General features: G+C 72.6%; 88 protein-coding genes, 1 tRNA gene and 1 other RNA gene (1 of these 90 running past the window's edge). 56 read left to right on the forward strand and 34 right to left on the reverse strand.

The annotated features are described in order from the left end of the window. Window positions 1-136 precede the first annotated feature (136 nt). From AB0E77_RS07055 to AB0E77_RS07075, 5 genes are read right to left on the reverse strand one after another with little or no spacing between them, the layout of a single operon-like run. Entirely contained in the window at window positions 137-1,447 is a 1,311-nt protein-coding gene (locus AB0E77_RS07055) for a DUF58 domain-containing protein (RefSeq protein WP_361566716.1), read from the reverse strand. Next, the gene (locus AB0E77_RS07060; protein WP_361567499.1) at window positions 1,447-2,436 is read right to left on the reverse strand and encodes a MoxR family ATPase; all 990 of its coding nucleotides are present in this window, start codon (window positions 2,434-2,436) and stop codon (window positions 1,447-1,449) included. Before AB0E77_RS07060 ends, AB0E77_RS07055 begins: the two co-directional genes overlap by 1 nt. After that, the gene (locus AB0E77_RS07065; RefSeq protein WP_361566719.1) at window positions 2,436-3,644 is read right to left on the reverse strand and encodes a DUF4350 domain-containing protein; all 1,209 of its coding nucleotides are present in this window, start codon (window positions 3,642-3,644) and stop codon (window positions 2,436-2,438) included. The genes AB0E77_RS07060 and AB0E77_RS07065 overlap by 1 nt, the downstream gene beginning before the upstream one ends. Then, complete coding sequence (locus tag AB0E77_RS07070; protein WP_361567502.1) at window positions 3,641-4,399, reverse strand: DUF4129 domain-containing protein; 759 nt, start codon at window positions 4,397-4,399, stop codon at window positions 3,641-3,643. Before AB0E77_RS07070 ends, AB0E77_RS07065 begins: the two co-directional genes overlap by 4 nt. Window positions 4,400-4,421: 22 nt before the next feature. Then, window positions 4,422-5,735, reverse strand: a complete 1,314-nt coding sequence (locus AB0E77_RS07075) for a glycerophosphoryl diester phosphodiesterase membrane domain-containing protein (protein ID WP_361566721.1) — start codon at window positions 5,733-5,735, stop codon at window positions 4,422-4,424. Between the two features lie 140 nt (window positions 5,736-5,875). Between AB0E77_RS07075 and mtnA the strand changes: the two genes are divergently transcribed. From mtnA to AB0E77_RS07110, 7 genes are all read left to right on the forward strand, one after another. After that, window positions 5,876-7,018, forward strand: a complete 1,143-nt coding sequence (mtnA, locus tag AB0E77_RS07080) for an S-methyl-5-thioribose-1-phosphate isomerase (protein WP_361566724.1) — start codon at window positions 5,876-5,878, stop codon at window positions 7,016-7,018. 184 nt (window positions 7,019-7,202) lie between these two features. Further along, window positions 7,203-7,892 carry a two-component system response regulator MtrA gene (gene mtrA / locus AB0E77_RS07085; protein ID WP_003975799.1) on the forward strand — a complete coding sequence of 230 codons (690 nt, stop codon included), beginning with the start codon at window positions 7,203-7,205 and terminating at the stop codon, window positions 7,890-7,892. A gap of 1 nt (window position 7,893) precedes the next feature. Then, window positions 7,894-9,963, forward strand: coding sequence for an MtrAB system histidine kinase MtrB (gene mtrB, locus AB0E77_RS07090; protein WP_361566727.1), 2,070 nt, complete (start codon window positions 7,894-7,896; stop codon window positions 9,961-9,963). Beyond that, window positions 9,953-11,800 carry an LpqB family beta-propeller domain-containing protein gene (locus AB0E77_RS07095; protein WP_361566730.1) on the forward strand — a complete coding sequence of 616 codons (1,848 nt, stop codon included), beginning with the start codon at window positions 9,953-9,955 and terminating at the stop codon, window positions 11,798-11,800. Before mtrB ends, AB0E77_RS07095 begins: the two co-directional genes overlap by 11 nt. Window positions 11,801-11,930: 130 nt before the next feature. Next, window positions 11,931-12,818, forward strand: a complete 888-nt coding sequence (locus AB0E77_RS07100; protein ID WP_361566732.1) for a ComF family protein — start codon at window positions 11,931-11,933, stop codon at window positions 12,816-12,818. A 312-nt stretch (window positions 12,819-13,130) separates the two neighbouring features. After that, window positions 13,131-13,823, forward strand: coding sequence for a ribosome-associated translation inhibitor RaiA (gene raiA, locus AB0E77_RS07105; protein ID WP_361566735.1), 693 nt, complete (start codon window positions 13,131-13,133; stop codon window positions 13,821-13,823). A 237-nt stretch (window positions 13,824-14,060) separates the two neighbouring features. Beyond that, window positions 14,061-14,807, forward strand: coding sequence for a response regulator transcription factor (locus AB0E77_RS07110; protein WP_361566738.1), 747 nt, complete (start codon window positions 14,061-14,063; stop codon window positions 14,805-14,807). Window positions 14,808-14,846: 39 nt separating this feature from the next. Here the strand turns inward: AB0E77_RS07110 and AB0E77_RS07115 are convergent, their stop codons facing one another. Beyond that, window positions 14,847-16,022, reverse strand: a complete 1,176-nt coding sequence (locus AB0E77_RS07115) for a crosslink repair DNA glycosylase YcaQ family protein (protein WP_361566741.1) — start codon at window positions 16,020-16,022, stop codon at window positions 14,847-14,849. A gap of 89 nt (window positions 16,023-16,111) precedes the next feature. Further along, a complete protein-coding gene (locus tag AB0E77_RS07120; protein WP_361566743.1) occupies window positions 16,112-16,690 on the reverse strand; it encodes a GNAT family protein in 579 nt (192 codons plus the stop codon). Window positions 16,691-16,968: 278 nt separating this feature from the next. On the opposite strand from AB0E77_RS07120, the gene secA reads away from it, so the two are divergent. Beyond that, a complete protein-coding gene (gene secA, locus AB0E77_RS07125) occupies window positions 16,969-19,815 on the forward strand; it encodes a preprotein translocase subunit SecA (RefSeq protein WP_361566746.1) in 2,847 nt (948 codons plus the stop codon). Window positions 19,816-19,922: 107 nt separating this feature from the next. Here the strand turns inward: secA and AB0E77_RS07130 are convergent, their stop codons facing one another. Further along, on the reverse strand, window positions 19,923-20,729 hold the full coding sequence (locus tag AB0E77_RS07130; RefSeq protein WP_361566749.1) for an Rv3235 family protein: 807 nt from the start codon (window positions 20,727-20,729) through the stop codon (window positions 19,923-19,925). Between the two features lie 337 nt (window positions 20,730-21,066). On the opposite strand from AB0E77_RS07130, the gene AB0E77_RS07135 reads away from it, so the two are divergent. The 3 genes from AB0E77_RS07135 to AB0E77_RS07145 all read left to right on the forward strand — a co-directional run bounded on the left by AB0E77_RS07135 (window position 21,067) and on the right by AB0E77_RS07145 (window position 28,023). Further along, window positions 21,067-21,585 (forward strand): hypothetical protein, encoded by a 519-nt coding sequence (locus AB0E77_RS07135; RefSeq protein WP_361566752.1) that lies wholly within the window; start codon window positions 21,067-21,069, stop codon window positions 21,583-21,585. Between the two features lie 80 nt (window positions 21,586-21,665). Beyond that, window positions 21,666-22,337 (forward strand): HAD family hydrolase, encoded by a 672-nt coding sequence (locus tag AB0E77_RS07140; RefSeq protein ID WP_361566755.1) that lies wholly within the window; start codon window positions 21,666-21,668, stop codon window positions 22,335-22,337. Between the two features lie 733 nt (window positions 22,338-23,070). Continuing rightward, window positions 23,071-28,023 (forward strand): NAD-glutamate dehydrogenase, encoded by a 4,953-nt coding sequence (locus AB0E77_RS07145; RefSeq protein WP_361566758.1) that lies wholly within the window; start codon window positions 23,071-23,073, stop codon window positions 28,021-28,023. A 131-nt stretch (window positions 28,024-28,154) separates the two neighbouring features. Here AB0E77_RS07145 and AB0E77_RS07150 read toward each other — a convergent pair whose 3' ends face one another. Next, window positions 28,155-28,958 carry an ABC transporter ATP-binding protein gene (locus AB0E77_RS07150; protein ID WP_361566761.1) on the reverse strand — a complete coding sequence of 268 codons (804 nt, stop codon included), beginning with the start codon at window positions 28,956-28,958 and terminating at the stop codon, window positions 28,155-28,157. After that, window positions 28,951-29,880, reverse strand: coding sequence for an ABC transporter permease (locus AB0E77_RS07155; RefSeq protein WP_361566764.1), 930 nt, complete (start codon window positions 29,878-29,880; stop codon window positions 28,951-28,953). Before AB0E77_RS07155 ends, AB0E77_RS07150 begins: the two co-directional genes overlap by 8 nt. Before the next feature lie 150 nt (window positions 29,881-30,030). On the opposite strand from AB0E77_RS07155, the gene AB0E77_RS07160 reads away from it, so the two are divergent. Then, a complete protein-coding gene (locus tag AB0E77_RS07160; protein ID WP_361566767.1) occupies window positions 30,031-30,675 on the forward strand; it encodes a TetR/AcrR family transcriptional regulator in 645 nt (214 codons plus the stop codon). Window positions 30,676-30,972: 297 nt separating this feature from the next. On the opposite strand, the gene AB0E77_RS07165 is transcribed toward AB0E77_RS07160, so the two are convergent. Next, entirely contained in the window at window positions 30,973-31,446 is a 474-nt protein-coding gene (locus AB0E77_RS07165; RefSeq protein WP_361566770.1) for a MarR family transcriptional regulator, read from the reverse strand. Window positions 31,447-31,550: 104 nt separating this feature from the next. Between AB0E77_RS07165 and AB0E77_RS07170 the strand changes: the two genes are divergently transcribed. After that, a complete protein-coding gene (locus AB0E77_RS07170; protein ID WP_361566773.1) occupies window positions 31,551-31,964 on the forward strand; it encodes an organic hydroperoxide resistance protein in 414 nt (137 codons plus the stop codon). Between the two features lie 16 nt (window positions 31,965-31,980). Here AB0E77_RS07170 and AB0E77_RS07175 read toward each other — a convergent pair whose 3' ends face one another. The 9 genes from AB0E77_RS07175 to AB0E77_RS07215 all read right to left on the reverse strand — a co-directional run bounded on the left by AB0E77_RS07175 (window position 31,981) and on the right by AB0E77_RS07215 (window position 49,550). After that, window positions 31,981-33,519: a hypothetical protein gene (locus AB0E77_RS07175; protein ID WP_361566776.1), complete on the reverse strand. Its 1,539-nt coding sequence runs from the start codon at window positions 33,517-33,519 to the stop codon at window positions 31,981-31,983. A 135-nt stretch (window positions 33,520-33,654) separates the two neighbouring features. Continuing rightward, entirely contained in the window at window positions 33,655-34,932 is a 1,278-nt protein-coding gene (locus AB0E77_RS07180; protein WP_361566779.1) for a hypothetical protein, read from the reverse strand. After that, a complete protein-coding gene (locus AB0E77_RS07185) occupies window positions 34,929-37,160 on the reverse strand; it encodes a CDP-glycerol glycerophosphotransferase family protein (protein ID WP_361566783.1) in 2,232 nt (743 codons plus the stop codon). Before AB0E77_RS07185 ends, AB0E77_RS07180 begins: the two co-directional genes overlap by 4 nt. 7 nt (window positions 37,161-37,167) lie before the next feature. Next, the gene (locus AB0E77_RS07190) at window positions 37,168-39,375 is read right to left on the reverse strand and encodes a bifunctional glycosyltransferase family 2 protein/CDP-glycerol:glycerophosphate glycerophosphotransferase (RefSeq protein WP_361566786.1); all 2,208 of its coding nucleotides are present in this window, start codon (window positions 39,373-39,375) and stop codon (window positions 37,168-37,170) included. Between the two features lie 169 nt (window positions 39,376-39,544). Then, window positions 39,545-41,809: a bifunctional glycosyltransferase family 2 protein/CDP-glycerol:glycerophosphate glycerophosphotransferase gene (locus AB0E77_RS07195; RefSeq protein WP_361566789.1), complete on the reverse strand. Its 2,265-nt coding sequence runs from the start codon at window positions 41,807-41,809 to the stop codon at window positions 39,545-39,547. A gap of 154 nt (window positions 41,810-41,963) precedes the next feature. Further along, window positions 41,964-42,881: a carbohydrate ABC transporter permease gene (locus AB0E77_RS07200; protein ID WP_361566792.1), complete on the reverse strand. Its 918-nt coding sequence runs from the start codon at window positions 42,879-42,881 to the stop codon at window positions 41,964-41,966. Continuing rightward, complete coding sequence (locus AB0E77_RS07205; RefSeq protein ID WP_361566795.1) at window positions 42,878-44,161, reverse strand: sugar ABC transporter permease; 1,284 nt, start codon at window positions 44,159-44,161, stop codon at window positions 42,878-42,880. Before AB0E77_RS07205 ends, AB0E77_RS07200 begins: the two co-directional genes overlap by 4 nt. Window positions 44,162-44,237: 76 nt before the next feature. After that, window positions 44,238-45,632, reverse strand: a complete 1,395-nt coding sequence (locus AB0E77_RS07210; RefSeq protein WP_361566798.1) for an ABC transporter substrate-binding protein — start codon at window positions 45,630-45,632, stop codon at window positions 44,238-44,240. A gap of 432 nt (window positions 45,633-46,064) precedes the next feature. Beyond that, window positions 46,065-49,550: an FHA domain-containing protein gene (locus tag AB0E77_RS07215; RefSeq protein WP_361567505.1), complete on the reverse strand. Its 3,486-nt coding sequence runs from the start codon at window positions 49,548-49,550 to the stop codon at window positions 46,065-46,067. A 431-nt stretch (window positions 49,551-49,981) separates the two neighbouring features. On the opposite strand from AB0E77_RS07215, the gene AB0E77_RS07220 reads away from it, so the two are divergent. The 4 genes from AB0E77_RS07220 to AB0E77_RS07235 all read left to right on the forward strand — a co-directional run bounded on the left by AB0E77_RS07220 (window position 49,982) and on the right by AB0E77_RS07235 (window position 55,208). Further along, window positions 49,982-51,682, forward strand: coding sequence for a serine/threonine-protein kinase (locus AB0E77_RS07220; protein WP_361566800.1), 1,701 nt, complete (start codon window positions 49,982-49,984; stop codon window positions 51,680-51,682). A gap of 143 nt (window positions 51,683-51,825) precedes the next feature. Next, entirely contained in the window at window positions 51,826-53,070 is a 1,245-nt protein-coding gene (locus tag AB0E77_RS07225; protein ID WP_361566802.1) for a serine/threonine-protein kinase, read from the forward strand. A 76-nt stretch (window positions 53,071-53,146) separates the two neighbouring features. After that, entirely contained in the window at window positions 53,147-54,253 is a 1,107-nt protein-coding gene (gene prfB, locus AB0E77_RS07230) for a peptide chain release factor 2 (protein ID WP_361566805.1), read from the forward strand. A 313-nt stretch (window positions 54,254-54,566) separates the two neighbouring features. After that, complete coding sequence (locus AB0E77_RS07235) at window positions 54,567-55,208, forward strand: LPXTG cell wall anchor domain-containing protein (RefSeq protein ID WP_361566807.1); 642 nt, start codon at window positions 54,567-54,569, stop codon at window positions 55,206-55,208. Window positions 55,209-55,281: 73 nt separating this feature from the next. Here AB0E77_RS07235 and AB0E77_RS07240 read toward each other — a convergent pair whose 3' ends face one another. Next, the gene (locus AB0E77_RS07240) at window positions 55,282-55,473 is read right to left on the reverse strand and encodes a hypothetical protein (RefSeq protein ID WP_361566810.1); all 192 of its coding nucleotides are present in this window, start codon (window positions 55,471-55,473) and stop codon (window positions 55,282-55,284) included. Between the two features lie 225 nt (window positions 55,474-55,698). On the opposite strand from AB0E77_RS07240, the gene ftsE reads away from it, so the two are divergent. The 5 genes from ftsE (at window position 55,699) to ssrA (ending at window position 59,660) form a co-directional block, all read left to right on the forward strand. After that, window positions 55,699-56,388 (forward strand): cell division ATP-binding protein FtsE, encoded by a 690-nt coding sequence (gene ftsE, locus AB0E77_RS07245; RefSeq protein WP_351014665.1) that lies wholly within the window; start codon window positions 55,699-55,701, stop codon window positions 56,386-56,388. Between the two features lie 46 nt (window positions 56,389-56,434). Next, window positions 56,435-57,352 (forward strand): permease-like cell division protein FtsX, encoded by a 918-nt coding sequence (ftsX, locus tag AB0E77_RS07250; RefSeq protein WP_361566813.1) that lies wholly within the window; start codon window positions 56,435-56,437, stop codon window positions 57,350-57,352. A gap of 68 nt (window positions 57,353-57,420) precedes the next feature. Further along, window positions 57,421-58,593: a S41 family peptidase gene (locus AB0E77_RS07255; RefSeq protein WP_361566816.1), complete on the forward strand. Its 1,173-nt coding sequence runs from the start codon at window positions 57,421-57,423 to the stop codon at window positions 58,591-58,593. An 82-nt stretch (window positions 58,594-58,675) separates the two neighbouring features. Further along, the gene (gene smpB / locus AB0E77_RS07260) at window positions 58,676-59,155 is read left to right on the forward strand and encodes an SsrA-binding protein SmpB (protein WP_356196099.1); all 480 of its coding nucleotides are present in this window, start codon (window positions 58,676-58,678) and stop codon (window positions 59,153-59,155) included. A gap of 105 nt (window positions 59,156-59,260) precedes the next feature. After that, window positions 59,261-59,660, forward strand: a transfer-messenger RNA (tmRNA) gene (gene ssrA, locus AB0E77_RS07265). A gap of 132 nt (window positions 59,661-59,792) precedes the next feature. On the opposite strand, the gene AB0E77_RS07270 is transcribed toward ssrA, so the two are convergent. Beyond that, window positions 59,793-61,091: an MFS transporter gene (locus AB0E77_RS07270; protein ID WP_361566819.1), complete on the reverse strand. Its 1,299-nt coding sequence runs from the start codon at window positions 61,089-61,091 to the stop codon at window positions 59,793-59,795. A gap of 83 nt (window positions 61,092-61,174) precedes the next feature. On the opposite strand from AB0E77_RS07270, the gene AB0E77_RS07275 reads away from it, so the two are divergent. The 13 genes from AB0E77_RS07275 to AB0E77_RS07335 all read left to right on the forward strand — a co-directional run bounded on the left by AB0E77_RS07275 (window position 61,175) and on the right by AB0E77_RS07335 (window position 78,352). Next, window positions 61,175-62,143: a LysR family transcriptional regulator gene (locus tag AB0E77_RS07275; RefSeq protein WP_361566822.1), complete on the forward strand. Its 969-nt coding sequence runs from the start codon at window positions 61,175-61,177 to the stop codon at window positions 62,141-62,143. Between the two features lie 206 nt (window positions 62,144-62,349). Beyond that, window positions 62,350-63,618, forward strand: a complete 1,269-nt coding sequence (locus tag AB0E77_RS07280) for a hypothetical protein (RefSeq protein WP_361566825.1) — start codon at window positions 62,350-62,352, stop codon at window positions 63,616-63,618. Further along, window positions 63,618-65,816 (forward strand): glycosyltransferase, encoded by a 2,199-nt coding sequence (locus AB0E77_RS07285; RefSeq protein ID WP_361566828.1) that lies wholly within the window; start codon window positions 63,618-63,620, stop codon window positions 65,814-65,816. The genes AB0E77_RS07280 and AB0E77_RS07285 overlap by 1 nt, the downstream gene beginning before the upstream one ends. Then, window positions 65,813-67,195, forward strand: coding sequence for an acyltransferase (locus AB0E77_RS07290; protein ID WP_361566831.1), 1,383 nt, complete (start codon window positions 65,813-65,815; stop codon window positions 67,193-67,195). Before AB0E77_RS07285 ends, AB0E77_RS07290 begins: the two co-directional genes overlap by 4 nt. A 119-nt stretch (window positions 67,196-67,314) precedes the next feature. After that, entirely contained in the window at window positions 67,315-68,139 is an 825-nt protein-coding gene (locus AB0E77_RS07295; protein ID WP_361566834.1) for a hypothetical protein, read from the forward strand. Window positions 68,140-68,263: 124 nt separating this feature from the next. Continuing rightward, on the forward strand, window positions 68,264-69,625 hold the full coding sequence (locus tag AB0E77_RS07300) for a nitrate/nitrite transporter (RefSeq protein WP_361566837.1): 1,362 nt from the start codon (window positions 68,264-68,266) through the stop codon (window positions 69,623-69,625). Window positions 69,626-69,721: 96 nt separating this feature from the next. After that, window positions 69,722-70,873 carry a uroporphyrinogen-III synthase gene (locus tag AB0E77_RS07305; RefSeq protein ID WP_361566840.1) on the forward strand — a complete coding sequence of 384 codons (1,152 nt, stop codon included), beginning with the start codon at window positions 69,722-69,724 and terminating at the stop codon, window positions 70,871-70,873. 432 nt (window positions 70,874-71,305) lie between these two features. Further along, the gene (locus AB0E77_RS07310; protein WP_361566843.1) at window positions 71,306-71,899 is read left to right on the forward strand and encodes an ABATE domain-containing protein; all 594 of its coding nucleotides are present in this window, start codon (window positions 71,306-71,308) and stop codon (window positions 71,897-71,899) included. Window positions 71,900-72,132: 233 nt separating this feature from the next. Next, entirely contained in the window at window positions 72,133-72,657 is a 525-nt protein-coding gene (locus AB0E77_RS07315; protein WP_052412023.1) for a sigma-70 family RNA polymerase sigma factor, read from the forward strand. A 59-nt stretch (window positions 72,658-72,716) separates the two neighbouring features. Further along, window positions 72,717-73,487, forward strand: coding sequence for a zf-HC2 domain-containing protein (locus AB0E77_RS07320; RefSeq protein ID WP_361566846.1), 771 nt, complete (start codon window positions 72,717-72,719; stop codon window positions 73,485-73,487). A gap of 80 nt (window positions 73,488-73,567) precedes the next feature. Next, entirely contained in the window at window positions 73,568-75,865 is a 2,298-nt protein-coding gene (locus tag AB0E77_RS07325) for a UvrD-helicase domain-containing protein (RefSeq protein WP_361566848.1), read from the forward strand. Window positions 75,866-76,303: 438 nt separating this feature from the next. Then, a complete protein-coding gene (locus AB0E77_RS07330; RefSeq protein WP_361566851.1) occupies window positions 76,304-77,719 on the forward strand; it encodes an NAD-dependent malic enzyme in 1,416 nt (471 codons plus the stop codon). A 351-nt stretch (window positions 77,720-78,070) separates the two neighbouring features. Beyond that, the gene (locus tag AB0E77_RS07335; protein WP_004000874.1) at window positions 78,071-78,352 is read left to right on the forward strand and encodes an HU family DNA-binding protein; all 282 of its coding nucleotides are present in this window, start codon (window positions 78,071-78,073) and stop codon (window positions 78,350-78,352) included. Between the two features lie 180 nt (window positions 78,353-78,532). Here the strand turns inward: AB0E77_RS07335 and murA are convergent, their stop codons facing one another. Further along, complete coding sequence (gene murA, locus AB0E77_RS07340) at window positions 78,533-79,879, reverse strand: UDP-N-acetylglucosamine 1-carboxyvinyltransferase (RefSeq protein ID WP_361566854.1); 1,347 nt, start codon at window positions 79,877-79,879, stop codon at window positions 78,533-78,535. A 234-nt stretch (window positions 79,880-80,113) separates the two neighbouring features. On the opposite strand from murA, the gene AB0E77_RS07345 reads away from it, so the two are divergent. From AB0E77_RS07345 to AB0E77_RS07390, 10 genes are all read left to right on the forward strand, one after another. Then, a complete protein-coding gene (locus AB0E77_RS07345) occupies window positions 80,114-80,686 on the forward strand; it encodes a YqgE/AlgH family protein (RefSeq protein WP_361566857.1) in 573 nt (190 codons plus the stop codon). A gap of 30 nt (window positions 80,687-80,716) precedes the next feature. Further along, a complete protein-coding gene (locus AB0E77_RS07350; RefSeq protein WP_171991040.1) occupies window positions 80,717-81,001 on the forward strand; it encodes a DUF3039 domain-containing protein in 285 nt (94 codons plus the stop codon). Between the two features lie 215 nt (window positions 81,002-81,216). Continuing rightward, window positions 81,217-82,515, forward strand: coding sequence for an extracellular solute-binding protein (locus tag AB0E77_RS07355; RefSeq protein WP_361566859.1), 1,299 nt, complete (start codon window positions 81,217-81,219; stop codon window positions 82,513-82,515). Further along, window positions 82,512-83,504, forward strand: coding sequence for a sugar ABC transporter permease (locus AB0E77_RS07360; RefSeq protein WP_361566862.1), 993 nt, complete (start codon window positions 82,512-82,514; stop codon window positions 83,502-83,504). Before AB0E77_RS07355 ends, AB0E77_RS07360 begins: the two co-directional genes overlap by 4 nt. After that, window positions 83,501-84,346, forward strand: coding sequence for a carbohydrate ABC transporter permease (locus tag AB0E77_RS07365; protein WP_361566865.1), 846 nt, complete (start codon window positions 83,501-83,503; stop codon window positions 84,344-84,346). Before AB0E77_RS07360 ends, AB0E77_RS07365 begins: the two co-directional genes overlap by 4 nt. 1 nt (window position 84,347) lies before the next feature. After that, window positions 84,348-85,967, forward strand: coding sequence for a beta-N-acetylhexosaminidase (locus tag AB0E77_RS07370; protein ID WP_361566868.1), 1,620 nt, complete (start codon window positions 84,348-84,350; stop codon window positions 85,965-85,967). 284 nt (window positions 85,968-86,251) lie between these two features. After that, complete coding sequence (locus tag AB0E77_RS07375; RefSeq protein WP_361566870.1) at window positions 86,252-87,145, forward strand: FAD binding domain-containing protein; 894 nt, start codon at window positions 86,252-86,254, stop codon at window positions 87,143-87,145. Next, a complete protein-coding gene (locus AB0E77_RS07380; protein ID WP_361566873.1) occupies window positions 87,142-88,896 on the forward strand; it encodes a 2Fe-2S iron-sulfur cluster-binding protein in 1,755 nt (584 codons plus the stop codon). The genes AB0E77_RS07375 and AB0E77_RS07380 overlap by 4 nt, the downstream gene beginning before the upstream one ends. Then, on the forward strand, window positions 88,893-91,208 hold the full coding sequence (locus AB0E77_RS07385) for a molybdopterin cofactor-binding domain-containing protein (RefSeq protein WP_361566876.1): 2,316 nt from the start codon (window positions 88,893-88,895) through the stop codon (window positions 91,206-91,208). The genes AB0E77_RS07380 and AB0E77_RS07385 overlap by 4 nt, the downstream gene beginning before the upstream one ends. 100 nt (window positions 91,209-91,308) lie before the next feature. Beyond that, on the forward strand, window positions 91,309-91,977 hold the full coding sequence (locus tag AB0E77_RS07390) for an SUKH-4 family immunity protein (protein ID WP_361566879.1): 669 nt from the start codon (window positions 91,309-91,311) through the stop codon (window positions 91,975-91,977). Between the two features lie 104 nt (window positions 91,978-92,081). Here the strand turns inward: AB0E77_RS07390 and AB0E77_RS07395 are convergent. Beyond that, window positions 92,082-92,153 (reverse strand) — tRNA-Cys (locus AB0E77_RS07395). Window positions 92,154-92,372: 219 nt separating this feature from the next. On the opposite strand from AB0E77_RS07395, the gene AB0E77_RS07400 reads away from it, so the two are divergent. From AB0E77_RS07400 to AB0E77_RS07415, 4 genes are all read left to right on the forward strand, one after another. Beyond that, a complete protein-coding gene (locus AB0E77_RS07400; RefSeq protein ID WP_361566882.1) occupies window positions 92,373-93,830 on the forward strand; it encodes an MFS transporter in 1,458 nt (485 codons plus the stop codon). A gap of 150 nt (window positions 93,831-93,980) precedes the next feature. Then, window positions 93,981-95,777, forward strand: coding sequence for a DEAD/DEAH box helicase (locus AB0E77_RS07405; protein WP_361566885.1), 1,797 nt, complete (start codon window positions 93,981-93,983; stop codon window positions 95,775-95,777). A gap of 303 nt (window positions 95,778-96,080) precedes the next feature. Continuing rightward, a complete protein-coding gene (locus tag AB0E77_RS07410; RefSeq protein ID WP_361566888.1) occupies window positions 96,081-96,731 on the forward strand; it encodes a helix-turn-helix domain-containing protein in 651 nt (216 codons plus the stop codon). A 233-nt stretch (window positions 96,732-96,964) separates the two neighbouring features. Next, window positions 96,965-97,756 (forward strand): S16 family serine protease, encoded by a 792-nt coding sequence (locus AB0E77_RS07415; protein ID WP_361566891.1) that lies wholly within the window; start codon window positions 96,965-96,967, stop codon window positions 97,754-97,756. Between the two features lie 19 nt (window positions 97,757-97,775). Here the strand turns inward: AB0E77_RS07415 and AB0E77_RS07420 are convergent, their stop codons facing one another. The 5 genes from AB0E77_RS07420 to AB0E77_RS07440 are packed head-to-tail and all read right to left on the reverse strand — an operon-like array spanning window position 97,776 to window position 102,029. Further along, window positions 97,776-98,741: a glycine betaine ABC transporter substrate-binding protein gene (locus AB0E77_RS07420; RefSeq protein WP_361566893.1), complete on the reverse strand. Its 966-nt coding sequence runs from the start codon at window positions 98,739-98,741 to the stop codon at window positions 97,776-97,778. Continuing rightward, window positions 98,738-99,547 carry an ABC transporter permease gene (locus AB0E77_RS07425; protein WP_361567507.1) on the reverse strand — a complete coding sequence of 270 codons (810 nt, stop codon included), beginning with the start codon at window positions 99,545-99,547 and terminating at the stop codon, window positions 98,738-98,740. Before AB0E77_RS07425 ends, AB0E77_RS07420 begins: the two co-directional genes overlap by 4 nt. Before the next feature lie 44 nt (window positions 99,548-99,591). Next, a complete protein-coding gene (locus tag AB0E77_RS07430; RefSeq protein ID WP_361566896.1) occupies window positions 99,592-100,875 on the reverse strand; it encodes a betaine/proline/choline family ABC transporter ATP-binding protein in 1,284 nt (427 codons plus the stop codon). Beyond that, window positions 100,868-101,515, reverse strand: coding sequence for an ABC transporter permease (locus AB0E77_RS07435; RefSeq protein ID WP_361566898.1), 648 nt, complete (start codon window positions 101,513-101,515; stop codon window positions 100,868-100,870). The genes AB0E77_RS07430 and AB0E77_RS07435 overlap by 8 nt, the downstream gene beginning before the upstream one ends. 28 nt (window positions 101,516-101,543) lie before the next feature. Beyond that, a complete protein-coding gene (locus tag AB0E77_RS07440; protein WP_189231007.1) occupies window positions 101,544-102,029 on the reverse strand; it encodes an Lrp/AsnC family transcriptional regulator in 486 nt (161 codons plus the stop codon). A gap of 125 nt (window positions 102,030-102,154) precedes the next feature. Between AB0E77_RS07440 and hppD the strand changes: the two genes are divergently transcribed. After that, window positions 102,155-103,300 carry a 4-hydroxyphenylpyruvate dioxygenase gene (gene hppD / locus AB0E77_RS07445; protein ID WP_361566901.1) on the forward strand — a complete coding sequence of 382 codons (1,146 nt, stop codon included), beginning with the start codon at window positions 102,155-102,157 and terminating at the stop codon, window positions 103,298-103,300. Window positions 103,301-103,343: 43 nt separating this feature from the next. On the opposite strand, the gene AB0E77_RS07450 is transcribed toward hppD, so the two are convergent. Further along, complete coding sequence (locus AB0E77_RS07450) at window positions 103,344-104,756, reverse strand: tetratricopeptide repeat protein (RefSeq protein WP_361566904.1); 1,413 nt, start codon at window positions 104,754-104,756, stop codon at window positions 103,344-103,346. 92 nt (window positions 104,757-104,848) lie between these two features. On the opposite strand from AB0E77_RS07450, the gene AB0E77_RS07455 reads away from it, so the two are divergent. Next, the gene (locus AB0E77_RS07455; protein WP_361566907.1) at window positions 104,849-106,273 is read left to right on the forward strand and encodes an FAD-linked oxidase C-terminal domain-containing protein; all 1,425 of its coding nucleotides are present in this window, start codon (window positions 104,849-104,851) and stop codon (window positions 106,271-106,273) included. 13 nt (window positions 106,274-106,286) lie between these two features. Here the strand turns inward: AB0E77_RS07455 and AB0E77_RS07460 are convergent, their stop codons facing one another. Continuing rightward, window positions 106,287-106,700 (reverse strand): SsgA family sporulation/cell division regulator, encoded by a 414-nt coding sequence (locus AB0E77_RS07460; protein ID WP_361566910.1) that lies wholly within the window; start codon window positions 106,698-106,700, stop codon window positions 106,287-106,289. Between the two features lie 273 nt (window positions 106,701-106,973). Here AB0E77_RS07460 and AB0E77_RS07465 point away from each other — a divergent pair, with 273 nt between their 5' ends. After that, window positions 106,974-108,506 carry an RDD family protein gene (locus AB0E77_RS07465; RefSeq protein WP_361566913.1) on the forward strand — a complete coding sequence of 511 codons (1,533 nt, stop codon included), beginning with the start codon at window positions 106,974-106,976 and terminating at the stop codon, window positions 108,504-108,506. 177 nt (window positions 108,507-108,683) lie between these two features. After that, window positions 108,684-109,361: an RDD family protein gene (locus tag AB0E77_RS07470; protein WP_361566914.1), complete on the forward strand. Its 678-nt coding sequence runs from the start codon at window positions 108,684-108,686 to the stop codon at window positions 109,359-109,361. A 36-nt stretch (window positions 109,362-109,397) separates the two neighbouring features. Here AB0E77_RS07470 and AB0E77_RS07475 read toward each other — a convergent pair whose 3' ends face one another. Further along, window positions 109,398-109,676: a hypothetical protein gene (locus AB0E77_RS07475; RefSeq protein WP_361566917.1), complete on the reverse strand. Its 279-nt coding sequence runs from the start codon at window positions 109,674-109,676 to the stop codon at window positions 109,398-109,400. A gap of 403 nt (window positions 109,677-110,079) precedes the next feature. Between AB0E77_RS07475 and AB0E77_RS07480 the strand changes: the two genes are divergently transcribed. After that, window positions 110,080-112,431 carry an immune inhibitor A domain-containing protein gene (locus AB0E77_RS07480; RefSeq protein WP_361566920.1) on the forward strand — a complete coding sequence of 784 codons (2,352 nt, stop codon included), beginning with the start codon at window positions 110,080-110,082 and terminating at the stop codon, window positions 112,429-112,431. Between the two features lie 134 nt (window positions 112,432-112,565). Further along, the gene (locus tag AB0E77_RS07485; RefSeq protein WP_361566923.1) at window positions 112,566-112,892 is read left to right on the forward strand and encodes a hypothetical protein; all 327 of its coding nucleotides are present in this window, start codon (window positions 112,566-112,568) and stop codon (window positions 112,890-112,892) included. A 20-nt stretch (window positions 112,893-112,912) separates the two neighbouring features. Here AB0E77_RS07485 and AB0E77_RS07490 read toward each other — a convergent pair whose 3' ends face one another. Next, on the reverse strand, window positions 112,913-113,500 hold the full coding sequence (locus tag AB0E77_RS07490) for a nicotinamidase (protein WP_361566926.1): 588 nt from the start codon (window positions 113,498-113,500) through the stop codon (window positions 112,913-112,915). A gap of 98 nt (window positions 113,501-113,598) precedes the next feature. After that, window positions 113,599-114,945, reverse strand: a complete 1,347-nt coding sequence (locus AB0E77_RS07495; RefSeq protein ID WP_361566929.1) for a nicotinate phosphoribosyltransferase — start codon at window positions 114,943-114,945, stop codon at window positions 113,599-113,601. 109 nt (window positions 114,946-115,054) lie between these two features. Here AB0E77_RS07495 and clpS point away from each other — a divergent pair, with 109 nt between their 5' ends. Further along, window positions 115,055-115,343 carry the 5' portion of an ATP-dependent Clp protease adapter ClpS gene (gene clpS / locus AB0E77_RS07500; protein WP_361566931.1) on the forward strand. 29 nt of this gene lie beyond the right edge of the window, so only the first 289 of its 318 coding nucleotides appear in the window; its start codon is at window positions 115,055-115,057; its stop codon lies off the right edge, out of view.

Below are 115,343 nucleotides of genomic sequence, written 5' to 3' on the forward strand. Positions count from 1 at the left end.
TGGTACTGCAGGGGGGACCCTGTGGGAGAGTAGGACGCCGCCGAACAATTATTCCGGGAAACCCCGCACCTTACGGTGCGGGGTTTTCTGCGTTTTCAGGGACCTTTCCGTTCGGTCCCGGGCCGGCAGCGGGTCGTCACAGACGGCCCGCTGCCTTCAGTTCCAGATAGGCGTCGGCCAGCGCGGGGGCCAGTTCGTCCGGCGTCGCGTCGACGACCGTCACGCCGTGCCGGCGGAGCTGGTCGGAGGTGCGACGGCGTTCCGCCTGGGCCTGCGCGGCGGCGGCAGCCTCGTACACCGCGTCGGTGTTGCCGCGGGCCTTCGCCATCCGGGAGATGTGCGGGTCCGCCACCGAGGCCACGAGGACCGTGTGGCGCTGGGTCAGCTGAGGCAGGACCGGAAGCAGTCCCTCTTCGATCGGTGTCGTGTCGAGCGTCGTGAACAGCACGATCAGCGAGCGGCGCGGAGCCGAGCGGAGCGCGGTCGCCGTGAGGCCGCGTGCGTCGGTCTCCAGCAGCTCCGGCTCAAGGGTCGCCATCGCGTCGACCAGAGAGGGCAGCACATCACCTGCCGTCCTGCCCTGGACCAGGGCGCGTACCCGGCGGTCATAGGCGAGGAGGTCGACGCGGTCACCGGCGCGGGACGCCAGGGCTGCCAGGAGCAGGGCGGCGTCCATGGAGGCGTCGAGGCGGGGTGCGTCGCCCACGCGGCCCGCGGAGGTGCGGCCCGTGTCGAGGACGAGCAGGATGTGCCGGTCGCGTTCGGGGCGCCAGGTGCGTACGGCGACGGTGGACTGGCGGGCGGTCGCGCGCCAGTCGATGGAACGGGTGTCGTCGCCGGGGACGTACTCGCGGAGGCTGTCGAACTCCGTGCCCTCACCGCGGGTGAGCACGCTGGTGCGGCCGTCGAGTTCGCGCAGGCGCGACAGCTTGGACGGGAGGTGCTTGCGGCTGGTGAACGGGGGCAGGACGCGCACCGTCCAGGGAACCAGGTGGGCGCCCTGGCGGGAGAAGAGACCCAGCGGGCCGTACGAGCGGATCGTGACGCGGTCCGTCTGACGGTCGCCGCGGCGTGTGGGACGCAGGCGTGTGGTCACGCGTCGGCGTTCGCCGGAGGGGACCGCGAGGCGGTGGCGGGAGGCGGCCGTCTCCGTGCCGGGCTGCCAGCTGCTGGGCGGCCAGGCGTCGCGCAGGTCGGCGCGGAGCGGGCGGCCGGACGGGTTGGTGACCGTCAGGGTGACGTCGGCGGTTTCACCCAGGCGGGCCGAGGTGTCGCCGGAACGGGACAGGCGAAGCCGCCGTACCGGGGCGGCCAGGGCGAAGTCGCAGGCGCAGGCCAGGGCCAGCGGGGCGTTGACCGCGAGGATGCCCGTCCAGCCGGGGTCCCAGATGCCGACGGGGACGGAGCCGAGGGCCGCGAGGAGCGCGGCGCGTCCGGTGAGTGCCATCAGCGGGGGACGGGGACGTGGGCGAGGACCGCGTTGATGACGGAGTCGGCGGTCACGCCTTCCATCTCGGCCTCCGGGCGGAGCTGCACGCGGTGGCGGAGGGTGGGGAGGGCGAGGGCCTTCACGTCGTCGGGGGTGACGTAGTCGCGGCCCGTGAGCCAGGCCCAGGCCCGGGACGTCGACAGCAGTGCCGTGGCTCCGCGCGGGGAGACGCCGAGGGTGAGGGACGGCGACTCGCGGGTGGCGCGGCAGATGTCGACGACGTAGGCCGTGATCTCCGGGTGGACCGTCGTCTTGGCGACCTCGGCGCGGGCCGCCTCCAGGTCGGCGGCGTTCGCCACGGGGCGTACCCCGGCGGTGTGCAGGTCGCGTGGGTTGAAGCCGGCGGCGTGGCGGGTGAGGACGTCGATCTCGTCCTGGCGGGAGGGCAGCGGGACGGTCAGCTTGAGGAGGAAGCGGTCCAGCTGGGCTTCGGGCAGGGGGTAGGTGCCCTCGTACTCGACCGGGTTCTGGGTCGCGGCGACCAGGAACGGCTCGGGGAGCGGGCGGGGGGTGCCGTCGACCGTGACCTGCCGTTCCTCCATGGCTTCGAGGAGGGACGACTGGGTCTTCGGGGGCGTGCGGTTGATCTCGTCGGCGAGGAGCAGGTTGGTGAAGACCGGGCCGGGCTGGAAGGAGAACTCGGCGGTGCGGGCGTCGTAGACCAGGGAGCCGGTGACGTCGCTGGGCATCAGGTCGGGGGTGAACTGGACACGCTTGGTGTCGAGTTCGAGGGATGCGGCCAGGGCTCGGACGAGGAGGGTCTTGGCGACTCCGGGGACACCTTCGAGGAGGACATGGCCGCGGCACAGCAGGGCGACGACGAGACCGGTCACGGCGGCGTCCTGGCCGACCACGGCCTTGGCGATCTCGGCGCGCAGGGCTTCCAGGGCGGCGCGGGCGCTGCCCGGGTCTCCGCTCTGCCCGGCGTTGTCAGTGGTCGGGTCCATCATGGACGGCGTACCTCTCTTTCGAGGGCGTCGAGTTGATCGGCGAGGGCGATGAGTGCCGCGTCGTCGCGGGGCGGCGGGCCGTAGAGGAGGGTGTGCAGGGACTGTCCGTCGCCGTGGAGGTGGGCGGACAGTGCGGGGAGCAGGGCCTCGGGCGCGTGAGCCTGGGCGACGGGGACGCCGACGAGGGGGGCGAGGCGGGTGCGGGTCGCGGAGCGAAGAGCGGTCGCCGCGCGGTCACGGGCGTTGGCCTTGCGGTAGAGGCGGGCGCGGCCTTCGGTGGTCTCGGAGGCGCGGATGGCCACGGGGAGTTTTTCGGGCACCAGGGGGCCGAGTCGGCGTGCCCGCCACAGGGCGGCCAGAGCCGCGGCGATGAAGAGCTGCAGGGTTCCCCAGAGCCAGCCGGAGGGGAGCAGGTCGAAGAAGCCGCGCTCGTCGTCCGGGGCGGGGGTGTCGGAGAGCGAGGGGAGGTACCAGACCAGATGGGGGCGGGAGCCGAGGAGTTGGAGGGCGAGCGAGGCGTTGCCGTGCTCGTCGAGGCGCTTGTTGTAGACGATGTCCCGTGCGCCGAGGACGATCGTGTCGCCCGGGGTTGCTTCTCCGGAGGCCGGAGCCGTCTCGGGGATGCGGAGCAGGGTGGCCAGGCGCTCGCCGGGGTAGCAGCGGTCCGCCTGTGGGTGGGTGGTCGTGTAGCGGATGCCGCCGGTGTCGGCGGTACCCGCGCGGCGGGCGGCGGGCAGGTCGCAGTCGGGGGACAGCGTCGAGTCGAAGCTGATCGCGGGGTCGGCGGTGACACCGGGGGCGAGGCGTTCGACGGAGGTGCCGCCGGGGGCCAGGAGGACCGTACGTCCGCCGGAGCCGGCGGTCGCGGAGTGCAGCTCGGTCTGCTGGTCCTCGGTGAGCAGGTCGGGGACGGCCACCAGCAGCGTGGTGTCCGGCCCGGCGGCGGCGCGGGCGTCGTCCAGGGTGGTGACCACCCGGGTGGACACACCGCGGTCGGCGAGGAGTTCGGCGACGGCCCGGCTGCCGTAGGGGTCCGCGGAGCGTGGGTCGAGCTCGCCGTGCCGGGCGTCGGAGCGGACGACGGCGATCGCGACGGCGCCGGCGAGCAGCAGCACGAGGGCGAGCGTGACGCCTCGCGCGCGATTCCACAGCCGGTGGGCGGTGGGCGAGGCCGAGGTGGTGGGGAGCGTGGCGTCGGTGGTCATCCGGCGGCTCCCCGGTGGGTGTTCGGGTCGTGCGCTCCGTCGGGAGTGCTGCCGGCCAGGTGCGGTGTGCTGCGTTCCAGGTCGCGGTCGAGGTCGGTCAGGCGGTGGTACGCCTGCTCCGTGCCGGGCCGGCCGCCGTATGCGACGTCGTCGAAGTCCCGGGCCGCGGCGCGCAGCCGGTCGCCGTGGGCGGGCAGGGCGCGGCCGGCTTCGGTGGCGGCCTCGTCGGCGGTGCGGCCGGGGCGGATGTCGAGGAGGGCGCGTTCCTCCAGGGCGCGGACGACGGCCCGCATGCGCTCCTGGACGGCCTGGTTCCAGTGGCCCTGGGCGGCGTGCGCCTCGGCTGCGGCGCGGTGGTCGGCGGCACTGCGGGGGCGGTCGTCGAAGAGGGCGGGGGCGGAGGCGGGGGCGCGGCGCGGGGTGCCCAGGCGCCACCAGAGGGCGCCCAGTACCGCGACGACGGCGGCGATGACGACGGTCAGGCCGAGTGTCCCGCCGGGTGTCGCGGTGGAGGCCCTGTCGAACAGCTCGCCGATCCAGTCCCAGAGGGCGTTGAGCGCCCGCTGGACCCAGCTGGGGTCGTTCTCGTGGTACATGGGCCTGGACAGCTCGCGGCGCGCCGCCTCCCGTGCGGGGTCGCGTGGCGTCGTCAGCGGCGGTTCCTCGCCGCCGGAGCGTGCCAGGGACAGCACGGAGGTGTCCCCGGCGCGCAGCAACGTCCGTACGGCGGTGCGTGGCAGCACCTCTGTGAGCATTCCCCCCGTCGCGCTCACCGCATCAGCTTCCCGGGACGGCGCCGGTGCTGCCGGGGCCCTGGGTGCCGGCGGCGCGGGCCAGTTCGAGGTCGAGGGCCTCGCGGCGGATGCGCTGGTCGATGTAGAGGAGCACCGTGACGCCCGCCGTGATCGGGAAGGTGATCATGGAGCCGATCACCGAGCCGACGCCGGTGACGACGAGGAAGGTCCAGCCGAGGTCGCCGCCGCCCTCGAGGAATCCGCTGACCCCGTCGCCGCTGAGGGTGGCGGCGAGGAAGGTGAAGGGGATGACGATGATCGACGCGACGATGTTCGCGATGACCGTGGCGAGCAGCTGGATGCCGAAGATTCGCCACCAGGAGCCGCGCACCAGCTTCGTCGAGCGGCTCATCGCCTTCTTGATGCCCTGCTTCTCCAGCATCAGGGCCGGGGAGGCGAGGGAGAAGCGGACCATGAGCCACACGGCGACGACGCCGCCGGCCAGGAAGCCGAGAGCGGCCAGGGCCACGCCTCCCTCGCCGCCCGCGGTGGCGGTGACGAGGAGGCCGGGCAGCATGGCGGCGAAGAGGATGCCGGCGACCATCAGCAGCAGGAGGACGATCAGGCCGAACAGTTTGATCACCTGAGGGCGCGCGTCCTGCCAGGCCTCGCGGGTGGTCACCGGCCTGCCGAGGACGGCGCGGCTGGTGACGGTGGTGAGCAGGGCCGTGGCGACGACGGTGCCGATCAGGGAGATCAGGAAGACGACGCCCGAGTTGACCGTGGTCGAGGTGAGCGCGTCGGCGAGCTCGCTCAGGGTGGCGTCGGGGTCGTTGAGGGCGTCGGAGGCGGTGTCCTCCAGGACGAGGCCCTGGAGGAGTACGACGATGACCTCGGTGAAGATCGCGACGGTCAGGGAGATGCCGAGGACCGTGCGCCAGTAGGTGCGCATGGTGGAGACCGCGCCGTCGAGGATCTCGCCGACGCCGAGCGGGCGCAGCGGGATCACGCCGGGCTTGGCCGCGGGCGGCGGGCCTCCCCAGCCCGCTCCCCAGCCGGGGCCGCCAGGGCCCGCGTAGCCACGGCCCTGGCCGCCGTACCCGCCCGGAGGCGGGGGCGGGGTGCCCCAGCCGCCGTGGGGCGGCGGGGGAGGCGCGGTCGGGCCGCCGGTGGGGGCGGACCATTGGCCGGGTGGCGGCTGTTCCTTGGACCACTTCGTGCCGGGGCTCGTCGGTTCCGCGCTCGGCCGGTCCGCGGGCTCGCCGGTGGCCGGGCGGTCGGCGGGGCCGGATGCGCCGGGCTCCTGCCCGTCGGACGGGGCGGATCCGGGCGAGGTCCAGCCCGGAGTGTCGTTCATCGTCGCTCCTTCACGGTGCCCATCCGCGGTCGCGGCGGCAGGTTGGCAGCCATCGTGCCATGGGGTGGTCGGCTGTGGACCGGGAGAGGTGGAGGCAGCCCGTCTTCAATTGTCCGCCGGATCGGGGGCAGACTGACCGCATGGCTGATCAGTACGCGCACAGCGGCGAGGACAAGCGGCCGACCGGGATACCCGCCCTCCGCTGGGAGGAGCCCCCCGAGGGCCCGGTGCTGGTCCTGCTGGACCAGACGAGACTGCCGGCCGAGGAGGTCGAGCTGGTCTGCACGGACCCGGCGGCGCTGGTGGAGGCGATCCGCTCGCTCGCTGTGCGCGGGGCACCGCTGCTCGGCGTCGCGGGCGCCTACGGCGTCGCGCTCGCCGCCGTCCGTGGCTACGAGGTGGAGCAGGCCGCCGCCGCGCTGGCGGGGGCACGTCCCACCGCCGTGAATCTCGCCGTGGGGGTGCGCCGGGCCCAGGACGCGCACCGGGAGGCGCTGGCCAGGACCGGTGACACCCGGCAGGCCGCCGCGGCGGCGCTGGCCGCGGCGCGGGCGCTGCACGAGGAGGACGCCGTGGCCAGCGCTCGGATGGCGGAGCACGGTCTGGCGCTGCTGGACGAGCTGCTGCCCGCCGGCGGGCACCGCGTCCTCACCCACTGCAACACCGGGGCGCTGGTGTCGGGCGGTGAGGGGACGGCGTTCGCGGTGGCGCTCGCCGCGCACCGTGCGGGTCGGCTGCGGCGCCTGTGGGTGGACGAGACGCGTCCGCTGCTGCAGGGCGCCCGGCTGACGGCCTACGAGGCCGCGCGCAACGACATGCCGTACACCCTGCTCACCGACAACGCGGCCGGTTCGCTGTTCGCGGCGGGTGAGGTGGACGCGGTGCTGATCGGCGCGGACCGGATCGCGGCCGACGGGTCGGTGGCGAACAAGGTGGGGAGTTATCCGCTCGCGGTGCTGGCGCGGTACCACCATGTGCCGTTCATCGTGGTCGCGCCGGTGACGACGGTGGACACGGGGACGCCGGACGGGGCGTCCATCGAGGTCGAGCAGCGCCCCGGGTACGAGGTGACCGAGGTGACGGCGCCCCAGGTGCGGGTGACGGGAGCGGGCGGCGGGATTCCGGTGGCTCCGCTGGGGACGCAGGCGTACAACCCGGCGTTCGACGTGACGCCGCCCGAGCTGGTGACGGCGATCGTCACAGAGGAGGGCGTCGTCTCGCCCGTGACGGCTCGGGCGCTCGCCGGGCTGGGCGCCGGGGTGCGGCGGCCGACGGCCGGCTGAGCGGGGCCACCGGACATCCCTGGCGGCGGGCCGGCTCCGCCTGCGTTCCGTAGTGCGGCACGGACACGCTGTGAGGAGGGCGGGGCGGCGGTCGGCCGGGGCAGACAGTGAGGGCTCGGTACGACTATCGTCACAGGCCAGTGACCTCGCTCACCAGCGCCTCTGTAGTCGTTACGAGAATGGGATGATGTCGTTTATGAAGGGACGAGTCCTTGTCGTCGACGACGACACCGCACTGGCCGAGATGCTCGGCATCGTGCTGCGTGGTGAGGGTTTTGAGCCGTCTTTCGTAGCCGACGGCGACAAGGCGCTGGCCGCCTTCCGTGAGACCAAGCCCGATCTGGTGCTGCTCGACCTGATGCTGCCCGGCCGGGACGGCATCGAGGTCTGCCGCCTGATCAGGGCGGAGTCCGGCGTGCCGATCGTGATGCTGACGGCCAAGAGCGACACCGTCGACGTGGTGGTGGGCCTGGAGTCCGGCGCCGACGACTACATCGTGAAGCCGTTCAAGCCGAAGGAGCTGGTGGCCCGGATCCGGGCGCGGCTGCGGAGGTCGGAGGAGCCGGCGCCGGAGCAGCTCGCCATCGGTGACCTGGTGATCGACGTGGCCGGCCACTCCGTGAAGCGGGACGGGCAGTCGATCGCGCTGACGCCGCTGGAGTTCGACCTGCTGGTCGCGCTGGCCCGCAAGCCGTGGCAGGTGTTCACCCGCGAGGTGCTCCTCGAGCAGGTCTGGGGCTACCGGCACGCGGCCGACACCCGGCTGGTCAACGTGCATGTACAGCGGCTGCGCTCCAAGGTCGAGAAGGACCCGGAGAAGCCGGAGATCGTGGTGACCGTCCGTGGCGTCGGTTACAAGGCCGGACCGAGCTGACATGAGCGGGGACAGTGCCGCTTCGGCGCCCGGCCGCTCCGGGGACCGCGCCGGGCGGCCTGTCGGCCACGGGTCCGGGCGTTCACGCTGGGCGCGTCTGCTCGAGGGCGGGCTGCTGCACGGCGGCGTCCAGGGCAGCCCGGTGCTCCGCCTGTTCATGCGCTGGGTACGGCGTCCGCTGCTGCCCGTGATGCGGCTGTGGCGGCGCAACATCCAGCTCAAGGTCGTCGCCACCACGCTGCTGATGTCGCTCGGTGTCGTGCTGCTGCTCGGCTTCGTCGTGATCGGGCAGGTCCGCAACGGTCTGCTGGACGCCAAGGTGAAGGCGTCGCAGAGTCAGGCCACCGGTGGCTTCGCGGTGGCCAAGCAGAAGGCCGAGGAGACGGCGAGCACCACCGGCGACGAGGGCACCCCCGTCGACGGCCGTCCGCCGCAGAACGTCATCCAGTGGATGAGCGACCTCGTGAAGTCGCTCTCCAGCGGCGGCCAGGGCGCCTTCGACGTGGTCACGCTCCCCATGGGCGGGGACAGCGGCAGCGGGCGCGGCCCGCGCGCCTCCGGCCTGGTCAACTGGTCGTCCAGCGTGCCCGAGGAGCTGCGGGAGCGGATCGACGGCGACCCGGCGGCGGCGCAGAGCTACACGCGGATCGTCTACGACTCCGACCAGCCCTCGCAGCCGGGCCTGGTCATCGGCAAGCAGGTCAACGACCCGAACGGTGAGCCGTACCAGCTGTACTACCTCTTCCCGCTGACGCAGGAGGAGAAGTCGCTCAGCCTGGTCAAGGGCACGCTGGCGACGGCCGGGCTGTTCGTGGTCGTCCTGCTCGGAGCCATCGCCTGGCTGGTGGTGCGCCAGGTCGTCACGCCCGTGCGGATGGCGGCGAGCATCGCCGAGCGGCTGTCCGCCGGGCGGCTGCAGGAACGGATGAAGGTCACCGGCGAGGACGACATCGCGCGGCTCGGCGAGGCCTTCAACAAGATGGCGCAGAACCTCCAGTTGAAGATCAGCCAGCTCGAGGACCTGTCGCGGATGCAGCGGCGGTTCGTCTCCGACGTGTCGCACGAGCTGCGGACACCGCTGACGACCGTGCGGATGGCTGCCGACGTCATCCACGACGCGCGCGTGGACTTCGATCCGGTGACCGCGCGGTCGGCCGAGCTGCTCGCGGACCAGCTGGACCGGTTCGAGACGCTGCTGGCGGACCTCCTGGAGATCAGTCGCTTCGACGCGGGTGCGGCGGCGCTGGAGGCGGAGCCGATCGACCTGCGGGAGGTCGTGCGGCGGGTCGTCAGCGGGGCCGAGCCGCTCGCCGAGCGCAAGGGCACGCGGATACGCGTCGTCGGCGACCAGCAGCCCGTCGTCGCCGAGGCGGACGCCCGGCGCGTGGAGCGGGTGCTGCGCAATCTCGTCGTCAACGCCGTCGAGCACGGCGAGGGCGAGGACGTCGTCGTGCGGCTCGCCGCGGCCGGCGGCGCCGTCGCCGTCGCGGTGCGCGACTACGGCGTCGGGCTCAAGCCCGGCGAGGCCACCCGGGTCTTCAGCCGCTTCTGGCGGGCCGACCCGGCACGCGCGCGTACCACCGGCGGTACCGGGCTCGGTCTGTCGATCGCCCTGGAGGACGCGCGGCTGCACGGCGGCTGGCTGCAGGCCTGGGGCGAACCGGGCGGCGGTTCGCAGTTCCGGCTGACGCTGCCGCGGACCGCGGACGAGCCGCTGCGGGGCTCGCCGATACCGCTGGAGCCGGCGGACTCGCGCCGCAACCGCGGACTGAACGACGCCGGTCTCCACGACGGGGGCCGGGCACAGGGCGGGGACAAGGCGGTCACCGTGCCGGCGCAGGCGGCACTGGGCCAGGGGTCCTCGGCGTCCGGGCGGGGCCCGATACCGCCGCGGCCGTCCGCCGCCACCGCCGATCCGACGGCGCTGCCCGGCAACGGCGCGCGTGTGGTGCCGCGGCCCGTCTCCGGAGCCCGTGAACAGAACGGCACGCCCGGGCCGGAGGCGGCGAGCCGCCCGGACGGCGGGCCGGAGGAGCCGAGCAGGCAAGGGGAGGCATTTCGTGGGCGCTGACCGCGAGGGGAGCGGCCGGCGGACACCGACGCGCGCGATGACGTACGCGGTCTGCGGCGTCGTACTGCTGGCGGGGTGTGCGTCCATGCCCGACCACGGCGACCTGCGGGGCGTGGAGTCCACGCCCCGCCAGGACCCGCAGGTGCGGGTGTTCGCGATGCCGCCGGCGGAGGACGCCTCGCCGTCGGTGATCGTGCAGGGCTTTCTGGAGGCGCTGACCAGCAACGACCCGCACTACGAGACGGCCCGCAAGTATCTGACGGCCGAGGCGGCGAAGACCTGGGAACCGGAGCGGTCCACGACGGTGCTGGCGGGCGGGGCCGGGACCGAGGCCGACCACCTGGCGAGCCGTGAGGACACCGACGACTACTCGTACTCGGTCACGCTGACCGGCACCCGGGTCGCCACGGTGGACGCGCAGCAGTCGTACGCGCCGGCGGCGGGCGAGTACCGCGAGCCGGTGCACCTCACCCGGGACCCGAAGAGCCGGCAGTGGCGCATCGACGTGCTGCCGCAGGGCGTGGTCATGGGCAAGTCCGACTTCCAGCGCACCTACATGTCGGTCAACAAGTACTACTTCGCCTCGAACACCGTCCCCAAGGAGCAGGCCGGTGCGCGGGCGGAGCCGACGGCCGTCGCCGATCCGGTCTATGTGCGCCGGCTCGTGGACCCGATGACCCAGGTCGTGCGGTCGCTGATCAGCGGGCCGACGAGTCTGCTGGGGCCCGTGGTCAGGTCGAGCTTCCCGAGCGGTACGGCACTGGCGGACAACGTCGACTCGCTGACGCCGGACGACCGCAACAAGCTGACGGTGCCGCTGAACGCCAAGGCCGCCGGGGTCGGCGCGGACAAGTGCGACGAGATGGCGACCCAGCTCCTGTTCACCCTCCAGAACCTCACCCCCGCCGTGGACGAGGTGGAGCTGACCTCGGGGAACAGGCGGCTGTGCTCGCTCGGCGAGGACCGGGCCGAGGCGGTCGCGACGCGGGGTTCGGCCCAGCGGCCCGACTACCTGTACTTCGTGGACGCCAAGCACCGCCTGGTGCGGATCGCCGCGGGCAGCACCGCCACCCATCCCGAGACCGTGCCCGGGGCGCTGGGCGAGGGCACGACGGCGCTGCGGTCGGTGGCGGTGTCGCGGGACGAGCACAGCGCGGCCGGTATCGGCTTCGACTCCAAGTCGCTGTACGTCGCCTCGCTGGTGCCCGGCAGTTCGCTCGGAGACCCCCTGCTGGTCAGCGGCGGCAAGACGGAGGGGGACAGGCTGACGCCGCCCAGCTGGGACGCGCAGGGCGACCTGTGGATCGCCGACCGGGACCCGAAGAATCCCCGCCTGCTGCTGTTGCAGGACGGCGCGGGCAAGCCGGCGCAGGTGCGCATCCCCGGACTGGACGGGCGCGTACAGGCCGTGCGGGTGGCGGCCGACGGGGTGCGGATCGCACTCGTCGTGGAGAAGGACGGCGAACGGTCACTGCTCATCGGGCGGATCGAACGCGACGGACGGGCCGGCGAGCAGCCCACGGTCACCGTCGTCGAACTGCGCTCCGCCACACCCGAGCTGGAGGAGGTCACGGCCATGTCCTGGGCAGGCGACAGCCGCCTCGTGGTGGTCGGCCGCGAGCGCGGGGGCGTCCAGCAGATCGGGTACGTCCAGGTGGACGGCTCCACGCCGGAGGCATCGGTGCCGGCGGCGCTGACCGGGGTCAAGGAGATCGCCGCGACCGAGGACGAACGGCTGCCGCTGGTGGCGTACTCGGAGGACCTGATCGTCCGGCTGCCGTCCGGTATGCAGTGGCAGAAGGTGACGGAGGGGACGGCGCCGGTCTATCCGGGGTGACGGCGGCGCCGACGGGCGTTCACCCGTGCGGGTGAGGCCGTTGTCCCCAGGGGTGGACTTGTCCCCAGGCGGCGCCCGGGGTTTTCCACAGGCCTGGCCGGAGGGGACGGGCGCGGGCACAGTGGTGGTCATGCGCAGGTGGTGGCGGGATCTCGGCGACCTGGTGCTGCCGGCCGAGTGCGGAGGCTGCGGCAGGGCCCGCACGGTGCTGTGCCCACGGTGCCGTGCGGTGCTGAGCGGGGGAGCGCCGTGCCGGGTGCGTCCGGATCCGGAGCCGCCCGGACTGCCGGCCGTGTACGCGGCGACGCGGTACGCCGACGAGGCGCGGGCCGCGCTGCTGGCCCACAAGGAACGCGGTGTGCTGGCCCTCGCCGGGCCGCTCGGCACGGCGCTCGCGGGGGCCGTACGGGCCGGTCTCCGGGAGGCGGGTGCCCACGGCGGTGAGGTGCGGTGCGGCAGGGCTCGGTGGCCGGTGCTGCTCGTACCCGTGCCGTCCGCGCGCCGGGCGGTGCGGGCGCGCGGGCACGACCCCGCGCGGCGCATCGCCCTCGCGGCGGCCGGTGAGCTGCGGCGGACCGGGACGTCCGCCCGGGTGCTCGCCGCGCTGCGCCAGCGGCACGCCGTGGCCGACCAGTCGGGGCTGGACGCCCGGCAGCGACGGGACAACCTCGCCGGTGCGCTGGTGGTGGCGACCGGCGGGGCCCGGCTGCTGGGCGGCCGTGGGCGGATCGTCCTCGTCGACGACCTGATGACCACGGGGGCCTCCCTGGCGGAGGCGGCGCGTGCCGTGCGGGAGGCGGTCGCGGACGAGTGCAGGGATGAGCAGGGGGCGGGGGCGCGGACGTATGGAACGGCGAAATCGACTGTGTATTCGTCGGCGGCACGGGAAGGCAGAGAGGAACGGAAGAGCGGACCTCGAATGAAGGGTCCGGACGGAGGCGGTGGCGTGATCCCGGAAGCGATCTGGGCGGCTGTGGTCGCCGCATCACCAGATGCTTTCGAAATAAACCGGAACTGATCGACTACTTGCTTCGTTGCAGGTAATGACAAGGTCAATTCACCGGAACGGAGGTACGTCGCGGTAGAGGGTGACGACATCCGTCCGAGCGAGATATGTTCGGTTGTGAGGCAAAGCCGCAGGCCACACCTCTCGAATCCGAATGCCGTGCTGCTCGTTCAGCCGTCATCACCCGCACCGGTGGAGTGGATACCTCGCCCGCGGGGGAGGAGGTGGAAGTCACCGAGTCCGAGGTTCCGGGAGAACCGGAACCTGGTGCAAAAGGGAGATGCTCCGCCGCCGAAGCGGAGCGATCCGGGAACGGAGTTCTGCGTGGACATCGTCGTCAAGGGCCGCAAGACCGAGGTGCCCGAGCGGTTCCGGAAGCACGTGGCCGAGAAGCTGAAGCTGGAGAAGATCCAGAAGCTCGACGGCAAGGTGATCAGCCTCGACGTCGAGGTGTCCAAGGAGCCCAACCCCCGACAGGCCGACCGCTGCGACCGGGTGGAGATCACCCTCCGTTCCCGCGGTCCGGTGATCCGGGCGGAGGCAGCGGCGAGCGACCCGTACGCGGCGCTCGACCTGGCGGCGGAGAAGCTCGACGCCCGGCTGCGCAAGCAGCACGACAAGCGCTTCTCGCGGCGCGGCGCGCGCCGGATCCCGGCGGCCGAGGTCGCCGACCACGTCCCCGGCGCAGCGACACTCAACGGCAACGGGGAGGTCGTTCCGGAGGAGAAGCAGGACGGCGTACCCACCAAGAAGATCGGCTCGCTCGAGGTCCAGGGCGACGGACCCCTCGTCGTCCGCGAGAAGACCCACGTGGCCGCGCCGATGTCCCTCGACCAGGCCCTCTACGAGATGGAGCTGGTCGGACACGACTTCTATCTCTTCGTCGACTCCGAGACCAAGGAGCCCAGCGTCGTCTACCGGCGGCACGCCTACGACTACGGCGTGATCCACCTCACGACGGACACGATGGTCACGCAGGCGCACGCGCCCGAGGCGGGCGACGCGCTCGGCGGCTGACCACGCCGGCTGACCACGCCGGGTGACGCTCGGACCGGTGCCCCTGGAGCGCGTGTGCGCCCCCAGGGGCATCGGTGTGCGACGGTGCGCGAGGTGTGCGACCCCTGCGCGGCCCGCACTGTCGCCCCCGCGTCGGCGCGGCATGGAATCATGGCGGCAACCACCCAACCGGTGGGTCGTTGCCTTGTGTTGGCGATGGCTCAGGACCACAGGCCAGGGCCTTCAGGGGGAGGAACGATGGCGGACAGTTTCGGACCGATGCGGGACGACGGCGCCGACGACGGCGTCGTCGGCATGGGCCCGGAGGCGGGATCGTCACGCGCGGAGCCGATCAGGGTCCTGGTCGTGGACGACCACGCGCTGTTCCGCCGCGGCCTGGAGATCGTGCTCGCGGCCGAGGAGGACATCCAGGTCGTCGGCGAGGCCGGTGACGGTGCCGAGGCCGTGGAGAAGGCCGCCGACCTGCTGCCGGACATCATCCTGATGGACGTGCGGATGCCCAAGCGCGGCGGCATCGAGGCGTGCACCTCCATCAAGGAGGTCGCCCCCAGCGCCAAGATCATCATGCTGACGATCAGCGACGAGGAGGCGGACCTCTACGACGCGATCAAGGCCGGCGCGACGGGCTATCTCCTCAAGGAGATCTCGACCGACGAGGTGGCGACCGCCATCCGCGCGGTGGCCGACGGCCAGTCGCAGATCAGCCCGTCCATGGCGTCGAAACTCCTCACCGAGTTCAAGTCGATGATCCAGCGGACCGACGAGCGCCGGCTCGTGCCCGCGCCGCGCCTCACGGACCGCGAGCTGGAGGTGCTCAAGCTCGTCGCCACGGGAATGAACAACCGGGACATCGCCAAGGAGCTGTTCATTTCCGAGAACACCGTGAAGAACCACGTGCGCAACATCCTGGAGAAACTGCAGCTGCATTCCAGGATGGAAGCCGTGGTGTACGCGATGCGGGAGAAGATCCTCGAGATCCGCTGACGGTATGTCACCGCCCGCGGACCGGGCGAGCGGTGGGGATCAGTCGAGCAGGAGGGACAGCTCCCTCATGAGCGGCTCGCGCAGTTCGGGCGCGTCCACCCGCTCCACGCGTACGTCCGTGCAGTCCACCCAGCTCGCCGCCTCGACCAGGGCCTGGGCCACCGCCGGAGCCGCCCTGCGGCCGTCCAGAGTGACCTGCCGGGCGACCAGGGTGCGCCCCTCGCGTGCCGGGTCCACCCGGCCGACGAGCCGGCCACCGGCCAGCACCGGCATCGCGAAGTAGCCGTGCACCCGCTTCTGCTTGGGCACGTAGGCCTCCAGGCGGTGGGTGAAGCCGAAGATCCGCTCGGTGCGCGCGCGTTCCCAGATCAGGGAGTCGAAAGGGGACAGCAGCGTGGTGCGGTGACGGCCGCGCGGGGGTGCCGCCAGAGCCGCCGGGTCCGCCCAGGCCGGCTTGCCCCAGCCCTCCACCGTCACCGGGACCAGGCCCGAGTCGGCGATCACGGCGTCGACCTGTTCGGCCTTGAGCCGGTGGTAGTCCGCGATGTCCGCGCGGGTGCCGACGCCCACGGACCGGCCGGCCAGGCGGACCAGCCGGCGCAGGCACTCGGTGTCGTCCAGGTCGTCGTGGAGCAGGGTCTCCGGGACGGCGCGCTCGGCCAGGTCGTACACCCGCTTCCAGCCTCGGCGCTCGACGCACACCACCTCGCCGTACATGAGGGCGCGCTCGACGGCGACCTTCGTGCCCGACCAGTCCCACCACTCGCTGGTCTTCTTCGCCCCGCCGAGATCCGTGGCGGTGAGGGGGCCCTCGGTGCGCAGCTGCTTGACGACCTGGTCGTAGGTGCCGTCGGGGAGGGGGTGGTTCCAGTGCGGGCGGTTGCGGTAGGCGCGGCGGCGGAAGGCGAAGTGGGGCCATTCCTCGATGGGGAGGATGCAGGCGGCGTGGGACCAGTACTCGAAGGCGTGGGTGTCCTTCCAGTAGGCGTCCTCGACGGTCCCGCGGCCCACGGCGCCGAGGCGGGCGTACGGGATGAGCTCGTGGGAGCGGGCGAGGACGGAGATCGTGTCGAGCTGCACCGCGCCCAGGTGACGGAGGACGCCGCGGACACCGGCGCGGCGGTCGGGGGCGCCGAGGAAGCCCTGTGCGCGGAGGGCGATGCGGCGGGCCTCGTCTGCGGACAGTTCCGTGGCGGGGGGCGGGAGGGTCGTCATGCGTTCGCACGATAGGGGGTGGGTCTGACAGTGGGGGTGGGGCGCGTTGCGGCACGACTGCCCGCAGCTGGGTGGGGCGGTGCCCGCAGCTACGACCGGCGAGAGGTGGCCGGGAGGTAGGGGGTGGGGGTGGGGAGGGAGAGGTCTGAGGGGAGGAGAGAGGCTATCCAGCAGTCGCGGCGGGTGCCGTTGTTGAGGAGCGCGGAGCGCAGCGTGCCCTCCACGGTGAAGCCGACGCGCAGGGCCACCGCGCGGGAGGCGGCGTTGCCGACCTCGGCGCGCCACTCCAGGCGGTCGAGAGCCCGGTGGCGGAAGGCCCAGCGGGCGAGGGCGGAGGCGGCCTCGGTGACGTAGCCGCGTCCGCGGTGTTGCCTGACGGCCCAGAAGCCGATCTCGCCGACGCCCGGGGCGACCATCGTGACGCCGAGCATGGCGGTGAGCTCGCCGGTGGGCAGGAAGGCGCCGAAGGTGAACATCGAGTCGTTCGCCCAGCCGTCGGGGACCAGCTGCTCGGTGAAGCCCCGCGCGTGTTCCGGGAGGTACGGCGAGGGGATCGTCGTCCAGCGCTGGATGTCGGGGTCCTGGCAGGCGGCGTACACGGCCTCGGTGTCCTGGGGGCCGACCGTGCGCAGGACGAGACGGTCGGTGGTGAGCGTCCGGGGTTCCATCGGCCGATTCTGCGGGGCGACCCGCGGCACGCGCCATGGGTTTGCGGTGTGGGGACGGGCGGTCACTTTCCGTGCATTTGGTCGGCGGGTGCGGCACCATCCGCGGGCCTCGCACGTTGAACCATGTGACGGCGACCGCAAGAAGGACGCAGGAGTGCGCGGTCCCGGCTGTGGCAGGCCTCCCGGGGCGGCGGGGTCCTCGCATACGATGGCCGTTGCTCAGTCAGTCACATGGAAACCGACCGTCCCAGGCCCGACCGGCAAGGAGACCAACCCCCGTGTCCGTCCTCTCGAAGATCATGCGTGCAGGCGAAGGCAAGATCCTGCGCAAGCTGCACCGCATCGCGGACCAGGTCAACTCCATCGAAGAGGACTTCGTCGACCTCTCCGACGCCGAGCTGCGGGCCCTCACCGATGAGTACAAGCAGCGCTATGCCGACGGTGAGAGCCTGGACGACCTGCTGCCCGAGGCCTTCGCCACCGTCCGCGAGGCCGCCAAGCGCGTCCTCGGCCAGCGCCACTACGACGTGCAGATCATGGGCGGCGCCGCCCTGCACCTCGGGTACGTGGCGGAGATGAAGACCGGTGAGGGCAAGACCCTGGTCGGTACGCTGCCCGCCTATCTGAACGCCCTTTCCGGCGACGGCGTCCACATCGTCACGGTCAACGACTACCTGGCCGAGCGCGACTCCGAGATGATGGGCCGCGTCCACAAGTTCCTCGGGCTCGAGGTCGGCTGCATCCTGGCCAACCAGACGCCGGCCCAGCGCCGCGAGATGTACAAGTGCGACATCACGTACGGCACGAACAACGAGTTCGGCTTCGACTACCTCCGCGACAACATGGCGTGGTCCAAGGACGAGCTCGTCCAGCGCGGCCACAACTTCGCCATCGTCGACGAGGTCGACTCCATCCTCGTCGACGAGGCCCGCACGCCGCTGATCATCTCCGGCCCGGCCGACCAGGCCACCAAGTGGTACGGCGACTTCGCCAAGCTGGTCACGCGCCTGAAGAAGGGCGAGGCGGGCAACCCCCTCAAGGGCATCGAGGAGACCGGCGACTACGAGGTCGACGAGAAGAAGCGCACGGTCGCCATCCACGAGTCCGGCGTCAGCAAGGTCGAGGACTGGCTGGGCATCGACAACCTCTACGAGTCGGTGAACACCCCGCTCGTGGGTTACCTGAACAACGCCATCAAGGCCAAGGAACTCTTCAAGAAGGACAAGGACTACGTCGTCCTCGACGGCGAGGTCATGATCGTCGACGAGCACACCGGACGTATCCTCGCCGGCCGCCGCTACAACGAGGGCATGCACCAGGCGATCGAGGCGAAGGAAGGGGTGGACATCAAGGACGAGAACCAGACGCTCGCCACGATCACCCTCCAGAACTTCTTCCGCCTCTACAAGCGCCACGACCACGACGGCAAGGAACTCCCGGGCCTGTCCGGCATGACCGGTACGGCGATGACCGAGGCCGCCGAGTTCCACCAGATCTACAAGCTCGGCGTGGTGCCCATCCCGACCAACCGGCCGATGGTCCGCAAGGACCAGTCCGACCTGATCTACCGCACCGAGGTCGCCAAGTTCGAGGCGGTCGTCGACGACATCGCCGAGAAGCACGAGAAGGGCCAGCCGATCCTCGTCGGCACCACCTCGGTCGAGAAGTCCGAGTACCTCTCGCAGCAGCTCAGCAAGCGCGGCATCCAGCACGAGGTGCTCAACGCCAAGCACCACGAGCGTGAGGCGTCGATCGTCGCCCAGGCGGGCCGCAAGGGCGCTGTGACGGTGGCCACCAACATGGCCGGCCGCGGTACGGACATCAAGCTCGGCGGCAACCCCGAGGACCTCGCCGAGGCCGAGCTGCGCCAGCGGGGCCTCGACCCCGAGGAGCACATCGAGGAGTGGGCCGCGGCCCTGCCCGCCGCCCTGGAGCGGGCCGAGCAGGCCGTCAAGGCCGAGAAGGAAGAGGTCGAGCGGCTCGGCGGCCTCTATGTGCTGGGCACCGAGCGGCACGAGTCCCGCCGCATCGACAACCAGCTGCGCGGTCGTTCCGGCCGCCAGGGCGACCCCGGCGAGTCCCGGTTCTACCTCTCCCTCGGCGACGACCTGATGCGGCTGTTCAAGGCCCAGATGGTCGAGCGCGTGATGTCGATGGCCAACGTGCCCGACGACGTGCCGATCGAGAACAAGATGGTCACCCGGGCGATCGCGTCCGCCCAGTCGCAGGTCGAGACGCAGAACTTTGAGACCCGTAAGAACGTCCTGAAGTACGACGAGGTGCTCAACCGGCAGCGCGAGGTCATCTACGGCGAGCGGCGCCGCGTCCTGGAGGGCGAGGACCTGCAGGAGCAGATCCAGCACTTCATGAACGACACGATCGACGCCTACGTCCAGGCCGAGACCGCCGAGGGCTTCCCCGAGGACTGGGACCTCGACCGGCTGTGGGGCGCCTTCAAGCAGCTCTACCCGGTGAAGGTCACCGTCGAGGAGCTGGAGGAGGCGGCCGGCGACCGGGCCGGCCTGACCGCCGAGTACATCGAGGAGTCCATCAAGGACGACATCCTGGAGCAGTACGAGGCGCGCGAGGCGCAGCTCGGCTCCGAGATCATGCGTGAGCTGGAGCGCCGGGTCGTGCTCTCGGTCCTCGACCGCAAGTGGCGCGAGCACCTCTACGAGATGGACTACCTCCAGGAGGGCATCGGCCTGCGCGCGATGGCGCAGAAGGACCCGCTGGTCGAGTACCAGCGCGAGGGCTTCGACATGTTCCAGGCCATGATGGAGGGCATCAAGGAGGAGTCCGTCGGCTACCTGTTCAACCTGGAGGTCCAGGTCGAGCAGCAGGTCGAGGAGGTCCCCGTCGAGGCCGCCGCTCCCTCGCTGGAGAAGGCCCCGCAGGACGCCGTCCCGGCCCAGGCCGGCGCGCGTCCGGAGATCCGCGCGAAGGGGCTCGACGCGCCGCAGCGCCGGGACCTCCACTTCTCCGCTCCGACCGTGGACGGCGAGGGCGGTGTCATCGAGGGCGACTTCACCACCGACGAGGAGCCCGCGCGGTCCTCGGCCGACGGTCTCACGCGCGCGGAGCGCCGCAAGCAGGCCAAGGGCGGGCGGCGCCGCAAGAAGTGACACCGCGGCGCCTGCGAGGCGCCGTGGCGGCGGGAAGGGCCGGGCACCCCAGGGGAGCCCGGCCCTTCGGCCTGTCCGGGACGCGGTGACTGTGCCGGTCGCCGAGGTCAGGCGTCGTAGTCGTCGTCCGCCGGCCGCCTGCGGGGGCCGCCCAGTTCCACCGCGGCGCAGCGCCAGCGCAGGTCCCGTCCCTGTTCCAGGCGGAAGGCCATGGCACGCAGCTGGTCACCGGCACCGATCCGGGCGAAGACCTCCAGTGCGCCCGGACGGGCCTCGTAGTAGCCGATGTCGCGGACGACGGGGAGGGTGCCGCGGGTGCGCAGCGGGCCGCGTTCGGCCAGCCGGGCCAGTTCGTCGTAGGCACGGCCGACGGTGTGCCGGAGCATCGCGTGTACGGGGCGCCTGCCGCTGAGCACCTCGAGGAGGAGCTCAGCGAAGTGGTCCGTGGGACGGAGCTGCGGGACCGGCCGGCGCGGGGCCTGGGCGGGAACCCGCCGGGTGGCGGGGGCGGTCGTCGGCGCGGGGGTCGCGATCCGGCGGGCGGCGGCCGAGGCGCGGTCCGGGGCGGGGACGGCGGTGGTGGCTGCCGCGCGTGCGTTCGCCCTGGCCAGGCCGCCCGGTCCGGCGGTCACCGGGCGGTTGTCGGCCGGCCGCGTACGGGCGCGGGCGGAGCGGCCCGGAGAGCCCGGAGGCCGCCCTCCCGGCGCCGCGGTGCGGACGCCGCGTCCGCCGGGCCTGCGGGGCGGTACGCCGCCCGGTGAGGCGTCCGCCGGGGCGAGCGAGGCGCCCTGGGCGGGTGCCTGGGGAAGGACGGGCACGCCACCCGTGGGACGGGGCGCGGCCGGGAGGTGGGAGGTCGGGCGGGTCCTGGTCATGACCTTGCGCAGGGGCGGCACGGTCGGTGTGGGCTGCATGGGGATCCCCGTTTCGGCGACCCGGGCGATACCGGGCGGTAACTTCATGGTCGGGGATCTTGTACGGGTCGGCGGGCGGCCACGGCAAGGAGGCGGAGAGCCGCGTCGGGGGCGTCGGGAGGTTCACCTATCCGAGTGGCAGGAGGTGCGGCGAGGCCATGGGAAAGGCGGGGACGGTGCGGGTGCACCGGGTGAATTCCGGGGCCGGAAGTGGACGCTTCCGGTGCCCTCGGCGGGCGCCCGAAAGGGGACGCCGCACGTATCCTGAAGGCCGCTGGACGGATCTTCGTCCTCTGCCCGGCTTCCCTCCGGTTCCCGACCACGAAAGCGGCCCGTCATGCGCGTCTACGTCCCCCTGACCCTTTCCGGCCTCGCCGAGGCGCACAGGACGGGGCGACTGGGGGAGACCGGGCCGCTCGTCGCGTACGCCGTCACGCCGGCGGTGCGCGAGTGGGTCCGCTCGGACGACATCGAGGAGCTGGAGTACGCCGCCCTGAGCCGGGCCGCGCTGGCCTCGCTGCGGCTGCTGGCGGCGGACGCGGGGGCGGCGCGACGCCGGGTCGTGGTCGCGGCGGACGTCTCCGACGGGGCGGTGTCGGCCGGCCCTGGACGGGAGGCCGGTGCCCCCGCGCTGGGCGAGGTGCTGGTCGACGGGGGCGTACGGCTGGCGAAGACGGCCGCGGTGCACGTCGACTCCGCCGACGCGGAGACGGACGTGGCCGCCGCGGCCGAGGCCCTCGCGGCGGCGGACGGCGGGGACGACGACGCCGGGTTCGTGGTGGACGGGGCCGAGGACCACGAGCTGCTCTGGTACGCGACGCAGGAGATCCCCCACCTGGTCGGGGCCCGCGACTGAGCGGTGGCGGTCGTCGTCGTGCCCCCCGGGGTCCGGGGCGGGCGTCTTCGGTGTCAGTGGCGGCGGGTACGTTTTCTGGCATGGGGACGCAGACAGGGGCGCACATCGTCTGGGACTGGAACGGCACGCTGTTCCACGACAACGACGCCATCATCGGGGCGACGAACGCGGCGTTCGCCGAGTTCGGGCTGACGCCGATCACGCTCGAGCAGTACCGGGCGCTGTACTGCGTGCCGGTGCCGAAGTTCTACGAGCGGCTGATGGGGCGGCTGCCCACGGACGCCGAGTGGGAGGTCATGGACGCCGCCTTCCACCGGTACTACACCGAGCACCGGGTGCGGTGCGGGCTCACCGAGGGTGCGGCGGAGCTGCTCGCCGGGTGGCGGGCGGCGGGGCGCAGCCAGTCGATCCTCAGCATGTACGGGCACGAGGAGCTCGTTCCGCTGGTGCGGGGGATGGGGATCGAGACGCACTTCATACGCGTCGACGGACGGACGGGGCCGTCCGGGGGGAGCAAGGCCGAGCACATGGTGCGGCATCTGGCGGCGCTGGGGTCGGTGGTGGAGCCGGCCCGGACCGTGGTGATCGGGGACGCGGCGGACGACGCGGTGGCGGCGCTGCACGTGGGGGCGCGGGCGGTGCTGTACACCGGGGGGTCGCACAGTCGGGCGAGTCTGGTGGGGGTCGGGGTGCCGGTGGTGGACACGTTGGGGGAGGCGGTGGCGGAGGCGGAGCGATTGGCGGGGGCGTGAGGTGTCGTGGGGGCCGGGGCCGGATGCCCTCGGGCGAGGGTGCCGTGGGGTGAGTGGTGCCCCGTGTGGGTGTCGGCCGGGGAGTGGGTTTCGCGGCCCGGCGTTGCGGGGTGCCTCCCCACTCTCGGCTTCTCCCCCACGCTCGGCTTCGCCCCCGCGGGGGGACCCCCATGCGCGGGGGACCCCCATCGCCCCTGGGGGTGCCTCCCAGGCCGTTCAGACACTGGGGGAGGCACGATTGCCCGCAGCTCAGCAGTCGGCCGGCTGTGGCGGCACGATTGCCCGTAGCTGTGCTGCGGTGCAGTGACTGTGCAGGATGTCCAAGTTCTGGGCGTTGTTTTGTACACATGCGGCTCATGACGGATGACCTGTCGGGGGCGATAGCCTTGTGGCGTGATCAGCGCGATAGCTCGCGGGGGCACCGGCGCCCCTGCTCTGCGCCCGGCGAGCACGGACGACATCCGTGACCGGGCGGCGGTCGCTGGTCTTCGCGGGCGGGACGGGGCATCGAAGGTCCCCGGTTCGGCGCCGCGTACTCCCCGGACGGTGGTCGCGAGAGCGACATCACATCCGGTGGGCGCGTCGACATTGGCTGATATGCCCCCGCTCCTCTCGTCTTGCGGCATAGCGTCGGAACGGACCGGACACCCCGGGTCTCGACGCCACGTCGGAAGGCCGGAGACCGTACTTCCTTCTACGTCACGCAACGGCGCGCGACAGGAGCCAGAGGACAATGCAGACCAAGCTGGACGAAGCCAAGGCCGAGCTGCTCGAGAGGGCCGCGCGGGTAGCTGAGAACAGCCCGGTCGGGGGGCACCTACCGACTGGGACGACGGACGAGGGCTCGGCGGACACCCCGGGGATCCCGGGCACTCCGGACTACGCGTCCGTGTTCGCGTTCCTTCGGCGCTACTACCGGCACACCGCTCCTGAGGACCTCGCCGACCGCGACCCGGTCGACGTCTTCGGAGCCGCCGTCTCGCACTACCGGCTGGCCGAGAACCGCCCCCAGGGCACCGCGAACGTGCGGGTCCACACCCCGACGGTGGAGGAGAACGGCTGGACGTGCAGCCACTCCGTCGTCGAGGTCGTCACGGACGACATGCCCTTCCTCGTCGACTCCGTCACCAACGAGCTGACCCGCCAGGGCCGCGGCATCCACGTCGTCGTCCACCCGCAGTTCGTGGTCCGCCGCGACGTCACCGGCAAGCTGGTCGAGGTCCTCCCCGGCCCGCCCACCGACGACCTCCCGCACGACGCGCACGTCGAGTCCTGGATCCACGTCGAGATCGACCGCGAGACCGACCGCGGCGACCTGAAGCAGATCACCGCCGACCTGCTCCGCGTCCTCAATGACGTCCGCGAGACCGTCGAGGACTGGGGCAAGATGCGCGACGCGGCCGTCCGCATCGCGGAGGGGCTGCCGGACGAGCCCGCCCCGGACGACCTGCGCCCGCAGGAGGTCGAGGAGGCCCGCGAGCTGCTGCGCTGGCTGGCGGACGACCACTTCACCTTCCTCGGCTACCGCGAATACCAGCTGCGTGAGGACGACTCCCTGGCGGCCGTCCCCGGCACCGGCCTCGGCATCCTGCGCTCCGACCCGCACCACGCGACCGACGAGGCCCACCCGGTCAGCCCGTCCTTCGAGCGGCTGCCGGCCGACGCCCGCGCCAAGGCCCGCGAGCACCGGCTCCTCGTGCTGACCAAGGCCAACAGCCGGGCCACCGTGCACCGGCCGTCGTACCTGGACTACATCGGCGTCAAGAAGTTCGACGAGCAGGGCAACGTCGTCGGCGAGCGGCGCTTCCTCGGCCTGTTCTCCTCCGCCGCCTACACCGAGTCCGTCCGCCGCGTGCCGGTGATCCGCCGCAAGGTGGAGGAGGTGCTGGACCGGGCCGGGTTCTCGCCCAACAGCCACGACGGCCGTGACCTGCTCCAGATCCTGGAGACGTACCCGCGCGACGACATGTTCCAGACCTCGGTCGAGGAACTGGAACCCATCGTCACCTCCGTGCTCTACCTCCAGGAGCGCCGCCGGCTGCGGCTCTACCTGCGCCAGGACGAGTACGGCCGCTACTACTCGGCCCTCGTCTACCTGCCCCGCGACCGTTACACCACCGGTGTCCGGCTGCGGATCATCGACATCCTCAAGGAGGAGCTCGGCGGCACCAGTGTCGACTTCACGGCCTGGAACACCGAGTCGATCCTGTCCCGGCTCCACTTCGTGGTCCGTGTGCCGCAGGGCACCGAGCTGCCGGAGCTGTCCGACGCCGACAAGGAGCGCATCGAGGCCCGCCTCGTCGAGGCCGCCCGCTCCTGGGCCGACGGCTTCGCCGAGGCGCTGACCGCCGAGTTCGGCGAGGAGCGCTCCGCGGAGCTCATGCGCCGCTACGGATCGGCCTTCCCCGAGGGCTACAAGGCCGACCACGGCCCGCGCTCCGCGGTCGCCGACCTCGGCCACCTGGAGCGGCTCGACGCGGACAGGACGTTCGCGCTGAGCCTGTACGAGCCGGTGGGCGCCGTGCCCGAGGAGCGCCGGTTCAAGATCTTCCAGAAGGGCGGCTCGGTCTCCCTCTCGCACGTGCTGCCGGTGCTCAGCCGGCTCGGCGTCGAGGTCACCGACGAGCGCCCGTACGAGCTGCGCTGCTCGGATCGCACGACGGCCTGGATCTACGACTTCGGTCTGCGCATGCCGAAGGCCGCCGCCGGCGAGTACCTCGGCGACGACGCGCGCGAGCGGTTCCAGGACGCCTTCGCCGCCACCTGGACCGGCCAGGCGGAGAACGACGGCTTCAACGCCCTCGTCCTCAGCGCCGGCCTGACCTGGCGCGAGGCCATGGTGCTGCGCGCGTACGCGAAGTACCTGCGGCAGGCGGGCTCCACCTTCAGCCAGGACTACATGGAGGACACCCTCCGCAACAACGTCCACACCACCCGCCTCCTCGTCTCCCTGTTCGAGGCGCGGATGGCACCGGAGCGGCAGCGCGCCGGTCACGAGATCGTGGACGCCCTGCTCGAGGAGCTCGACGCGGCCCTCGACCAGGTGGCCTCGCTCGACGAGGACCGGATCCTGCGTTCCTTCCTCACCGTCATCAAGGCGACGCTGCGGACGAACTTCTTCCAGAAGACGAGCGACGGCAAGCCGCACGACTACGTCTCCATGAAGTTCGACCCGCAGGCCATCCCGGACCTGCCCGCGCCGCGCCCGGCGTTCGAGATCTGGGTGTACTCGCCGCGCGTCGAGGGCGTGCACCTGCGGTTCGGCAAGGTCGCGCGCGGTGGTCTGCGCTGGTCGGACCGCCGGGAGGACTTCCGCACCGAGATCCTCGGCCTGGTCAAGGCGCAGATGGTGAAGAACACCGTCATCGTGCCGGTCGGCGCCAAGGGCGGCTTCGTCGCCAAGCAGCTCCCCGACCCCAGCGTGGACCGCGACGCCTGGCTGGCCGAGGGCATCGCCAGCTACCGCACCTTCATCTCGGCGCTGCTCGACATCACCGACAACATGGTGGCCGGCGAGGTCGAGCACCCGGCGGACGTCGTCCGGCACGACGAGGACGACACCTACCTCGTGGTCGCCGCCGACAAGGGCACCGCGAAGTTCTCGGACATCGCCAACGAGGTCGCCGAGTCCTACAACTTCTGGCTCGGCGACGCCTTCGCCTCCGGCGGCTCGGCCGGCTACGACCACAAGGGCATGGGCATCACCGCCCGCGGCGCCTGGGAGTCCGTCAAGCGGCACTTCCGGGAGCTGGACGTCGACACCCAGAGCCAGGACTTCACGGTCGTCGGCATCGGCGACATGTCCGGCGACGTCTTCGGCAACGGCATGCTGCTCAGCGAGCACATCCGTCTGGTCGCCGCCTTCGACCACCGGCACATCTTCATCGACCCGACGCCGGACGCGGCCGTCTCGTACGCCGAGCGCCGCCGGCTGTTCGACCTGCCGCGCTCCTCGTGGGAGGACTACGACACCGAGCTGCTCTCGGCCGGCGGCGGTGTCTTCCCGCGCACGGCCAAGTCGATCCCGGTCAACGCGCACATCCGCGAGGCCCTCGGCATCGAGGCCGGCGTCACCAAGATGACCCCGGCCGAGCTGATGAAGGCGATCCTCACCGCCCCGGTGGACCTGCTGTGGAACGGCGGCATCGGCACGTACGTCAAGGCGTCCACCGAGTCCAACGGCGACGTCGGCGACAAGGCCAACGACCCCATCCGCGTCGACGGCAAGGACCTGCGGGTCCAGGTCGTCGGTGAGGGCGGCAACCTGGGCCTGACCCAGCTGGGCCGGATCGAGTTCGCCCGCACCGGCGGCAAGATCAACACGGACGCCATCGACAACAGCGCGGGCGTGGACACCTCCGACCACGAGGTGAACATCAAGATCCTGCTGAACGGTCTCGTCAAGGACGGCGACATGACCGTCAAGCAGCGCAACAAGCTGCTCGCCGAGATGACCGACGAGGTCGGCGCGCTGGTCCTGCGCAACAACTACGCGCAGAACACGGCGATCGCCAACGCGCTCGCCCAGTCCAACGACATGCTCAACGCCCAGCAGCGCTTCATGCGCCACCTGGTGCGCGAGGGCAGCCTGGACCGGGCCCTGGAGTTCCTGCCCACCGACCGCCAGATCCGCGAACGCCTGACCGCCGGACAGGGCCTGACCGGCCCGGAGACCGCCGTCCTGCTGGCGTACACGAAGATCACGGTCGCCGAGGAGCTGCTGCACACCTCGCTGCCCGACGACCCGTACCTCAGGAGCCTGCTGCACGCGTACTTCCCGACGGCGCTGCGCGAGCAGTTCCTCGAGGAGATCGACAACCACCCGCTGCGCCGCGAGATCACCACCACGGTGCTGGTCAACGACACGGTCAACACGGGCGGTACGACGTATCTGCACCGGATGCGCGAGGAGACGGGCGCGTCGCTCGAGGAGATCGTGCGGGCGCAGACCGCGGCCCGGGCCATCTTCCGCGCCTCCCCGGTGTGGGACGCGGTGGAGTCCCTGGACACCAAGGTGGAGGCCGCCGTCCAGACCCGGATCCGGCTGCACTCGCGCCGGCTGGTCGAGCGCGGCACCCGCTGGCTGCTCAACAACCGGCCGCAGCCGCTGGAGCTCGCCGAGACGGTGGACTTCTTCGCCGAGCGCGTCGAGCAGGTCTGGGCGCAGCTGCCCAAGCTGCTGCGGGGCGCGGACGCGGACTGGTACCAGCACATCTACGACGAGCTGACCGCCGCCGGGGTGCCGGACGAGCCGGCCACACGCGTGGCCGGGTTCTCGTCGGCCTTCCCGACGCTGGACATCGTCTCGGTGGCCGACCGCATGGGCAAGGAGCCGCTGGACGTCGCCGAGGTGTACTACGACGTCGCGGACCGGCTGGGCATCACCCAGCTGATGGACCGGATCAGCGATCTGCCCCGCGCCGACCGCTGGCAGTCCATGGCCCGCGCGGCGATCCGCGAGGACCTGTACGCGGCGCACGCGGCGCTCACGGCGGACGTGCTGGCGGCGGGCAACGGCACGTCGACGCCGGAGCAGCGGTTCGAGCTGTGGGAGCGGAAGAACGCGGCGATCCTCGGCCGGGCGCGCACCACGCTGGAGGAGATCAAGGGTTCGGACGCCTTCGACCTCGCCAACCTGTCGGTGGCGATGCGGACGATGCGGACGCTGCTGCGGACGCACTCGTGACGGCGCACTCGTGACGGTGGAGCCGTGCGGGGCACGCACGGCGCGTGACGGTGCAGCCGTGCGGGGCACGGCGTAGGACGCAGGCGCCCCGGGTCGTTGCGACCCGGGGCGCCTGCGTGTCGTCGGTGGGTCTAGCGACCGGTGAACTTCTCGTACTCCTTGAGCACCTCGTCCGTCGGCCCGTCCAGGCGCAGCTCGCCCCGCTCCAGCCACAGCACCCGGTCGCAGGTGTCGCGGATGGACTTGTTGCTGTGGCTGACCAGGAACACCGTGCCGGCGTGCTTGCGCAGCTCCCGGATGCGTTCTTCGGAGCGCTTCTGGAAGGAGCGGTCGCCGGTGGCCAGGGCCTCGTCGACCAGGAGGACGTCGTGGTCCTTGGCGGCGGCGATGGAGAAGCGCAGCCTGGCCGCCATGCCGGAGGAGTAGGTGCGCATCGGCAGGGTGATGAAGTCGCCCTTGTCGTTGATCCCGGAGAAGTCGACGATCTCCTGGTAGCGCTCCTTGATCTGGGGGCGGGACATGCCCATGGCCAGGCCGCCCAGGTAGACGTTGCGCTCGCCGGTGAGGTCGTTCATCAGGGCGGCGTTGACGCCGAGCAGGGATGGCTGGCCGTCGGTGAAGATGCGGCCCCGCTCCACGGGGAGGAGGCCCGCGACCGCCTTGAGCAGGGTCGACTTGCCGGAGCCGTTGGTGCCGATGAGCCCGATCGCCTCGCCGCGGTAGGCCACGAAGGACACGTTCTTCACCGCGTGCACCCGGCGCACGCCCGCGGCCTGCTCGGTCTTGCCGCGCCGCACGATGCGGTTGAGGGCGGCCGTCGCGGAGCCCCGGCCGGCGCCGGTGCCGTTGACCCGGTAGACGATGTCGACGCCGTCGGCGACGACGGTGGGGACGCGTGCGTCCGCCGGCTGGGTGGTGCCCGTGTTGTCAGCCACGACCGTAGGTCTCCTCGGCCTTCCAGAAGTAGATGAAGCCGCCGATCCCGGCGGCCAGCGCCCAGCCCAGCGCGAGCGCCCACACGTGGGGCGGCAGGTGGCTCGCCCCGAAGGTGTCGATCAGGGCGAAGCGCATCAGGTCGATGTAGACGACGGCGGGGTTGAGCTGGAGCACCGTGCCGACCCAGGACGGCAGCCCGCTGTCCGGGCCGGTCATGTGGTCGATGCTGAACATGACGCCCGAGCCGTACATCCAGGTGCGCAGCAGGAACGGCATCAGCTGGGCGATGTCGGGGAACCTGGCGCCCAGCCGGGCCATGGCCAGGGACACTCCGGCGTTGAACACGAACTGCAGCACCAGGGCCGGCACCGTCAGCACCCAGGAGAGGCCCGGCGGCACGCCGAAGGCCAGCAGGATGACGGCCAGGGCGGCCATCGAGAACAGGAGCTGCTGGAGCTGCTGGAGGCAGAAGGAGACCGGCAGGGCGGCCCTCGGGAAGTGCAGGGCCCGCACCAGGCCGAGGTTGCCGGAGATGGCCCGGGTGCCCGCCATGATCGAGCTCTGCGTGAACGTCCACACGAACACGCCGGTGACCAGGAACGGGACGTAGTCGTCGACGCCGCGCTTGGTGTCCATCAGCACGCCGAAGATGAAGTAGTACACCGCCGCGTTGAGCAACGGCGTCATCACCTGCCACAGCTGGCCCAGCTTCGCCTGGCTGTACTGGGCGGTGAGCTTGGCGGTGGCGAAGGCGCCGATGAAGTGCCGGCGGGCCCACAGCTGACGGACGTAGTCGGGCAGCGAGGGGCGCGCGCCGCTGACCGACAGACCATGGCGGGCGGCGAGCGCCGCGAGGTCGTGGGACGCGGTGGACGCGGCCGGGGCCGGTGTCGGGGGCGGGGTGTCGAGGACCTGGCTCACATCCGTTGCTTTCGCTCGGGGGAGGGACGCTGACCGTTCATGACGTCGTCCATGACGTCGGGACGGCACCGTATCGTCGTGACGTGAGCGTAGGCCCGGTCGACGTCGGAACGCAACCGTTTCGTCGTCACGCCCCTATGCTTGGCTCGTATGACGACCAACGCCGATGCCGACGCCGTCGCCGACGAGCCCCAGCCACGGCCGCGCCGCCGGGCCCCCGCGGGGGCGGCCGTGCTGCGCGAGGACGTGACGGAGGCGATCCGGGCGGCGGTCTTCGAGGAGCTCGCGGCGGTCGGCTACGCGCGGATGTCCATCGAGGGGATCGCGCGACGGGCCGGGGTCGGCAAGACGGCCGTGTACCGGCGCTGGCGCTCCAAGCTGCACCTGGTGCTCGACATCGTGTCGGCGCTCGCGGTGCAGGGGCTGCCGGCGCCGGAGACGGGGTCGCTGGAGGGGGATCTGCGGCTGCTGTACGAGGTGACGTCCCGGGCGCTGCGGCATCCGGTGGCCTCGCAGATCATTCCTGACCTTCAGGCGGAGGCGGCGCGTAATCCGGAGATCGCGGAGGCGTTGCAGAAGACGGTGCGGGAGGGGCAGGACGGGGTCGCCAGCAAGATCCTCGCGGCGGCGGTGGAGCGGGGGGAGCTGCGGGGCGGGGTGGACGTGGAGCTGGCGTTGGACCTGATCTCGGGGCCGCTGTACTGGCGGTCGGTGGTGGTGCGTGGGGGGAAGCTGCCGAAGGGGTATCTCGGGGCGTTGGCTCGGGCTACGGCGGCGGGGCTGCGGGCGTTGTAGGTGCCGGCGTGGGGTGCCGGTGCCGGTGGCCGGGCGGGGGGGTTTCGCAGCCCGGCGTTGCGGGGTGCCTCCCCACGCTCGGCTTCTCCCCCACGCTCGGCTTCGCTCGCGCGGGGGGACCCCCATGAGCGGGAGGAGGTGCGGGGGGACCCCCATCGCCCCTGGGGGTACCTTCCAGGCCGTTCAGGCACTGGGGGAGGCACGACTGCCCGCAGCTGGGGCGGCACGACTGCCCGCAGCTTGGGGCGGGTGGGCCGGCTTCCCGCAGCTGGGGGGCGGTGGGCTGGATGCCCGCGGCTACGGCTGCCGGTACGCCGTGTCCAGGGCGTTTGTCAGGCGGTCCAGGCGGGTGCGTAGGTCCTGGATCTCCTCCAGGTCCAGGCCCGTTGCCGTGGCGATGCGGCGCGGGACCTCCGCGGCCCCTTCGCGCAGGGCGAGACCCTCCTCCGTCGGGCGGACCGTCACCGAGCGTTCGTCCTGCGCGCTGCGCTCCCGGTGGATCAGGCCGGCCGTCTCCAGCCGCTTGAGCAGTGGCGACAGCGTGCCCGAGTCGAGTCGCAGATGCTCGCCGAGCCGCTTGACCGGCAGCTCGCCGTGCTCCCACAGCACCAGCATCACCAGGTACTGCGGGTAGGTGAGTCCCAGCTCCTTGAGCAGCACGCGGTACACGCCGCCGAAGGCGCGCGAGGCGGCGTTCAGGGAGAAGCAGATCTGCTGGTCGAGGCGGAGCCAGTCCGCTGCGGGCGGGAGCGGGGGCGGTGGCGTGGTCATGGGTCCAGGGTAGCTTTGCGGAGCATTGAGTTGTGCACAATTTAATTGTGTGCTTTGATTCTGGGGTCGGAATGACCCTTCAGCTCTCCCAGGGACGGTTTCTCATGGACGCGCTCTACACCGCCGCCGCCACCGCCACCCACGGCCGTGACGGCCGTGCCGTCAGCTCCGACGGCCGGCTGGACCTCGCTCTCCGCGCCCCCGTCGAGATGGGCGGCGACGGACAGGGCACCAACCCGGAGCAGCTGTTCGCCGCCGGGTACGCCGCCTGTTTCGGCAGCGCCCTCGGCCTCGTCGGCCGGCGGGCCAAGGTCGACGTCAGTGACGCCGCGGTGACCGCCGAGGTCGGCATCGGCAAGCAGGGCGAGGGCTTCGGCCTCGCCGTCACCCTCCGCGTCGAGCTGCCCGAGGGCGTGGACGAGGAGACCGGCCGCAAGCTGGTCGAGCAGGCCCACCAGGTCTGCCCCTACTCCAACGCCACCCGCGGCAACATCCCGGTCGAGCTCGTCATCGAGTAGTCCCCCCGGGAAGCACTCACCCGACCCGCGCCAGCACCTCCCCCGTCCGCTCGCTCCACGCCGTCACCACCGCCTCCTCGGGCACCGGGTGCCAGCGCGTCAGCAGCAGCCAGCGGACGTGGTAGCGGCGCACGACGGCAGCGCGCTCGGCGCGGGTCGAACCGGGCGCGAGATACGCCTCCACGTCGGCCTCGCGCCGTCTGCGCTCCCGCTCGTCCAGCGACGCGTCCGGCCAGGCGGGCGCCGCGAGGTTCGGCCCGTACCCGGCGATGGCGTGCACGGCGTAGTAGCCGTCGGTGATCACCACCTCGCCGGGCCGGATGTGCCGGGCCGCCCAGTCGTACGCCGGCCAGTGCGGCGGCTGCGTGAAGCCGGCCGGCACCACCGCCCCCGCCTGGACGGTGAGGAAGCCCAGCAGCGCGCCCGCGCCCACCACCGTGCCCAGCAGGCGCCGCCACCGCCCCCACGGACGCGGAGCCGCCAGCTCGATCGCCGCCGCGAACTGCAGCGGCACCAGCGTGAGCCCGAGAATCCTGCCGTAGGTGTAGTGGCCGCTGAACCAGCCGTACGCCACCACGGCGCAGTCCAGCGTGAACATCAGCACCAGCGGATCCCGCGCCGAGCGGCGTCCGCGCAGCCACAGCGCCGGCAGCCCCAGCAGCGCCAGCCAGAACTCCCCGGGCAGGTCCAGGTACAGGACCCGGTGCATGCCGTCCACGCTGTCGTCGCCGGCCAGCGCGAAGACGTCGAAGTACGGCCAGCAGGCCGCCGACCCCAGCGCCACCGCGCCCGTCAGCGCCCACCGCGCGACGACCGCGCCGTGCCGGCCCCGCTGCCACCCCGCCACCAGCGCCACGCCGCCCAGCGCCGCCGCCACCGCCGTGATCGGGTGGACCAGCAGAATCAGCCCGTACAAGGCGCCCAGGCCGGCGTAGCCGCCGAAGCCGCCCAGTCCGCTGGGACCCACGTACCGCACCCGGCGCGCGTCGCGGGCCAGCGTTCCCGTCAGCGCCCAGGCCCACAAGGTGAGGCCGATCGCGAACGCCGACGGGTAGCCGAGGTTGCCGGTCATCGACATCAGGCCCAGGTAGCCGCTCCACCAGGCCCGGTCGGTGCCCCACAGCAGCGTCATCGCGCCCAGTGCCAGCACGGGCGCCCACGGCCGGGGGCTCAGCACCCGCACGAAGCGGTTCAGGCCGGTCAGCAGCACCACCAGGTTCAGCGGCCCGGCGAGCCGCACCACCTCCCAGCCGCCCAGTCCCGACGCCCGGGCGAACAGGCCCTGCGCCACCGCGTACGGCGAGTAGTAGGCGCTGCCCGCGCCCGGCAGGTCGGCCGTCGGGTGACGCGGATGCAGCAGGCCGGCCTTCAGGCGCTCCACCACCGCCGCGTGCTGACCGGCGTCGCAGCACAGCGGCACCCGCCAGTACGCCAGCGACATCACCAGGAAGAAGAGGAAGCCGACTGCCTGGAACGGGGTGGGGCGCCACGAGCGGCCGCCGCGCAGCGCCGTCGCGCCACGCACGGTCCGCCGGACGAGGACGCCGGCGCTCACGGGAGGACGGGGGAGGGGGACATCCGGGGCATTTGCCGTATGTTCCCGCCGAGGTCAGTGCCTTGACGTCACTTCACCTCAACGGGTGAGGACCGGGTCAGTGGGTGAGGACCGGATCCGGGCTCCCCGGCGGAGTCAGCTGACCGCGCGCTCCCGGTCGGCGTGCCCCTGCGCGGGCAGGGCCACCCGGCCCCGCAGCGCCGGTTCCAGCAGCAGCGGAACGCCCACCACCGGCAGCAGCCAGGCCAGTACGATCAGCCGCTCGCCCCAGATGTTGATGTCCGGGTGCGCGGCCTGGGTGAGGATGCCGGTGAAGGCCGCCGCGACCACGAAGACGCCGACCGCGCGCCCCCGCCGCAGCGCGCCCCACGCCCCGGCGCCCAGGGCCGCGACGAACAGCGGCTCCCACGCCTGCCGGCGCAGCCACTCCACCCAGAAGTTGCCCTGCAACTGCCAGAACTCCGGCCACGGATTCCTCCGGTCCGGCCGCGCGAAGTGGTCGGTGAGCAGGTCCTGGAGACTGTCGGCCTCCGACGGGTAGTGCAGCAGCCGGGCCACCGCCATCGTCAGGACCGCCCCGGCCAGGCCCACGGCCGCGAGCGCCCGCACGCCCCGGCCCGGCGGCCGGCCCCGCCGGTGCCGCCGCAGGGCGACCGCGGCGCCGGCCGCCGCCAGACACACCCCGAGGAACAGCGCCTGGGAGTGCTTGACGGCGAACAGCGCGAGCAGCGACCCGGTGACCAGGGCGAGGCCCGCCCTCTCGCGCCCCGCCCGCAGCACCAGCGCACAGCCCCACACCACGGCCAGCGTCAGCGCCATCAGCAGTCCCTCGGTCATCGGGCGCATCGCGGTCGTGCCGCTCGGCAGCACGTAGTACAGGGCCTGCCCGGTCAGTGCGAGCGGCACCGGCAGGGACAGCGTCCGCAGGATCAGGAAGGCGAGGACGCCGCCCGCGCACGCGATGACGACGCTCGCCGCCCACACCCCCCACGTCGTCCCGAAGGCGGTGACGAACGGCACCAGGAACGCCGGATAGCCGGGGCGCACCTCGAAGATCCGCATGAAGCGGCCGGGCATGAACGGCGCGATGCGACCGGTGGCCTCCCCGGCCGCCAGGCGCGGCTCCACCCGCGCCCACTCCCGCTCCCGGCACTCCGCCGTGACCCGCTCGGTGGGGTCGGCGCGGTGGAAGCGGACCACGTCCACGCCCTGGTCGCGCCGGGCCACCGAGGCCCGGCTCGCGCACACGTAGTCGATGGTGGCCGCCGCCGCTCCGCGCTCGCTCTCGCCGGACAGGCGCAGGGCGTACGCCAGGTAGTTCCGGGTGTCGGGCGTGTCCCGGCCGGTGACGTTCGCGAGCTGGAGCAGCGCGAACACCGCGGCCAGGACCAGCACCCAGGTGCGGGGCCTCACGAGGACGGCAGCAGGTCGTGGTCGGCCGTGGACACGGCCCGGGGCCCGGGGATGGAGACCGCGGGATCCGCCGTCGGCATCGCCTCGCCCAGCATCAGCGTCCGGACGACCCGCTCGGCGGCCCGCCCGTCGTCGTACTCGCCGAACCGCGCCCGGAACGCGGACCGCAGCCGTGCCGACTCCTCGTCCCGCCACGCCCCCGACTCCAGCAGCCACGCCAGCTCCCGGTAGGAGCGCGCCACATGGCCCGGCGCCTCGGCGGTGATGTCGAAGTAGGCGCCGCGGCTCGCCGTGAAGGCGCCCCAGTCGTCGGCGTGGACGACGATCGGCCGGTCCAGGAGCGCGTAGTCGAACATCAGGGCGGAGTAGTCGGTGATCAGCAGGTCGGAGGCGAGCATCACGTCCTCGACGTGCGGCTCGTCCGTCGCGTCGACGACCACGCCCCGCCGGTGCAGCTCGGACAGGCCCATGCCGCGCGCGTGGCCGGTGGCGAGCGACGGGTGCAGCCGGACCACCAGGGTGTGGTCCTCGCCCAGGTCGGCGGCGAGCCGGGCCAGGTCGATCCGGTCGACGTGCCCGCCACGCCGGTAGTCGCGGCGGGTCGGCGCGTACAGCACCACCGTGTGGCCCTCGGGCACGCCGAGCCGCTCACGCACCCGGCGGCCGTGCTCGGGGCCGGCGTTCACCAGGACGTCGTTGCGCGGGCTGCCGGTCCGCACCGAGGTGAAGTGGCACGGGTAGGCCCGCTCCCACACCAGCTCCGAGTGCCGGTTGGCGACCAGGCTGTAGTCCCAGCGGTCGGCGCGGCGCAGCATCTGCGGCACGTCCAGGCCGTGCCGGGCACCCGGCTTGCCCAGCAGGTCGGCACCCATGAACTTCAGCGGGGTGCCCTGGTGGGTGTGGATGTGAACGCTGCCGGGGCGCTTGGCCAGCGCGCCGGGCCAGTTGACGTTGTTGACGAAGTACGTGGCCCGCTCGGTCACCCGGCGGTAGGCGGAGCTGCCCAGCAGCACGTGCTCGGTGTCCGGCGGCAGCAGCCGCGCGTCCTCCTCGTCGCGCACCACCCACACCCCGCGCAGCCGCGGCGCGATCTCGCGGGCCTTGTGGTAGACCGCCGCGGGGTCGCCGAGCACGCCCCGGTGGGAGAACGCCGAGTACACGACGAGGTCCGGGTCCAGGGGGCGGCGGCTGTTCACCGCGGAGCGGACCCGGCCCAGACGCCCGGCGGCGGCGCCGCCCGCCTGCCGCGTCCGCCGCACCAGCGCCCGGCCGGCCCGCCCGGACTGCCGCCCCAGCCGGTACGCCGCCCAGCCCCGCTCCAGCACCCGCAGCTCCGGTGGGGTCCTCACGCCCTCGGGCCGGTGGGCGCGGAACATCTCGGCGGTGCGGCGGAAGAACTCGGCCTTGTCCGACGGGGGCAGCCGGTCCGGCTTGGACAGGATGTCCAGGCAGTGCTCGCCCATCTTGGCGTGCAGGAACGGCCGCCAGACGGCCAGCTCCGGCCGGGCGTCGACGAAAGCGAAGACCCGCGCGTACTGCTCGTGGATGTCGAAGTGCTTGCGGCTGGTGGTGGACAGGATGTTGCCGCTGCGCCGCTGCCGGTAGTTCAGGCAGATGCGGTCCAGCGTGGCGATCCGCCCCGCGCTGAACATCACCGGGAAGGTCCAGGGCGTGTCCTCGTAGTAGCCCGGCGGGAAGGTGAAGCCCTCGCGCTCGGTGAAGTCGCGCCGGTAGACCTTGTTCCACACCACCATCAGCAGGTCGAGGATCTCCGGGCGCTCGGCGGCCGTGAAGGTGCCGTCGCCGGCCTCCGCGAGGACCCGGGCGAGGACGTTGCGGCGGGTGCCGCCCCACCAGTAGGTGCGCGCGTAGTCGAAGACCAGGACGTCCGGGTCGTCCGTCTCCGCGAGCCGGTCGGCCATCGCCCGCAGGGCGCCCGGGGTGAGGGTGTCGTCGCTGTCCAGGAAGAACAGGTAGTCGCCGGTGGCGTGCGGCATCCCGGCGTTGCGGGCCCGGCCGAGGCCGGCGTTCTCCTCCAGGTGCAGCACGCGCACCCGCTCGTCGCGGGCCGCGTACTCGTCGAGGATCGCGCCGCAGCCGTCCGGCGAGCAGTCGTTCACGGCGATCACCTCGATGTCCCGGTAGGACTGGTCCAGGACCGAGTCGAGGCACTCGCGCAGGAAACCCTGCACCTTGAAACAGGGGATGATGACGCTGAAGCGGGGCACTGCGGGGTCAGCTCCTTACGAGGGTGGCGGCGGCGGGGGCCGGGACGCGCTGCGCGAGCGGGGTCACGGGCGCGATCGCCTCCGGCGGCTCGCCGAGCAGCACCCGGCGCACCACGCGCTCGGCGGCGCGGCCGTCGTCGAACTCGCAGAACCGCTCCCGGAACGCCGCGCGCAGCGCCGCCGACTCCGGCCCCGCGTACGAACCGTCGCGGAAGACGCGGGCCAGCTCCTCGGGCGTGTGCGCCACCGGGCCGGGCGGCGCCGCGGTCAGGTCGAAGTAGACGCCGCGGGTCTCCCGGTACACGTCCCAGTCGTCGGCGTACACGACGATCGGCCGGTCGAGGTTGGCGTAGTCGAACATGATCGACGAGTAGTCGGTGATCAGCGCGTCGGCGGCCAGGCACACGTCCTCGGAGGAACGGTGCCCGGTGACGTCGATGATCCGGCCGGTGCGCTCGCGCCGCCCGCCGCGGTCGTAGAAGTAGTGGGCGCGCAGCAGCACCACCACGTCCTCGCCGGCCGCCTCGCAGAACGCCTCCAGATCCAGGCCGCCCGCGCCGAACCCGGTCTCGTGGTCGCGGTGCGTGGGCGCGTACAGGACGGCCGTCTTCCCCTGCGGCACGCCCAGTTCGCGCCGGACACGGGCGACGTCGTCGGCGGTCGCCGTGTAGTAGACGTCGTTGCGCGGATAGCCGTACTCCAGGTGCTCGTACGAGCCGGGGAAGGCGCGCTCCCACATCTGCGTGGAGTGGCGGTTGGAGGACAGGTTGTAGTCCCAGCGGTCCACGCGGCCCAGCAGCTTGGCGAAGCTGCCGCTGGCCGCCGCCACCACCGGGTACGTCGACTGGTCCACGCCCATCGTCTTCAGCGGGGTGCCGTGCTGCGTCTGCACGTGCACGCTGCCGGGGCGCTTGACGACGCCCTCGGCGAAGTTGGCGTTGTTGACCAGATACGTGGCCCGGGCCAGCACCTCCCAGTAGCGCCGGCTGCCGATCACGGCGTGCTCGACGCCCTCCGGCACGGTGTGCGCCTGGTCCGGCTCGACCAGGAACACCCCGCGCAGGTGCGGGGCGAGTTCCCGGGCCTTGGCGTGGATCGCGGCCGGGTTGCAGGCGTAACCGCGGCCCCAGTACGCGCAGTACACGACGAGGTTCGGGTCGAGCGGGGCGCGCAGCCGGCGCCGGTAGCGCAGCCGGGTGCGCAGCCCCTGCGGGCGGGGCAGCCGGCCGAGGACCCCGGCCGCCGCGCGGTTGACGCCCCGCAGGGCGCGGAACGCCGTGTACGAGCCGGACGCCAGCAGCCGGTGCTGCACGCCGAGCCGGCCGCCCGGCGCGCGGAAACCGGCGGGGCGGTGGCGCCGGTACAGGCGGCTCGCCCGGCGGAAGAAGGCGCGGCGCCCCCGGGGCAGCCGCCTCGGGTGGGCGGCCGTCTTCAGGATCAGGGCGAAGAGCTGCTCGAACAGCGGTCCGCGCCGCTCGGCCGGCAGCCCCCGCCCGGCGGCGTACGCGAGCGCCAGCTCGGCCTGGTCCAGCAGCTCGCGGTGGTGTTCACCGGGCTGGTTCAGCCGGCTGCCCTGGCGCCGCACCAGGTGCCGTACGACGACGGAGCGCAGCACCGTCATGCGGTCGGCGTCCGCCGCGGCCCGGGTGGCGAAACCGATGTCCGTGTAGTGCCCGGCGGGGAACTCCAGCCGCCGTTCGGCGAGGAAGGCCCGGCGGTAGACGGCGCTCCACGCGGGCAGCTGCACGCCGGTCAGCTGCGGGGCTCGGCCGGGGGAGAAGGCGCCGTCGGGTGCCTTCGCGAGCAGGGGGGCGGCGGGGTTGGCCGGCTCGCCCTCCCACCAGGGGACGCGCTCGTGCTCGAAGTACAGCACGTCGACGCCGCCGGTCTCCGCCAGCCGAGCGTCCAGCGCCGCCAGCGCGCCCGGCACCAGGACGTCGTCGCCGTCGAGGAACAGCAGATAGGCGCCGGTCGCCGCCCGCGCCCCGGTGTTGCGGGCCCCGGCCGGGCCCGCCGACGGAGGCGAGTACACGGGCGCCACCCGGGAGTCCCGTTCGGCGCGGTCGGCGGCGATGTCCGCCGCGGCGCAGTCCGGGGCGTCGCAGACGGGGATCAGCTCGAAGTCGCCGAAGGACTGGGCGAGGACCGAGTCCAGCGCCTGGGACAGCCGCCCTGCGACCCCATGGGACGGGACGATGATGCTGAAGCGGGGCATACTGCTCTTTCTCTCGTTGTCCTGGTCCGAGGGGAGACCCCCGCCGCGCGGCCCACGTGGCGGCCCGGCCGTCCGGCCGGCCGTCCGGTCGGCCGCCAGGTGGGCGGCCGGCTCGGAGTGGGCCGCGACGAGCAGCGGGGCATGCGGACTCCCAGTGGGCAAACGGCGGTCAGAGGCTGTCGGTGACGGTGCGCGGCCCTGCGGGTTGCGGCACGGTCGCGAGCGGCGGCCTGGAGAGGGCCGCGGCGGCCGAGGGGGCGGGGCGCCGTGCGGCGAGCGGCACGACCGGCGGGAGGTCCCTCTCCCCGAGCACGACCCGGCGTACGACGCGCTCGGCGACGCGGCCGTCGTCGTACGGGCAGAACCGCTCCCGGAAGGCGGCCCTGAGCTGCGCGGACCTCGGCCCGCACCAGTGGCCGCCGGCGAAGACGCCGATCAGCTCGTCCTCGTCGCCCGCCACCGCGCCCGGCGGGAAGGAGCGGAGATCGACACAGGTGCCGGCGGCCGCCTCGAAGGCCTCCGGTTCGTCGGCGTGGAGCACGATCGGCCGGTCCAGGGCCGCGTAGTCGAACATCAGTGCCGAGTAGTCGGTGATCAGCGCGTCCGAGGCGAGGCACAGCGCCTCCACGCTCGGGTGGCCGCTGACGTCGACGATCCGCTCGTGCCGGGCGGTGGTCAGCGGGCCGTCGTGCCGGGGGTGGGCGCGGGCCAGCACCAGGAAGCGGGGCCCGAGACGGGTGACGAGGCGCTCCAGGTCGATGCGCGCGTGCGGGCCGCGTCGGTAGTCGCGGTACGCGGGCGCGTACAGCAGCGCGACGGTGCCCTCGGGGACGCCGAGCGTCTCGCGCAGCCGGGCCACGTCCGCCGCCGTCGCACGCTGGAAGACGTCCGTGCGCGGACTGCCGTACTCCAGCGTGGTGTAGCCGCCCGGGAAGACGCGCTCGTGGACCAGGGTGGAGTGACGGTTCGCGGAGACCAGGTGGTCCCAGGTGTCCACGGTGGCCAGGAGCCGGGCGAAGTCGGTGCCGCGGGCGGCGGCCGGGTGCTCCTGGAGGTCCAGGCCCGTGTGCCTGAGCGGCGTCCCGGCCCCGGCCCGGACCACCACCTGGCCCCGGCGCTTGACCAGGCCCGCGTCGAGACCGGTGTCGTGCACCAGGTACCGGGAGCGGGCCAGCGCCGTCCAGTACGCGGCCGTGCCAGGGGTCAGCCGACGGGTGGCGGGCGGGACCGTGTGGTGGTGCGCGGGAGCGGCGGCCCACGCGGTGCGCACATGCGGCGCGAGGCTGCGGAACGCCTCCTCCAGCGCGCCCGCGTCGCCGCCGTACCCCCGGCCGCCGGCGTCGGCGAAGAGGGCGCGGTCGGGCCGCAGGGGGAGGCGGCGCTGGATCCGGTAGTGCAGCCGCAGGGCGGCGGTGCGTGCCGTCCCCAGCAGCCCGGCGCAGCCCTTCCGGACCCGGCGGCCCAGGGCCGACACCAGCCGCAGCGCCTCGTAGGTGCGGCGCAGGCCCAGTCGGAGCAGGGCGTGGCGCAGCCGGGCGGCCGGAGGCACGGGGGCGCCCGGGACGCGGTAGCGGCGGCAGTGGACGCGGGCCCGGCGCATGAACTCCCCGCGCAGGGAACGAGGGAGGCGTCCGGGGCGGGTGAACACCGTCGCCAGGTGGTCGGCCATGCGGCGGAACAGCACCGGCCGCCAGCGGGCCAGCTCCGGATCGGACTCGACGTACGCGAAGACCCGGTCGTACTGGGCGAAGACGTCGAGGTGGCGCTCGCTCGGGGTGCCGAGAATGCTGCCCCGCCGGCGCTGCCGGTAGTGCACGCAGACCCGGTCCAGCGTGGCCAGGGACTCCGCGGCCATCAGCACCGGGTACGACCACGGGGTGTCCTCGTAGTGGCCGGGCGGGAAGACGAAGCCCTCGCGCTCGGCGAACTCCCGCCGCACCGCCTTGTTCCAGGCCACCATCAGCAGGTGCATGAGCCCCGGCCGGTCGGTCAGCCGGAACGGCGCCGGGCCCTGCTCGGTGAGGTGCGCCGCGGCCCGGTTGCGGACCGTCTCGCCGGTCCAGTACGTACGGGCGTAGTCGTAGACCAGGACGTCCGGCTCCCCGGTCTCCTTGATCCGGTCGGCGATGCTTCGCAGCGCGTCCGGGGCGAGGGTGTCGTCGCCGTCCAGGAAGACCAGGTAGTCGCCGGTGGCCCGCTCCATCCCGGCGTTGCGGGCCGGGCCCAGGCCCTCGTTGCGCGGCAGGTGCACGGGCCGCACCCGCGGGTCGCGCTCCGCGAACTCGTCGGCGATCTCGCCGCAGGCGTCCGGCGAGCAGTCGTCGACCACGATCAGCTCGAGATCCGGGCAGGACTGGGACAGCACCGAATCCAGGCACTCGTGCAGATACGCCTGAACCTGGTACGCGGGGACGATGACACTGAACCGGGGCACGGGGACATCCATGGGTCGGCGCGGGCGTTCGGCCCGGCAACGTCCGATGGAGTGACTTGGTTACGGCCCCTGGAGCATCCGGGGGACTCCGCGCACGTGAGGGAGGGGGCGGACCGGTCGGCGGCCCGCCCCCTCCGGAGTGATACCGCGGCGGCTACTTGACGGCGCCCGCCATCACGCCGGAGACGAACTGCCGCTGGAACGCGAAGAACACGGCCAGCGGGATCACCATCGAGATGAACGCGCCCGGCGCCAGCACGTCGATGTTGTTGCCGAACTGCCGTACCTGTGTCTGCAGGGCGACCGTGATCGGCTGGCTCCCCGAGTCCGAGAAGATCAGCGCGACCAGCATGTCGTTCCACACCCACAGGAACTGGAAGATGCCGAGGCTCGCGATGGCGGGCCCGCCGAGCGGCATCACCACCCGGGCGAACAGCCGCAGTTCACCCGCTCCGTCGAGACGGGCCGCCTCCAGCAGCTCCCGGGGGATCTCCGCGAAGAAGTTCCGCAGCAGGAACACCGCGAACGGCAGCCCGAAGCCGACGTGGAACAGGATCACGCCCACGATGGAGCCGAACAGGCCGATCTTGCCGAAGAGTTCGGCGATCGGGATCAGGGCCACCTGCACGGGGACGACCAGCAGCCCGACCACGGCCAGGAACCACCAGTCGCGGCCCGGGAAGTCCATCCACGCGAACGCGTACCCCGCGAGCGAGCCGATGACGACGACCAGGACCGTCGCCGGGACCGTGATCAGCACGGTGTTGACGAGCGAGGAGGTGATGTCGCCGTTCTTCAGCAGCTCCTCGTAGCTCTGGAAGGTGAGCTGCGACGGCTCGGTGAACACCTTCCACCAGCCGCTCGCCGCCATGTCCTTCGGCGTGCGCAGCGAGGACAGCAGCAGGCCGACCGTCGGGACCAGCCAGAACAGGCCCACCACGATCAAGAACACCCGGACCAGACCGCCGCTGACACCCTCGGCGAGCCGCGAGCCCAGCGACGGCTTGGCCTTGACGGCGGTGGCCGGCGGTGGCGAGGCCGTCTTCGTGAGAGAACCCGCGTCCGCGGTCATCGCCGCACCTCCCGCCGCAGCCGCCTTACGTTGAACCACATCACCGGGATGACCAGCAGCAGCAGGAACACCGCGATGGCGCTGGCGATGCCCGGCTGGTCGGAGGCGAAGCCCTTGCGGTACAGCTCCAGGGCGAGCACGTTCGCGTCGTCCTGGGAGGAGCCGGGGGCGATGATGAAGACCAGGTCGAACACCTTCAGCACGTTGATCATCAGGGTGACGGCCACGACCGCGAGGACCGGTGCGAGGAGCGGTACCGTGACCCGCCGGAAGACCTGCCACTCGTTGGCGCCGTCCACCCGCGCCGCTTCCAGGAGTTCACGGGGGACACCCGCGAGACCGGCCGCGATCAGCACCATCGCGAAGCCCGCCCACATCCACACGTACGACCCGATGATGGCCGGGGTGACCAGGGAGGGGCCGAGCCAGTCCAGGCCGTTGTAGGGCTCCTCGAAGTTGTCGGCGGGCAGCCGGAGCAGCGCCCCGTCGGCCGCCGCGGGCAGCGTGAACGTGCCGTCTCCGGCGGCCTTCGCCGACGCGACGACCTTGCCGTCCTTCACGGCCTCGATCTTCATGCCGGCGTAGCCCAGCTCGGCCGCGTCGACGGCGCCCAGCTTCCCGACACCCTTGCCGCGTGTGAAGTCCTGCCAGGCGGTGCCGGTGATCTTCCCCGCCTCGGGCCGGGCGGCCGCGGCCGGTTTCGCGCCGTCCGGCATCCGGTCGGGGGCCACGCCGACCAGCGGGAGCGTGACGACCTGCCCCGCGCTGACCGGCTCCTTGGTGACGAACGCGCCCCCGCCGGCGGCCTTCAGCGGCGACTCGCGGCCCGGGTGCGCCTTCGGGAAGGCCGACGACTCGGCGAAGGTGTCGTGCACCCCCACCCACACCGCGTTCGCGACGCCCTTCTCCGGGGCCTGGTCGTACACCAGGCGGAAGATGATCCCGGCGGCCAGCATCGAGATCGCCATCGGCATGAAGACGACCAGCTTGAACGCCGTTCCCCAGCGCACCCGTTCGGTCAGCACCGCGAAGATCAGACCGAGCGCCGTGGCGACCGTCGGCGCGAACACCACCCAGATGATGTTGTTCTTCAGGGCGGTGCGGATGCCGTCGTCGGTGAACAGCGCCTGGTAGTTGTCGAATCCGGCGAAGGAGTCGCCGGACTGGTCGTAGAAGCTGCGGACCAGCGAGTACCCGATCGGGTACACCACGAGCGCGCCGAGCAGCACCAGGGCGGGCAGCAGGAACAGGGCCGCCACGGTCCTGCGGGTGCCGGTCACGCTCCTGCGCGACTTGGGTGCGGCGGGGCCCGGTGAGGCCGGAGGGGTCCCCGCCGCAGTGGCCGACGTCATCGCGTCAGCCCCCGTAGGCGGCGGCCGCGTCCGCCTCCAGCTTCGCCTGGGCGCCCGCGACGTCCGCCGGGTTCTTCAGGAAGTCCTGCAGGGCCTTCCACTCGCCCTTGCCGGGCGTGCCGCCGAAGGCCTGCGGGGCCTGGTCCGACATGTCGAAGCGGAAGTCGTCGCCGGCCGCGATCAGCGCGTCGGCCATCTTCTTCTGCACCTCGTTCGGATACGCGTCCGTGTCGACGGCCTTGTTCGGCGAGAGGAAGCCGCCCAGCTTCGCCTGGATCGCCGCCGAGTCCGGGGAGGCCAGGAAGGTGGCCAGTGCCTGCGCAGCCTTGGAGTCCTTCAGGATCACGGCCGCGTCGCCGCCCGAGACCACCGGCGCGGTGTCGCCGACGGACGGGAACGGGAACACCTTCGCGTCCGTGCCGACCTTCGCGTCCGTCTCGCCGATGTTGACCTGCACGAAGTCGCCCTCGTAGACCATGCCCGCCTTGGGCTGGTCGCCGCCGGTGAAGGTCTGCGTCACCGAGGCCGGGAACTCCGTCTGGAGCGCGCCGGACGCGCCGCCCGCCACATAGTCCTTCTTGCCCCAGATCTGGGCGAGCGTGGTCAGGGCCTCCTTCACGGAGGGGTCCGTCCACTTGATCTCGTGCTTGGCCAGTTGGTCGTACTTCTCCGGGCCCGCCTGCGAGAGGTAGACGTTCTCGAACCAGTCGGTGAGCGTCCAGCCGTCCGCGCCGCCCACGGAGAAGGGCGTGACGCCCGAGTCGTAGACCGTCTGCGCGGCGGTGAGCAACTCGTCCCAGGTCTTGGGCTCGGCGGCGCCCGCGTTCTCGAAGACCTGCGCGTTGTACCAGATCAGGGACTTGTTGGCGGCCTTGTAGTAGACGCCGTACGGCTTGCCGTCGACCTTGCCGATGTCCTGCCAGCCCTGCGAGTAGTTCTTCGTCAGCTCCTTGGTGGCCTCCGCGCCCAGCGGCTTGGCCCAGCCCTTGTCGACGGCCTGCTTGATGGCGCCGGGCTGCGGGAGCATCGCCACGTCCGGCGGGGCACCACCCGCGATCTTCGAGCCGAGGAAGTTGATGATCGGGTCCTGGGCCGGCACGAAGGTCACCTTGGCGCCGGTGCGCTTCTCGAACTCGGCGAGGACCTTCTTGAAGTTCTCCTGCTCGGCGCCGGTCCAGACGGCGGCGACCTCCAGGGTCTCGCCGTCCAGCTTGGGGAGGGCGAGGGTGGCCGGCTTCTTGTCGCCGCTGCCCTGGCTTCCCTCATCGCTCCCGCCGCCGTCGTCGTCCCCGCCGCACGCGGTGAGCGAGAGCGCGAGGGCTCCCGCGGCGAGGGCGGCGGCGGCCCTGGTGGTCCTCTTCGCGGCGCTGCGTGTCCGCGTGGTGCTGCTCGTGCGCATCACTGCCCCGTTCTTCGTTCCTCGTCGAACGTCCGGCGCTGTCCCGTGCGCTCTGGTGTACGCCAGGGGGGTGAGAGCGGCAAGACCGCGTCCGCGGTGGGGGCGAAGATCGTAATCGCGTCGTGACTCGGTTTGGGCCGTGGGTAGTTGTGCAGGGGCTGCCGGGCGGGCGAGGTGCGCTGCCCGGCGTTGCGGGGTGCCTCCCTCGGAGGGGAGGACCCCAGCGCCCGCCCTTCCCCACGCTCGGCTTCTCCCCCACGCTCGGCTTCTCCCCCACGCTCGGCTTCGCTCGCGCGGGGGGACCCCCATGCGCGGGGGACCCCCATGCGCGGGGGACCCCCATGCGCGGGGGGACCCCCATCGCCCCTGGGGGCACCTCCCAGGCCGTTCAGGCACTGGGGGAGGCACCACTGACCGCAGGCTGTGCCGGTCCTACAGGAGCGACGGGACCTCTGCGGCCGAGACCTCTCTTGCCGCTCGTTCCAACGCGCTGGCCAGCAGGGCGAGGTCCGTCGGGCCGTTGCCCAACTCCCTTACGGGGCGGCGGGCCGGGGGGTCTCCCATGCGGTGCCACTCCAGGGTGACGACCGTGGGGCGCAGGGTCGCCGTGCGGGGGATGCGGCCCGTGACGCGGCCCGCCTGGAACGCCAGACTCCGGCCGTCCGCCCAGGTCAACCGCCCCCGTCCCGGCAGCGGTTCGTCCGGGCCCGGTGCCGGCGCGTCGAGCACGGCGCGCAGCGTCGCCCGGCGGGCCGGCTCCGTCTGGGCCGTACGGCCGCCAGGTCCGGTGGCCGCCACCAGGTGCACGCCGAGGCGGTCGCCCTCCCGTGCCACCGCCTCCAGCGCCCGCATCACCGATCCCGCCGCGGGCCGCCCCGGCGATCCGAGCGGGGGTGTGACGAGCGCGTCCAGGTCGTCCACGACGACCACCAGCCGGGGCAGCGGCGGCACCGCGCCCGTCCGCCGCCGGGCCGCGCCCGGGCGCAGCCGCAGCGTCGAACTGGGCGGTGATTCGACGTCCCCGGTCTCCGCCGTCGCCCCGGGGCCGCCAGGCGCCGTGCGCTGGCTGACCATCCGTCCCGACAGCTCGCGCCCGGTGTGCCACTCGGTGAAGTCGGACCGCCCGAGCAGCTCGGCGCGCCGCTTGAGCTCGGCGCTCAGCGACTGGGCGAACTCCCGCATCCGCACCGGATCGTCGGCGGTGAGATGCGTGGTGACGTGCGGCACGTCCGTGCAGACGCGCAGGCCCTCGCCGGGGCCGTTGCCCGAGCCCACCGTGTCCCGGCCGTCCATCAGGACGATGCCGAGCCGGTCGGGGCGTTCGGCCGAGGCGAGCGAGGCGACGAGGGCCCGCAGCAGCTCCGTACGGCCGCTGCCGGGCGGGCCCTCGACCAGCAGGTGCGGTCCCTCGGCGGCGAGGTCCACCGTGACCGGGCCGCGCGGGCCCGCGCCGAGTACGGCGTGCGCGCGGCCCCCGAGGGCGTCCGCGTCGTCGGCCGCGTCCGCCCAGCGGGCCATCAGGGAAGCCGGGGTGGCCCGGGCGAGGCCCAGTTCGTCGAGGAGCCGGGCCGCCTGGGGCAGCGGCGCGGACACGCGCGCGTGCCGCTCGCCTCCGGGGCCGTCGGTGCGCAGCGGCGCCAGGGCGCGTGCGAACCGCTCCGACCAGGCGGGGGAGACGGCGTCCACCGTGCCGAGCGTGCCGTGGCCGACCGGGCCGCTCGGGGACGATCCGCTGCGGGCCACGCGCAGCAGCCGCAGGGTCGTCGCCACATCGCCGCTGAGCAGCGCCACGGCACCGCAGTCGCGGAAGACCGGCGAGGCCGCGCAGGCCGTCTCGTACGTCTGCGTCACCGGCGAGGTCGGGGAGGCGGGGGGCGTCTCGGCGAGACACACGACGTGGATGCCGGCCCGGGGCCCCTCCAGGGCCAGCCGTGCCATCACCTCGCGCACGCCGGCGCCGCCGGGGTCGCCGTCCACGACGACCACGGTGTACGGGCCCGCGAAGCCGTCGGCCGGGTCGCTCCCGTCGTCCGCCCGTGCCCAGGAGGGCCGCCGCGCGGTTTCCGTGGCCGACGACGCGTGTCCGCCGCGCGTGTCGGGACCGCTGTGCGGGTCCGGGGCCTCCTGCCCCGGGTCCCGGGCGGGAGCCGCCGGCTGGGCCGGGATCACGCCGGCGGGGGCCGGGGGCCGGGCCGCGCCGCGCGCGTCCGTGAGGTGGTCGTCCAGGCGGCGCACGAGCTCCTGGGCGCGGGCCGTGGCCTGGTCGCGGTCGTAGGCGAGCAGCAGACGGCAGTCCTGGCCGTGTCCCGGACGCACCTGCGGCAGCCAGCCCAGCCAGGACCACTCGGCGGTCCGCTCCGCGAGCGGGCGGGAGCGGTCCGCGCTGATCAGGACGATCTCCAGCAGGTCGGGGGAGTGCAGCGCGGCGAGCTGGGCCAGCACCGAACGGGCCAGCCCGGCCAGCCGCGCGCGCGGGCCCGCGAGGCCCAGCGCCCCGGCCTCGCGCAGCCCGACGGTCACCGGGACGGCGGGCAGCGGCGCGTCACCGCCGGGCGCCATCCGGTCGGCCGTGCCGAGCCGCACGGCGAGCACCTCGGGATGTCCCGGTCCGCGCTCCCACAGCCGCGGCCCCGGTCCCAGCGCCGTCAGCAGCAGCGCGGCGGAGTCCGGCCAGGTCTCCGGCGCAGGGGAGGCACCGGCCGGGGGCGCTGCCTGCGCCGGCCCGGGGGTGTCCTCGTCATCGGCGTACGCGTCGGGTCCGGCGGCGTCCTGCGCGCCCGCGCGCCCGCCGGCCAGCCGGCGCGCCCACGCCCCGAGCCCGCCGCGCCTGCGCACGCCCTGCGGCACGTCGGTGCCCCGCAGCGGCGTCCCCTTGCGGCCGGTGTCCGCCGCCGCGGCGTGCTCGTGGGCGCCGACGGGGTCGGGCGTCTCCCGGCGGACGCCGCCGCCCGGGCCGGCCACCTCCGCGTGGCCCCAGCCCGAGCCGGTCGGCCCCGTGGGAGCGCCGGCGTGCGTGTCGCCCGCCCCGGAGTGCGAGTGCGGTGCGCGTGCTTCCCCCGGGAGACCGGTGCCGTGGCTCTCGATGCGGGGCGCGCCGCCCTGGCCCGGCACCAGCGGGGGGCCGGCCAGTGCTGCGACGGTGCCGTACGCCGCGGTGCCGTGGGCGTGGTGCGTGCGCTCGGCCGGGACGTCCGCGCCGTCGCCCACGCGCCCGTGGGCCACCGGGGCCCCGGCGTCGGTCCCGGCGCCGGGCAGCCGCACGTACCCCTCGCCGTCCGGCGTCGTCGCCACCCGTATCGCGGCCCCCGGGGCGGCCGGGACCAGCCGCAGCGCCGACTCGCCGATCCGCAGCAGGGCGCCCGGCGCGAAGCGGACCGGACGCTCGCCGACGCGGGTGCCGTCCAGGACGGTGCCGTTGGTCGAGCCGAGGTCGGCGACCGAGACGCGGCCGTCGGCGGCGACCGTCACGGCGCAGTGCATCCGGGAGACGTCCGGGTCGTCCAGCGCGACGTCCGCGTCGGCCGACCGGCCGAGCCGGATCTGGCCCCCGTGCAGCAGGTGGACGCCGCCCGCGTCGGGGCCGGCGACCACGTGCAGCTGGGCCGGGACCTCGGTGGGCTCGGTGTGCGGATCGGGCTCGCCGGGGGCGCCCAGGCAGAGCACGGCGCCGTCGATCAGCGGGGGCTCGCCCAGGGTGCTGCGCTGGGCGTCGAGGCGCTGCGCCCCGGCGTACAGGACCACCTGGCCGGAGCCCTGGCCGTCACCGCCGGGGACCACCGAGGCCAGGGCGGAGGCGACCGCGGCCAGAGCCGTGCCGGCCGGCGCCGTGACCAGGACGTCGCAGCTCGCCGCGGGGGCACCGCCCCCCGCCGGTCCATGCGGGCCCAGCGGATCTACGACGGTCAGCCGGATCTGCATCGCCGTCAGCGGTCCCTTCGCGCGGGCGCCCGCGATCGCTTGGGACGAAGCCTTCACTCCGCGGTCCCCCACCGCGGACTTCCCCCACCGCCACACGAGCACGTCGGCCAGTACTGGAGGCATCCTCGCACCTGCCGCTGACAACGCGCCCGTCCGCCGCCTTCAAATGATCTTGATTGGTCGGCTCTGCCCGCAAAAGTGCCTGACGGATGGGCTGACGATGATCGGAGAGTGGCTGCTTGAGATCGGTCACGTCCGGGTCCGGCAACCAAGGGACCAGGTCGAGCGTCTTTCCTTCGAACATGAGCCGGCGGCGGAACGTAAGACGCACCGGCGGACCAATGGGAACCACAGGTCGACGACAGCCCGGGCCGCACACCGCGGCACTACAGTGGGTCGGAACAGCCAGCAAGCAACAGGGAGCGCATGACGTGCGGCCGGTAGGCAGCAAGTACCTCCTCGAGGAGCCCCTCGGCCGCGGCGCCACGGGCACCGTCTGGCGTGCCCGCCAGCGCGAGACCGCGGGTGCCGAGGCGGCCGTGGCCGGACAGCCCGGCGAGACCGTCGCCATCAAGGTCCTCAAGGAGGAGCTGGCGAGCGACGCGGACATCGTGATGCGCTTCCTGCGGGAACGCTCCGTCCTGCTCCGGCTGACCCACCCCAACATCGTCCGGGTCCGCGACCTGGTCGTCGAGGGCGAGCTGCTGGCGCTGGTCATGGACCTCGTCGACGGCCCCGACCTGCACCGCTACCTGCGGGAGAACGGGCCGTTCACCCCGGTCGCCGCCGCCCTGCTCACCGCCCAGATCGCCGACGCGCTCGCCGCCAGCCACGCCGACGGCGTCGTCCACCGCGACCTGAAGCCGGCCAACGTCCTGCTGAAGCAGACCGGCGGCGAGATGCACCCGATGCTCACCGACTTCGGCATCGCCCGCCTGGCGGACTCGCCCGGCCTCACCCGCACCCACGAGTTCGTCGGCACCCCCGCGTACGTCGCGCCGGAGTCCGCCGAGGGCCGCCCGCAGACCTCCGCCGTCGACGTCTACGGCGCCGGCATCCTGCTGTACGAGCTGGTCACCGGCCGCCCGCCGTTCTCCGGGGGCTCCGCCCTCGAGGTGCTGCACCAGCACCTGAGCGCCGAGCCGCGCCGCCCCTCCACCGTCCCCGACCCGCTGTGGACGGTCATCGAGCGCTGCCTGCGCAAGAACCCCGACGAGCGCCCCAGCGCCGAGAACCTCGCCCGCGGCCTGCGCGTCGTCGCCGAGGGCATCGGCGTGCACGCGAACAGCGCCCAGATCGGCGCCGCCGAGAACGTCGGCGCGCTCCTCGCCCCCGACCCGGCCCCCGCGCAGGTCCCCGGCGCCGCCGACCCGACGCAGGTCCTCCCGCAGAACCCGGGCGGCGCCTACGACCCGAACGGCGCGACCAGCGTCCTGCCGCACACCGGGGGCCCCGCGGGCGCCGCCGACCCCACCGCGGTACTGCCGAACCGCGGCGCGGCCGACCCGACCGCCGTCATGCCGCCGGTGCCGCCGGGACAGCCCGGCCAGAGCGGCGGACCCGAGGACCCGCACCCCTGGCAGAACCAGCTGCGCGCCGCCCGCGACCGCAACGAGCAGACGCAGGTGCAGTACCTCGACCCGAGCGAGGACCCGCTGCGCCGCCGCCCCCAGCGGCAGGTCGCCCGCCCGCAGCAGCAGCCGCGCCCCCAGCAGCACCGGCCCCCGCAGCCGCCGCAGGGCTACGGCTATCCGCAGCAGCCCCAGCCGCAGCGGTACGCCACCCCCCAGCCCCAGCAGCCCCAGCCGCAGCGGTACGCCACCCCCCAGCCCCAGCAGCCCCAGCCGCAGCGCTACGCCCCGCCGCCCGCGCCCGAACCCCAGGCGCCCCGGCGTGAGCCCCGGGCGCCGCGGCAGCGCAGCGCCAACCCGATGCGCATCCCGGGCCTCGGCTGCCTCAAGGGATGCCTGGTCACCCTCGTCATCCTGTTCGTGGCCGGCTGGCTGATCTGGGAGCTGAGCCCGCTCCAGGACTGGATCGGCACCGGCAAGGGCTACTGGGACCAGCTCAGCGACTGGTTCGGCACCGTGACCGGCTGGATAGGGGATCTGGGCGGCTCCGGCGGCAGCTGACCCGGCGGCGGGCCCCTCTGGGGGCCCGTGCGGGCCCGACTCTGGGGATTTGTCGACAACGGACGGGTGATTTCCGCCTCCGCTGTGAAGGCCGGCTCCTCGGACGCGTAGTTTTAGCGCAACACGCGTCGGTAGGAGCAGTCTTGGCACGGAAGATCGGCAGCCGGTACACCGCCCACCAGATCCTCGGGCGGGGCAGCGCCGGCACGGTGTGGCTGGGCGAGGGGCCCGAGGGTCCCGTCGCGATCAAGCTGCTGCGCGAGGACCTGGCGTCCGACCAGGAACTCGTCTCACGCTTCGTCCAGGAGCGCACCGCCCTGCTCGGCCTGGAGCACCCCCACGTCGTCTCCGTGCGCGACCTGGTCGTCGACGGCAACGACCTCGCGCTGGTCATGGACCTGGTCCGCGGCACGGACCTGCGCACCCGCCTCGACCGGGACCGGCGCCTCGCGCCCGAGGCCGCCGTGGCGATCGTCGCGGACGTCGCCGACGGCCTGGCCGCCGCGCACGCCGCCGGGGTCGTGCACCGCGACGTCAAGCCCGAGAACGTGCTGCTGGACATGCAGGGCCCGCTCGGCCCCGGCGGCTCGCACCCCGCGCTGCTGACCGACTTCGGTGTGGCCAAGCTCATCGACACCCCCCGGCGCACCCGCGCCACGAAGATCATCGGCACCCCCGACTACCTGGCCCCGGAGATCGTCGAGGGCCTGCCGCCGCGCGCCTCGGTCGACATCTACGCCCTGGCCACGGTCCTGTACGAGCTGCTCGCCGGCTTCACGCCCTTCGGCGGCGGCCACCCCGGCGCGGTCCTGCGCCGGCACGTCACCGAGACGGTCGTCCCCCTGCCCGGCATCCCGGACGAGCTGTGGCAGCTGCTCGTGCAGTGCCTGGCCAAGGCGCCGGCCTCCCGGCTGCGCGCCTCCGAGCTGGGCGCCCGGCTGCGCGAGCTGCTGCCCCTGCTGGCCGGGATGGCGCCGCTGGACGTGGACGAGCCCGACGCGGACGAGGAGGAGGACGAGCCCGAGGAGGCCGCCGCCCCGCCGGCGCCCGACGGCCGGCCCGTGAGGCGCCGGGGCGCGGTGCCGCTGGTGCCGGGCGCGAAGCCGGCCGACTCCAACCGCGACACGCACACCTCCATGCGCGTACCGGCCCCCGACGAGCTGGCCGGCGGCGCCCGCGGCACGGCCCGGGCCCCGCGCGCGTCCGGCGCGCCCCGCCCCGGCTCGGCCCGCAACCGCGCCGCCGCACGCCGCCGCCGGCTCGCGCTGGGGGCGGGCACGGTCGCCCTGGTCGCGGCGATCGGCGTCGGTACCTGGCTGGCCACGAGCGGTGACGACGGCGACGCGGGACCCCAGGACACACGGAACTCGGCACCGGCATCGCCGTGAGGCCGGGCACGCCGCCGCCCGAGCCGTCAGCCCCTGCCCGGCGTGGACCGCGCGGCGGAGCCGTTACGCTGGATGCGTGGCAGTCGTCGATGTATCCGAAGAGCTGAAGTCCCTCTCCTCGACCATGGAGTCGATCGAGGCCGTCCTGGACCTCGACAAGATGAGGGCAGACATCGCCGTGCTCGAGGAGCAGGCGGCAGCGCCCTCGCTGTGGGACGACCCGGAGGCGGCGCAGAAGATCACGAGCAAGCTCTCCCACCTCCAGGCCGAGGTGCGGAAGGCCGAGGCCCTGCGCGGGCGGATCGACGATCTCGCCGTGCTCTTCGAGATGGCCGAGGAGGAGGACGACCCGGACACCCGTGCCGAGGCCGAGTCCGAGCTCACGGCCGTCCGCAAGGCGCTGGACGAGATGGAGGTCCGCACCCTGCTCTCGGGCGAGTACGACGCGCGTGAGGCGCTCGTCAACATCCGCGCCGAGGCCGGTGGCGTGGACGCCGCCGACTTCGCGGAGAAGCTCCAGCGGATGTACCTGCGCTGGGCCGAGCAGCACGGCTACAAGACCGAGGTCTACGAGACGTCGTACGCCGAAGAGGCCGGCATCAAGTCGACCACCTTCGCCGTGCAGTCGCCGTACGCCTACGGCACCCTCTCCGTCGAGCAGGGCACGCACCGCCTGGTGCGCATCTCGCCCTTCGACAACCAGGGGCGCCGCCAGACCTCCTTCGCGGGCGTCGAGATCCTCCCCGTGGTCGAGCAGACCGACCACATCGAGATCGACGAGTCCGAGCTGCGCGTCGACGTGTACCGGTCGTCCGGTCCCGGCGGCCAGGGCGTGAACACCACCGACTCCGCGGTGCGCCTCACCCACCTGCCCACCGGCATCGTCGTCTCCTGCCAGAACGAGCGCTCCCAGATCCAGAACAAGGCCACGGCGATGAACGTCCTCCAGGCCAAGCTGCTCGAGCGGCGCCGTCAGGAGGAGCAGGCCAAGATGGACGCCCTCAAGGGCGACGGCGGCAACTCCTGGGGCAACCAGATGCGTTCGTACGTCCTGCACCCGTACCAGATGGTCAAGGACCTGCGCACCGAGCACGAAGTGGGCAACCCCGAGGCCGTGTTCAACGGTGAGATCGACGGCTTCCTGGAGGCCGGGATTCGCTGGCGCAAGCAGCAGGAGAAGTAGCCGGGAGCGTCCGCGACGCTTTGTCGACAAGGCAACTGCCGCCTCACGGGCGGCGGTTGCCTTTTCTTCGTCGGTGATGTCCGGGTTTTACATCACACTCACACCCTTTGTGTCCGGCATACGTTCCTTACCGGGACATCGCGTACGCAATGACCTTGACGATGCTTTGAACATTCGTAAGGGTGAGGCTCGGCATGCGTATTTCTGGGGCGCATGTGAACCGGGGGGTCCTTGAGTGCTACAGCCACCCCCGTCGATCACGGCCTCGAGCGCAGCCTCACCGACGAATTCAGCTACTGGGGGTAGCACGCTCATGACGAAGAAGACGCGGGTCCGCGTCGCACGCATCGCCGCCGGCGCCATTGTCGCCGCAGGTGCCTCTCTGATGGTGACGGGCGTCGCGCAGGCCGACGACGGCCCGCTGTGCGACATCGTCGTCACTCCGGACTGCGAGGACAACGGCGGGGAGACGCCCACCGAGCCGGACCCGACCGACCCCACCATCCCGACGGAGCCGACCGAGCCCACCACGGAGCCGACGGAGCCGACGACGGAGCCGACCGAGCCCACCACGGAGCCCACCGAGCCGACGACGGAGCCGACCGAGCCCACCACGGAGCCCACCGAGCCCGGTGAGCCCTCCGAGACCTCCGGTTCCGGCAACGGCAACGGCGGCGGAAACAACGGCAACGGCAACGGCAACGGCGGCGGTAACAACGCCGACCCCGACGGTGGTGCCTCCACCCAGGAGCAGGGCTCCTCGGCCCTGACCGACACCGGCGAGCAGGCCCCGGCCTCCTCCGGTGCCGCCGCCCAGGGCAGCGGTGAGGAGCTCGCCGAGACCGGTGCGGCGGAGACCACCTTCCTGCTGATCGGTGCCGCCACCATGATCGCCGGCGGTATCGGCTTCCGCGTGCTCCCGCGCATGATGGGCGGTCGCGGCGCTGCTGCCTGACGGTAGCCACGCGTACACACAGGGGCCCGGAGCGCAACCGCTCCGGGCCCCTGCCGCGTCTTCTCGCCGGGTGCTACACCGTCTGGTGGGCCAGTAGGGCCACCGCCGCCACCAGGATGGCCAGGAGGGCGATCAGCATCATCGGGTTCAGCCCCGAGAGGAAGTTCTCCTGCTGCAGCCGCTCGCGGTTCGCCCGGCACACCGGGCACCGGCCCTCGCTCACGGGCGCCGCGCAGTTCGCGCACACCAACCGGTCGTACGTCATGCGCCTCGCCCTCCTTGCAACCGGTTCACTCACACAACGTCCACGAAGCCGTGAACGTTCCCCTTCCACTGTGCCAGGTTCCGGGAGCCCCTGCGCGCGCTCACGAAGCGCCGGGGGCCGGGACAAAACGCGCAACTACCGCGCAACCCAGACCGGTGACTGCGGTCGGCCACCCGCTTCGCGTATGGTCACGCTCATCTACCCCCGGCGACCCGTGGTGCATCCGTGATCCGATTCGACAACGTCTCCAAGGTCTACCCCAAACAGAACCACCCAGCCCTCAGGGATGTCTCCCTGGAGGTCGAGAAGGGTGAGTTCGTGTTCCTCGTGGGGTCCTCCGGCTCCGGAAAGTCCACCTTCCTGCGGCTGATCCTCCGCGAGGAGCGGTGCAGCCACGGACAGGTGCACGTTCTGGGCAAGGACCTCGCGCGCCTGTCCAACTGGAAGGTGCCGCAGATGCGGCGCCAGCTCGGGACGGTGTTCCAGGACTTCCGTCTGCTGCCGAACAAGACGGTCGGCGAGAACGTCGCCTTCGCCCAGGAGGTCATCGGCAAGTCCCGGGGCGAGATCCGCAAGTCCGTGCCGCAGGTGCTCGACCTCGTCGGGCTCGGCGGCAAGGAGGACCGCAAGCCCGGCGAGCTGTCCGGCGGTGAGCAGCAGCGCGTCGCCATCGCGCGCGCCTTCGTCAACCGCCCCAAGCTGCTGATCGCGGACGAGCCCACCGGCAACCTCGACCCGCAGACCTCCGTCGGCATCATGAAGCTGCTCGACCGCATCAACCGGACGGGCACCACCGTGATCATGGCCACGCACGACCAGAACATCGTGGACCAGATGCGCAAGCGCGTCATCGAGCTGGAGAAGGGCCGCCTCGTCCGCGACCAGGCGCGCGGCGTCTACGGCTACCAGCACTGAGACCGCAGACCGCCCCGGCTTCCACGGAAAGGCTCAACCACTCGTCATGCGCGCCCAGTTCGTGCTCTCGGAGATCGGCGTCGGTCTCCGCCGCAACCTGACCATGACCTTCGCGGTCATCGTCTCCGTAGCCCTGTCCCTGGCCCTGTTCGGCGGATCGCTCCTGATGAGCGACCAGGTCAACACCATGAAGGGCTACTGGTACGACAAGGTCAACGTCACGGTCTACCTCTGCAACAAGAGCGACGCCAAGTCCGACCCCGCCTGCGCCAAGGGCGCGGTGACCGAGGACCAGAAGAAGCAGATCCTGGCCGACCTCGACGAGATGAACGTCGTCGAGAAGGTGACGTACGAGTCGCAGGACGAGGCGTACAAGCACTACATGGAACAGTTCGGCGACTCGCCCCTGGCCAGTTCGATCACGCCGGACCAGCTGCAGGAGACGTACCGCGTCAAGCTGAAGGACCCGGAGAAGTACCAGGTCATCGCGACCGCCTTCAACGGCCGGGACGGCGTGCAGTCCGTGGTGGACCAGCGCGGCACCCTGGACAACCTCTTCAAGCTCCTCGAAGGCATGAACGTGGCCGCGCTCGCGGTGATGGCGCTGATGCTGGTGGTCGCGCTGATGCTGATCGTCAACACGGTCCGCGTCTCGGCGTTCAGCCGCCGGCGCGAGACCGGGATCATGCGGCTGGTCGGCGCCTCGGGCTTCTACATCCAGGCGCCGTTCATCATGGAGGCGGCGGTCGCCGGGCTGATCGGCGGCGTGGTCGCCTGCGGCTTCCTGGTGACCGCGCGGTACTTCATCATCGACCACGGGCTCGCGCTGTCCGAGAAGCTGTCGCTGATCCAATTCATCGGCTGGGACGCCCTGCTGACGAAGCTCCCGCTCATCCTGGCCACCAGCCTGCTGATGCCCGCGTTGGCCGCGTTCTTCGCGTTGCGCAAGTACCTGAAGGTGTGACACATCCCCGGAGGGCCGAACGGTCAAGCGACCGTTCGGCCCTCCGCCGTTGTCCTAGACTCACCGGCATGTCAGGTCGTGACCTGTTCTGTCAGCCCCGCCGCGCACGCCACGGGGCCGCCCTGACCTTGGTGTTCGCGAGCGTGCTCGTCGCCGGGGCGGCCACCGGCTCCTTCCCCGGGACCGACCGGAAGTCCACGGCGGACGCGGCCCGTTCGGCAGCGCCCGCCGGTCGCCACGAGGAGGTGGCCCGCGCGGCGGCCGAGGCGATGGCCGACGGCAAGTCCCCGGTGAAGGCCGCGGAACGCGCCGTGAGCCGCAGCGGGGACCGCTGGGGCGCCGTCTACTCCAGCGGCGAGTACGAGGAGTTGGAGGAGGCCCTCGACGGCCAGTACACCGGCGTCGGCCTCTCCGCGCGCCGGGAGCGCGACGGCCGCATCGAGGTGACCGGGGTGCACTCCGGGTCGCCCGCGGCCGACGCCGGGATCCGCGAGGGCGACCGGCTGCGCAGCGTCGACGGCGAGCGGGTCGACGGGCGTCCGGTCACCGAGGTCGTCGCGATACTGCGCGGCGACGCCGAGGAGGACCCCGCGGGCACCCCCGTCCGGCTCGGCCTGGAGCGCGGCACACGGGAGTGGACCGAGACCGTCCGCCGGGCCAGGCTGTCCACGGAACCGGTGACCGTCCGCACGCTCGCCGACGGCGTCACCGTGGTCAGGGTCGCCTCCTTCACCAAGGGCGTCGGCCGGCAGGTGAGCGAGGCCGTGGAGCGGGTGCCGTCCGGCGCCGGCGTCGTCCTCGACCTGCGCGGCAACTCGGGCGGACTGGTCGCCGAGGCCGTCACCGCCGCCTCCGCCTTCCTCGACGGCGGCCTGGTCGCCACGTACGACGTCGACGGCGACCAGCGCGCCCTGCACGCCGAACCCGGCGGCGACACCGCCAGACCCCTGGTCGCGCTCGTCGACGGCGGCACCATGAGCGCGGCGGAACTCCTCACCGGGGCCCTCCAGGACCGCGGACGGGCGGTCGTCGTCGGTTCCCGCACCTTCGGCAAGGGCTCGGTGCAGATGCCGAGCCGGCTCCCCGGCGGCTCGGTCGCCGAACTGACCGTCGGCCACTACCGCACCCCTTCCGGCCGCGGCGTCGACGGCACGGGCATCACGCCCGACCTGGACGTCGACCCGGAGGACCCGGCCGCCCTGGAGCGCGCGCGGACCGTGCTCAGCGGCCTGGGACGCTAGGCCGCCCCGGCCGCGCCCCGCCCCGGCCTGCGTAAATCGGCTTCCCGAGGACCCCCTCCGTAGTGCCAAAATGGGCTGCACTATGGCTAAGGAAAAAGGGCGCAAGCTGATCGCGCAGAACAAGAAGGCGCGGCACGACTACCAGATCCTCGACACCTACGAGGCCGGACTGGTCCTCACCGGGACCGAGGTGAAGTCACTGCGCCAGGGGCGGGCGTCGCTGGTCGACGGCTTCGTGCAGCTGGACGGGCACGAGGCCTGGCTGCACAACGTGCACGTGCCGGAGTACAGCCAGGGCACCTGGACCAACCACAGTGCCCGCCGCAAGCGGAAGCTGCTGCTGCACCGCGTGGAGATCGACAAGCTGGAGTCGAAGTCCCAGGAGACCGGGCACACGATCGTGCCCCTCGCGCTGTACTTCAAGGACGGCCGCGCCAAGGTCGAGATCGCGCTCGCGCGAGGCAAGAAGGAGTACGACAAGCGCCAGACCCTGCGGGAGAAGCAGGACCGGCGCGAGGCGGAGCGGACGATGTCCGCGATCCGCCGCAAGCAGCGCGCCTGACCGCCGGGAATAGGCTGGCACGCGTACGGGTTGGTCACGTACGATGGCATCTGCACCTCACAGCGGGTGCGCGCCCCCTCTGCGGAGGGTTTGAAAAATCAACATGGGGATGATCGGTTTCGACAGCGGCTGTCGAAGCAGGGGAAGCGTGTCGAGGAAGCGGCCATGATCTCGTAAACCACAGGCCGAAAAAAATAATCGCCAACACCAAGCGCGATTCCTCCCAGCAGGCCTTCGCCCTCGCTGCCTGATCTCAGGTAGCGAAGCGAGCCTCCTACTACGGGAGTGTCAGCCCGGGGCTGTTCCCGACCCGGATCCTGGCATCAGCTAGGGGACTAAACCTTGATCCCGGTCACGGGGTGAAAAGGGAAACCAAACAGTGACTGAGCCCGTCGGAGACTTGTCCGCGTGATCTCCGGGGCTGAGAAAATCGCAGCGGACTGCACACGGAGAAGCCCTGGTTCCGCACCGTTGGACGCGGGTTCGATTCCCGCCATCTCCACGAGGTCGAGGGTGACGTGTGCTCGCGGTAAGCGCGAGCACACGTCACCCTCGTCGTTTTTGCGCGGCTTCGCCGCGCGATGCGGGGGATCTGCCACCCGCACCCCCATATCCCGGCGCTCGGCGGGCCTGCGCTTCACGAGGATCGCCGGGGCGGCAGCAGCGCCAGCAGGAGGGCGATCACGGCGGCGGTGACCGGCACGCCGTAACCGGCCGTGGGGGACACGTGCTCCACCGTCCAGCCGCCGGCCGCGCTGCCGCAGGCGATGCCGCCGAGCAGCCCGGTCACCGCGAGGGTCATGCCCTCGTTCAGACGGCCCTCGGGCGTGCGGTGCTGGACCAGCGTCATCGTCGTGACCATCGTCGGGGCCGTCGCCATCCCGGCCGCCAGCAGCGTGAGCGCCAGCAGCGGCAGCGAGCCGGTGAGGGACGCGGCCAGCAGCGGCAGCGTCATCAGGGCCGCCATCGCGGCCACGCACCACGGCAGCCGCACCTCGGCGGGCCCGGCCGGCTTCAGCGCGCCGTACAGCAGACCCGCCGCGCAGGAACCGGCCGCCTGGAGCGCCAGGACCACACCGGCCGCCGAGCGGTGCCCCTGTGCGTCCGCGAACGCGATCGTGACGACCTCCATCGCGCCGAACACCACACCCGTCGCCAGGCACATCGCCAGCAGCGGTGGTATGCCGGGTGCCCGGAACGGCGCCCTCGCGGCGGGGCGCGGCCGGGCCGGCGGCTCCGTCGCGCGCTGGGCGGCGAACAGCAGGATGCCGGTCACCATCAGCACCACGCCGACCAGCGTGCCCGCCTCCGGGAACAGCGCCGTGCACAGGAACGCCGCGAGGACCGGCCCGAGCATGAAGCACAGCTCGTCCGTGGCCTGCTCGAAGGAGTTCGCCGTGTGCAGGGCCGCGGTGTCGCCCTTCAGCAGGTGGGACCAGCGGGCGCGGGCCATGCCGCCGGTGTTGGGCGTCGTGGCCGTGGCGGCGTACGCGGCGAACAGGGTCCAGTCGGGGGCGCCGGAGCGCACGCACAGCACCAGCGCGAGCGAGCCGAGCGCCGCGAACAGCGTCGCCGGCACCGCCACCCGGGCCTGGCCGTACCGGTCCACGAGCCGGGCGGTCCACGGCCCGACCAACGCGGTCGCCGCAAGACCCGTCGCGGTGACGGCACCGGCGAGGGCGTACGAGCCGCGCGTACCGGCGATCATCACGACCGCGCTGACGCTGAACATGCCCATCGGCAGCCGGGCGATGAGATTCCCGGCCGTGAACGCGCGGGCGCCCGGCACGGACAGCAACCGCCGGTACGGACCGGGGGGCGGCCGGCGGCCGGTGCGCGGAGTGCGCGGGGTGAAGTCGGCGGCGACGAGGGCGTCGGCGGTGACGGTCAGCAAGGGGGCCTGGGGGCGCGGGCGTTCGTAAGTCGGATGCGGCATGCGCCCACCGTCGCCCGCGGGCGGTCAGGGGGTCCAACACCTGCTCCGTACGCATTCACGCACTCCCGTTGTAAATTCGCCGGATGCCCGCACCCGCCCACCTCGACCCGCGCCTCCTGCGTGCCTTCGTCACCGTCGCCGAGGAGCTGCACTTCACCCGCGCCGCGGCCCGGCTGTACGTCGCCCAGCAGGCCCTCAGCCGCGATGTGCGGCGTCTGGAACGCGAGCTGGGCGCCGAGCTGTTCGTCCGCTCCACCCGGCAGGTGACGCTGACCGCCGACGGCGAGCGGCTGGTGCCGTACGCCCGCCGGGTGCTCCAGGCGCAGGACGACCTCCTCGCCGCCTTCGGACAGGCCCGCCCGCTGCTGGTCGACCTCAACTCGCCCGGCCTGGTCACCGGACGCCTGGTACTGGAGCGGGCCCGCCGGCTCGCGCCCGAGCTGGAACTCATGGCCCGCTACGAGAGCGGGCTGACCGGCGCCGCCGCCGAGCTCCTCGCGGGCCGGCTCGACGCCTCGTTCGGCCGGTTCGCGGGCCTGCCCCCGGCGCTGCGGGCGGGACTCGGCCACCAGCCGGTCCGCTACGAGCCGATGGCGGTCGTCCTGCCCGAGGACCACCCCCTGGCGCCGCTGCCCGAGGTGCCGCTCGCCGCGCTGGCGGGCGAGGCCGTGTACGCCGGGGCCGGCAACCCGCGCACGCCGGAGTGGACCGACCTGGGACACCGCCTGTTCGAGGGACGCGGCATCGACGTGGCACCACCCCTTCCGCTGGCCGTCGGGGACGAGGAGTTCCGGCGGATCATGGACAAGACGCGCAACCCGATCCTCGCCGTCGTGAGCTTTCCGGCCATGGCCTCCACCGTGGTGCGCCCGCTCGTCGATCCCGTACCGCTGTCGCCGGTCTCCCTGGTCTGGCGAAAGGGGCTGGTGCACCCCGCGTTCGACGCGCTGCGCCGCGCCGCCGCCCAGGTCGCGACCGAGAACGGGTGGCTCGACCGCCCCGCCGAAGCATGGATTCCGGCCAGTGACGCTGCTGTGATGTCCGTCCATTAACCGACACGCGGCAACCACATGCCCTCCGCGTGCGCTACATTCTTCGCCTGAGCACGGTGTGGTACAGGGGGCGCTCGAACCTGGTGGGGGCCGGGTCGGCCGACGGGTGCTCGGAGTCGTGTGCGCACCCGGATCCGTCCCTCGGGGGGAAGTGCGTGCGCGTGGAGAACTGGCAGAAAAACAACCAACCGGAATGGCCCGACGCCATGTCCGGTGCTCGTGAGGTCGCGGAGCCGGATCCACAGCAGGACGCCACCCGGGTGCTTCCCGCGCCGGGTGCGCCCGCGGAGCCCGGATGGTTCGGGGGACACCGGGAGTTCCCGGCCGGTGGCACCGACGTCCCGCGGCCCGACACGGGTGCCGCCGAGACCGAGGTCCTGCGTCCCCAGGCGGGCGCCGACCTCTTCGGCGGTCCGCCGCGGCAGGGCCGAACCGGCCGGGACCGCATAGCCCAGGACCGAATAGCCCCAAACCGAATAGCCCAGGACCGTATAGGCCGCGACCGCATAGGTCGCGACACCGACCGGACGGACGTCCTCCCGTCGGCGGCCCAGGCGGCCCCGACCCGCGCCTTCCCCGCGCCCGGCCCCGCCACCGCCGCCCTCCGCGACCCCTGGCAGGAGTCGCCGGACACCCTGGACGCGTCCGACGCCACGGACCCGGGCCCGGCCTCCGCCGGCGACCACACCCACGACCCCCACGAGGTGACGGTCCAGCTCGACGCCGTCCAGCTCGGCGACGGCGTGATCCGCCGCGCATCCGCGAGCGGCCCCGGCAAGCACGCCGCCTCCGACGCCTCCGACGGACCGGTGTTCGTCGACGAGTCGGGCCGCCGCAGCCGCCGCTTCCGCCGCATCGGCATCGCCCTCGGCGGCGCCTGCGCCATCTACGCCGTCGTCATCGTCTCCACGCTCCTGTCGGGCAACTCCAACGCGCCCTGGCTGCCCGTTCCGGGCCAGGAACAGGGCAAGCCGGCCGGACAGGTCGACACCACCCCGCTGCCCTCGCAGTCCGCGCAGCCCTCCGCGGGCGCCACCGCCGGAGCGGGGGCCAGCCCCTCGGCCGGCACCGGAGCGGCGACGACCCCCGGTGCCGACGCCCCGGCGCCCGGCACCTCCGGCACCGCGAAGCAGCCGGGCAGCAGCGCCGATCCCCAGCCCTCCGGGTCCGCGACCGCCCCGAAGCCGGGCGGCGGAGGCGGCGCCGCCGAGCCGGGCCCGACGGTGTCCACGCAGCAGCCGCCCCCCGTCACCACGGACCCGTCGACCCCGGCGGGCGGTGGGGAGACCCCGGTCGACCCGACCACGCCCACGGACGGCGCCTCCACCCCGGCCGACCCCGGCGGCGGCACCACGGTCAACGGCGCGAGCGACACCTCCCCGGTGGCCGCCGGAACCGCGGCCGCACCCGTCGCCGACACCGCGCCGGCCGACACCTCCACGTCCCTCTCCCTGTCCCCGGAGTACACCCTCTGATGGCCTCCCGCACCCGCCGTCACGGCGCCGCCCGCGGCGCCCGGGACGGCGCCCGGCGCCGCCGCCTGCCCTTGCGCCTGCTGCTGCCCCTGCTCGTCCTCGTCGCCCTGGTGGCGATGCTCATGCTGCGCGGCTACGTGCACAGCGAGATCCTCGCCGACCACCGCGTCCAGCCGCCCGCCGCCACCGACCAGGTCCCCGAGGAGATCCTCGAGGGCGGCCCGGTCATCGACACCCGCGGCGGCCAGGTCAACAGCCTGCGCGTGCCCGACCACCGCCTGGTCCTCACCTTCGACGACGGCCCGGACCCGACCTGGACGCCCAAGGTGCTGGACGTGCTGAAGAAGCACGACGCCCACGCGGTCTTCTTCGTCACCGGCACCATGGCCTCCCGCTACCCGGACCTCGTCAAGCGCATGGTCGACGAGGGCCACGAGGTCGGCCTGCACACCTTCAACCACCCCGACCTCTCCTTCCAGTCCAAGAAGCGCATCGACTGGGAGCTGTCGCAGAACCAGCTGGCGATCACCGGCGCGGCCGGCGTGCGCACCTCGCTCTTCCGCCCGCCGTACTCCTCCTTCGCCGACGCCATGGACGACAAGTCCTGGCCCGTCACCGAGTACATCGGCTCCCGCGGCTACATCACCGTCGTCAACAACACCGACAGCGAGGACTGGCAGAAGCCCGGCGTCCACGAGATCATCCGCCGCGCCACCCCGCACGGCGGCAAGGGCGCCATCGTCCTGATGCACGACTCCGGCGGCGACCGCCACCAGACCGTGCAGGCCCTGGACAAGTTCCTGCCCGACCTGAAGGAGAAGGGCTACGAGTTCGACAACCTCACCGAGGCCCTGGACGCGCCCAGCGCCATGACCCCGGTGACCGGCGTCGACCTGTGGAAGGGCAAGGCGTGGGTCTGGCTGGTCCAGGCCTCCGAGAAGCTCACGGACGGCCTGGTCGTGGGCCTGTCGATCATCGGCACCCTGGTGATCGCCCGCTTCGTGCTGATGCTCCTGCTGTCCGGCATCCACGCCCGCCGGGTGCGCCGCAGGAACTTCCGCTGGGGCCCGCCCGTCACCGAGCCGGTGACGGTGCTGGTGCCGGCGTACAACGAGGCCAAGTGCATCGAGAACACCGTCCGTTCCCTGATGGAGAGCGACCACCCCATCGAGGTCATCGTCATCGACGACGGCTCCAGCGACGGCACGGCCCGGATCGTCGAGGCGATGGGCCTGCCCAACGTCAGGGTGATCCGGCAGCTCAACGCGGGCAAGCCCGCCGCGCTCAACCGCGGTCTGGCCAACGCCAGCTACGACATCGTCGTGATGATGGACGGCGACACGGTCTTCGAGCCGTCCACCGTCCGCGAACTCGTCCAGCCCTTCGGCGACCCCAAGGTCGGCGCCGTCGCGGGCAACGCGAAGGTCGGCAACAAGGACAGCCTCATCGGCGCCTGGCAGCACATCGAGTACGTGATGGGCTTCAACCTGGACCGCCGCATGTACGACGTACTGCGCTGCATGCCGACCATCCCGGGCGCCGTGGGTGCCTTCCGGCGCTCGGCGCTCGAACCGTTCGGCGGCATGAGCGACGACACCCTCGCCGAGGACACCGACGTCACCATGGCGCTGCACCGCGCCGGCTGGCGCGTCGTCTACGCCGAGAACGCCCGCGCCTGGACCGAGGCCCCCGAGTCCGTCCAGCAGCTGTGGTCCCAGCGCTACCGCTGGTCCTACGGCACCATGCAGGCCATCTGGAAGCACCGCCGCGCCGTGATCGAGCGGGGCCCCTCGGGCCGTTTCGGCCGCGTCGGGCTGCCCTTCGTCTCGCTGTTCATGGTCCTGGCCCCGCTGCTGGCGCCGCTGATCGACATCTTCCTGCTGTACGGCATCGTGTTCGGCCCGACCCAGAAGACGATCGTGGCCTGGCTGGGCGTCCTCGCCATCCAGGCGGTCTGCGCGGCGTACGCGTTCCGCCTCGACCGCGAACGCATGACCCATCTCATCTCGCTGCCCCTGCAGCAGGTCCTCTACCGCCAGCTCATGTACGTCGTGCTGCTCCAGTCCTGGATCACCGCGCTCACCGGCGGCCGCCTGCGCTGGCAGAAGCTGCGCCGCACCGGCGTCGTGGAGGCCCCGGGCGGCGGGGTCCCGGGCCAGCGGTCGCGCAGCGGCAATGATCGGAGGCCCGTGGCATGACCCACGGATACACGACCGGTACGGGCAGGGACCCGGAACCGGCGGCACCCTATGGAACCCCGTACGCAGACGCGTACGGGACGCCGTACGCAGACATGTACGGAGCGCCGCACGCCGGGGGCCCGGGCGGCGGCGGTGTCCCGGGGACGCCGTACGCCGTCGGGCAGCAGCACACGACGGAGCCCGCACCCACGCCCGAGCCCGCGCCGGAGGCCGCCGCACCGGCGCCCAGGAAGCCCGGCCGCGACCGGTACCTCGACCTGCTGCGCTCCATCGCCCTGGTCCGCGTCGTGGTGTACCACCTCTTCGGCTGGGCCTGGCTGTCCGTGCTGTTCCCGTCGATGGGCGTGATGTTCGCGCTGGCCGGTTCGCTGATGGCGCGTTCGCTCAAGCGCCCGGCGCTGAGCGTGATCCGCAGCCGCGTCCGCCGTCTGCTGCCGCCCATGTGGGCCTTCGGCGCGGTCGCGCTGGCGATGATGTTCGCGAGCGGGTGGAACCCGCTCGACGACCCGGACCACGGGGACACCTGGGGTCTGCTCTCGCTGTTCAACTACATCGTCCCGATCGGCGCCCCGCCCTACCCCTGGCACAGCGGCTCCCCGTCGGGCCTGCTGGACGAGACCTGGGCCGTGCAGGCCGCGGGACCGCTCTGGTACCTGCGCGCCTACCTGTGGTTCGTCATCGCGTCCCCGCTGCTGCTGTGGGCCTTCCGCCGTGCCCCCTGGCCGACGCTGCTCGCCCCGCTGGGTCTGACGGCGATCGTCGGCACCGGCCTGGTGAAGATCCCCGGCGAGACGGGCAACGCGGTCACCGACTTCGCGGTGTACGGCAGCTGCTGGGTACTCGGCTTCGCCCACAACGAGGGCCTGCTGAAGCAGATCCCGCGCTACGTCGCCGTCTCCCTGGCGTCCCTGGTGATGGCCTTCGGCCTGTGGTGGGCCTCGGGCCACCTGGGTGCCGACGGCTGGGACCTCAACGACATCCCGATGGCACAGGCCGCCTGGTCGTTCGGCTTCGTGGTCATCCTGCTCCAGTACTCCCCGTCCTGGCAGGAACTCCCGGGCCGGCTGGCCAGGTGGGACAAGCTGGTGACCCTCTCCAACAACCGGGCGGTCACCATCTACCTGTGGCACAACCTGCTGATCATGCTGACGGTGCCGATCGTGGACCTGCTGTACCGGCTCCCGTTCATGCAGAGCGCGCGAGGGGCGGACGCCATCACGGAGGCGTACTCGCTGTGGATGTTCGCGCTCGTGTGGCCCCTGATCGGCCTGATGGTCCTCGCCGTCGGCTGGATCGAGGACCTCGCCGCGAAGCGGAAGCCACGCCTGTGGCCGAACGGCACGAAGCGCTCCACGGGCAAGCGGGCGTCGGCGTAGGGCCTGTCTGACAGCCCCTGGGACCCACCGGGGCTGACGCGTTCCGCTCCCCCGTGCGAGACTGCCCCGCGTCGCGGACGTGAAGAGGGTGGCCGGAGCCGGCCCGGGGGAGCGGTGGGATGAGCAAGCGGCAGACACAGAAGATGCTGCGGCTGATGGCGAGCGGTGAGCCGGTCGAGCTGACCAGTCCGATGGCATCGGTGAAGAAGCTGGCCCGGCTCGCCTTCATCGCCCAGCAGTTCGGGTACGAGTACGCCGATGTGCGCCAGGGCGGCGGGAACAACAGCCAGCTCAGGATGCTGATCGTGCCCGACCCCAGCCCGCAGGCACGGGCGCGGGCCGCCCAGAACTGGGCGCAGTACCCGCAGGCCGGCGACGGCGTGTCGGTGCCGCCGCTGGTGCCGGACGCCTTCGAACTCCTCAAGGCCCGCATCAACTTCGACCTCACCGGCCAGAACGCCCAGAAGCGGATGGGCTACGGCGCCCTCGGCGCCACCATCGGCTGTGTCGTCCTCGCCTACCGGGCCGGCGGCCGGTCCGACGACTTCGTGATGGCCGCGATCGTCTGGCTGTTCGTCCTGGCGCTCCTGGGCGTCGGCCTGCTGGTCACCCGCAAGCGCAACGCCAAGTTCGCGGCCCGCCTCCAGGCCGCCGGATTCCAGCCGGTACCGGACGAGACCGGCCGCCTCCGCTACCTGCCCCCGGGGGCCCAACTCCCCGGCCACGGCAACCCCTTCGGCGCCGGCCCGTACGGCGGGTACGCCCGGCCGGCCCCCGCCCCCGGCCCGTACGCCGCTCAGCAGCCGTACCCGCCGCAGGGCGCCTACGCACAGCCCCAGCCGCAGCCGTACGCCCCGCAGCCCCAGGCGTACGCCCCGCAGCAGCAGCCGTATCCCCACCTCCACCAGAACCCGCACGGGCAGCCCCAGCCCCCGCAGGGCTGACCTCTCACCCGGCCCCCGCGCCGGGTGAGACCGACGTTCCCTGGTGGTCACCCGCAGCCCCACCGGACCGAAACGCGGTCTTCCTACCTTCGGTGCGACCGAGCCCGGAGCGTGTGGAGGCGTCATGACAGTCCCTGGTGGCCGCTGGATCCAGCACTGGGATCCCGAGGACGAGACCTTCTGGAAGGAGACGGGGGAGCCGATCGCCCGGCGCAACCTGTTCTTCTCCGTCCTCTCCGAGCACATCGGGTTCTCGGTGTGGACGATGTGGTCCGTGCTGGTGCTCTTCATGGGTCCCGAGTACGGGCTGACGCCGGCCGACAAGTTCCTGCTGACGTCCGTGGTGACCCTGGTCGGGGCCGTCGTGCGGGTGCCGTACACCTTCGCCGTGGCGGTCTTCGGCGGGCGGAACTGGACGGTCGTCTCCGCCGGGCTGCTGCTCGTGCCGACCGTCGCGGCCTTCGTGGTCATGGAGCCGGGGACGTCCTTCTCGACCTTCCTCCTGGTCGGCCTGCTGGCCGGTATCGGCGGCGGCAACTTCGCGTCCTCCATGACCAACATCAACGCCTTCTTCCCGCTGCGGAAGAAGGGCTGGGCGCTCGGTCTCAACGCCGGGGGCGGGAACATCGGCGTGCCGGTCATCCAGCTCGCCGCGCTGGCCATCATCGGGGCGAACGGCGGGCCCCGGGTGCTGCTCGGCGTCTACATCCCGCTGATCCTCCTGGCCGCCGTCCTCGCCGCCCGCCACATGGACAACCTCGCGTCCGTCCGCAACGACACCGGGGCCGCCAAGGACGCGGCCCGGGACGCGCACACCTGGATCATGTCCGTGCTGTACATCGGCACGTTCGGCTCCTTCATCGGCTACAGCTTCGCCTTCGGGCAGGTGCTGACGACCCAGTTCGGGCGCACGCCGCTCCAGGCCGCCTACCTCACCTTCATCGGCCCGCTGCTCGGTTCGCTGATCCGGCCGCTGGGCGGCCGGCTCGCCGACCGGTACGGCGGCGCGCGGATCACGCTGGGCAACTTCGTGGCCATGGCCGCCGCCACCGCCGTACTCGTCGCGGCCAGCATGGCGAAGTCGCTCGCGCTGTTCGTCATCGCGTTCGTGGTGCTGTTCGTGCTCAGCGGGCTCGGCAACGGGTCCACGTTCAAGATGATCCCCGGCATCTTCCAGAACAAGGCGCTCGCCCGGGGACTGACGGGGGAGGAGGCCGTGGCGTACGGGCGGCGGCTCTCGGGTGCCTCCATGGGACTGATCGGCGCGGTCGGCGCGCTCGGGGGCGTCGCCATCAACCTCGCCTTCCGGCAGTCCTTTCTCTCCGTCGGCTCCGGCACCGGCGCCTTCGTGGCGTTCCTCGCCTACTACGCCGTCTGTTTCGCCGTCACCTGGGCGGTATACCTTCGCCGCCCCGCCCCGCGGGTGCCGGACGGTCCGGCGGACCCGGCGGAGGCGGAGGACCGGCTCGGCTACGCCCGGGTATGACGTAACACTGGTGACATGCGGTGGAACCGAGCCCGTCACGCGCCGTTGACAGGCTCGGTCGCCGTACAGGCAGGTACGACGACCGGGACGAGAGCGATGGACGACGAACAGCAGCAGCCGGACCACGGCCCCCTCGCCGGATTCACCGTGGGCGTCACCGCCGCGCGCCGTGCCGACGAACTGGGCGCGCTGCTCCAGCGGCGCGGCGCCGCCGTCCTGCACGCCCCGGCGCTGCGGATCGTGCCGCTCGCCGACGACAGCGAGCTGCTGGCCGCGACCAAGCAGCTGATCGACCAGGCGCCGGACGTCGTCGTGGCCACCACCGCCATCGGCTTCCGGGGCTGGGTCGAGGCCGCCGACGGCTGGGGGCTCGGCGACGCCCTGGTGGAGCGGCTGCGCGCGGTCGAACTGCTCGCGCGCGGGCCCAAGGTCAAGGGCGCCGTGCGCGCCGCAGGGCTGACGGAGCGGTGGTCGCCGTCCTCCGAGTCCATGGCCGAGGTGCTGGACCGCCTGCTGGCGGAGGGCGTCGACGGCCGCCGGGTCGCCGTACAGCTGCACGGCGAGCCGCTGCCGGGGTTCGTGGAGGCGCTGCGGGCGGGCGGCGCCGAGGTCGTCGGGGTGCCCGTCTACCGGTGGCTGCCGCCGGAGGACCTCGGGCCCGTGGACCGGCTGCTGGACGCCGTCGTCGCGCGGGGCGTGGACGCGGTGACCTTCACGAGCGCGCCGGCCGCCGCGTCCTTCCTGAGCCGTGCCGAGGAGCGCGGCCGGCTGCCCGAGCTGCTCGCCGCACTCGGCCACGACGTGCTGCCCGCCTGCGTCGGCCCGGTCACCGCGGTGCCGCTCCAGGCGCACGGCGTCGACACGGCCCAGCCCGAACGCTTCCGGCTCGGCCCCCTCGTGCAGTTGCTGTGCCAGGAGCTGCCGGGACGGGCCCGTTCGCTGCCCGTCGCCGGCCACCGGGTGGAGATCCGCGGCCACGCCGTGCTGGTCGACGGGGAGCTCAGGACGGTGCCGCCCGCCGGGATGTCCCTGCTGCGGGTGCTGTCGAGGCGGCCGGGCTGGGTCGTGCCCCGCGCGGAACTGCTGCGGGCCCTGCCGGGCGCCGGGCGCGACGAGCACGCCGTGGAGACGGCGATGGCCCGCCTCCGCACCGCCCTCGGCACCCCGAAGCTGATCCAGACGGTGGTCAAACGCGGCTACCGCCTGGCCCTGGACCCGGCCGCGGACGCGAAGTACGCCGACGACTGACCCGCCCCGCTGTCCGCGGGCAGCGGCGAGGGCCGACCCCCGCACCGGGTCCCCCGGCGGGCGCCGCACCGTGCTGCCGCTCCCGCCCGGCGGGCGCTGTGCCGTGGCGGAGCCCCGGTCCCCGTCGGTGGCCGTGGCTGCGTGGCTCGCACCCCGCCGCGGTCCGTACCCGCGACCAGCACCCCCGCGCCGGCCCACGGCGGCCGCCCGCCGGCGAGTCGCGGGCCGTCCGCCGGCCGTGTGCCCGGTCGGCGGGCGGTTCCCTGCGCGGCGGACATGCCCGACGCGCCGGGCGCGTGCGGGAGCGTCCGGGCGGGGGCGGTACGAGGGGTTCCGGGCGCGGGAGCGGGCAGGCACTGTAGAGGGAGCGGTCCACCTGCTCCCCTCCCCAGCCCGCGACACCGCGGGCAACCCCTAGGCGGTGACAGGAACATGGCACTGGGTACGGCGACAGGACCGTCCGAGCTGCGGTTCGACACCGGGCGGGTCTGTCTGGACCTCCTCGCCACCACCCACCCCGTCGAACGGCTCGACTCCGTCACGGTGTTGCGCGCCTGGATCACCGGCTCCGGGATCGTCCCGCCCGGCACGCCCCTGGACCACGCCGACGCCTCCTGGCTGGCCGGCTTCCGCGAACTGCGCTGCCAGACCGCCCGCCTGGTGCGCGCCCGCACCCCGCGCGGCCCCGGCGGCCCCTACGACCTCGCGCTCGCCCGCGTCAACGACCTCGCCCGCGCCGCACCCCCCGCGCCCCGCGCGGTACGCGGCGAGGACGGCGTGCTGGTACGGCAGCTGACGGCGCCTCCGGAGTGCGCCGCACTGCTCGGCGCCCTCGCCCGGGACGCCGTGGAACTGCTCACCGACCCCGTCGCGCGGGCGTGCCTGCGCCAGTGCGCGGGCGACAACTGCCCGATCGTGTACGTGGACACCTCCCGGGGCCGCCGCAGGCGCTGGTGCTCCAGCGAGATCTGCGGCAACCGCGAACGCGTCGCCCGCCACCGCCGCCGCGCCGCCCTCGCCCGCTGAGGCACACGCCGACGGTCCGCCGGGCGTGCGTGCGGGATGTGCCGCCATGTCCGCCCCCGCCCGCTTCGTCACCCGCCCCCGGAGAAAACTGTCACCTCACTTTGAACACCCCGCACCCCGCGTCCGTACCGGATGGACGAGCGACCGACTGGGGGAACCCCCGGACATCGGAGGTGGGCGTGCGCAAGGATTCCGTCGTGGCCGGTGAACGTGGTGCGAGGGCCCGACATCGCATGCCCCAGAGCTCCTCGGAGCCCGACGAGGAGCTGATGCGTGCCCTGTACCGGGAGCACGCCGGCCCCTTGCTGGCGTACGTGCTGCGGCTGGTCGCGGGGGACCGGCAGCGCGCAGAGGACGTCGTCCAGGAGACGCTCATCCGTGCCTGGAAGAACGCCGGTCAGCTCAACCGGGCGACCGGATCGGTACGCCCCTGGCTGGTGACGGTCGCCCGGCGCATCGTCATCGACGGCCACCGCAGCCGGCAGGCCCGGCCGCAGGAGGTCGATCCGTCGCCGCTGGAGGTCATCCCCGCGGAGGACGAGATCGACAAGGCGCTGTGGCTGATGACGCTTTCGGACGCGCTCGACGACCTGACCCCGGCCCACCGGGAGGTCCTCGTCGAGACGTACTTCAAAGGGCGTACCGTCAATGAGGCGGCGCAGACACTGGGCATACCCAGCGGCACCGTTCGCTCCCGGGTGTTCTACGCCCTGCGTTCGATGAAGCTGGCACTGGAGGAGCGGGGGGTGACGGCGTGATGAGCGGGTACGGGGGATTCCAGGGATTCGGCGCGGGCGATACGGGTAGTTCTGCCCCCATGCAGGGATCATCGGTGCCGAACGAACACGAGACCGTCGGCGCCTACGCCCTCGGGATTCTCGACGACGCCGAAGCAACCGCTTTCGAGGCGCATCTCGCGGGCTGCGAGTGGTGCGCCCAGCAGCTCGACGAGCTGGCCGGCATGGAGCCCATGATGGCCGCCCTCGCGGATCTGCCGGGCGCGGGCACCCCCGCGATCGCCGAGTCGCTGACCGCCAAACCCAGCCCGCGGCTGGCGGAGAAACTCGTCGACGAGGTCGCCGAGCGCCGCGCGAGCAAGCGCCGCCGCAACTTCTACCTGGTGGGCACCGCCGCCGCGCTGATCATCGGCGGCCCCTTCGCCGCCGTGGCGACGACCAGCGGCGGCGACGACGGCGGCCGGAGCACCGAGGCGCGGCAGACCGCGAGCCCCGCCGCGTCCGCCTTCGCCGCCATGCCCGACCGGGTCACCGCGACCGACCCGACCACCAAGGTCAGTGCGACCGTGGCCCTGGAGAAGAAGGCCTGGGGCACCGACGCCGTCCTGGAGCTCAAGAACGTCAAGGGGCCGGAGAAGTGCTCCCTGATCGCCGTCGGCAAGAACGGCGAGCGCGAGACGCTCAGCTCCTGGTCCGTCCCGAACTGGGGCTACGGCATCCCGGGCGCCGCCACCGACAAGGCCAAGGAGCCGCTCTACGTGCACGGCGGCGCCGCCCTGGAACCCAACGACATCGACCACTTCGAGGTCATGACCTTCGACGGCGACCGCCTGGTGGAGGTGGACGTGTAGTCCCGCCGGACCGCCCCGTGGCCTACCGGCCCCCCTTCGCGTACGGTTGACGGCTGCCCAGCACGTCAGAAGGGGGCCCGGTGGCCGCACAGGCACAACAGGATTCGGCGGTCGACTCGGTGCACGATTCCGTACGCGACCGAGAGATCAGCGTGGAACAGGCACACCTGGACCGGGTGTACCGCCGACTCGAGGAGAAGATCCACGAGGCCGAGTTCCTCATGCACGACGCGGCGCAGCGCGGCCACGTCGGCACCCCCGGCGCGCTCGCCGAGCGCGACGCGCAGGTCTTCCGGGCGGGTATCCACCTGAACCGGCTCAACAACGAGTTCGAGGACTTCCTCTTCGGCCGCATCGACCTGCTCCTCGGCAAGGACGGCAAGAAGGGCCCGGACGGCGCGTACACGGCCGTGGAGCCCGCCGAGGGCGCCGTACGGCCCGACGACACCGCCGACATCGCCGAGACCCTGCACATCGGCCGCATCGGCGTGCTGGACGAGGACTACGCGCCGCTGGTCATCGACTGGCGGGCACCCGCCGCCGCGCCGTTCTACCGCTCCACCCCCGTCGACCCGGGCCGGGTCGTGCGCCGCCGGGTCATCCGGTCCAAGGGGCGGCGCGTCCTCGGCGTCGAGGACGACCTGATGCGGCCCGAGATCACGGCGTACCTGGACGGCGAGGCACTGCCCGTCATCGGTGACGGCGCCCTCATGGCCGCCCTCGGCCAGGCCCGCACCCACAGCATGCGGGACATCGTCGCCTCCATCCAGGCCGAGCAGGACCTGGTCATCCGCGCCCCCGCCGCCTCCGTGACGTACGTTGAGGGCGGCCCCGGCACCGGCAAGACCGCCGTCGCCCTGCACCGGGCGGCGTACCTGCTCTACCAGGACCGGCGCCGCTACTCGGGCGGCATCCTGATCGTCTCGCCGACCCCGCTGCTCGTCGCGTACACCGAGGGCGTGCTGCCCTCCCTCGGCGAGGAGGGACAGGTCGCCATCCGCGCGATCGGCTCGCTCGTCGACGGCGCCGAGGCCACCCTGTACGACTCCCCGGCCGTCGCCCGCGCCAAGGGCTCCTCACGGATGCTGAAGGTGCTGCGCAAGGCCGCGCGCGGCGCGCTGGAGCCGGAGGGGTCGCCGACCCTGCTGCGGGTCGTCGCCTTCGGCCGGCGCCTGGAGCTGGAGGGGGAGGAGCTGGCCGCCGTCCGCCGCACCGTGCTCGGGGGCACGGCGCCGGTCAACCTGCTGCGGCCGCGCGCCCGCCGGCTGCTCCTGGACGCCCTGTGGGCCAAGTCCGGCGCCGCGGGCCGGCACAGCGACCCGGAGCTGGCCGCCGAGCTGCGCTCCTCCTTCGACGAGGACGTCACCTCCGAGGATTCCTTCATCGCCTTCCTGGACGCATGGTGGCCGGAGCTGACGCCCGGCGCCGTGCTGGCGGCCATGGCGGACGAGAAGCGGCTGGGCCGCTGGGCGCGGCGGATCCTCAACCCCGGCGAGGTCCGCAAGGTCGCCCGGTCGCTGCGCCGTGAGGGCCACTCCGTGCACGACATCGCCCTGCTCGACGAGCTGCAGGCCGTCCTCGGCACCCCGGCCCGCCCCCGCAAGCGGCGCGAGCTGGACCCCCTGGACCAGCTCACCGGCCTCGAGGAGCTGATGCCGCAGCGCGAGGAGACCCAGCGGGAGCGCGCCGAGCGGCTGGCGCAGGAGCGTACGGAGTACGCGCACGTCATCGTCGACGAGGCGCAGGACCTCACGCCCATGCAGTGGCGGATGGTCGGCCGCCGCGGCCGGCACGCCACCTGGACCGTCGTCGGCGACCCGGCCCAGTCCTCCTGGTCCGACCCTGACGAGGCGGCGGCGGCCCGTGACGAGGCCCTGGGCACCCGTCCCCGGCGGCGCTTCGAGCTCACCGTGAACTACCGCAACCCGGCCGAGATCGCCGAGCTGGCGGCCAAGGTGCTCGCCCTCGCGATGCCCGGCTCCGAGGCGCCGTCGGCGGTCCGCTCGACCGGGGTGGAGCCGCGCTTCGCCGTCGTCGGGGACGCCCTCGCGTCGACGGTGCGGGCGGAGGCGGCCCGGCTGCTCGACCTCGTCGACGGCACCGTGGGCGTCGTCGTGGCCATGAACCGCCGTGAGGAGGCCCGGCGCTGGCTCGCCGGGCTCGGTGACCGGGTGGTGGCGCTGGGCAGCCTGGAGGCCAAGGGCCTGGAGTACGACGCGACCGTCGTCGTCTCGCCGGCGGAGATCGCGGACGAGTCGCCGGCCGGGCTGCGGGTGCTCTACGTCGCCCTGACCCGGGCCACCCAGCAGCTGACGATCGTCTCGTGCGACCGGGACGAGCCGGACGCGGCCGGGGTGCCGGACCTGCTGCGGGACTGAGCGCGCCCGAGACGCACGAGAGGCCCGCGCCGTCCGGCGCGGGCCTCTCGCGTGATGTCTCAGGAAACTCTTGGGTGGCACCGACCCGCCATGCTCGCCTCGCGGCAAGTGGTCGCTCGTAGCGACGAAGGTTGGGCCCGGGGGCTTGGATCGAGCCGGTGCCACATCCAAGGTAACAAACGATTCCGGCAAGACAATTCCCGTCCCGCGAGTTCTTCCCGCGCTGCACCGCCGCTCCGGAACGCCTCTTCCGGTGCCTCTTCCGCTGACGGGCAACTTCTCGTATGGTGGAAGTCGTTTTCCGAAAGCAGCTCTCCTCCGGTCGGACGGCGCGCGAACAAAACGTTCGCAATCCGGGGCGGCTACCACGTACCCGGTGGTAGGTGCGACGATCGGACGGCACAACACGCGACACGGTGAAAGCAGAGGAAGTCGGCCATGGCAACGGCGCCCAGCGTCTCCTACTCGATGACCATCAGGTTGGAGGTGCCCGCGAGCGGAACCGCCGTCTCGCAGCTCACCACCGCCGTGGAGTCCTCCGGCGGCTCGGTGACCGGCCTCGACGTCACCGCCTCCGGCCACGACAAGCTCCGTATCGACGTCACCATCGCGGCCGGCTCCACCTCGCACGCCGACGAGATCGTCGAGCAGCTGCGCGGCATCGAGGGCGTCATCCTCGGCAAGGTCTCCGACCGTACGTTCCTGATGCACCTCGGCGGCAAGATCGAGATGGCGTCGAAGCACCCCATCCGCAACCGTGACGACCTGTCCATGGTCTACACGCCCGGTGTGGCCCGCGTCTGCATGGCGATCGCCGAGAACCCCGAGGACGCCCGCCGCCTGACCATCAAGCGCAACTCCGTTGCGGTCGTGACGGACGGCTCCGCGGTCCTCGGCCTCGGCAACATCGGCCCGAAGGCCGCGCTGCCGGTCATGGAGGGCAAGGCGGCCCTGTTCAAGCGCTTCGCCGGCATCGACGCCTGGCCGATCTGCCTGGACACCCAGGACACCGACGCGATCGTCGAGATCGTCAAGGCCATCGCCCCGGGCTTCGCCGGCATCAACCTGGAGGACATCTCCGCGCCGCGCTGCTTCGAGATCGAGGCCCGGCTGCGCGAGGCCCTCGACATCCCCGTCTTCCACGACGACCAGCACGGCACCGCGATCGTCGTCCTCGCCGCCCTCACCAACGCGCTGCGCGTGGTGGACAAGCCCATCGAGAACGTGCGGGTCGTCATGTCCGGTGCCGGCGCCGCGGGCACGGCCATCCTCAAGCTGCTGCTCGCCGCGGGCGTCAAGAACGCCGTGGTCGCCGACATCCACGGCGTCGTCCACGCGGGCCGCGCCGACCTGGTCGACGCCGCGCCCGAGTCGGCGCTGCGCTGGATCGCCGACAACACCAACCCGGAGGGCCTGACCGGCACCCTGAAGGAGGCGGTGCACGGCGCCGACGTCTTCATCGGCGTCTCCGCCCCCAACGTCCTGGACGGCGACGACGTGGCCGCCATGGCCGACGGCGCCATCGTGTTCGCGCTCGCGAACCCCGACCCGGAGGTGGACCCGGCAATCGCCCGTCAGACGGCGGCGGTTGTGGCCACCGGCCGCTCCGACTTCCCGAACCAGATCAACAACGTGCTGGTCTTCCCGGGTGTCTTCCGCGGTCTGCTCGACGCCCAGTCCCGCACCGTCAACACGGAGATGATGCTGGCCGCCGCGCAGGCCCTCGCGGACGTCGTGACCGAGGACGAGCTGAACCCGAACTACATCGTCCCCAGCGTCTTCAACGACAAGGTCGCCGGTGCCGTCGCGGGCGCCGTGCGCGAGGCGGCGAAGGCCGCCGGCGTCGCGTCGTAGCCCGTCGGGACAGGGCTGGGCGGCCCGTGCGGTGGCTGTGAGGATCACCACGACGGGCCGCCGTACCGGCGCGTCGTGGAACGGAGCGCCTCGGACCGCCCTCTAGGGTGGCGCAAGGCCAGGGGCCCTCTCCGTATGACTCCCAAGGGTGTTCTCACGACTCCTGGGGGTGCCGGATTGGCATTACCGCCGCAGGTGCAGGCAGGATGCCTGTCTGGGCGCGAGGGCCCGACGACGGACCCGGGTGAGGGAACTGTCCGAGGTCCCTGGCAGCATCGGCTTTCGCTGTGCCCGCATGCGGCTCCGCCGCGTGGCACGCCTCAACGGCAAGAAGAACACGGGAGTAACAACATGAACCGCAGTGAGCTGGTGGCCGCGCTGGCCGACCGCGCCGAGGTGACCCGCAAGGACGCCGACGCCGTGCTGGCCGCGTTCGCCGAGGTCGTCGGCGACATCGTCTCCAAGGGCGACGAGAAGGTCACCATCCCCGGCTTCCTGACCTTCGAGCGCACGCACCGTGCCGCTCGCACCGCCCGCAACCCGCAGACCGGCGACCCGATCCAGATCCCGGCCGGCTACAGCGTGAAGGTGTCGGCGGGCTCCAAGCTCAAGGAAGCCGCCAAGGGCAAGTAAGCGCGCCTGAGCGCCTCAGGGCGCGGCGCCGTGAGCGCCTACGGGGCCGTTGTGGCCGGTCGCGCCCGCGCGACGGAGCCGCAGATCGATACAGCCCCGCGCCCCTCTGGGGCGCTCGAGTCAACGCCGATGGGGCGGTCACCCGAGTCCGGGTGACCGCCCCATCGGCGTGTACTACTGCTATCCCAGGGCCTTGCCCGGGAGTTCGACCTTGGCGCCGAGTTCCACGAGCTTCTCCATGAAGTTCTCGTAGCCGCGGTTGATCAGGTCGATGCCGTGGACCCGGGACGTGCCCTGGGCCGCGAGGGCGGCGATGAGGTAGGAGAAGCCGCCGCGCAGGTCGGGGATGACCAGGTCGGCGCCCTCCAGCTTGGTCGGTCCGGAGACGACGGCCGAGTGGAGGAAGTTGCGCTGGCCGAAGCGGCAGTGGGAGCCGCCGAGGCACTCGCGGTAGAGCTGGATGTGGGCGCCCATCTGGTTGAGCGCGGAGGTGAAGCCGAGCCGCGACTCGTAGACCGTCTCGTGGACGATGGACAGGCCCGTGGCCTGGGTCAGCGCGACCACCAGGGGCTGCTGCCAGTCGGTCTGGAAGCCCGGGTGCACGTCCGTCTCCAGGGCGATGGACTTCAGCTGTCCGCCCGGGTGCCAGAAGCGGATGCCCTCGTCGTCGATCTCGAAGGCGCCGCCGACCTTCCGGAAGGTGTTGAGGAACGTCATCATCGAGCGCTGCTGGGCGCCGCGGACGTAGACGTTGCCCTCGGTGGCCAGCGCCGCCGAGGCCCAGGACGCGGCCTCCAGGCGGTCCGAGAGGGCGCGGTGGGTGTAGCCGCCCAGCTCGTCCACGCCGGTGATGCGGATCGTGCGGTCGGTGTCCATCGCGATGATCGCGCCCATTTTCTGCAGGACGCAGATCAGGTCCTCGATCTCGGGCTCCACGGCCGCGTTGGACAGCTCGGTGACGCCCTCGGCGAGCACCGCCGTCAGCAGCACCTGCTCCGTCGCGCCGACGGACGGGTACGGCAGGTTTATCTTCGTGCCGCGCAGCCGCTGCGGGGCCTCCAGGTACTGGCCGTCCGCCCGCTTCTCGATCTTCGCGCCGAACTGGCGCAGCACGTCGAAGTGGAAGTCGATGGGCCGGCCGCCGATGTCGCAGCCGCCGAGGCCCGGGATGAACGCGTGCCCGAGGCGGTGCAGCAGCGGGCCGCAGAAGAGGATCGGGATGCGCGACGAGCCCGCGTGGGCATCGATGTCAGCGACGTTCGCGCTCTCCACGTGGGTGGGGTCGAGGACCAGCTCGCCGGGCTCCTCGCCCGGGCGGACCGTCACCCCGTGCAGCTGCAGCAGTCCGCGTACGACCCGCACATCGCGGATGTCCGGCACATTGCGCAGCCGGCTCGGCGCACTGCCCAGCAGGGCGGCGACCATGGCCTTCGGCACGAGGTTCTTCGCACCGCGGACCCGGATCTCGCCCTCCAGCGGGGTTCCGCCGTGGACAAGCAGTACGTCATCAGCGCCGTTGACGGTCATGAATCTCGCGTTCCGTGGGGTGGGGCAGGGGCCAGAAGGGAAAGGGTAGTCGCCCCGCACCCCCGTTCCGTAAGCCCGAGGAGGGTCCGGGGACGTCATAGGTATGTCACAACACGAAGGGTCCCGCGGCGGGCACGTGCGGTCACCGCACGGGGGCGTGCGGGGGGTGCGCGTTCACTCCCGTGCCCCCGATTGCCTCCCCATGGGAGGGGAACATGCGGGATCATGTCTGGCATGACCGAGGTGTCCTCGCTCACGGGGCGGCTGCTCGTGGCAACGCCCGCCCTGGCGGACCCGAACTTCGAGCGTGCGGTGGTGCTCCTCCTCGACCACGACGAGGAGGGCTCCCTCGGTGTCGTCCTCAACCGCCCCACGCCGGTCGACGTCGGCGACATCCTGGAGGGCTGGGCGGACCTCGCCGGCGAGCCCGGGGTGGTCTTCCAGGGCGGCCCGGTGTCGCTGGACTCGGCCCTCGGTGTCGCCGTCGTCCCCGGCGGCACGTCCGGCGAGGCGGCTCCGCTGGGCTGGCGCAGGGTGCACGGCGCGATCGGCCTGGTCGACCTGGAGGCGCCCCCGGAGCTGCTGGCCCCGGCCCTGGGCGCCCTGCGGATCTTCGCCGGGTACGCCGGCTGGGGCCCCGGCCAGCTGGAGGACGAGCTGACGGAGGGCGCCTGGTACGTGGTGGAGTCCGAGCCGGGCGACGTGTCGTGCCCGTCCCCGGAGAGACTCTGGCGCGAGGTGCTGCGCCGCCAGCGCAGCGAGCTGGCGATGGTGGCGACGTATCCGGACGACCCGTCGCTCAACTGAAGCGTGTGAGCTTCAGTACCCTTGGCGTTTATGAGCACTCTCGAGCCCGAGCGCGGGACTGGTACGGGGACCCTCGTAGAGCCGACGCCACAGGTGTCCCACGGCGACGGCGACCACGAGCGCTTCGCCCATTACGTCCAGAAGGACAAGATCATGGCGAGCGCCCTCGACGGCACCCCCGTCGTGGCGCTGTGCGGCAAGGTCTGGGTACCGGGCCGCGACCCGAAGAAGTACCCCGTGTGTCCCATGTGCAAGGAGATCTACGAGTCCATGAGCGCCGGCGGCGACCAGGGCAAGGGCGGCGACAAGAAGTAACAGCCCCCTCCCGGCCGGTCCTCCCGAGGCCCTCGGAGCGTGCCCGCGCGCGCTCCGGGGGCCTTCGCGTGTCCGGGGGCCGGTGCGCCTCCCGCGTGTCACGAAGTGGTTGAGACCTCTTGTGGACATGTTCATGGAGTCCATAACCTCCGGGGTGTTGTGCAGAGCGAAACCGTCATTGCATATGTTGCAACGCACGTCCGGAGGAACACTCCATGAAGCTCTCCCCCCGGCTGGCCGTGCTCCTGGCCGCCACCGCCGTCGTCACCGCGGCCTGCGCCCCCCAGACGTCCGACAACTCCTCGTCCGGCAAGGACGAGAAGAGCGGCACGCTGCGGGTCTGGCTCTTCCAGGAGGTCAACAACAAGCCCAAGGAACAGGCGGTCGACCAGGTACTCGCCGCCTTCGAGAAGGCCCATGAGGGCACGGACGTCTCCGTCGAGTACATCCCCGTCGAGACCCGCGCCCAGCGCATCAAGGCCGCCTTCAACGACCCGAAGAGCGCCCCCGACGTCATCGAGTACGGCAACACCGACACCGCCGGCTATGTGAAGGACGGCGGACTCGCCGACGTCACCGAGGAGTTCGGCGCCTGGGACGAGGCCAAGGACACCGACCCGACCGCCCGGCAGTCGGTCACCGTGGACGGCAAGGTCTACGGCGCCCCGTACTTCGTCGGCGTACGGGCCCTGTACTACCGCACCGACGTCTTCGAGGAGCTGGACCTCGAGCCGCCCACGTCGCTGGCGGAGCTGGCGTCCACCGCGAAGGCGGTCCGCGCCGCGAAGCCGGACCTGTACGGCATCGCGGTCGGCGGCGCCTACACCTACGGTGCGATGCCCTTCATCTGGGCCAACGGCGGCGAACTCGCCACCGGCAAGGGCGGCTCGTACGCCTCGGCGATCGACAGCGCCGCCGCGCAGAAGGGCATCAAGGCGTACACGTCCCTCTTCGGCGACGACAACTGCCCCGCCGCCAAGTGCGCCGGGATGGGCGGCAACGACACCGTCACCGCGTTCGCCTCCGGCAAGGCGGCCATGGCCATCGGCGGCGACTTCAGCCACCAGGCCGTGGAGGCCGGCGCGGTCAAGGGCAAGTACGCGGTGGTGCCGCTGCCCGGTGCCAAGCCCGGCTCGATCGCCCCGGCCTTCGCGGGCGGCAACAACATCGGCGTCCTCAGGAGCACGTCGCACCGCACCCTCGCCGTGGACCTGATGAAGCGGCTGGCGTCGAAGGAGGCGCAGGGCGAGCTGTTCGACGCGATGGGCTTCCTGCCGACCTTCACGGACGTGCGGCAGCAGGTCGCGGCGAAGGAGCCGTTCGTGAAGCCGTTCGTCGACACGCTGGCCTCCGGTACGAAGTTCGTGCCGGCGTCGGCGGCGTGGGCGACCATCGACTCGTCGCTGGTGCTGCCGACGATGTTCCAGGAGGTGGTCAGCGGCAAGAAGTCCGTGGGCGCCGCCGCGGAGGGGGCGGCGAAGCGGATGAACGACGCGTTCGGCTCCGCCGGATGACGGGGGTGCCCACCGGGGCGAGGGGTGCGGTGCGTGGGCGGGGTGCGGTGCGTCGTCGTTCCTCGCGCCCACGCGGCGGCAGCCCCGAAGTCGGCACAGCCCCGCGCCCCTTCGGGCGCGGCTCCGGCATCCCTTGGTTGTACCTCGCCCCCGCTCTCGTCGTCCTCGGCGGGTTGCTCGTCTACCCCGTCTACCAGCTCGGGCTGATCTCCTTCCTGGAGTACACGCAGGCCCAGGTCAGTGGTGGGGAGCCCACCACCTTCCAGGGATTCGGGAACTACGCGGAGCTCTTCGGGGACTCTGAGTTCTGGCGGGTGCTGTCCGCCACCGTCGTGTTCGCCGCCGCCTGTGTGGTGTCCACCCTCGCCGTCGGGTGTGCGCTCGCCGTACTGCTCACGCGAGTGCGGGCCGTGCCGCGGCTGGTGCTGATGCTGGCGGCACTGGGCGCGTGGGCGACCCCGGCGGTCACCGGGTCGACGGTGTGGCTGCTGCTGTTCGACGCGGACTTCGGGCCCGTCAACCGGATGCTGGGGCTCGGCGACCACTCCTGGACGTACGGGCGGTACAGCGCCTTCCTGCTCGTCCTGCTCGAAGTGGTCTGGTGCTCCTTCCCGTTCGTCATGGTCACCGTCTACGCCGGTATCCGGGCCGTTCCCTCCGAGGTGCTGGAGGCCGCCGCGCTCGACGGTGCCTCCCAGTGGCGGATCTGGCGTTCGGTGCTGGCCCCGATGCTCCGGCCGATCCTCGTGGTCGTGACCATCCAGTCGGTCATCTGGGACTTCAAGGTCTTCACCCAGATCTACGTCATGACGAACGGCGGCGGCATCGCGGGCCAGAACCTCGTCCTCAACGTCTACGCCTACCAGAAGGCGTTCGCGTCCTCGCAGTACAGCCTCGGCTCGGCGATCGGCGTCGTGATGCTGCTGATCCTGCTCGCCGTGACACTGGTCTACCTGCGGCTGCTGCGCCGCCAGGGGGAGGAGCTGTGAATCTTCCGCGTGCGCGTGTGCGCCGTCCGTGGCGGTCGGCGGCAGACGCCGCGGCCCTGCTGATCGCCGTCGTGGTCGCCTTCCCGCTGTACTGGATGGTGCTGAGCGCCTTCAAGCCGGCGGGGGAGATCGAGTCGAGCCGGCCGCGGCCGTGGACGGCGGCGCCCTCCCTCGACTCCTTCCGGCGGGTCTTCGGGCAGCAGGAATTCGGCCGCTACTTCCTCAACAGCCTTCTCGTGGCGGGCACCGTCGTGATCGCCTCGGCGCTCATCGCGTTTCTCGCCGCGACCGCCGTGACACGTTTCCGGTTCCGTTTCCGGACCACCCTGCTGATCATGTTCCTGGTGGCCCAGATGGTGCCGGTGGAAGCACTCACGATCCCGCTGTTCTTCCTCATGCGGGACCTCGGCCAGCTGAACACACTGGGATCGCTGATCCTGCCCCACATCGCCTTCTCGCTGCCGTTCGCCGTCTGGATGCTGCGGGGCTTTGTGAAAGCGGTGCCCGAAGCGCTGGAGGAGGCCGCGTACATCGACGGGGCGAGCCGGGCGCGCTTTCTGTGGCAGATCCTATTCCCGCTCGTCCTCCCGGGGCTGGTGGCGACCAGTGTCTTCTCCTTCATCTCGACCTGGAACGACTTCCTGTTCGCCAAGTCGTTCATCATCAGCGACACGTCGCAGTCGACGCTGCCGATGGCGCTGCTGGTCTTCTACAAACCGGACGACCCCGACTGGGGCGGGGTCATGGCGGCCTCCACCGTGATGACGATCCCGGTGCTGGTCTTCTTCGTACTCGTACAACGACGACTCGTCTCCGGCCTCGGCGGAGCGGTGAAGGACTGACATGACCGACCTGATTCCGAAGCCGCGCGCCGTCGAGGGCCCCATGCGGTGTGCCGTCCTGCTCGACGGCGACACCACCCTGTGGGCCGCTCCCGGTACCGAGACCACGGAACGCTGGCTGCGCGCCACGCTCGGCGCCGCCTTCGCGCTGCCCCTGCGGCCGGGGGAGCGGGACGACGCCGGCGTCCGGCTGCTGCTGGACGACGCGCTGGAGCCGGAGGCGTACCGGCTGAGCGTGGTCCGCGACCGGTGCGTCGAGATCCGCGGCGGCGGCCCCGCGGGCGTCTTCTGGGGCGCCCAGACCCTGCGCCAGCTGCTCGGGCCCGAGGCCTTCCGCCGGGCGCCCGTGCGCCCCGGCCCCGCCCCCGGCATTGCGCACCAGATCGTCGAGGACGCGCCCCGCTTCCGCTGGCGCGGCATGATGCTGGACGTCGCCCGGCACTTCATGCCCAAGGAAGGCGTCCTGCGCTACCTGGACCTGATGGCCGCCCACAAACTCAACGTCCTGCACTTCCACCTGACGGACGACCAGGGCTGGCGGATCGAGATCAAGCGGTATCCGAAACTCACCGAGACCGGATCCTGGCGGGCCCGCACCAAATACGGGCACCGTGCGTCCCCGCTGTGGGAGGACAAGCCGCACGGCGGCTTCTACACCCAGGACGACATCCGCGAGATCGTCGCCTACGCCGCCGAACGGCACATCACCGTCGTCCCCGAAATCGACGTACCCGGGCACTCGCAGGCCGCCATCGCCGCGTATCCGGAACTCGGCAACACCGACGTCGTCGACACCGCCTCGCTCACCGTCTGGGACACCTGGGGCGTCTGCGAGAACGTCCTCGCGCCCACGGACGGAACGCTGCGTTTCTACGAGGGCGTCTTCGAGGAACTCCTCGAACTCTTCCCCTCCGAGTTCGTGCACATCGGCGGCGACGAATGCCCCAAGGAGCAGTGGCGGCGCTCGCCCGCCGCGCAGGAACGCATCGAGGAACTCGGGCTCGCCGGTGAGGACGAACTCCAGTCCTGGTTCATCAAGCACTTCGACCGCTGGCTGACCGCGCGCGGGCGTCGGCTCATCGGCTGGGACGAGATCCTGGAGGGCGGCCTGGCCGAGGGTGCGGCCGTGTCGTCCTGGCGCGGATACGCCGGCGGGGTCGCCGCCGCGCGCGCGGGACACGACGTGGTGATGTGCCCCGAGCAGCAGGTGTACCTGGACCACCGGCAGGACGCCGGCGAGGACGAACCCGTGCCGATCGGTTTCGTCCGCACCCTGGAGGACGTCTACCGGTTCGAGCCGGTTCCAACGGAGTTGACGCCCGAGGAGTCCGCACATGTGCTCGGCGCCCAGGCGAACGTGTGGACCGAGGTGATGGAGAACCAGGCCCGTGTCGACTACCAGGTCTTCCCGCGGCTCGCCGCCTTCGCGGAGGTCGCCTGGAGCGCCCTGCCCGCCCCGGGCGAACGGGACTTCGCCGGCTTCGAGCGGCGGATGACCGCCCACTACCGGCGCCTGGACGCCCTGGGCGTCGCCTACCGCCCGCCCGCCGGTCCCCTGCCCTGGCAGCGCCGGCCGGGTGTGCTCGGCCGGCCGATCGACGGACCGCCGCCGAACAAGTAGCCCCGCCGGACGAGTACCGTCACCGGACGAGTACCGCCGTCGGAGAACTGAGGGAAAAGCCCTGAACCGCCACTGAAGAGTGGCAACTCGCGCGCACCGGAGGCCAACGGGAAACCCGGGCGAAAACGGGCCATCTCGTCGGTGAGGTGGGCGAATGCCTCCTAGCGGACCCCCGCGTTCGGGCCCTGCGAAGATGTGCCAGAGTTGCCACGTCCGCCCTGTCAGGTCGTACCGTACGGCAACACGGGCGGGACCAGGTGGGACAGCGGGAAGGGGCAGTCGGTTTGACCACGCACGCACCGCAGGCGGCGCAGGCCGTCACGCTGCCCACGACCCTGGACGAGGCCGTGGCGGCGCTCGCGGCCATGCCCGCCGCCGTGCCGGTGGCGGGCGGCACCGACCTGATGGCCGCCGTGAACTCCGGGCAGCTCAGGCCCGCCGCGCTGGTCGGCCTCGGCCGCATCAGCGAGATCCGCGGCTGGCAGTACCAGGACGGGCACGCGCTGCTCGGCGCCGGGCTCACGCACGCGCGCATGGGTCGCCCCGACTTCGCCGCCCTCATCCCGGCGCTCGCCGCCGCCGCGCGCGCCGCAGGCCCGCCGCAGATCCGCAACGCGGGCACGCTCGGCGGCAACATCGCCTCCGCCGCCCCCACCGGGGACGCGCTGCCCGTGCTGGCCGCGCTGGAGGCGACCCTGATCATCGCGGGCCCGGGCGGGGCCCGCCGCGAGATGCCGGTCTCGCACCTGCTGGCCGGCATGGAGATGCTCCGCGCGGGCGAGCTCATCGGCTACGTGCGCGTGCCGCTGCTGCACGCCCCGCAGGTCTTCCTGAAGGCGACCGGCCGGACCGGCCCCGGCCGTGCGCTGGCGTCCGTGTCCCTGGTCCTCGACCCCGCCCGGCGCGGCGTGCGCTGCGCGGTCGGCGCCATCGCACCGATGCCGCTGCGGCCCCTGGAGGCCGAGCAGTGGGTGGCGTCGCTCATCGACTGGGACAACGGCCGCGCGATCGTCCCGGAGGCGCTGGCCGCCTTCGGCGAGTACGTCGCCGCCGCCTGCATCCCCGACGCGGCCCCGGCCGAGGACGGCTCCGTGCCGCAGCTCCCGCCAGCCGTACTGCACCTGCGGCGCACCGTCGCCGCGCTGGCCCGACGAGCACTGGGGAGGGCGCTGTCGTGACCGACGACCAGCACGACGACCGCCACGGACAGGGCACGCCCCCGAGCGGCGGACGCTGGGACCCGCTGCCCCAGGGCGACTACGACGACGGCGCGACGGCCTTCGTGAAGCTTCCCGAGGGCGGCATCGACGCGCTGCTGGCCTCGGCCGACAGCCCGCTCGCCGCGCCCGGGCACGGCTATGTGCCGCCGCAGATCACGGTCGCGCCCGCCACCACCGCAGGCACCGACCCGGCGGCCACCGGCAGCTGGGCGATGCCGTCCGCGCCCGTCGACGGCGCACAGTGGCACGTCCCGGACGCCGGGCACGCCCCTCAGGAGCATCCCGGGCAGGCCGCGCAGGAGCACCCCGGGCAGGCCGCGCAGGAGCACCCCGGGCACCAGGAGCACTCCGGGTACGCGCAGCAGGACCCCTACGGGCAGGCCGCGGCGTACGGCACGGAGACCGGGCACGGCGACGGGTTCACGTACCACCCGGGCGCGACCGGCCAGTGGGACTTCTCCGACGCCGTGGAGCACGCGTCACCGGCCGACGAGGCGGGGCACGAGGCGCCCGGCCAGGACGTCACCGGGCAGTGGTCCATCCCCGTCGCCGACGGCGACCTCCCGGACGAGTCGGGCGAGTTCACCACGTCGTCGCTGGCCGAGCAGTGGGGCGGCACCGCGCCGGCCACCCTGCCCGGCGGCGCACCGGCGCCCTGGGCGAACCAGCCGTGGGCCCAGGGACCGGCCGAGCCGGAGCGGGCCGACGAGGAGCCGGCCCCGGCGGAGCCGCCGGCCTCTGCCGAGGAGGCGGGCCCCGACGAGGGCCCGGCGCACGACGCACCCGGCCAGGCCCCCACCGGCGCGGCGCAGGAGGCCGAGGAGGCCCCTGAGGGCGTCGCTGAGCCCCCCGCGGCACCCACCGGCGACGAGGAGACGGCACCCGGACCGGAGGCCGCCGAGGAGCCCGCCGGCGACCCGGCCGCGCACGAGGCGGAGGACGACCCGCGCCAGGAACCCCGGGCGGACGCCACCGACGCGGCCGAGGCCACCGACACGGCCGACGCCGGCGAGCCCGCCCCCGCCGCCCCGCACGACGAACACCCCCTCGCCTCCTACGTGCTCCGCGTCAACGGCGCCGACCGCCCCGTCACCGACGCCTGGATCGGCGAGTCCCTGCTGTACGTGCTGCGGGAACGCCTCGGCCTCGCCGGCGCCAAGGACGGCTGCTCGCAGGGCGAGTGCGGGGCCTGCAACGTCCAGGTCGACGGACGGCTCGTCGCCTCCTGCCTGGTCCCGGCCGTCACCGCCGCCGGCAGCGAGGTGCGCACCGTCGAGGGCCTGGCCGCCGACGGACAGCCCTCGGACGTGCAGCGGGCGCTCGCCCGGTGCGGCGCCGTGCAGTGCGGCTTCTGCGTCCCCGGCATGGCGATGACCGTGCACAACCTCCTCGAGGGCAACCCCGCGCCGACCGACCTGGAGACCCGGCAGGCCCTGTGCGGCAACCTCTGCCGCTGCTCCGGCTACCGGGGCGTCCTGGAGGCCGTCAGGGAGGTCGTCGCCGAGCGCGAAGCCCACTCCGCAGCCGACGCGGCCGAGGCGGAGGCCGGCGAGCCCCGCATCCCGCACCAGGCGGGCCCGGGCGCCGGCGGCGTCCACCCGTCGGCGTTCGACTCCCCGGGCACGCCCGGCGCACCGGACGCCCCCGCACCGCACGACCAGCCGTACGGCGACTACGGCGACTACGGCCAGGACGGAGGCCCCGCGTGAGCAACGAAGCCGCCACCGCCGAGGCCGCGGGCACGGCGGAGGCCGTCCCCGCCGCCCCCGAGCCGGCCCCGCACGGCCTCGGCACCTCCCTGCCGCCCGCCGACGCCCGCGCCAAGACCGAGGGCACCTTCCCGTACGCCGCCGACCTGTGGGCCGAGGGCCTGCTGTGGGCCGCCGTGCTGCGCTCACCGCACCCGCACGCGCGCATCGTGTCCATCGACACCACCCACGCGCGCGAGATGCCCGGCGTCCGCGCGGTCGTCACCCACGAGGACGTGCCCGGCACCCCGCTGCACGGCAGGGGCCGGGCCGACCGCCCGGTGTTCGCCTCCGAGGTCGTACGCCACCACGGCGAGCCCATCGCCGCCGTCGCCGCCGACCACCCGGACACGGCGCGGATGGCCGCCGCCGCCGTCATCGTCGAGTACGAGGTGCTCGACCCGGTCACCGACCCCGAGCAGGCCTTCGAGGCCGAGCCGCTGCACCCCGACGGCAACCTGATCCGGCACCTCCCGCTGCGGCACGGCGACCCGGAGGCGACCGGTGAGCTCGTCGTCGAGGGCCTGTACCGCATCGGCCGCCAGGACCCGGCCCCCATCGGCGCCGAGGCCGGCCTCGCGGTGCCGCGCCCCGACGGGGGCGTGGAGCTGTACCTGGCCTCCACCGACCCGCACGGCGACCGCGACACGGCCGCCGCCTGCTACGGGCTCGAACCCGAGCGGGTGAAGATCGTCGTCACCGGGGTGCCCGGCGCCACCGCCGACCGCGAGGACCAGGGCTTCCAGCTGCCGCTCGGCCTGCTGGCGCTGAAGACCGGCTGCCCGGTGAAGCTCGCGGCCACCCGCGAGGAGTCCTTCCTCGGCCACACGCACCGCCACCCCACCCTCCTGCGCTACCGCCACCACGCGGACGCCGAGGGACGGGTGGTCAAGGTCGAGGCGCAGATCCTGCTCGACGCGGGCGCCTACGCCGACACGTCCTCGGACGCCCTGGCCGCCGCGGTCGCCTTCGCCTGCGGCCCGTACGTCGTGCCGAACGCCTTCATCGAGGGCTGGGCGGTACGCACCAACAACCCGCCCTCCGGCCATGTGCGCGGCGAGGGCGCCATGCAGGTGTGCGCCGCCTACGAGGCGCAGATGGACAAGATCGCCAAGAAGCTGGGCCTGGACCCGGCCGAGGTGCGGCTGCGCAACGTCATGGCCACCGGCGACGTGCTCCCCACCGGCCAGACCGTCACCTGCCCGGCGCCGGTCGCCGAACTCCTCCAGGCCGTACGGGACTTCCCGCTCCCCGCGCTGCCGAAGGACACGCCCGAGGACGAGTGGCTGCTGCCCGGCGGCCCCGAGGGCGCGGGCGAGCCGGGCGCGGTGCGGCGGGGCGTGGGCTACGGCATCGGCATGGTCCACATGCTCGGCGCGGAGGGCGCGGACGAGGTCTCCACGGCGACGGTGAAGGTCCAGGACGGCGTGGCGACCGTGCTGTGCGCGGCCGTGGAGACCGGCCAGGGCTTCACCACACTCGCCCGTCAGATCGTGCAGGAGACCCTCGGCGTGGACGAGGTCCACGTGGCCCCCGTCGACACCGACCAGCCCCCGGCCGGCGCGGGCTGCCGTGGCCGCCACACCTGGGTGTCGGGCGGCGCGGTGGAGCGGGCGGCCAAGATGGTCCGCACCCAGCTCCTCCAGCCGCTGGCCCACCAGTTCGGGATGTCGACCGAGCTGCTCCAGATCGCCGACGGCAAGATCACCTCGTACGACGGCGTCCTGTCGACCACGGTCGCCGAGGCGCTGGACGGCAAGGAGCTGTGGGCCACCGCCCAGTGCCGCCCGCACCCGACCGAGCCGCTGGACGAGGCGGGCCAGGGGGACGCCTTCGTCGGCATGTCCTTCTGCGCGATCCGCGCGGTGGTGGACGTCGACATCGAGATCGGCTCGGTACGGGTCGTGGAGCTGGCGGTCGCCCAGGATGTGGGCCGCGTCCTGAACCCCGCCCAGCTCACCGCGCGGATCGAGGGGGGCGTCACGCAGGGCGTCGGCATCGCGCTGACGGAGAACCTGCGCACGCCGCGCGGCCTGATCCGCCACCCCGACCTGACCGGCTACGCCCTCCCGACGGCCCTGGACGCCCCAGACATCCGCATCGTGAAGCTCGTCGAGGAACGGGACGTGGTCGCACCCTTCGGCGCGAAGGCGGTCAGCGCGGTGCCGGTGGTGGCCTCCCCGGCGGCCATCGCCTCCGCGGTCCGCGCAGCCACGGGCCGCCCGGTCAACCGCCTCCCGATCCGCCCCCAGGCAGCGGTGGTCACCGGCTGAGCCGTGCGAGGCGACGGCGGAGGCGTCCGCCGCGTCCTGCGGGGCGGCGGGGTTTCGCGCGCGGACGCGTTGTCAGTGGCAGCGCGTAGTCTCCGCAGGAGTGAGCACGGGCGCACAGACCATCTCGGGGGAGATCATGCAGACGGTGACGAGCGGGACGACGGAGGTCCGGGCGGTCCCCTCCCTGGTGACCCGGGTCCGCCTGGCGACCTCGCCGGAGGACCCGCGGCGGCCGCGGAGCACACCGGCGGGCGCCGAGCGTCCCTCCCTGTGGAACACGACCACCCTGCTGAGCTGCCTGCTCCTGACGGTAAGTCACCGCACGCCACCCGGCGCCGCCCTCCCTCCCGGCTTCCCGGACCACGACTTCGGCCGCGCCCACGTGACCCGCTTCGAGCCCCTCGACTTCCCGTCGGCCCTCACCCATGAGCCCACCCGCCGCTTCCTGACGGAGACGGGCCTGCCGGACGAGGCGCACCCCTTCCACCGGGACGCGGACGAGCTGCTGCTGCCGACGCTGACGGAGTACGCGGAGGAGTTCCCCGGACACCGGCTCCCCGCCGGCGCGGACCGGCTCATACGCCTGGGCCGCCTGACGGACGCCGGTCACGTGGTCCTCGACGGCACCACGGGCGCCGTCCTGACCTGGAGGACCGCGGAGGGCACGCTCCACCCCCTCACCTCGGACGTCTCCGCCCTGACCCTCACCCTCTGGGCCCTGCGCCGCGCGGCACTCCTGGAAGCCGTCGCGGGACGCGACGCCGCGTGACGGAGCATCCCTGACAGCGCGCACAGGTCGGCGCGCCCCGCTCGGGACGGCGGAAGGGCGGCGCCTCCTCGGAGGTGCCGCCCTTCCTTCCTGCCTTCACGTCGAGGCCGTGACGGGATTCGAACCCGTGTAACTCGCTTTGCAGGCGAGCCCCTGGGCCACTCGGGCACACGGCCGTGGTCCGGACTCCTCGCGGGGTCCGTGCCGAACTCGGTGACTCGACCGTACGGCTGTGCGGGAAAAGGGCTCAAGGGATCGGGACGGCATGCAACGCGACTGCCATGTGCCGTTCACGAACGGGCCGGACGCCGGGCGTGGTCTTACGACCAAGGTCCCGGTTCCGCCCCGTCTCCCGACAGGGGTCAAAGGTGGCTGTGGACCTTACGCTGGCCCCCATGACCGTCCCTGACCCGCGCGACACCGACGTCGCGGAACCCGCCGGCGCCGGCCCGGCCACCGAGTTCGCCGCCCCCGCCGACACCGTGCTGAGCCGCGCCTACCGGGCGCTGAGCATCGGCATCGTCTCCGTCGTCGTGCTGATCGCCTTCGAGGCGACGGCGGTCGGCACGGCGATGCCGGTCGCGGCGCGGGAGCTGGACGGGGTGTCGCTTTACGCGTTCGCCTTCTCGGGGTACTTCACGACGAGTCTCTTCGGCATGGTGCTCTCCGGGCAGTGGTCGGACCGGCGCGGGCCGCTGGCGCCGCTCACCTGCGGCATCGCCGCCTTCGCGGCCGGGCTGCTGCTGTCCGGGACTGCCGGTGCGATGTGGCTGTTCATCCTCGGGCGGGCCGTGCAGGGGCTCGGCGGCGGGCTGGTGATCGTCGCGCTGTACGTCGTCGTGGGGCGGGCCTACCCGGAGCGGCTGCGGCCCGCGATCATGGCGGCGTTCGCGGCGGGCTGGGTCGTGCCGTCGGTCGTCGGACCGCTGGCGTCGGGCGCGGTGACCGAGCACCTCGGGTGGCGCTGGGTCTTCGTCGGCATCCCGGTGCTGGTCGTCTTCCCGCTGGCGCTCGCGCTGCCCCAGATACGGGCCAAGGCGGCCGGCCCGGTGGGCGGCGACCAGGCGCCGGCCTCCTTCGACCGGCGCCGCATCCGTCTCGCCCTCGGCATCTCCCTGGGGGCGGGACTCCTCCAGTACGCCGCCCAGGACCTGCGCTGGAGCTCGCTGCTGCCCGGTGCGGCGGGTGTGGCGCTGCTGGTCCCGGCCGTCCTCGGGCTGCTGCCGCGCGGCACCTACCGGGCGGCGCGCGGTCTGCCCTCCGTGGTCCTGCTGCGGGGCGTGGCCGCGGGGTCCTTCATCGCCGCCGAGTCCTTCGTACCGCTGATGCTGGTCACCCAGCGGGGGCTCAGTCCGACGCTGGCCGGGCTCTCGCTGGCGGCGGGCGGCGCGACCTGGGCGGGGGGCTCCTGGCTCCAGTCCCGGCCCCGCCTGGAGCCGTACCGGGACCGGCTGATGACCCTGGGGATGCTGCTGGTCGCGGCGGCCATCGCCACCGCCCCGAGCGTGCTGATCGACGCCGTGCCCGCCTGGACGGTGGCCGTGGCCTGGGGCTTCGGCTGCCTCGGCATGGGCCTGGTGATCTCCTCCACCAGTGTTCTCCTGCTCCAGCTCTCCGCCCCCGAGGAGGCCGGCACCAACTCCGCCGCCCTCCAGATCTCCGACGGCCTGTCCAACGTGATCCTGCTCGCCATCGGCGGCGCCGCCTTCGCGGCCCTCGGCGGCGGCACGGTCACCCACACGGCCACGGAAGCCACCGGTTCCCACCCGGCCGCCTTTGCCGCGGTCTTCCTGCCGATGGCGGCCGTGGCCCTCGCGGGGGCGTGGGTGACGACACGGCTGCGGGAGCGGTGAGCCGGGGGCGGCCGGGGCCGTCGGGGCGGCTGTGACGTCCGTCCCACCCAGGGGTGACCCGCCCCGCCGCGGCCGCCGGTCGCCTCGGAGCGCCGGTAGGGTGGCCCGGTTGTCATACGTGGCCGAGCCGTTCTACCCCCTTCGGAGACCGTGACTACCACCGCCAGCTCCAGCACCTCGCACCACCTCTCCCCGGCCTTCCCCGGCCGCGCCCCGTGGGGCACCGCCAGCAAGCTGCGGGCCTGGCAGCAGGGGGCGATGGAGAAGTACCTCCAGGAGCAGCCCAGGGACTTCCTGGCCGTCGCGACCCCCGGCGCCGGTAAGACGACGTTCGCGCTGACGCTGGCGTCCTGGCTGCTGCACCACCACGTCGTGCAGCAGGTGACCGTGGTCGCGCCGACCGAGCACCTGAAGAAGCAGTGGGCCGAGGCCGCCGCCCGGATAGGGATCAAGCTCGATCCCGAGTACAGCGCGGGGCCGCTCAGCCGCGAGTACCAGGGCATCGCCATCACCTACGCCGGTGTCGGCGTCCGGCCCATGCTGCACCGCAACCGCGTCGAGCAGCGCAAGACCCTCGTCATCCTCGACGAGATCCACCACGCCGGTGACTCGAAGTCCTGGGGCGAGGCCTGCCTGGAGGCCTTCGAGCCCGCCACGCGGCGCCTCGCGCTGACGGGTACGCCCTTCCGGTCGGACACCAATCCCATCCCCTTCGTCACCTACGAGGAGGGCAACGACGGGATCCGGCGCTCCGCCGCCGACTACACCTACGGGTACGGCTCCGCGCTCGCCGACGGCGTCGTGCGCCCCGTCATCTTCATGAACTACAGCGGCAGCATGCGCTGGCGCACCAAGGCCGGCGACGAGATCGCCGCCCGGCTCGGCGAGCCGATGACCAAGGACGCCGTCAGCCAGGCCTGGCGCACCGCGCTGGATCCGCGCGGCGAGTGGATGCCCGCCGTGCTGCGCGCCGCCGACCAGCGGCTCACCGAGGTCCGCAAGGCCATTCCGGACGCCGGCGCCCTGGTCATCGCCGCCGACCAGGACTCCGCCCGCGCCTACGCCAAGCTGATCCGCGAGATCACCGGCGACAAGGCCACCGTCGTGCTCTCCGACGACACCGGCGCCTCGAAGAACATCGACACCTTCAGCCGGAGCACCGACCGCTGGATGGTCGCCGTCCGCATGGTGTCCGAGGGCGTCGACGTGCCGCGCCTCGCGGTCGGCGTGTACGCGACGACCATCTCGACGCCACTGTTCTTCGCCCAGGCCGTCGGCCGCTTCGTACGGTCCCGGCGGCGCGGCGAGACCGCCTCCGTCTTCCTGCCGACCGTGCCCGACCTGCTCACCTTCGCGGGCGAGATGGAGCGCGAGCGCGACCACGTCCTCGACAAGCCCAAGAAGGAGGGCGAGGAGGACCCGTACGCCGAGTCCGAGAAGGAGATGGACGAGGCGAACCGGGAGCAGGACGAGGACACCGGCGAGCAGGAGCAGTTCGCCTTCGAGGCGCTGGAGTCGGAGGCCACCTTCGACCGGGTCATGTACAACGGCGCCGAGTTCGGCATGCAGGCCCACCCGGGGAGCGAGGAGGAGCAGGACTACCTCGGCATCCCCGGGCTGCTGGAGCCCGACCAGGTGCAGCTGCTGCTCCAGAAGCGGCAGGCCCGCCAGATCGCGCACAGCCGCAGGAAGCCCGACGAAGAGGCCGACCTGCTCGAACTGCCCGCCGAGCGGCGGCCGGTCGTCTCGCACAAGGAGATGATGGAGCTGCGCAAGCAGCTCAACACCATGGTCGGCGCCTACGTCCACCAGAGCGGCAAGCCGCACGGGGTGATCCACACCGAGCTGCGCCGCGTCTGCGGCGGCCCGCCCAGCGCCGAGGCCACCGCCGGACAGCTGCGCCAGCGCATCGCCAAGGTGCAGGAGTGGGCGACGCGCATGAAGTGACACGGTGGGGTGACGATGCGACAGCGTGTGCTGGACGTTCGAGGACAAACACGGTCACTCCTCGCCGGTTGCTGACCGGATTCTGGACGGAGCCTTCCGCTGAGCGAACCGGCTCGCTACTGTCCCGCTACGCACACGCCCCGTGGCAGCGCCGCCGCGGAGCGCAGCCGTGAAGCGACTGGGCCCGGGCACAAGGCCGGGCCGTCAGCCGATCGGCGGCCTCTGAAGCGCGTGACCGACGGGACTCGGTGACGCATCCGCCGCTGAGGGGGCCGTCGACCTCACCACTAAGGAGTGGGCGTCGTGACCGCGGAGACCTCTCAGACGCTCGACCGGGGACTGCGCGTCCTCAAACTGCTGGCCGATACGGACCACGGGCTGACCGTCACCGAGCTGTCCCACAAACTGGGCGTCAACCGGACCGTCGTGTACCGGCTGCTCGCCACGCTGGAGCAGCACGCGCTCGTACGCCGTGATCTGGGCGGACGTGCCCGGGTCGGGCTGGGGGTGCTGGGGCTGGGCCGCCAGGTGCACCCACTGGTGCGCGAGGCGGCGATGCCGGCGCTGCGGTCACTCGCCGAGGACATCGGGGCGACGGCCCATCTGACGCTGGTGGACGGCGCGGAGGCGCTCGCCGTGGCGGTCGTCGAGCCGACCTGGACGGACTACCACGTGGCGTACCGGGCCGGGTTCCGGCATCCGCTGGAGCGGGGGGCCGCGGGGAAGGCGATCCTGGCGGCGCGGCAGAAGGTCGCGGTGGCGGAGCCCGGGCCGGGATACACGCTGACGCACGGGGAGCTGGAGGCGGGGGCCTGCGGGGCCGCGGCGCCGCTGCTCGGGGTGACGGGGGTGGAGGGCAGTGTGGGGGTCGTGATGCTGTCCGAGGTGGTGCCGGAGCGGGTGGGGGCGCGGGTGATGGAGGCTGCGCGGGAGGTGGCGGAGGCGTTGAGGTGACGGCGGGCGGTTGGTGACCCGGCGTGGGGGTCGGCCGGGGGTGGGTTGCGCTGCCCGGCGCTGACGGGTGCCTCCCCCAGAGGGGGACGCCCAGCGCCCACCCGTGCCGCCCTGGGGATACCTCCCAGGCCGTTCAAGGCACTGGGGGAGGCACGACTGCCCGCAGCTACGACGTGCTACGGGGGTGGCTGCCCGCAGCTCTGACGGCCGGGGTGGCACGTTAGATTAAGGGCGTGCTCTCTCGTCTCACGCGGCCCAAGGCTGTTGCCGTCTGTGCTGTGCCCGTCGTCGCGTTGTTCGCCACCGCGGCGTTCGCGCCCCTGCCGTTCTCCGTCGCGCAGCCGGGGTCGACGGCGGACGTGCTCGCGGAGTACCAGGGCGACGAGGTGATCCGGATCTCGGGTGCGCCGGTGCGGGACACCGAGGGGCAGCTGCGGATGACGACGATCGTGGCGACCGGACCGGACGCGCGGGTGTCGCTCGGTGATGTGCTCGGCAACTGGTTCGACACCGACCGGGCCGTGATGCCCCTGGACGCCGTGTACCCCGAGGGCGACGGCGTCAAGGAGATCGAGAAGTACAACCTGGACCAGATGCGGGAGTCCCAGGACACGGCGACCACGGCCGCCCTCGACTACCTGGACCTCGACCCGGCCGACGTGGACGTCCAGCTGGACCTCGGCGACATCGGCGGCCCCAGCGCGGGACTGCTGCTCTCCCTCGGCATCGTCGACAAGCTGGACGGCGACGGCGGCGGAGGCGATCTGACCGGCGGCCGGACCATCGCCGGCACCGGCACGATCAGCGCCGACGGCAAGGTCGGCGCCGTCGGCGGTGTGCCGTTGAAGACGCAGGCCGCCCGGCGGGACGGGGCCACCGTCTTCCTGGTGCCGAAGGCCGAGTGCTCGGACGCGCGGGCCGAGCTCCCGAAGGGGCTGCGGCTCATCCCGGTGACCACCCTGAAGGGCGCGATCGACGCCCTGCGGGCCCTGGACTCGGGCAAGGGCGACGTCCCCTCCTGCTGAGCGGCGCCGCCTGCCGGGCTCAGCCCTCCTTCACGAAGCCCTTCTCCTTCAGCCAGTCCAGCGCCACCTGGTGCGGGTCCTCCCCGTCGACGTCGACCTTCGCGTTCAGGGTCTGCGCGACGTCGTTGGTCAGCGCCTTGGTGACCGGGTCGAGGACGGAGGCGATCGCCGGCCACTTCCTCAGGGTGTCGGTCCTGACCATGGGCGCCGCGTTGTAGTTCGGGAAGAACTTCTTGTCGTCCGCCATCACCACCAGGTTCATCGACTTGATCCGCCCGTCGGTGGTGAACACCTCGCCGTACGTGCAGGCGCCCTTGGCGGTCTGCGTGTAGATGATGCCGGTGTCCATCTGGGTGATGTTCCGCTGCGGGATGCTCATCCCGTACGCCTTCTCCAGGCCCGGCAGGCCGTCGGCGCGGTTGGCGAACTCGCCCTCCACGCACAGCGTCACGGCGGAGGGGTCCTTCTCGGACAGCTCGGCCACCTGCGACAGCGTCCTGGTGCGGTACTTGCGGTAGTTGGCCTGGTTCATCGCCAGCGCGTAGGTGTTGTTCATCGGCGCCGGCGGCAGCCACGTCAGCCCCTTCCTCGCGTCCGCGTCCCGCACCGCCACCCACTGCTGGTGCGGATCGGGGATCGGCTCGCTGTTGCCGAGGTAGGTGATCCAGGCGGTGCCCGTGTACTCGTACGTGGCGTCCGCGTCGCCGTTCTCCACGGCCGCGCGGGTGCCGACGGAACCCTGGATGCCCGTGCGGTCGAGCACGTCGGCCCCGGCCGCCTCGAAGGCGATGCCCATGATCGCGCCGAGGATCAGCTGCTCGGTGAACTCCTTGGAGACCACGGTGAGGTCGGCGCCCTTCAAGGGTTCGCCCCGCCCGATCGTGCCCGGCTTCACGTCGTCCACCATGGGGGAGCCGCTGGTCAGGCCGCAGCCGGAGGCCGCCACCAGGACCGCCGCCGCCAGCAGACCCGTACGCCGCCTCATGTCCCCACCTCCAGGCCGCGCGGGCGCAGCAGCAGTTCGGCGAGCGAGGCCAGCCAGTCCACCAGCAGCGCCAGGGCGACGGTGAGGATCGAGCCCAGCACCAGCACCGGCATGCGTTGGCTGGTGATGCCGGTGGTGATCAGCACGCCCAGGCCGCCGCCGCCCCCGAACACGGCCAGCGTCGCCGTACCGACGTTCAGCACCAGGGCGGTGCGCACCCCGGCCAGGATCAGCGGGACGGCCAGCGGCAGCTCCACCCGGGTGAGCACGCCCGTCGGCGACATGCCGATCCCGCGCGCCGCCTCCAGCAGCGTCGGGTCGTTGGCCCTCAGGCCCGCGATGGTGTTGGAGAGCACCGGCAGGATGGCGTAGATGATGATGCCGATCAGCGCCGACCGGCGGCCGATGCCGAGCCAGATCACCAGCAGGGCCAGCAGACCCAGGGCCGGCGTGGCCTGGCCCATGTTGGCGAACGCCATCGCCACCGGGGTGGCCTTGCGGAACATCCTGCGGGTCAGGAGGATGCCCAGCGGAATGGCGATGACCAGCACGAAGAAGGTCGAGATCGCCGTCAGCTGGATGTGCTGCCACAGGGCCTTGGTGACCGCGCCGCGCGCCAGGGCGTTCTGGCTGAGCGCGTCGAGTGACGCCTGCCGGAACCACAGCCAGGTCGCCAGCAGCACCAGCACCAGCACCGCGGGCAGCACGGTCAGCTTCTGCCAGGTGACCCGCGGGGCGCTCCGGGCGGGCTCCGGCCGGCGCGGTTCCCGCTCCTCGTCGCCGTCGTCCGGGTCGGTGAGCGCCATGTGGCTCCCGTGTCCGCCCTCGTCCGGCCGGCCCGTCGGTGACCTCACGCCTTCGCCGCCCCTCCGAAGCCCTCCTGCTCGGAGTGCGTCCGGTCGGCCCGCGCCTCCTCCAGGTCGTGCCGGTGCTCCAGGGCGTCCAGCCGGTCGGCCTCCAGCAGCTCCTGCACCGAGTTCATCAGCGTCTCCATGTCGACGACGCCCGTGTACTCGCCGCGCCGCCCGGTGACCGCGACCCGCCCCGTGTTGTCCGTCAGCACGGCCTCCAGCGCGTCCCGCAGCGTCGCGTCCCGCGTCACCGTGTCGCTGACCAGCGTCCCGGCCCGCGCGAGGGAGCCCTTGGCCCGCATCAGGTCGCCTCGCCGCAGCCACTTGTAGGGGCGGCCGCGCCGGTCCAGCAGCAGGATCTCGTTGGTGCCGGAGTCCCGCAGCCGGTCGAAGATGTGCTGGAGCGGGTCCTCCACGGTCACCGTCGGATAGTCGGTGACCTCCACGTCCCGCACCCGGGTCAGGTTCAGCCGCTTCAGGGCCGCCCCGGCGCCCACGAAACCGGAGACGAAGTCGTCCGCCGGGTTGGTGAGGATCGCCTCCGGGGTGTCGAACTGGGCGATGTGGGACTGCTCCCGCAGTACGGCGATCCGGTCGCCCAGCTTGATCGCCTCGTCGAAGTCGTGGGTGACGAAGACGATGGTCTTGTGCAGCTCGCGCTGGAGCCGGATCAGCTCGTCCTGGAGGTGGTCCCGGGTGATCGGGTCGACCGCGCCGAACGGCTCGTCCATCAGCAGCACCGGCGGATCCGCCGCCAGCGCCCGGGCCACCCCGACCCGCTGCTGCTGGCCGCCGGAGAGCTGGCGGGGGTAGCGGTCGTGGAACTCCCCGGGGTCCAGCCCCACCAGGTCGAGCATCTCCTCCACCCGGGACCGGATCCGCGACTTCGACCAGCCGATCATGCGGGGCACCAGCGCGATGTTCTGGGCGACGGTCATGTGCGGGAAGAGCCCGGACGACTGGATCGCGTAGCCGACCTTCCGGCGCAGCTTCACCGGGTCGATGTCGGTGACGTCCTCGCCGTCGATGCGGATGCGTCCGCCGCTCGGCTCGATCAGCCGGTTGATCATCTTCAGGGTGGTGGACTTCCCGCAGCCCGAGGGGCCCACGAAGATGACCGTCTCGCCCGCCTTGATCTCCATGGAGACGTTGTCCACGGCGGGCAGCGGGCTGCCCGGGTAGCGCTTGGTCAGGTTCTCCAGCTCGATGGTCGCGCCGGTGGTGCCCGCGGGCCCCGGGGCGTCCGGCGCGTCGGCGGAGAGGGTCTCGGGCGTCTCAGACACGGATCCCCCGGGAGATGGTCAGCCGGCCCAGCAGGACGTAGGCGGCGTCGAACAGCAGGGCCAGGACGATGATGCCGAGCGTGCCCGCGAGCACCTGGTTGAGCGCGTTCTTGCTGCCCAGCGACGCGATCCCGCGGAAGATCTCGTTGCCGAGGCCGGGCCCGGAGGCGTAGGCGGCGATCGCCGCGATGCCCATCAGCATCTGCGTCGAGACCCGGATGCCGGTCAGGATCGGCGGCCAGGCCAGCGGCAGTTCCACCTTCAGCAGCCGCGCCCACCGCGACATCCCGATGCCCGTGGCCGCGTCCACCAGCGCCGGGTCCACGCCGCGCAGCCCGACGATCGCGTTGCGCACGATGGGCAGCAGCCCGTACAGCGTCAGCGCGGTCACCGTCGGCGGGACGCCCAGCCCCACGACCGGGATGAGCAGACCGATCATGGCCAGGGACGGAATGGTCAGGATGGTCGCGGTGGTGAGCGTCGCCATGTTCCCGGCCCACTCGCTGCGATAGGTGACGACACCGATCAGCACCCCCAGCAGCGTCGCCACCACCATGCACTGGAAGACGGCGCTGGCGTGCTGATAGGCGTCGGTGAGCAACTGCTGGTGGCGGCTGCCGAGAAACTCCCAGAAGTTCACGTCGGCTCACCTCCGGGCCGGGGCGGTCTCACTCACGTCGTCGGTCGCGGTCCTCGGCCGCCTGCTCCACCAGCGGGATGATCCGCAGCGGAACGGGGTTCTCCATCACGATCGCCGTGGCGGCCCGGACGATGCCATCAAAACCGACAACCCGGTCGATCACCCGTTGGAGATCGGCGTTCGAGCGGGCCACCAGCCGGCACAGCATGTCCCCGGTACCGGTCGTCGTGTGCAGCTCCAGCACCTCCGGCACACTCGCCAAGTGCGCCCGGACATCGGGCCCTTGACCCTGTCGGATCTCCAGCGTCGCGAACGCCGTCACCGGGTAGCCGAGCGCCGCCGGGTCCACCTCCGGACCGAACCCGCGGATGACTCCGTTCGACTGAAGCCGGTCCAGCCGCGCCTGCACCGTGCCGCGCGCCACCCCCAGCCGCCGGGACATCTCCAGCACCCCGATCCGGGGCTCCCGCGCCAGCAGCCCGATGATCCGCCCGTCCAGACGGTCGATCCCCATCCCGCACCCCTCCCGGCTGGTCATCCTGTACAGATCGCCTGCCGTGACCGGCATTTCACTGGGCAGAGTGCCCAGTGGGAACGCAAACTATTGCGCACCTTGCGGACGCGGGAGACCCTGCGGCTATGACGCAGACCACACACCACACTCCCGACACCGCCCGGCAGGCCGACCCCTTCCCGGTCAAGGGAATGGACGCGGTCGTCTTCGCCGTGGGCAACGCCAAGCAGGCCGCGCACTACTACTCCACCGCCTTCGGCATGAAGCTGGTCGCCTACTCCGGACCGGAGAACGGCAGCCGCGAGACCGCTGCTTACGTCCTGGAGAACGGCTCCGCCCGCTTCGTGTTCACCTCGGTGATCAAGCCCGCCACCGAGTGGGGCCGCTTCCTCGCCCAGCACGTGGCCGAGCACGGCGACGGCGTCGTCGACCTCGCCATCGAGGTCCCGGACGCGCGCGCCGCCCACGCCTACGCCGTCGAGCACGGCGCCCGCTCCGTCGCGGAGCCCTACGAGGTCAAGGACGAGCACGGCACCGTCGTCCTCGCCGCCATCGCCACCTACGGCGAGACCCGTCACACCCTGGTCGAGCGCACCGGCTACGACGGCCCCTACCTGCCCGGCTACGCCGCCGCCGCGCCGATCGTCGAGCCGCCCGCGCAGCGCACCTTCCAGGCCGTCGACCACTGCGTCGGCAACGTCGAACTCGGCCGCATGAACGAGTGGGTCGGCTTCTACAACAAGGTCATGGGCTTCACCAACATGAAGGAGTTCGTGGGCGACGACATCGCCACCGAGTACTCCGCGCTCATGTCCAAGGTGGTCGCCGACGGCACCCTCAAGGTCAAGTTCCCGATCAACGAGCCCGCGGTCGCCAAGAAGAAGTCCCAGATCGACGAGTACCTCGAGTTCTACGGCGGCGCCGGCGTCCAGCACATCGCGCTGAACACCAACGACATCGTGCAGACCGTCCGCACCATGAAGGCGGCCGGCGTCGAGTTCCTGGACACCCCCGACTCGTACTACGACACGCTCGGCGAGTGGGCCGGCGAGACCCGCGTCCCGGTCGAGACCCTGCGCGAGCTGAAGATCCTCGTCGACCGCGACGAGGACGGCTACCTTCTGCAGATCTTCACCAAGCCGGTCCAGGACCGTCCGACCGTCTTCTTCGAGATGATCGAGCGCCACGGCTCGATGGGCTTCGGCAAGGGCAACTTCAAGGCCCTGTTCGAGGCGATCGAGCGCGAGCAGGAGAAGCGCGGCAACCTCTGACCGCGCCGGCCGCTCCGGCCGACGCGAGCGGCCGACCGGGCGGCTACGCGGGCGGGCCCTCCACCGAGGGCTCGCCCAGGTCCGCCAGCGCCTGCCGCGCCTCGGGCGCCCGCAGCGGCGAGAAGTACGGGTTGATCGTCAGCGCCTCCCGCAGATGCCGCCGCGCGGGCCCGTACTGCTCCAGCGCCCGCTCGATCATCCCCCGGTGGAACATGTGCAGGGCGCTGCGCACCCCGCCGCCGTGCTCGCCGTCCGTCGCGATCGCCGCGAACCGCAGCGCCTCCTCGTGGTCACCGGCCCGGTACAGCGCCCAGCCCAGCGCGTCGGCCACCTCGATCCCCGGCTGCCGCTGCCACTCCGCCTCCAGCGCCTCCACCGCCGCCTGCGGATCCCCGTGGTCCGCCTCGAACCTCCCCACCACCAACTCCTCGTCCGCCCCCGCCTCCTCGGCGTCCCGCACCTGCCTGCGCAGCAGGTCGAACTGCACCCGCGCCGCCGGCTCCATGCCCAGCGACTGGTACAGCTCGCCCAGCTCCAGCGCGTACTGCGGGCACGGCCGCTTCGCCAGCACCGCCTGGTAGGCGTTCATCGCCTCCGCCGTCCGCCCCAGCGCCGCCAGCGCCCGGCCCTCCCCGGCCCGCGCGGCCCGCTCGTCGGGGTCGGTGCGCAGCGCCGCCCGGAAGTACCGCAGCGCCCCCTCACGGTCCCCGCGCTCGAACGCCAGCCGTCCGGCCTGCTCCAGGTACGCCGCCCGCTCGGCCGGGCGCCCGGCGGCGGCGGCCGCGTCGGAGATCTGCGCCGCCGCGTCCTCCCGCCAGCCCAGGTCCCGGTAGACGGCGGCGGCCCGCGCCCGCACGGCCGGCAGGCCCGGACGCAGCTTCCGCATCCGGTCCAGGGCCCGCCCCACCGCCTCGTGGTCGCCGAGCCCCGTGTACGCGTCGATCAGCACCGCGTGCACCGTCCACCGCTTCGGCGCCAGCTTCAGCGCGCTCTCGCCCCACTTCCGCGCCTCGGGGAAGTCCCGCCGCTCCACCGCCAGCGCCGCCAGCGACTCCAGGGCCTGCGGATCGTCCCGCGCCCCCACCTTCAGCGACGTCCGCAACGCCTTCTCGGCCTTCGGCCAGTTCGCGGGGATCGCGGTCCGCCGGCCCTGCTCCACATAGGCCGCGCCCAGCACCGCCCACGACGGCCCGTCCAGCGGATGCGCCCGCAGGTACTTCTCCCGGTCGCCGATCAGCACCGCCAGGTCCCCCAGCGCGGCCGGCGCCCCACCGGTCACGGCCCCGCGCGCCAGCGCCGCCGGGCCGGGCGCGGGCGGGGGAGCGGAACCGCCTTCCCAGGGCAGCAGCACCAGCACCCCGCCGAGGACCACGCAGCCGGCGGCGGAGGCGAACAGCACCCGGCGCACGCGCCGCTTCCGCGGGCCCGGCACGGCGCTCGACCTCTGGATGTCCATGCCGCACACTGTGCGTCAATACGACGAGCACACCCGGGCAGGCGACGGGTGCCGTCGACGGGGTTCACACCGATGGCCCCGGGTGCGACGCTGTGATCATGAGCCGTATCGAAGCGCCTCGCGACGGAGACGACGCAGCCCCCGCGGTCACCGGCACCCTCGTCGACCGGCTGCTCGCCGGCCTGCCCCCCGAGGCCGTCCTCACCGACCCCGACGTCACGGCCTCCTACGCCAACGACATGGCGAGCTTCTGCCCGGCCGGCGCCCCCGCCGCGGTCGTCCTGCCGCGCACCGTGGAGGACGTCCAGCACGTCATGCGCACCGCCACCGAGCTGCGGGTCCCCGTCGTCCCGCAGGGCGCCCGCACCGGTCTGTCCGGCGCGGCCAACGCCACCGACGGCTGCCTCGTGCTGTCCCTCACCAAGATGGACCGCATCCTGGAGATCAACCCGGTCGACCGCGTCGCCGTCGTCGAACCGGGCGTCGTCAACGCCACGCTCTCCCGCGCGGTGGACGCACACGGCCTGTACTACCCGCCGGACCCCTCCAGCTGGGAGATGTGCACCATCGGCGGCAACATCGGCACCGCCTCCGGCGGCCTGTGCTGCGTCAAGTACGGGGTGACCGCCGAGTACGTCCTCGGCCTGGACGTCGTCCTCGCCGACGGCCGCCTGATGTCCACCGGCCGCCGCACCGCCAAGGGCGTCGCCGGGTACGACCTCACCCGCCTCTTCGTCGGCTCCGAGGGCTCCCTCGGCATCGTCGTACGGGCCGTCCTCGCGCTGCGGCCCAAGCCGCCCGAGCAGCTGGTGCTGGCCGCCGAGTTCGCCTCCGCGTCCGCCGCCTGCGACGCGATCTGCCGGATCATGGAGGGCGGGCACGTGCCGTCCCTCCTCGAACTGATGGACCGTACGACCGTCAAGGCGGTCAACGACCTCGCCCACATGGGTCTGCCGGAGAGCACCGAGGCCCTCCTCCTCGCCGCCTTCGACACCACCGACCCGGCCGCCGACCTGGCCGCCGTCGGCGCGCTGTGCGAGGCCGCCGGCGCCACCGAGGTGGTCCCCGCCGAGGACGCGGCCGAGTCCGAACTCCTCCTCCAGGCCCGGCGCCTGTCCCTCACCGCCCTGGAGGCCGTCAAGGGCACGACGATGATCGACGACGTGTGCGTGCCGCGCTCCCGGCTCGGCGACATGCTGGAGGGCATCGAGCGCGTCGCCGCGAAGTACGACCTCACCATCGGGGTCTGCGCCCACGCGGGCGACGGCAACACCCACCCCACCGTCTGCTTCGACGCCTCGGACCCCGACGAGTCCCGGCGCGCCCGCGAGTCCTTCGACGAGATCATGGCCCTCGGTCTGGAACTCGGCGGCACCATCACCGGCGAGCACGGCGTGGGCGTCCTGAAGAAGGAGTGGCTGGCGCGCGAGATAGGCCCGGTCGGACTGGAGATGCAGCGGGCCGTCAAGCAGGTCTTCGACCCGCTCGGCATCCTCAACCCGGGCAAGCTGTTCTGACCGTCCGGCCGCACTACCGGGCGAGCAGTTCGGCCAGCCCGTCGTCCAGACCGAGCTGCGCGCCCTCGGCGCCCGGCGGCACCACCCGCAGGGTCCGCTCCAGCCAGGCCGACACCTGAGCCGCCGGCGCCTCCAGCAGGGCGTCCCCGTCCGGGCTGCTCAGCGCCATCAGGACGACGCTGCGGCCGTCGGCCTTCGACGGCCACACCCGCACGTCCCCGTGCCCGCACGGCCGGAACACCCCCTCCACCAGCAGCTCGCGGGCGAACGTCCAGTGCACGGGGTGGCCGGAGTCGATGTGGAAGGTGATGTGCAGGGCGTAGGGGTCGTCGGCGAGGTAGGTGAGCCTGGCCGGGACCGGCACGCCGTACTCGGGCGACAGGACGAGCCTCAGCTCCAGCTCGCGTTCCACGATGGTGGTGTGCATGACGGATGGTTCCTCTCTCGTACGGTCCGCGCGGGCGGGTCCGTGACGGGCCCGCACGAGGGAGAGCGGCTTCGGCCGTGAGCGTTACGCGGGTTCGCGGAACTTTTTTCCGGCGGTTCTCCGGGGCCCCCGGACTCCTCTTGCGTGTGAAGGTCCGTGCACGAGGTTGCCCGGAAAGGGGCGGGTACGGCGGGACTGGCCGTGCGGGTTGCGCCGGTCTGATAGATGTGGAGGCCCCCAAATCAACCCCCGAGCAGATACGGGACGACGGACATGAGCGCCCCAACCCCGGCCCCCGGCGACGACAGGCCCCGCGAAGGGTATTACCCGGACCCGTCCATTCCTGGATACGTCCGGTACTGGAACGGTGCCTCCTGGGTGGCCGGCACCAGCCGGCCGGCGCCCAAGGACGGTGAGCCGCTCGCCCCGCCGCCCGGCGTGGTGCCCGCGGCGGCCCCGGCGCCCGCGGCGGCCTCCGCGGCCTCCGTGGAGGAGACCGGGCCGCACTTCTTCGACGAGGATCCCGTCGAGGACCCGGTCGCGGACCCGGTCCAGGAGCCGCCCGCCGGCGCCGCTTCCCAGCACGGCAGCCGTCCCGAGCCCGCCTCCGCCTGGGGCGCCGACCCCACGGCGCAGGCCGGGAGCGGTCGCGTCGCGTGGCCCGACGCGCAGGCCGCCGACCCGAGGGTGCCGCACGCGAGGACGGGGGGCTCCGGCGACCCGGCCTCCGGTCCGGCAGCGCCGGTGCAGGGTGCCTCGCCGGCCGAGCAGTCCGCCGCCGGTTCCGCCGCCGTCGGTTCCGCCGCCGGGCAGGCCTCGGGGGACGCCGCACCCGCGGACGCGGAGCGCGGGGTCGGCAGCACCTTCGTCTTCCGCCGCCCGACGGCCGGACCGCAGGCCGCCCAGGCCGCCGACGCCCCCGCGGCCGACGAGGGCACCATCACCTTCCGCGCGGTCCCGCCCCGCGCGGCGTCCGGCGGGGCCCAGGCGGCCGCCGCCCGTGCCGCCGTCCAGGGCACCGCGGGCCCCCGGCAGGCCCCCTCGGGGCCGCAGCAGGCGGGCGCCCCCGCCGGGCCCGCCGTCCCCCGGCAGAACGCCGCACCCCAGCCCCAGCCGGTCCAGCAGCAGCCCGTGCAGCCCCAGCCCGTGCAGCCCCAGCCCGGCGGCTCGGCCGCCCCGGTCGCCGTCGGCCCCGGCGGCGGACAGTCCTCCTGGGCGCAGCAGGTGCACCGGCTCGCCGGAGCGGGCGGGGACGAGCAGCCCGTCGCGCCCTGGAAGCCGCCCGTCGACGACGTGTTCCAGGCCGCCGCCCGCCGCCAGGCCGCCGCACGCCCCGCCGGGCTCGGCAAGCGGCTGGCCGCCCGGCTGATCGACACCGTCGTCCTGGCGGCCGTCACCGCCGTGGCCGCCGTACCCCTCGGCACCAAGGCGGTCGACCACGTCGACGAGAAGATCGACGCGGCCAAGCTCTCCGGAGAGACCGTCACCGTCTGGCTGCTCGACGGCACGACGGGCACGTACCTGGGCATCGTGCTGGCCGTCCTGCTGCTCTTCGGCGTCGTCTACGAGGCGCTGCCCACCGCCAAGTGGGGCCGCACGCTGGGCAAGAGGCTGCTGGGCCTGGAGGTGCGGGACATCGAGGCCCACGACGCCCCGTCCTTCGGCGCCGCGCTGCGCCGCTGGCTGGTCTACAGCGTCCCCGGCCTGCTGGTGGTCGGCGTCGTGGGCGTCGCGTGGTGCCTGTTCGACCGCCCGTGGCACCAGTGCTGGCACGACAAGGCGGCCGGCACGTTTGTCGCGGGCTAGCTTTTCGGATGGGCGCCGTGAGGTGTCCGTCTCGTGGTCGGGTGCGGGTGCGTGGGGGTTGCTCGCGCACCCGCACCCGACGACGAAACCCGCACCCCCTCCCCGAACGGCGCACTTCCGTCCACCGGACGGCCCTCGGCGGATGCGCCGTGGAAGTGCCCGGGGTCCACTCGGGCCATGAGCAGCGAACCGCCCCACGGCCCCGGCGGGCAGCAGCCCGAGGACGACCCGTTCAGGAAACCCCCGCCCCCCGGACCGGGCCAGGGCGGTGCGGGCTCGCCGTACGACAATCCGCCGCCGTACGGGGGCGGCGAACCCCCGCCCGGCGGCGGTCCCTACGGCGGCGGAGGCCCCTACGGCGGTGATCCGTACGGCGGCGGTTCCTACCCCTCCGACCCGCTGGCCGGCATGCCGCCGCTCGCGGACAGCGGCCGGCGCACGCTCGCCCGCATCATCGACATGATCCTCGTCGGCATCGTGGTCTGGCTGCTCAGCTGGGCGTTCAACGTCCAGGAGTACACGGTCGACGGCGACGACGTCGAGGTCGGCAAGTCCTTCGGGCAGTCGCTGATCGCCGCCGTGCTCTACATCGCCTACGACACCTATCTGACCGCCCGCACCGGCCAGACGCTCGGCAAGAGGTGGCTCGGCATGCGGGTGGCCGACCTGGACAACGGTGCCACGCCGTCCGTGCAGACGTCGCTGATCCGGGCGCTCGTGCTGTGGATCCCGTTCGCCTTCTGCTGCGCCTGTGTGTGGACGGTCATCGCGGGCGGCTGGAGCTTCTTCGACAAGCCCTACAAGCAGGGCCTGCACGACAAGGCGGCCAAGACCGTGGTCGTCAGCACCCGTTGAGGACCCCAGGGACCACGGCGGCCACCGGCAGCCCGGTCAGGCGGCGCGGCCCCGCACCGACTCGCCGGCGCCCGCGTGGACCCGGGAGGCGGCCGGTACCGGTTCCTCGGCCGCGGCGGGCCGCACCGCGCTCACCGGGCGGGTCCTCGGCAGCGGGACCGTCACGGCGACCAGCAGCCCGAGGGCGAGGGCGGCGACGGCGATGACCGCGACCCCCGGACCCGAACTCGTCCGGGACAGCAGCAGCATGGCGAGCGTCGAGAAGATCACGGTGCACGAACCGTAAGCGAACTGGGCGGCAGTCGGACGGGGCATGGCCATCGTGTCCTCGGAAGACGATCTGTGGGTAGGACCGGCTGTCGGCCTGGCTTTCCGCCGACCCCCGGGCGTTCCGCCAAACGACTCTAACGGGCTGTGTGCCCTAGTGGAACAAACAGTAAGCGTGACCTAACCGACAGGGCAGATGCACGGGGGGCGCACGGATTCATGGTGTCGGACACGGGACCTCTTCCACGCGCCCGCGGGCCGTGGACGGTGTCCGCAAAACGAACGGCGGCTCCGCATAGTGCACTTGTTCTGCTCAAGTCAAGGTCTGTCTTTTCGCGTGAACCTCTAGTCCAATGTCGTCACTTGACTACACGCGTTGCTCACGTGTGCGCGGACTTTGCCATGCCCTGGTCCCCCGATCCGCGCGCGTGGACGCGGGGGAGGAACTCAAGTGACCAGTAGATCCTGGACGTTCAGAACGGCGGCCACCGCCGTCGCACTCGCCGCGGCGGGTGCCACGCTCTCCGCCGCCACCGTGGCGTACGCGGACGCGCCCGTCCGCCCGGCAGCCGCGGAGGGCAACGACCCGCACCCGGCCAAGGGTATGGACTCGCACGACCTCGACGGCCCCCTCAGCAAGACCCAGGAGGCCCAGCGCCAGGAGGCGCTGAACCAGGTCATCTCCGGCAAGGCCTCGGTGAAGAAGAAGGACGGCTCCAGCGTCGTCCAGCTCAAGAGCAAGAAGGGCGACGCCAAGTACGTCGAGCTGGGCCGGGAGAAGACCGACAAGATCTTCACCATCCTGGTCGAGTTCGGCGACAAGGTGGACAGCCGCTACGGCGGCGAGGCCGGCCCGCTGCACAACCAGATAGCCAAGCCGAACCGCAAGACGGACAACTCCACGGCCTGGCAGGAGGACTACGACCAGCAGCACTTCCAGGACCTGTACTTCGGTTCCGGCAAGGGCGTCGACTCCGTCAAGACGTACTACGAGAAGCAGTCCTCGGGCCGCTACTCCGTCGACGGCGAGGTCACCGACTGGGTCAAGGTGCCCTACAACGAGGCCCGTTACGGCAACAACGCCTGCGGTGACACCAACTGCCCGAGCGTGTGGAACGTCGTCAGCGACGGTCTGAACGCCTGGGTCGCCCAGCAGAAGGCGGCCGGCCGCACCGACGCCCAGATCAAGGCCGACGTGGCCCGCTTCGACGAGTGGGACCGCTACGACTTCGACGGCGACGGCGACTTCAACGAGCCCGACGGCTACATCGACCACTTCCAGATCGTGCACGCCGGCGAGGACGAGTCCGCGGGCGGCGGCGTCCAGGGCACCGACGCGATCTGGGCCCACCGCTGGTACGCCTTCGGCACCGACGCGGGCGCCACCGGCCCGTCCGACAACAAGCTCGGCGGCGCGCAGATCGGCTCCACCGGCGTCTGGGTCGGCGACTACACCATCCAGCCGGAGAACGGCGGACTCGGCGTCTACGCCCACGAGTACGGCCACGACCTCGGTCTGCCGGACCACTACGACACCGCCGGTGGCGACAACTCGACCGGCTTCTGGACGCTGATGTCGTCCGGTTCCTGGCTTGGCACCGGCCGCAACGAGATCGGCGACCTGCCCGGCGACATGAACGCCTGGGACAAGCTCCAGCTCGGCTGGCTGAACTACGACACCGCCAAGGCGGGCGTCAACTCCTGGCACAAGCTGGGCGTCGCCGAGTACAACACCAAGCACAAGCAGGGCCTGGTCGTCGAGCTGCCGAAGAAGGCCGTCACCACCGAGATCGTCCCCCCCGCCCAGGGCCAGACCCAGTGGTGGAGCGGCAGCGGTGACGACCTGAAGAACACGCTCACCCGCAGCGTCGACCTCACCGGCAAGACCTCGGCCTCCCTCAGCCTCGACGCCTGGTACGACATCGAGGCGAACTACGACTACCTCTACACCGAGGTGTCCACCGACGGCGGCGCCAACTGGACGGCCGTCGACGGCACGTTCGACGGTCGGCCGATCGAGCGCGACGGCAGCGACAAGCCCGCCCTGAGCGCCTCCGTCGACGCCTACGGCAAGCTCGTCTACCCGCTGGACGCGTACGCCGGCAAGAAGATCGACCTGCGCTTCCGCTACCAGACCGACGGCGGTCTGGCGATGAAGGGCTTCACCGCCGACCGGATCACGGTGACGGCCGACGGCCAGGCGCTCTTCTCCGACGACGCCGAGACCGCGGACGCCGCGTGGACCGCGAAGGGCTTCACCCGTCAGGGCGCGTCCTTCACCAAGGACTACGCGCAGTACTACATCGCCGAGAACCGTCAGTACGTGTCGTACGACAAGACGCTGAAGGTCGGCCCGTACAACTTCGGCTTCACGGACCGTCCGGACTGGGTGGAGCACTACCCGTACCAGAACGGCCTGCTGATCTGGAAGTGGGACACCTCCCAGGCGGACAACAACACCAGCCAGCACCCCGGTACCGGCCTGGTCCTGCCGATCGACTCGCACCCGACGGCGATGACGTGGAAGGACGGCACCCTGCTGCGCAACCGCATCCAGGCGTACGACTCGCCGTTCAGCCTCTACCGCACGGACGCGATCACGCTGCACAAGGCGGACGTCGCGAAGTACTTCCCGGGCTCGAAGGGCGTCTCGGTCTTCAACGACCGCAAGAACACCTACTACGACCCGGCGAACCCGACCGGTGGTGTCAAGATCACTGACACCAACACCCAGATCAAGATCCTGAAGGAGGCCAAGGACGGCTCGACGATCGAGCTCGAGGTGGGCTCCGCAGGTCGGTAAATAGCATCTGCGCAGGTCAGCACATGATCGGCGGCGACCCCCTGGCGGGTCGCCGCCGATCCGTGTTTAGGTGCGTCCTGTGGCTCTCTTATTGACACCGGTTCCCGAACCGACCGACACGGGGGTATGACCGCATGGCCGCAGGAGGCTTCTGCAAGCTGCCGAACGGCACGGTGGTGGTGGCACTGAACCTGCCCAGCCCCGCCGCCGCCGAGGGCAACGTCCGCGTGCTCGTCCACGCCCGGAACCGGGCGCGCGCCCTGACCAGGCTGCGCAACCTGGGCCTGCGCGCGGTGTACCTGCGGGGCAACGCGGCGCCACCGACGCCGGACGAGATCACGGCGGTCCTGCACCATCCCGACGGCCTGATATGGCGCACGGCCCCCGTGGGCGGCGCCCTCGTCCAGGAGCTGTGGCACCCGATCCGGGCCCTGCTCAGGCGCCCGACGGCCCAGACCTAGGCCCACGGAGCGGCACGGCCCTACTGGACGACGGGCTTGCCCGACAGCTCCACGCCCGCCTCACGCAGCTCCTCCAGCGCCCGCTCGGTCGTCTCCGGGGCGACTCCCGCGGTCAGGTCGAGCAGCACCTGTGTGCGGAAGCCCTCCCGGGCGGCGTCCAGGGCGGTGGCCCGCACGCAGTGGTCGGTGGCGATGCCGACGACGTCGACCTCGTCGATCTGGCGGGAACGCAGCCAGTCGGCGAGGGTCGTGCCGTTCTCGTCGGTGCCCTCGAAGCCGCTGTAGGCCGCCGAGTACGCCCCCTTGTCGAAGACGGCGTCGATGGCGCCGGAGGCGACGGCGGGGGCGAAGTTCGGGTGGAAGCCCACGCCCTCCGTGCCGGCGACGCAGTGCGCCGGCCAGGAGTGGACGTAGTCGGGGTTGTCGGCGAAGTGGCCGCCCGGCGCTATGTGGTGGTCACGGGTGGCGACGACGTGGCGGTAGCCGGCGGGCGCCTGCCCGATCAGCTCGGTGATGGCGGCGGCCACGTCGGCACCGCCGGCCACCGCGAGGCTGCCTCCCTCGCAGAAGTCGTTCTGCACGTCTACGACGATCAGGGCGCGGCGCATGGTCGGTGTCCTTCGGCTGGGGCGACTACGGGGGGGCGGTGGGGGCGCGGGGGACGGGGCCGGACGGATGGTGCGGGCCTTTTCGCGGCGCACCAGCTTTAGCTACCCGAGGCCCCGTGGACGTACTCCGTCGGAATGACGGGTTCCCCCCGGGACAGCTGGGTCGCGGACAGCGGCAGGTTGGCGCGGGCGGCGGCGTGCCGGTCGCGGGCGACGTCGAGCGGCTCGCGGGCGACGACCTCGCCGCCCCTGACCAGCTGGACCAGCAGCTGCCGGTCGGCGAGGTCCGCGGGGGCCGGGCCGGTGCCGACGACCTCGGCCTCGGCGTACCCGTCGGCGTCCAGGCGCCGGGCGGCCCACTTGCGGCCGCCGATGGAGGTCTTGCCGCCGCTGGACCTCTTGGCCACCGGCACCAGCGGTGCCCCGGGCTCGCCGGACTCGGCGCGGGCGACGAGCTTGTAGACCATCGAGGCCGTCGGGTGCCCGGAGCCCGTCACCAGCTGGGTGCCCACTCCGTACGCGTCCACGGGCGCCGCCGCCAGTGAGGCGATGGCGTACTCGTCCAGGTCGGAGGTGACGACGATCTTGGTCTCGGTGGCGCCCAGCTCGTCCAGCTGCTGGCGCACCCGGTGGGCGACCAGCAGCAGGTCGCCGGAGTCGATGCGCACGGCGCCCAGCTCCGGTCCGGCCACCTCGACGGCCGTGCGGACGGCCTCGGCGACGTCGTAGGTGTCCACGAGCAGCGTGGTGTCCCGGCCGAGGGCGTCGACCTGGGCGCGGAAGGCGTCGCGCTCGGTGTCGTGCAGCAGGGTGAAGGCGTGGGCGGAGGTGCCGACGGTGGGGATGTTGTAGCGGAAGCCGGCGGCCAGGTCGGAGGTGGTCGCGAAGCCGCCGACGTAGGCGGAGCGGGCGGCGGCCACCGCGGCCAGCTCGTGGGTGCGGCGGGCGCCCATCTCGATCAGCGGCCGGTCACCGGCGGCCGAGGACATCCGGGAAGCCGCGGCGGCGATCGCCGAGTCGTGGTTGAGGATGGAGAGGATCACCGTCTCCAGCAGCACGCACTCGCCGAAGCTCCCCTCGACCCGCATGACCGGCGAGCCGGGGAAGTACACCTCGCCCTCCGGGTAGCCCCAGATGTCGCCGCTGAAGCGGTAGTCGGCGAGCCAGTCCAGGGTCTCGCCGTCGACGATGTCCCGCTCGCGCAGGAAGCGCAGCACGCCCGCGTCGAAGCGGAAGTTCTCCACCGCGTCCAGCACCCGCCCGGTGCCGGCCACCACGCCGTAGCGCCGCCCGTTCGGCAGCCGCCTGGTGAAGACCTCGAACACGCTCCGCCGCCCGGCGGTGCCCGCCTTCAGGGCGGCTCGGAGCATGGTCAGCTCGTACTGGTCCGTGAAGAGCGCCGTCGAGGGGACGTCCACCGGCAGCCCAAGGTCCGCTGTGTTCATACGACGGATCGTACCCCCATTTCGTCACTCTGACGATTTCAGGGCCGGTCGGGTGCGCGTGGCGCCGGCCACAGGCCGGTTTGTGCGGGTGCCCCCCTGTGGTGGCAGCATGGGCAGTGTGACGGCAGCCGCACCCATGGAGATCGAGAAGACCGAGTCGGCGGAGGAGGTCTTCGCCGTACCCGAGCCCGACGTGCCCTGGGTGACGATCGTGCACAACGACCCCGTCAACCTCATGAGCTACGTGACGTACGTCTTCCAGTCGTACTTCGGCTATTCGAAGGACAAGGCGACCAAGCTCATGCTCGACGTCCACCACAAGGGCCGGGCGGTCGTCTCCAGCGGCAGCCGCGAGGAGATGGAACGGGACGTGCAGGCCATGCACGGCTACGGCCTGT

This window comes from Streptomyces sp. NPDC032940 (genome assembly GCF_040636935.1).
Classification (GTDB): Bacteria; Actinomycetota; Actinomycetes; order Streptomycetales; family Streptomycetaceae; genus Streptomyces.

Bases quoted from the DNA above. Each gene is read 5' to 3' on its own strand.
- AB0E77_RS07055 (WP_361566716.1), bottom strand. From the start codon at position 1,447: ATGGCACTCACCGGACGCGCCGCGCTCCTCGCGGCCCTCGGCTCCGTC.
- AB0E77_RS07060 (WP_361567499.1), bottom strand. From the start codon at position 2,436: ATGGACCCGACCACTGACAACGCCGGGCAGAGCGGAGACCCGGGCAGC.
- AB0E77_RS07065 (WP_361566719.1), bottom strand. From the start codon at position 3,644: ATGACCACCGACGCCACGCTCCCCACCACCTCGGCCTCGCCCACCGCC.
- AB0E77_RS07070 (WP_361567502.1), bottom strand. From the start codon at position 4,399: ATGCTCACAGAGGTGCTGCCACGCACCGCCGTACGGACGTTGCTGCGC.
- AB0E77_RS07075 (WP_361566721.1), bottom strand. From the start codon at position 5,735: ATGAACGACACTCCGGGCTGGACCTCGCCCGGATCCGCCCCGTCCGAC.
- mtnA (WP_361566724.1), top strand. From the start codon at position 5,876: ATGGCTGATCAGTACGCGCACAGCGGCGAGGACAAGCGGCCGACCGGG.
- mtrA (WP_003975799.1), top strand. From the start codon at position 7,203: ATGATGTCGTTTATGAAGGGACGAGTCCTTGTCGTCGACGACGACACC.
- mtrB (WP_361566727.1), top strand. From the start codon at position 7,894: ATGAGCGGGGACAGTGCCGCTTCGGCGCCCGGCCGCTCCGGGGACCGC.
- AB0E77_RS07100 (WP_361566732.1), top strand. From the start codon at position 11,931: ATGCGCAGGTGGTGGCGGGATCTCGGCGACCTGGTGCTGCCGGCCGAG.
- AB0E77_RS07110 (WP_361566738.1), top strand. From the start codon at position 14,061: ATGGCGGACAGTTTCGGACCGATGCGGGACGACGGCGCCGACGACGGC.
- AB0E77_RS07115 (WP_361566741.1), bottom strand. From the start codon at position 16,022: ATGACGACCCTCCCGCCCCCCGCCACGGAACTGTCCGCAGACGAGGCC.
- AB0E77_RS07120 (WP_361566743.1), bottom strand. From the start codon at position 16,690: ATGGAACCCCGGACGCTCACCACCGACCGTCTCGTCCTGCGCACGGTC.
- AB0E77_RS07130 (WP_361566749.1), bottom strand. From the start codon at position 20,729: ATGCAGCCCACACCGACCGTGCCGCCCCTGCGCAAGGTCATGACCAGG.
- AB0E77_RS07135 (WP_361566752.1), top strand. From the start codon at position 21,067: ATGCGCGTCTACGTCCCCCTGACCCTTTCCGGCCTCGCCGAGGCGCAC.
- AB0E77_RS07140 (WP_361566755.1), top strand. From the start codon at position 21,666: ATGGGGACGCAGACAGGGGCGCACATCGTCTGGGACTGGAACGGCACG.
- AB0E77_RS07145 (WP_361566758.1), top strand. From the start codon at position 23,071: ATGCAGACCAAGCTGGACGAAGCCAAGGCCGAGCTGCTCGAGAGGGCC.
- AB0E77_RS07160 (WP_361566767.1), top strand. From the start codon at position 30,031: ATGACGACCAACGCCGATGCCGACGCCGTCGCCGACGAGCCCCAGCCA.
- AB0E77_RS07165 (WP_361566770.1), bottom strand. From the start codon at position 31,446: ATGACCACGCCACCGCCCCCGCTCCCGCCCGCAGCGGACTGGCTCCGC.
- AB0E77_RS07170 (WP_361566773.1), top strand. From the start codon at position 31,551: ATGGACGCGCTCTACACCGCCGCCGCCACCGCCACCCACGGCCGTGAC.
- AB0E77_RS07190 (WP_361566786.1), bottom strand. From the start codon at position 39,375: ATGCCCCGCTTCAGCATCATCGTCCCGTCCCATGGGGTCGCAGGGCGG.
- AB0E77_RS07200 (WP_361566792.1), bottom strand. From the start codon at position 42,881: ATGACCGCGGACGCGGGTTCTCTCACGAAGACGGCCTCGCCACCGCCG.
- AB0E77_RS07210 (WP_361566798.1), bottom strand. From the start codon at position 45,632: ATGCGCACGAGCAGCACCACGCGGACACGCAGCGCCGCGAAGAGGACC.
- AB0E77_RS07215 (WP_361567505.1), bottom strand. From the start codon at position 49,550: ATGCAGATCCGGCTGACCGTCGTAGATCCGCTGGGCCCGCATGGACCG.
- AB0E77_RS07235 (WP_361566807.1), top strand. From the start codon at position 54,567: ATGACGAAGAAGACGCGGGTCCGCGTCGCACGCATCGCCGCCGGCGCC.
- AB0E77_RS07240 (WP_361566810.1), bottom strand. From the start codon at position 55,473: ATGACGTACGACCGGTTGGTGTGCGCGAACTGCGCGGCGCCCGTGAGC.
- ftsX (WP_361566813.1), top strand. From the start codon at position 56,435: ATGCGCGCCCAGTTCGTGCTCTCGGAGATCGGCGTCGGTCTCCGCCGC.
- AB0E77_RS07255 (WP_361566816.1), top strand. From the start codon at position 57,421: ATGTCAGGTCGTGACCTGTTCTGTCAGCCCCGCCGCGCACGCCACGGG.
- smpB (WP_356196099.1), top strand. From the start codon at position 58,676: ATGGCTAAGGAAAAAGGGCGCAAGCTGATCGCGCAGAACAAGAAGGCG.
- AB0E77_RS07270 (WP_361566819.1), bottom strand. From the start codon at position 61,091: ATGCCGCATCCGACTTACGAACGCCCGCGCCCCCAGGCCCCCTTGCTG.
- AB0E77_RS07275 (WP_361566822.1), top strand. From the start codon at position 61,175: ATGCCCGCACCCGCCCACCTCGACCCGCGCCTCCTGCGTGCCTTCGTC.
- AB0E77_RS07280 (WP_361566825.1), top strand. From the start codon at position 62,350: ATGTCCGGTGCTCGTGAGGTCGCGGAGCCGGATCCACAGCAGGACGCC.
- AB0E77_RS07285 (WP_361566828.1), top strand. From the start codon at position 63,618: ATGGCCTCCCGCACCCGCCGTCACGGCGCCGCCCGCGGCGCCCGGGAC.
- AB0E77_RS07290 (WP_361566831.1), top strand. From the start codon at position 65,813: ATGACCCACGGATACACGACCGGTACGGGCAGGGACCCGGAACCGGCG.
- AB0E77_RS07295 (WP_361566834.1), top strand. From the start codon at position 67,315: ATGAGCAAGCGGCAGACACAGAAGATGCTGCGGCTGATGGCGAGCGGT.
- AB0E77_RS07300 (WP_361566837.1), top strand. From the start codon at position 68,264: ATGACAGTCCCTGGTGGCCGCTGGATCCAGCACTGGGATCCCGAGGAC.
- AB0E77_RS07305 (WP_361566840.1), top strand. From the start codon at position 69,722: ATGGACGACGAACAGCAGCAGCCGGACCACGGCCCCCTCGCCGGATTC.
- AB0E77_RS07310 (WP_361566843.1), top strand. From the start codon at position 71,306: ATGGCACTGGGTACGGCGACAGGACCGTCCGAGCTGCGGTTCGACACC.
- AB0E77_RS07315 (WP_052412023.1), top strand. From the start codon at position 72,133: ATGCCCCAGAGCTCCTCGGAGCCCGACGAGGAGCTGATGCGTGCCCTG.
- AB0E77_RS07320 (WP_361566846.1), top strand. From the start codon at position 72,717: ATGCAGGGATCATCGGTGCCGAACGAACACGAGACCGTCGGCGCCTAC.
- AB0E77_RS07330 (WP_361566851.1), top strand. From the start codon at position 76,304: ATGGCAACGGCGCCCAGCGTCTCCTACTCGATGACCATCAGGTTGGAG.
- AB0E77_RS07335 (WP_004000874.1), top strand. From the start codon at position 78,071: ATGAACCGCAGTGAGCTGGTGGCCGCGCTGGCCGACCGCGCCGAGGTG.
- murA (WP_361566854.1), bottom strand. From the start codon at position 79,879: ATGACCGTCAACGGCGCTGATGACGTACTGCTTGTCCACGGCGGAACC.
- AB0E77_RS07345 (WP_361566857.1), top strand. From the start codon at position 80,114: ATGACCGAGGTGTCCTCGCTCACGGGGCGGCTGCTCGTGGCAACGCCC.
- AB0E77_RS07350 (WP_171991040.1), top strand. From the start codon at position 80,717: ATGAGCACTCTCGAGCCCGAGCGCGGGACTGGTACGGGGACCCTCGTA.
- AB0E77_RS07355 (WP_361566859.1), top strand. From the start codon at position 81,217: ATGAAGCTCTCCCCCCGGCTGGCCGTGCTCCTGGCCGCCACCGCCGTC.
- AB0E77_RS07360 (WP_361566862.1), top strand. From the start codon at position 82,512: ATGACGGGGGTGCCCACCGGGGCGAGGGGTGCGGTGCGTGGGCGGGGT.
- AB0E77_RS07370 (WP_361566868.1), top strand. From the start codon at position 84,348: ATGACCGACCTGATTCCGAAGCCGCGCGCCGTCGAGGGCCCCATGCGG.
- AB0E77_RS07400 (WP_361566882.1), top strand. From the start codon at position 92,373: ATGACCGTCCCTGACCCGCGCGACACCGACGTCGCGGAACCCGCCGGC.
- AB0E77_RS07420 (WP_361566893.1), bottom strand. From the start codon at position 98,741: ATGAGGCGGCGTACGGGTCTGCTGGCGGCGGCGGTCCTGGTGGCGGCC.
- AB0E77_RS07425 (WP_361567507.1), bottom strand. From the start codon at position 99,547: ATGGCGCTCACCGACCCGGACGACGGCGACGAGGAGCGGGAACCGCGC.
- AB0E77_RS07440 (WP_189231007.1), bottom strand. From the start codon at position 102,029: ATGGGGATCGACCGTCTGGACGGGCGGATCATCGGGCTGCTGGCGCGG.
- hppD (WP_361566901.1), top strand. From the start codon at position 102,155: ATGACGCAGACCACACACCACACTCCCGACACCGCCCGGCAGGCCGAC.
- AB0E77_RS07450 (WP_361566904.1), bottom strand. From the start codon at position 104,756: ATGGACATCCAGAGGTCGAGCGCCGTGCCGGGCCCGCGGAAGCGGCGC.
- AB0E77_RS07460 (WP_361566910.1), bottom strand. From the start codon at position 106,700: ATGCACACCACCATCGTGGAACGCGAGCTGGAGCTGAGGCTCGTCCTG.
- AB0E77_RS07465 (WP_361566913.1), top strand. From the start codon at position 106,974: ATGAGCGCCCCAACCCCGGCCCCCGGCGACGACAGGCCCCGCGAAGGG.
- AB0E77_RS07470 (WP_361566914.1), top strand. From the start codon at position 108,684: ATGAGCAGCGAACCGCCCCACGGCCCCGGCGGGCAGCAGCCCGAGGAC.
- AB0E77_RS07475 (WP_361566917.1), bottom strand. From the start codon at position 109,676: ATGCCCCGTCCGACTGCCGCCCAGTTCGCTTACGGTTCGTGCACCGTG.
- AB0E77_RS07485 (WP_361566923.1), top strand. From the start codon at position 112,566: ATGGCCGCAGGAGGCTTCTGCAAGCTGCCGAACGGCACGGTGGTGGTG.
- AB0E77_RS07490 (WP_361566926.1), bottom strand. From the start codon at position 113,500: ATGCGCCGCGCCCTGATCGTCGTAGACGTGCAGAACGACTTCTGCGAG.
- AB0E77_RS07495 (WP_361566929.1), bottom strand. From the start codon at position 114,945: ATGAACACAGCGGACCTTGGGCTGCCGGTGGACGTCCCCTCGACGGCG.